The organism is Synechococcus sp. MIT S9452, assembly GCF_047304245.1.
Classification (GTDB): domain Bacteria; phylum Cyanobacteriota; class Cyanobacteriia; order PCC-6307; family Cyanobiaceae; genus RCC307.
This window is the reverse complement of record NZ_CP138956.1, coordinates 2190616-2295175: the sequence shown is the minus strand read 5'-3', so window position 1 is coordinate 2295175 and position 104560 is coordinate 2190616. Positions and strand designations below refer to the sequence as shown.

The 104560-nt window shown below is 61.8% G+C and carries 135 protein-coding genes and 2 tRNA genes (2 of these 137 running past the window's edge); 72 read left to right on the top strand and 65 right to left on the bottom strand.

What is annotated here, in order from left to right; translation table 11 throughout:
* From ftsH to mscL, 6 genes are all read left to right on the top strand, one after another.
* On the top strand, nucleotides 1-1564 hold the 3' portion of the coding sequence (ftsH, locus tag SIB46_RS12400) for an ATP-dependent zinc metalloprotease FtsH (protein ID WP_413296420.1). It extends 317 nt beyond the left edge of the window; only the last 1564 of its 1881 coding nucleotides appear in the window; the start codon falls outside the window, past its left edge; its stop codon occupies nucleotides 1562-1564.
* 53 nt (nucleotides 1565-1617) lie between these two features.
* A complete protein-coding gene (gene argF / locus SIB46_RS12395) occupies nucleotides 1618-2556 on the top strand; it encodes an ornithine carbamoyltransferase (RefSeq protein ID WP_413296419.1) in 939 nt (312 codons plus the stop codon).
* Nucleotides 2557-2612: 56 nt separating this feature from the next.
* Nucleotides 2613-3227, top strand: a complete 615-nt coding sequence (gene lexA / locus SIB46_RS12390) for a transcriptional repressor LexA (RefSeq protein ID WP_413296418.1) — start codon at nucleotides 2613-2615, stop codon at nucleotides 3225-3227.
* Nucleotides 3228-3268: 41 nt separating this feature from the next.
* Nucleotides 3269-3341 (top strand) — tRNA-Ala (locus SIB46_RS12385).
* Between the two features lie 246 nt (nucleotides 3342-3587).
* Nucleotides 3588-3824 (top strand): hypothetical protein, encoded by a 237-nt coding sequence (locus SIB46_RS12380; RefSeq protein ID WP_413296417.1) that lies wholly within the window; start codon nucleotides 3588-3590, stop codon nucleotides 3822-3824.
* Nucleotides 3806-4327, top strand: coding sequence for a large conductance mechanosensitive channel protein MscL (gene mscL / locus SIB46_RS12375; RefSeq protein WP_413296416.1), 522 nt, complete (start codon nucleotides 3806-3808; stop codon nucleotides 4325-4327). Before SIB46_RS12380 ends, mscL begins: the two co-directional genes overlap by 19 nt.
* 109 nt (nucleotides 4328-4436) lie before the next feature.
* On the opposite strand, the gene SIB46_RS12370 is transcribed toward mscL, so the two are convergent.
* The 3 genes from SIB46_RS12370 to SIB46_RS12360 form a co-directional block, all read right to left on the bottom strand.
* On the bottom strand, nucleotides 4437-4892 hold the full coding sequence (locus SIB46_RS12370; protein ID WP_413296415.1) for a cupin domain-containing protein: 456 nt from the start codon (nucleotides 4890-4892) through the stop codon (nucleotides 4437-4439).
* A 162-nt stretch (nucleotides 4893-5054) separates the two neighbouring features.
* A complete protein-coding gene (locus SIB46_RS12365) occupies nucleotides 5055-5243 on the bottom strand; it encodes a hypothetical protein (protein WP_413296414.1) in 189 nt (62 codons plus the stop codon).
* A complete protein-coding gene (locus tag SIB46_RS12360; protein ID WP_413296413.1) occupies nucleotides 5240-5452 on the bottom strand; it encodes a hypothetical protein in 213 nt (70 codons plus the stop codon). The genes SIB46_RS12365 and SIB46_RS12360 overlap by 4 nt, the downstream gene beginning before the upstream one ends.
* Nucleotides 5453-5611: 159 nt before the next feature.
* On the opposite strand from SIB46_RS12360, the gene SIB46_RS12355 reads away from it, so the two are divergent.
* Nucleotides 5612-5878 (top strand): hypothetical protein, encoded by a 267-nt coding sequence (locus SIB46_RS12355; protein WP_413296412.1) that lies wholly within the window; start codon nucleotides 5612-5614, stop codon nucleotides 5876-5878.
* On the opposite strand, the gene SIB46_RS12350 is transcribed toward SIB46_RS12355, so the two are convergent.
* Entirely contained in the window at nucleotides 5879-6037 is a 159-nt protein-coding gene (locus SIB46_RS12350) for a metallothionein (protein WP_413296411.1), read from the bottom strand.
* 624 nt (nucleotides 6038-6661) lie between these two features.
* On the opposite strand from SIB46_RS12350, the gene SIB46_RS12345 reads away from it, so the two are divergent.
* Complete coding sequence (locus SIB46_RS12345; RefSeq protein ID WP_413296410.1) at nucleotides 6662-6844, top strand: hypothetical protein; 183 nt, start codon at nucleotides 6662-6664, stop codon at nucleotides 6842-6844.
* A 521-nt stretch (nucleotides 6845-7365) separates the two neighbouring features.
* Here the strand turns inward: SIB46_RS12345 and SIB46_RS12340 are convergent.
* Both SIB46_RS12340 and SIB46_RS12335 read right to left on the bottom strand, forming a co-directional pair.
* Nucleotides 7366-7509, bottom strand: a complete 144-nt coding sequence (locus tag SIB46_RS12340) for a hypothetical protein (RefSeq protein ID WP_413296409.1) — start codon at nucleotides 7507-7509, stop codon at nucleotides 7366-7368.
* Nucleotides 7506-7667, bottom strand: a complete 162-nt coding sequence (locus SIB46_RS12335; RefSeq protein ID WP_413296408.1) for a hypothetical protein — start codon at nucleotides 7665-7667, stop codon at nucleotides 7506-7508. The genes SIB46_RS12340 and SIB46_RS12335 overlap by 4 nt, the downstream gene beginning before the upstream one ends.
* 377 nt (nucleotides 7668-8044) lie before the next feature.
* Here SIB46_RS12335 and SIB46_RS12330 point away from each other — a divergent pair, with 377 nt between their 5' ends.
* From SIB46_RS12330 to SIB46_RS12320, 3 genes are all read left to right on the top strand, one after another.
* The gene (locus SIB46_RS12330) at nucleotides 8045-9172 is read left to right on the top strand and encodes a fatty acid desaturase (RefSeq protein WP_413296407.1); all 1128 of its coding nucleotides are present in this window, start codon (nucleotides 8045-8047) and stop codon (nucleotides 9170-9172) included.
* A gap of 45 nt (nucleotides 9173-9217) precedes the next feature.
* A complete protein-coding gene (locus SIB46_RS12325; protein ID WP_413296406.1) occupies nucleotides 9218-9454 on the top strand; it encodes a hypothetical protein in 237 nt (78 codons plus the stop codon).
* Nucleotides 9455-9533: 79 nt separating this feature from the next.
* Nucleotides 9534-10502: a hypothetical protein gene (locus tag SIB46_RS12320; RefSeq protein WP_413296405.1), complete on the top strand. Its 969-nt coding sequence runs from the start codon at nucleotides 9534-9536 to the stop codon at nucleotides 10500-10502.
* An 84-nt stretch (nucleotides 10503-10586) separates the two neighbouring features.
* Here SIB46_RS12320 and SIB46_RS12315 read toward each other — a convergent pair whose 3' ends face one another.
* The 3 genes from SIB46_RS12315 to SIB46_RS12305 all read right to left on the bottom strand — a co-directional run bounded on the left by SIB46_RS12315 (nucleotide 10587) and on the right by SIB46_RS12305 (nucleotide 12694).
* A complete protein-coding gene (locus tag SIB46_RS12315) occupies nucleotides 10587-11375 on the bottom strand; it encodes an SDR family oxidoreductase (RefSeq protein WP_413296404.1) in 789 nt (262 codons plus the stop codon).
* Nucleotides 11376-11488: 113 nt separating this feature from the next.
* A complete protein-coding gene (locus tag SIB46_RS12310; protein WP_413296403.1) occupies nucleotides 11489-11632 on the bottom strand; it encodes a hypothetical protein in 144 nt (47 codons plus the stop codon).
* 744 nt (nucleotides 11633-12376) lie between these two features.
* Nucleotides 12377-12694 (bottom strand): hypothetical protein, encoded by a 318-nt coding sequence (locus SIB46_RS12305; RefSeq protein ID WP_413296402.1) that lies wholly within the window; start codon nucleotides 12692-12694, stop codon nucleotides 12377-12379.
* An 88-nt stretch (nucleotides 12695-12782) separates the two neighbouring features.
* Here SIB46_RS12305 and SIB46_RS12300 point away from each other — a divergent pair, with 88 nt between their 5' ends.
* Complete coding sequence (locus tag SIB46_RS12300) at nucleotides 12783-12926, top strand: hypothetical protein (protein ID WP_413296401.1); 144 nt, start codon at nucleotides 12783-12785, stop codon at nucleotides 12924-12926.
* Nucleotides 12927-12965: 39 nt separating this feature from the next.
* On the opposite strand, the gene SIB46_RS12295 is transcribed toward SIB46_RS12300, so the two are convergent.
* Complete coding sequence (locus SIB46_RS12295; protein ID WP_413296400.1) at nucleotides 12966-13139, bottom strand: hypothetical protein; 174 nt, start codon at nucleotides 13137-13139, stop codon at nucleotides 12966-12968.
* A gap of 183 nt (nucleotides 13140-13322) precedes the next feature.
* Here SIB46_RS12295 and SIB46_RS12290 point away from each other — a divergent pair, with 183 nt between their 5' ends.
* On the top strand, nucleotides 13323-13715 hold the full coding sequence (locus SIB46_RS12290) for a putative quinol monooxygenase (protein ID WP_413296399.1): 393 nt from the start codon (nucleotides 13323-13325) through the stop codon (nucleotides 13713-13715).
* A 117-nt stretch (nucleotides 13716-13832) separates the two neighbouring features.
* Here the strand turns inward: SIB46_RS12290 and SIB46_RS12285 are convergent, their stop codons facing one another.
* The gene (locus tag SIB46_RS12285; protein ID WP_413296398.1) at nucleotides 13833-14093 is read right to left on the bottom strand and encodes a hypothetical protein; all 261 of its coding nucleotides are present in this window, start codon (nucleotides 14091-14093) and stop codon (nucleotides 13833-13835) included.
* Between the two features lie 30 nt (nucleotides 14094-14123).
* The gene (locus tag SIB46_RS12280) at nucleotides 14124-14264 is read right to left on the bottom strand and encodes a hypothetical protein (protein WP_413296397.1); all 141 of its coding nucleotides are present in this window, start codon (nucleotides 14262-14264) and stop codon (nucleotides 14124-14126) included.
* A 281-nt stretch (nucleotides 14265-14545) separates the two neighbouring features.
* On the opposite strand from SIB46_RS12280, the gene SIB46_RS12275 reads away from it, so the two are divergent.
* Nucleotides 14546-14752, top strand: a complete 207-nt coding sequence (locus SIB46_RS12275) for a hypothetical protein (protein ID WP_413296396.1) — start codon at nucleotides 14546-14548, stop codon at nucleotides 14750-14752.
* A 28-nt stretch (nucleotides 14753-14780) separates the two neighbouring features.
* Here the strand turns inward: SIB46_RS12275 and SIB46_RS12270 are convergent, their stop codons facing one another.
* The 3 genes from SIB46_RS12270 to SIB46_RS12260 form a co-directional block, all read right to left on the bottom strand.
* Nucleotides 14781-15119 carry a hypothetical protein gene (locus SIB46_RS12270; protein WP_413296395.1) on the bottom strand — a complete coding sequence of 113 codons (339 nt, stop codon included), beginning with the start codon at nucleotides 15117-15119 and terminating at the stop codon, nucleotides 14781-14783.
* A gap of 25 nt (nucleotides 15120-15144) precedes the next feature.
* Entirely contained in the window at nucleotides 15145-15378 is a 234-nt protein-coding gene (locus SIB46_RS12265) for a hypothetical protein (RefSeq protein WP_413296394.1), read from the bottom strand.
* A gap of 339 nt (nucleotides 15379-15717) precedes the next feature.
* The gene (locus SIB46_RS12260; RefSeq protein ID WP_413296393.1) at nucleotides 15718-15909 is read right to left on the bottom strand and encodes a hypothetical protein; all 192 of its coding nucleotides are present in this window, start codon (nucleotides 15907-15909) and stop codon (nucleotides 15718-15720) included.
* A 131-nt stretch (nucleotides 15910-16040) separates the two neighbouring features.
* Here SIB46_RS12260 and SIB46_RS12255 point away from each other — a divergent pair, with 131 nt between their 5' ends.
* Nucleotides 16041-16346 (top strand): hypothetical protein, encoded by a 306-nt coding sequence (locus SIB46_RS12255; protein ID WP_413296392.1) that lies wholly within the window; start codon nucleotides 16041-16043, stop codon nucleotides 16344-16346.
* Here the strand turns inward: SIB46_RS12255 and SIB46_RS12250 are convergent.
* On the bottom strand, nucleotides 16343-16681 hold the full coding sequence (locus SIB46_RS12250) for a phenylpyruvate tautomerase MIF-related protein (RefSeq protein WP_413296391.1): 339 nt from the start codon (nucleotides 16679-16681) through the stop codon (nucleotides 16343-16345). The two genes, SIB46_RS12255 and SIB46_RS12250, sit on opposite strands and share 4 nt — an antisense overlap.
* A 59-nt stretch (nucleotides 16682-16740) precedes the next feature.
* Between SIB46_RS12250 and SIB46_RS12245 the strand changes: the two genes are divergently transcribed.
* The 5 genes from SIB46_RS12245 to SIB46_RS12225 all read left to right on the top strand — a co-directional run bounded on the left by SIB46_RS12245 (nucleotide 16741) and on the right by SIB46_RS12225 (nucleotide 18496).
* Nucleotides 16741-16989 (top strand): hypothetical protein, encoded by a 249-nt coding sequence (locus SIB46_RS12245; protein ID WP_413296390.1) that lies wholly within the window; start codon nucleotides 16741-16743, stop codon nucleotides 16987-16989.
* Nucleotides 16990-17057: 68 nt separating this feature from the next.
* The gene (locus tag SIB46_RS12240; protein WP_413296389.1) at nucleotides 17058-17360 is read left to right on the top strand and encodes a hypothetical protein; all 303 of its coding nucleotides are present in this window, start codon (nucleotides 17058-17060) and stop codon (nucleotides 17358-17360) included.
* 98 nt (nucleotides 17361-17458) lie between these two features.
* A complete protein-coding gene (locus SIB46_RS12235) occupies nucleotides 17459-17632 on the top strand; it encodes a hypothetical protein (protein ID WP_413296388.1) in 174 nt (57 codons plus the stop codon).
* A gap of 84 nt (nucleotides 17633-17716) precedes the next feature.
* Complete coding sequence (locus SIB46_RS12230) at nucleotides 17717-17896, top strand: hypothetical protein (RefSeq protein ID WP_413296387.1); 180 nt, start codon at nucleotides 17717-17719, stop codon at nucleotides 17894-17896.
* Between the two features lie 402 nt (nucleotides 17897-18298).
* Nucleotides 18299-18496, top strand: a complete 198-nt coding sequence (locus SIB46_RS12225; RefSeq protein ID WP_413296386.1) for a hypothetical protein — start codon at nucleotides 18299-18301, stop codon at nucleotides 18494-18496.
* Nucleotides 18497-18888: 392 nt separating this feature from the next.
* Here SIB46_RS12225 and SIB46_RS12220 read toward each other — a convergent pair whose 3' ends face one another.
* Nucleotides 18889-19074 (bottom strand): hypothetical protein, encoded by a 186-nt coding sequence (locus SIB46_RS12220; RefSeq protein ID WP_413296385.1) that lies wholly within the window; start codon nucleotides 19072-19074, stop codon nucleotides 18889-18891.
* Nucleotides 19075-19151: 77 nt separating this feature from the next.
* On the opposite strand from SIB46_RS12220, the gene SIB46_RS12215 reads away from it, so the two are divergent.
* On the top strand, nucleotides 19152-19319 hold the full coding sequence (locus SIB46_RS12215) for a hypothetical protein (RefSeq protein WP_413296384.1): 168 nt from the start codon (nucleotides 19152-19154) through the stop codon (nucleotides 19317-19319).
* A gap of 55 nt (nucleotides 19320-19374) precedes the next feature.
* Here SIB46_RS12215 and SIB46_RS12210 read toward each other — a convergent pair whose 3' ends face one another.
* The 3 genes from SIB46_RS12210 to SIB46_RS12200 form a co-directional block, all read right to left on the bottom strand.
* Entirely contained in the window at nucleotides 19375-19686 is a 312-nt protein-coding gene (locus SIB46_RS12210) for a hypothetical protein (RefSeq protein WP_413296383.1), read from the bottom strand.
* 147 nt (nucleotides 19687-19833) lie between these two features.
* Nucleotides 19834-20004 (bottom strand): hypothetical protein, encoded by a 171-nt coding sequence (locus SIB46_RS12205; protein WP_413296382.1) that lies wholly within the window; start codon nucleotides 20002-20004, stop codon nucleotides 19834-19836.
* A 233-nt stretch (nucleotides 20005-20237) separates the two neighbouring features.
* Entirely contained in the window at nucleotides 20238-21326 is a 1089-nt protein-coding gene (locus tag SIB46_RS12200) for a DUF819 family protein (protein WP_413296381.1), read from the bottom strand.
* On the opposite strand from SIB46_RS12200, the gene SIB46_RS12195 reads away from it, so the two are divergent.
* Nucleotides 21325-21639: a gamma-glutamylcyclotransferase gene (locus SIB46_RS12195; RefSeq protein ID WP_413296380.1), complete on the top strand. Its 315-nt coding sequence runs from the start codon at nucleotides 21325-21327 to the stop codon at nucleotides 21637-21639. The two genes, SIB46_RS12200 and SIB46_RS12195, sit on opposite strands and share 2 nt — an antisense overlap.
* Here SIB46_RS12195 and SIB46_RS12190 read toward each other — a convergent pair.
* Together SIB46_RS12190 and SIB46_RS12185 are read right to left on the bottom strand one after the other, a co-directional pair.
* Nucleotides 21625-21759: a hypothetical protein gene (locus SIB46_RS12190; protein ID WP_255445369.1), complete on the bottom strand. Its 135-nt coding sequence runs from the start codon at nucleotides 21757-21759 to the stop codon at nucleotides 21625-21627. The genes SIB46_RS12195 and SIB46_RS12190 overlap by 15 nt on opposite strands.
* A 115-nt stretch (nucleotides 21760-21874) precedes the next feature.
* Complete coding sequence (locus SIB46_RS12185) at nucleotides 21875-22117, bottom strand: hypothetical protein (RefSeq protein ID WP_413296379.1); 243 nt, start codon at nucleotides 22115-22117, stop codon at nucleotides 21875-21877.
* A 255-nt stretch (nucleotides 22118-22372) separates the two neighbouring features.
* Here SIB46_RS12185 and SIB46_RS12180 point away from each other — a divergent pair, with 255 nt between their 5' ends.
* Nucleotides 22373-22792, top strand: a complete 420-nt coding sequence (locus SIB46_RS12180; RefSeq protein ID WP_011936199.1) for a DUF2721 domain-containing protein — start codon at nucleotides 22373-22375, stop codon at nucleotides 22790-22792.
* 19 nt (nucleotides 22793-22811) lie between these two features.
* Nucleotides 22812-22982, top strand: a complete 171-nt coding sequence (locus tag SIB46_RS12175) for a hypothetical protein (protein WP_413296378.1) — start codon at nucleotides 22812-22814, stop codon at nucleotides 22980-22982.
* Here SIB46_RS12175 and SIB46_RS12170 read toward each other — a convergent pair.
* The 3 genes from SIB46_RS12170 to SIB46_RS12160 form a co-directional block, all read right to left on the bottom strand.
* Complete coding sequence (locus SIB46_RS12170) at nucleotides 22979-23254, bottom strand: hypothetical protein (RefSeq protein ID WP_413296377.1); 276 nt, start codon at nucleotides 23252-23254, stop codon at nucleotides 22979-22981. The two genes, SIB46_RS12175 and SIB46_RS12170, sit on opposite strands and share 4 nt — an antisense overlap.
* A 3-nt stretch (nucleotides 23255-23257) precedes the next feature.
* The gene (locus SIB46_RS12165) at nucleotides 23258-23446 is read right to left on the bottom strand and encodes a hypothetical protein (protein ID WP_413296376.1); all 189 of its coding nucleotides are present in this window, start codon (nucleotides 23444-23446) and stop codon (nucleotides 23258-23260) included.
* Between the two features lie 68 nt (nucleotides 23447-23514).
* The gene (locus SIB46_RS12160; RefSeq protein ID WP_413296375.1) at nucleotides 23515-24912 is read right to left on the bottom strand and encodes an apolipoprotein N-acyltransferase; all 1398 of its coding nucleotides are present in this window, start codon (nucleotides 24910-24912) and stop codon (nucleotides 23515-23517) included.
* 110 nt (nucleotides 24913-25022) lie between these two features.
* Here SIB46_RS12160 and SIB46_RS12155 point away from each other — a divergent pair, with 110 nt between their 5' ends.
* The 5 genes from SIB46_RS12155 (at nucleotide 25023) to sodX (ending at nucleotide 27578) form a co-directional block, all read left to right on the top strand.
* Nucleotides 25023-25664: a Crp/Fnr family transcriptional regulator gene (locus SIB46_RS12155; protein WP_413296374.1), complete on the top strand. Its 642-nt coding sequence runs from the start codon at nucleotides 25023-25025 to the stop codon at nucleotides 25662-25664.
* Between the two features lie 29 nt (nucleotides 25665-25693).
* The gene (locus tag SIB46_RS12150; RefSeq protein ID WP_011936205.1) at nucleotides 25694-26023 is read left to right on the top strand and encodes a phasin family protein; all 330 of its coding nucleotides are present in this window, start codon (nucleotides 25694-25696) and stop codon (nucleotides 26021-26023) included.
* A gap of 29 nt (nucleotides 26024-26052) precedes the next feature.
* Complete coding sequence (locus SIB46_RS12145) at nucleotides 26053-26679, top strand: FKBP-type peptidyl-prolyl cis-trans isomerase (RefSeq protein WP_413296373.1); 627 nt, start codon at nucleotides 26053-26055, stop codon at nucleotides 26677-26679.
* Between the two features lie 73 nt (nucleotides 26680-26752).
* On the top strand, nucleotides 26753-27226 hold the full coding sequence (gene sodN, locus SIB46_RS12140) for a superoxide dismutase, Ni (RefSeq protein ID WP_413297793.1): 474 nt from the start codon (nucleotides 26753-26755) through the stop codon (nucleotides 27224-27226).
* A 37-nt stretch (nucleotides 27227-27263) separates the two neighbouring features.
* On the top strand, nucleotides 27264-27578 hold the full coding sequence (gene sodX / locus SIB46_RS12135) for a nickel-type superoxide dismutase maturation protease (protein WP_413296372.1): 315 nt from the start codon (nucleotides 27264-27266) through the stop codon (nucleotides 27576-27578).
* 8 nt (nucleotides 27579-27586) lie between these two features.
* Here the strand turns inward: sodX and SIB46_RS12130 are convergent, their stop codons facing one another.
* Nucleotides 27587-28252 carry a hydantoin utilization protein A gene (locus tag SIB46_RS12130; protein WP_413296371.1) on the bottom strand — a complete coding sequence of 222 codons (666 nt, stop codon included), beginning with the start codon at nucleotides 28250-28252 and terminating at the stop codon, nucleotides 27587-27589.
* Between the two features lie 97 nt (nucleotides 28253-28349).
* On the opposite strand from SIB46_RS12130, the gene SIB46_RS12125 reads away from it, so the two are divergent.
* Nucleotides 28350-28949 carry a superoxide dismutase gene (locus SIB46_RS12125; protein WP_413296370.1) on the top strand — a complete coding sequence of 200 codons (600 nt, stop codon included), beginning with the start codon at nucleotides 28350-28352 and terminating at the stop codon, nucleotides 28947-28949.
* Nucleotides 28950-28997: 48 nt separating this feature from the next.
* On the opposite strand, the gene queA is transcribed toward SIB46_RS12125, so the two are convergent.
* Genes queA through lipB form a run of 6 tightly spaced genes read right to left on the bottom strand, consistent with a single transcriptional unit; the run spans nucleotide 28998 to nucleotide 36525 of the window.
* On the bottom strand, nucleotides 28998-30086 hold the full coding sequence (gene queA, locus SIB46_RS12120; RefSeq protein WP_413297792.1) for a tRNA preQ1(34) S-adenosylmethionine ribosyltransferase-isomerase QueA: 1089 nt from the start codon (nucleotides 30084-30086) through the stop codon (nucleotides 28998-29000).
* Nucleotides 30087-30124: 38 nt separating this feature from the next.
* Entirely contained in the window at nucleotides 30125-31972 is a 1848-nt protein-coding gene (locus SIB46_RS12115; RefSeq protein ID WP_413296369.1) for an APC family permease, read from the bottom strand.
* Between the two features lie 57 nt (nucleotides 31973-32029).
* Nucleotides 32030-33358, bottom strand: a complete 1329-nt coding sequence (locus SIB46_RS12110) for a dihydrolipoamide acetyltransferase family protein (protein ID WP_413296368.1) — start codon at nucleotides 33356-33358, stop codon at nucleotides 32030-32032.
* A gap of 42 nt (nucleotides 33359-33400) precedes the next feature.
* Nucleotides 33401-33841, bottom strand: coding sequence for a YlqD family protein (locus SIB46_RS12105; protein WP_413296367.1), 441 nt, complete (start codon nucleotides 33839-33841; stop codon nucleotides 33401-33403).
* A 46-nt stretch (nucleotides 33842-33887) separates the two neighbouring features.
* Entirely contained in the window at nucleotides 33888-35840 is a 1953-nt protein-coding gene (locus SIB46_RS12100) for an AMP-binding protein (RefSeq protein ID WP_413296366.1), read from the bottom strand.
* A complete protein-coding gene (gene lipB, locus SIB46_RS12095) occupies nucleotides 35833-36525 on the bottom strand; it encodes a lipoyl(octanoyl) transferase LipB (RefSeq protein WP_413296365.1) in 693 nt (230 codons plus the stop codon). The genes SIB46_RS12100 and lipB overlap by 8 nt, the downstream gene beginning before the upstream one ends.
* Nucleotides 36526-36574: 49 nt before the next feature.
* Here lipB and hpf point away from each other — a divergent pair, with 49 nt between their 5' ends.
* From hpf to SIB46_RS12070, 5 genes are read left to right on the top strand one after another with little or no spacing between them, the layout of a single operon-like run.
* The gene (gene hpf, locus SIB46_RS12090) at nucleotides 36575-37138 is read left to right on the top strand and encodes a ribosome hibernation-promoting factor, HPF/YfiA family (protein ID WP_413296364.1); all 564 of its coding nucleotides are present in this window, start codon (nucleotides 36575-36577) and stop codon (nucleotides 37136-37138) included.
* Nucleotides 37139-37142: 4 nt separating this feature from the next.
* The gene (gene deoC, locus SIB46_RS12085; RefSeq protein ID WP_413296363.1) at nucleotides 37143-37817 is read left to right on the top strand and encodes a deoxyribose-phosphate aldolase; all 675 of its coding nucleotides are present in this window, start codon (nucleotides 37143-37145) and stop codon (nucleotides 37815-37817) included.
* Nucleotides 37814-38632, top strand: coding sequence for a DNA repair protein RecO (recO, locus tag SIB46_RS12080; protein WP_413296362.1), 819 nt, complete (start codon nucleotides 37814-37816; stop codon nucleotides 38630-38632). Before deoC ends, recO begins: the two co-directional genes overlap by 4 nt.
* Nucleotides 38599-40005, top strand: coding sequence for an MFS transporter (locus SIB46_RS12075; RefSeq protein WP_413296361.1), 1407 nt, complete (start codon nucleotides 38599-38601; stop codon nucleotides 40003-40005). Before recO ends, SIB46_RS12075 begins: the two co-directional genes overlap by 34 nt.
* A gap of 37 nt (nucleotides 40006-40042) precedes the next feature.
* The gene (locus SIB46_RS12070; protein ID WP_413297791.1) at nucleotides 40043-41215 is read left to right on the top strand and encodes a glycosyltransferase family 4 protein; all 1173 of its coding nucleotides are present in this window, start codon (nucleotides 40043-40045) and stop codon (nucleotides 41213-41215) included.
* Here SIB46_RS12070 and pyrF read toward each other — a convergent pair.
* The gene (gene pyrF / locus SIB46_RS12065) at nucleotides 41212-41964 is read right to left on the bottom strand and encodes an orotidine-5'-phosphate decarboxylase (protein WP_413297789.1); all 753 of its coding nucleotides are present in this window, start codon (nucleotides 41962-41964) and stop codon (nucleotides 41212-41214) included. The two genes, SIB46_RS12070 and pyrF, sit on opposite strands and share 4 nt — an antisense overlap.
* Nucleotides 41965-41989: 25 nt before the next feature.
* On the opposite strand from pyrF, the gene SIB46_RS12060 reads away from it, so the two are divergent.
* Nucleotides 41990-42430, top strand: a complete 441-nt coding sequence (locus SIB46_RS12060) for a cupin domain-containing protein (protein WP_413296360.1) — start codon at nucleotides 41990-41992, stop codon at nucleotides 42428-42430.
* 1 nt (nucleotide 42431) lies between these two features.
* On the opposite strand, the gene tyrS is transcribed toward SIB46_RS12060, so the two are convergent.
* Together tyrS and SIB46_RS12050 are read right to left on the bottom strand one after the other, a co-directional pair.
* Nucleotides 42432-43679, bottom strand: a complete 1248-nt coding sequence (gene tyrS, locus SIB46_RS12055; protein ID WP_413296359.1) for a tyrosine--tRNA ligase — start codon at nucleotides 43677-43679, stop codon at nucleotides 42432-42434.
* Between the two features lie 46 nt (nucleotides 43680-43725).
* On the bottom strand, nucleotides 43726-44049 hold the full coding sequence (locus tag SIB46_RS12050; protein ID WP_413296358.1) for a DUF1825 family protein: 324 nt from the start codon (nucleotides 44047-44049) through the stop codon (nucleotides 43726-43728).
* A 99-nt stretch (nucleotides 44050-44148) separates the two neighbouring features.
* On the opposite strand from SIB46_RS12050, the gene SIB46_RS12045 reads away from it, so the two are divergent.
* The 6 genes from SIB46_RS12045 to SIB46_RS12020 all read left to right on the top strand — a co-directional run bounded on the left by SIB46_RS12045 (nucleotide 44149) and on the right by SIB46_RS12020 (nucleotide 48411).
* A complete protein-coding gene (locus tag SIB46_RS12045; protein ID WP_413296357.1) occupies nucleotides 44149-44742 on the top strand; it encodes a hypothetical protein in 594 nt (197 codons plus the stop codon).
* A 1-nt stretch (nucleotide 44743) separates the two neighbouring features.
* Complete coding sequence (locus tag SIB46_RS12040) at nucleotides 44744-45313, top strand: GIY-YIG nuclease family protein (protein WP_413296356.1); 570 nt, start codon at nucleotides 44744-44746, stop codon at nucleotides 45311-45313.
* Nucleotides 45314-45358: 45 nt separating this feature from the next.
* Nucleotides 45359-46864, top strand: coding sequence for a leucyl aminopeptidase (locus SIB46_RS12035; RefSeq protein WP_413296355.1), 1506 nt, complete (start codon nucleotides 45359-45361; stop codon nucleotides 46862-46864).
* Between the two features lie 21 nt (nucleotides 46865-46885).
* Complete coding sequence (locus tag SIB46_RS12030; protein WP_413296354.1) at nucleotides 46886-47185, top strand: hypothetical protein; 300 nt, start codon at nucleotides 46886-46888, stop codon at nucleotides 47183-47185.
* A gap of 89 nt (nucleotides 47186-47274) precedes the next feature.
* A complete protein-coding gene (locus SIB46_RS12025; RefSeq protein ID WP_413296353.1) occupies nucleotides 47275-48156 on the top strand; it encodes an RNA polymerase sigma factor RpoD/SigA in 882 nt (293 codons plus the stop codon).
* 24 nt (nucleotides 48157-48180) lie between these two features.
* Entirely contained in the window at nucleotides 48181-48411 is a 231-nt protein-coding gene (locus SIB46_RS12020) for a hypothetical protein (protein WP_186548082.1), read from the top strand.
* Here SIB46_RS12020 and SIB46_RS12015 read toward each other — a convergent pair.
* Genes SIB46_RS12015 through SIB46_RS11975 form a run of 9 tightly spaced genes read right to left on the bottom strand, consistent with a single transcriptional unit; the run spans nucleotide 48408 to nucleotide 57867 of the window.
* Nucleotides 48408-48599 (bottom strand): hypothetical protein, encoded by a 192-nt coding sequence (locus tag SIB46_RS12015; RefSeq protein ID WP_413296352.1) that lies wholly within the window; start codon nucleotides 48597-48599, stop codon nucleotides 48408-48410. The two genes, SIB46_RS12020 and SIB46_RS12015, sit on opposite strands and share 4 nt — an antisense overlap.
* A gap of 25 nt (nucleotides 48600-48624) precedes the next feature.
* On the bottom strand, nucleotides 48625-49290 hold the full coding sequence (gene msrA / locus SIB46_RS12010) for a peptide-methionine (S)-S-oxide reductase MsrA (RefSeq protein WP_413296351.1): 666 nt from the start codon (nucleotides 49288-49290) through the stop codon (nucleotides 48625-48627).
* Nucleotides 49287-50465 carry a lipid-A-disaccharide synthase gene (gene lpxB, locus SIB46_RS12005; protein ID WP_413296350.1) on the bottom strand — a complete coding sequence of 393 codons (1179 nt, stop codon included), beginning with the start codon at nucleotides 50463-50465 and terminating at the stop codon, nucleotides 49287-49289. Before lpxB ends, msrA begins: the two co-directional genes overlap by 4 nt.
* Nucleotides 50465-51289: an acyl-ACP--UDP-N-acetylglucosamine O-acyltransferase gene (gene lpxA, locus SIB46_RS12000; RefSeq protein ID WP_413296349.1), complete on the bottom strand. Its 825-nt coding sequence runs from the start codon at nucleotides 51287-51289 to the stop codon at nucleotides 50465-50467. The genes lpxB and lpxA overlap by 1 nt, the downstream gene beginning before the upstream one ends.
* Nucleotides 51290-51291: 2 nt before the next feature.
* The gene (fabZ, locus tag SIB46_RS11995; protein ID WP_186548089.1) at nucleotides 51292-51750 is read right to left on the bottom strand and encodes a 3-hydroxyacyl-ACP dehydratase FabZ; all 459 of its coding nucleotides are present in this window, start codon (nucleotides 51748-51750) and stop codon (nucleotides 51292-51294) included.
* On the bottom strand, nucleotides 51751-52638 hold the full coding sequence (gene lpxC, locus SIB46_RS11990; RefSeq protein WP_413296348.1) for a UDP-3-O-acyl-N-acetylglucosamine deacetylase: 888 nt from the start codon (nucleotides 52636-52638) through the stop codon (nucleotides 51751-51753).
* A 2-nt stretch (nucleotides 52639-52640) separates the two neighbouring features.
* A complete protein-coding gene (locus tag SIB46_RS11985; RefSeq protein WP_413296347.1) occupies nucleotides 52641-54920 on the bottom strand; it encodes a BamA/TamA family outer membrane protein in 2280 nt (759 codons plus the stop codon).
* Between the two features lie 44 nt (nucleotides 54921-54964).
* Nucleotides 54965-55720 (bottom strand): phosphoribosylaminoimidazolesuccinocarboxamide synthase, encoded by a 756-nt coding sequence (purC, locus tag SIB46_RS11980; RefSeq protein WP_413296346.1) that lies wholly within the window; start codon nucleotides 55718-55720, stop codon nucleotides 54965-54967.
* Nucleotides 55717-57867, bottom strand: a complete 2151-nt coding sequence (locus tag SIB46_RS11975; protein ID WP_413296345.1) for a hypothetical protein — start codon at nucleotides 57865-57867, stop codon at nucleotides 55717-55719. The genes purC and SIB46_RS11975 overlap by 4 nt, the downstream gene beginning before the upstream one ends.
* Before the next feature lie 48 nt (nucleotides 57868-57915).
* Here SIB46_RS11975 and purD point away from each other — a divergent pair, with 48 nt between their 5' ends.
* Both purD and SIB46_RS11965 read left to right on the top strand, forming a co-directional pair.
* Nucleotides 57916-59211: a phosphoribosylamine--glycine ligase gene (purD, locus tag SIB46_RS11970; RefSeq protein ID WP_413296344.1), complete on the top strand. Its 1296-nt coding sequence runs from the start codon at nucleotides 57916-57918 to the stop codon at nucleotides 59209-59211.
* Nucleotides 59212-59262: 51 nt separating this feature from the next.
* Nucleotides 59263-61215 (top strand): ATP-binding protein, encoded by a 1953-nt coding sequence (locus tag SIB46_RS11965; protein ID WP_413297788.1) that lies wholly within the window; start codon nucleotides 59263-59265, stop codon nucleotides 61213-61215.
* 1 nt (nucleotide 61216) lies between these two features.
* Here SIB46_RS11965 and kaiC read toward each other — a convergent pair whose 3' ends face one another.
* Genes kaiC through SIB46_RS11950 form a run of 3 tightly spaced genes read right to left on the bottom strand, consistent with a single transcriptional unit; the run spans nucleotide 61217 to nucleotide 63990 of the window.
* The gene (gene kaiC / locus SIB46_RS11960) at nucleotides 61217-62755 is read right to left on the bottom strand and encodes a circadian clock protein KaiC (RefSeq protein WP_413296343.1); all 1539 of its coding nucleotides are present in this window, start codon (nucleotides 62753-62755) and stop codon (nucleotides 61217-61219) included.
* Between the two features lie 24 nt (nucleotides 62756-62779).
* Complete coding sequence (gene kaiB / locus SIB46_RS11955) at nucleotides 62780-63112, bottom strand: circadian clock protein KaiB (protein WP_011936241.1); 333 nt, start codon at nucleotides 63110-63112, stop codon at nucleotides 62780-62782.
* Nucleotides 63109-63990: a circadian clock protein KaiA gene (locus SIB46_RS11950; RefSeq protein WP_413296342.1), complete on the bottom strand. Its 882-nt coding sequence runs from the start codon at nucleotides 63988-63990 to the stop codon at nucleotides 63109-63111. Before SIB46_RS11950 ends, kaiB begins: the two co-directional genes overlap by 4 nt.
* A 145-nt stretch (nucleotides 63991-64135) precedes the next feature.
* Here SIB46_RS11950 and rplU point away from each other — a divergent pair, with 145 nt between their 5' ends.
* Together rplU and rpmA are read left to right on the top strand one after the other, a co-directional pair.
* Nucleotides 64136-64549 (top strand): 50S ribosomal protein L21, encoded by a 414-nt coding sequence (gene rplU / locus SIB46_RS11945; RefSeq protein ID WP_413296341.1) that lies wholly within the window; start codon nucleotides 64136-64138, stop codon nucleotides 64547-64549.
* 48 nt (nucleotides 64550-64597) lie between these two features.
* Nucleotides 64598-64861 (top strand): 50S ribosomal protein L27, encoded by a 264-nt coding sequence (gene rpmA, locus SIB46_RS11940; protein WP_011936244.1) that lies wholly within the window; start codon nucleotides 64598-64600, stop codon nucleotides 64859-64861.
* On the opposite strand, the gene SIB46_RS11935 is transcribed toward rpmA, so the two are convergent.
* Together SIB46_RS11935 and SIB46_RS11930 are read right to left on the bottom strand one after the other, a co-directional pair.
* Nucleotides 64848-65285, bottom strand: a complete 438-nt coding sequence (locus SIB46_RS11935) for a DUF2127 domain-containing protein (protein ID WP_413296340.1) — start codon at nucleotides 65283-65285, stop codon at nucleotides 64848-64850. The genes rpmA and SIB46_RS11935 overlap by 14 nt on opposite strands.
* Nucleotides 65285-66034, bottom strand: coding sequence for a class I SAM-dependent methyltransferase (locus SIB46_RS11930; RefSeq protein WP_413296339.1), 750 nt, complete (start codon nucleotides 66032-66034; stop codon nucleotides 65285-65287). Before SIB46_RS11930 ends, SIB46_RS11935 begins: the two co-directional genes overlap by 1 nt.
* Between SIB46_RS11930 and truB the strand changes: the two genes are divergently transcribed.
* Genes truB through SIB46_RS11915 form a run of 3 tightly spaced genes read left to right on the top strand, consistent with a single transcriptional unit; the run spans nucleotide 66033 to nucleotide 68446 of the window.
* Nucleotides 66033-66989 carry a tRNA pseudouridine(55) synthase TruB gene (truB, locus tag SIB46_RS11925; RefSeq protein WP_413296338.1) on the top strand — a complete coding sequence of 319 codons (957 nt, stop codon included), beginning with the start codon at nucleotides 66033-66035 and terminating at the stop codon, nucleotides 66987-66989. The genes SIB46_RS11930 and truB overlap by 2 nt on opposite strands.
* 11 nt (nucleotides 66990-67000) lie before the next feature.
* A complete protein-coding gene (locus tag SIB46_RS11920) occupies nucleotides 67001-67678 on the top strand; it encodes a hypothetical protein (RefSeq protein ID WP_413296337.1) in 678 nt (225 codons plus the stop codon).
* A gap of 6 nt (nucleotides 67679-67684) precedes the next feature.
* A complete protein-coding gene (locus SIB46_RS11915) occupies nucleotides 67685-68446 on the top strand; it encodes a YebC/PmpR family DNA-binding transcriptional regulator (RefSeq protein WP_413296336.1) in 762 nt (253 codons plus the stop codon).
* Here SIB46_RS11915 and SIB46_RS11910 read toward each other — a convergent pair.
* A complete protein-coding gene (locus tag SIB46_RS11910) occupies nucleotides 68443-69081 on the bottom strand; it encodes an alpha/beta family hydrolase (RefSeq protein WP_413296335.1) in 639 nt (212 codons plus the stop codon). The genes SIB46_RS11915 and SIB46_RS11910 overlap by 4 nt on opposite strands.
* 39 nt (nucleotides 69082-69120) lie before the next feature.
* Here SIB46_RS11910 and SIB46_RS11905 point away from each other — a divergent pair, with 39 nt between their 5' ends.
* Complete coding sequence (locus SIB46_RS11905) at nucleotides 69121-69735, top strand: PCC domain-containing protein (protein WP_413296334.1); 615 nt, start codon at nucleotides 69121-69123, stop codon at nucleotides 69733-69735.
* Between the two features lie 2 nt (nucleotides 69736-69737).
* Here SIB46_RS11905 and SIB46_RS11900 read toward each other — a convergent pair whose 3' ends face one another.
* Genes SIB46_RS11900 through SIB46_RS11890 form a run of 3 tightly spaced genes read right to left on the bottom strand, consistent with a single transcriptional unit; the run spans nucleotide 69738 to nucleotide 75258 of the window.
* Nucleotides 69738-73334 (bottom strand): hydantoinase B/oxoprolinase family protein, encoded by a 3597-nt coding sequence (locus SIB46_RS11900; protein ID WP_413296333.1) that lies wholly within the window; start codon nucleotides 73332-73334, stop codon nucleotides 69738-69740.
* Nucleotides 73334-74098: a glucosamine-6-phosphate deaminase gene (locus tag SIB46_RS11895; RefSeq protein ID WP_413296332.1), complete on the bottom strand. Its 765-nt coding sequence runs from the start codon at nucleotides 74096-74098 to the stop codon at nucleotides 73334-73336. The genes SIB46_RS11900 and SIB46_RS11895 overlap by 1 nt, the downstream gene beginning before the upstream one ends.
* Nucleotides 74095-75258: a SpoIID/LytB domain-containing protein gene (locus tag SIB46_RS11890; RefSeq protein ID WP_413296331.1), complete on the bottom strand. Its 1164-nt coding sequence runs from the start codon at nucleotides 75256-75258 to the stop codon at nucleotides 74095-74097. The genes SIB46_RS11895 and SIB46_RS11890 overlap by 4 nt, the downstream gene beginning before the upstream one ends.
* 78 nt (nucleotides 75259-75336) lie before the next feature.
* Here SIB46_RS11890 and rnz point away from each other — a divergent pair, with 78 nt between their 5' ends.
* Nucleotides 75337-76296: a ribonuclease Z gene (gene rnz, locus SIB46_RS11885; RefSeq protein WP_413296330.1), complete on the top strand. Its 960-nt coding sequence runs from the start codon at nucleotides 75337-75339 to the stop codon at nucleotides 76294-76296.
* Nucleotides 76297-76375: 79 nt separating this feature from the next.
* Nucleotides 76376-76879 carry a photosystem II cytochrome c-550 gene (psbV, locus tag SIB46_RS11880; protein WP_413296329.1) on the top strand — a complete coding sequence of 168 codons (504 nt, stop codon included), beginning with the start codon at nucleotides 76376-76378 and terminating at the stop codon, nucleotides 76877-76879.
* Nucleotides 76880-76905: 26 nt separating this feature from the next.
* Here psbV and SIB46_RS11875 read toward each other — a convergent pair whose 3' ends face one another.
* The 4 genes from SIB46_RS11875 to serA form a co-directional block, all read right to left on the bottom strand.
* On the bottom strand, nucleotides 76906-77313 hold the full coding sequence (locus SIB46_RS11875) for a hypothetical protein (RefSeq protein ID WP_413296328.1): 408 nt from the start codon (nucleotides 77311-77313) through the stop codon (nucleotides 76906-76908).
* 64 nt (nucleotides 77314-77377) lie between these two features.
* Entirely contained in the window at nucleotides 77378-77677 is a 300-nt protein-coding gene (locus SIB46_RS11870; RefSeq protein WP_043692601.1) for a ferredoxin, read from the bottom strand.
* 145 nt (nucleotides 77678-77822) lie between these two features.
* Nucleotides 77823-78728, bottom strand: a complete 906-nt coding sequence (gene prmA, locus SIB46_RS11865) for a 50S ribosomal protein L11 methyltransferase (RefSeq protein ID WP_413296327.1) — start codon at nucleotides 78726-78728, stop codon at nucleotides 77823-77825.
* A 4-nt stretch (nucleotides 78729-78732) separates the two neighbouring features.
* Entirely contained in the window at nucleotides 78733-80319 is a 1587-nt protein-coding gene (gene serA, locus SIB46_RS11860; RefSeq protein ID WP_413296326.1) for a phosphoglycerate dehydrogenase, read from the bottom strand.
* Nucleotides 80320-80330: 11 nt separating this feature from the next.
* Between serA and SIB46_RS11855 the strand changes: the two genes are divergently transcribed.
* The 6 genes from SIB46_RS11855 to SIB46_RS11830 all read left to right on the top strand — a co-directional run bounded on the left by SIB46_RS11855 (nucleotide 80331) and on the right by SIB46_RS11830 (nucleotide 84501).
* Nucleotides 80331-80873, top strand: a complete 543-nt coding sequence (locus SIB46_RS11855; protein ID WP_413296325.1) for a hypothetical protein — start codon at nucleotides 80331-80333, stop codon at nucleotides 80871-80873.
* Between the two features lie 5 nt (nucleotides 80874-80878).
* A complete protein-coding gene (locus SIB46_RS11850) occupies nucleotides 80879-81664 on the top strand; it encodes a photosystem II S4 domain protein (protein WP_413296324.1) in 786 nt (261 codons plus the stop codon).
* Nucleotides 81665-81735: 71 nt separating this feature from the next.
* Nucleotides 81736-81807 (top strand) — tRNA-Val (locus tag SIB46_RS11845).
* A gap of 19 nt (nucleotides 81808-81826) precedes the next feature.
* Complete coding sequence (murD, locus tag SIB46_RS11840) at nucleotides 81827-83203, top strand: UDP-N-acetylmuramoyl-L-alanine--D-glutamate ligase (RefSeq protein ID WP_413296323.1); 1377 nt, start codon at nucleotides 81827-81829, stop codon at nucleotides 83201-83203.
* Entirely contained in the window at nucleotides 83200-83679 is a 480-nt protein-coding gene (locus tag SIB46_RS11835; RefSeq protein WP_413296322.1) for an EVE domain-containing protein, read from the top strand. The genes murD and SIB46_RS11835 overlap by 4 nt, the downstream gene beginning before the upstream one ends.
* Nucleotides 83680-83727: 48 nt before the next feature.
* A complete protein-coding gene (locus SIB46_RS11830; RefSeq protein WP_413296321.1) occupies nucleotides 83728-84501 on the top strand; it encodes a hypothetical protein in 774 nt (257 codons plus the stop codon).
* Here SIB46_RS11830 and SIB46_RS11825 read toward each other — a convergent pair.
* From SIB46_RS11825 to SIB46_RS11815, 3 genes are read right to left on the bottom strand one after another with little or no spacing between them, the layout of a single operon-like run.
* Nucleotides 84498-84860, bottom strand: coding sequence for a DUF1818 family protein (locus tag SIB46_RS11825; RefSeq protein WP_413296320.1), 363 nt, complete (start codon nucleotides 84858-84860; stop codon nucleotides 84498-84500). The two genes, SIB46_RS11830 and SIB46_RS11825, sit on opposite strands and share 4 nt — an antisense overlap.
* Nucleotides 84860-85090, bottom strand: coding sequence for a DNA-directed RNA polymerase subunit omega (locus SIB46_RS11820; protein ID WP_043737209.1), 231 nt, complete (start codon nucleotides 85088-85090; stop codon nucleotides 84860-84862). Before SIB46_RS11820 ends, SIB46_RS11825 begins: the two co-directional genes overlap by 1 nt.
* Before the next feature lie 54 nt (nucleotides 85091-85144).
* Complete coding sequence (locus SIB46_RS11815; RefSeq protein WP_413296319.1) at nucleotides 85145-85447, bottom strand: hypothetical protein; 303 nt, start codon at nucleotides 85445-85447, stop codon at nucleotides 85145-85147.
* Nucleotides 85448-85542: 95 nt separating this feature from the next.
* Between SIB46_RS11815 and SIB46_RS11810 the strand changes: the two genes are divergently transcribed.
* Genes SIB46_RS11810 through SIB46_RS11800 form a run of 3 tightly spaced genes read left to right on the top strand, consistent with a single transcriptional unit; the run spans nucleotide 85543 to nucleotide 88163 of the window.
* Entirely contained in the window at nucleotides 85543-87063 is a 1521-nt protein-coding gene (locus tag SIB46_RS11810; protein ID WP_413296318.1) for an Hsp70 family protein, read from the top strand.
* Nucleotides 87060-87908: a hypothetical protein gene (locus tag SIB46_RS11805; protein WP_413296317.1), complete on the top strand. Its 849-nt coding sequence runs from the start codon at nucleotides 87060-87062 to the stop codon at nucleotides 87906-87908. The genes SIB46_RS11810 and SIB46_RS11805 overlap by 4 nt, the downstream gene beginning before the upstream one ends.
* A gap of 33 nt (nucleotides 87909-87941) precedes the next feature.
* Nucleotides 87942-88163 carry a ferredoxin-thioredoxin reductase variable chain gene (locus SIB46_RS11800; protein WP_413296316.1) on the top strand — a complete coding sequence of 74 codons (222 nt, stop codon included), beginning with the start codon at nucleotides 87942-87944 and terminating at the stop codon, nucleotides 88161-88163.
* On the opposite strand, the gene pyrR is transcribed toward SIB46_RS11800, so the two are convergent.
* Nucleotides 88156-88731: a bifunctional pyr operon transcriptional regulator/uracil phosphoribosyltransferase PyrR gene (pyrR, locus tag SIB46_RS11795; protein WP_413296315.1), complete on the bottom strand. Its 576-nt coding sequence runs from the start codon at nucleotides 88729-88731 to the stop codon at nucleotides 88156-88158. The two genes, SIB46_RS11800 and pyrR, sit on opposite strands and share 8 nt — an antisense overlap.
* Before the next feature lie 176 nt (nucleotides 88732-88907).
* Between pyrR and gpmI the strand changes: the two genes are divergently transcribed.
* On the top strand, nucleotides 88908-90464 hold the full coding sequence (gpmI, locus tag SIB46_RS11790; RefSeq protein WP_413297787.1) for a 2,3-bisphosphoglycerate-independent phosphoglycerate mutase: 1557 nt from the start codon (nucleotides 88908-88910) through the stop codon (nucleotides 90462-90464).
* Between the two features lie 14 nt (nucleotides 90465-90478).
* Nucleotides 90479-90709 carry a preprotein translocase subunit SecG gene (secG, locus tag SIB46_RS11785; RefSeq protein ID WP_413296314.1) on the top strand — a complete coding sequence of 77 codons (231 nt, stop codon included), beginning with the start codon at nucleotides 90479-90481 and terminating at the stop codon, nucleotides 90707-90709.
* 105 nt (nucleotides 90710-90814) lie between these two features.
* Here the strand turns inward: secG and groL are convergent, their stop codons facing one another.
* Nucleotides 90815-92458: a chaperonin GroEL gene (gene groL, locus SIB46_RS11780; protein WP_413296313.1), complete on the bottom strand. Its 1644-nt coding sequence runs from the start codon at nucleotides 92456-92458 to the stop codon at nucleotides 90815-90817.
* 44 nt (nucleotides 92459-92502) lie between these two features.
* Entirely contained in the window at nucleotides 92503-92814 is a 312-nt protein-coding gene (gene groES, locus SIB46_RS11775; RefSeq protein ID WP_413296312.1) for a co-chaperone GroES, read from the bottom strand.
* Between the two features lie 212 nt (nucleotides 92815-93026).
* Between groES and atpD the strand changes: the two genes are divergently transcribed.
* Both atpD and atpC read left to right on the top strand, forming a co-directional pair.
* A complete protein-coding gene (atpD, locus tag SIB46_RS11770; RefSeq protein ID WP_413296311.1) occupies nucleotides 93027-94493 on the top strand; it encodes a F0F1 ATP synthase subunit beta in 1467 nt (488 codons plus the stop codon).
* 34 nt (nucleotides 94494-94527) lie between these two features.
* Complete coding sequence (gene atpC, locus SIB46_RS11765; RefSeq protein WP_011936278.1) at nucleotides 94528-94935, top strand: ATP synthase F1 subunit epsilon; 408 nt, start codon at nucleotides 94528-94530, stop codon at nucleotides 94933-94935.
* Nucleotides 94936-95074: 139 nt separating this feature from the next.
* Here the strand turns inward: atpC and SIB46_RS11760 are convergent, their stop codons facing one another.
* Complete coding sequence (locus SIB46_RS11760; RefSeq protein ID WP_413296310.1) at nucleotides 95075-95530, bottom strand: 30S ribosomal protein PSRP-3; 456 nt, start codon at nucleotides 95528-95530, stop codon at nucleotides 95075-95077.
* A gap of 104 nt (nucleotides 95531-95634) precedes the next feature.
* Here SIB46_RS11760 and SIB46_RS11755 point away from each other — a divergent pair, with 104 nt between their 5' ends.
* Together SIB46_RS11755 and SIB46_RS11750 are read left to right on the top strand one after the other, a co-directional pair.
* Entirely contained in the window at nucleotides 95635-96384 is a 750-nt protein-coding gene (locus tag SIB46_RS11755) for a TIGR01548 family HAD-type hydrolase (protein ID WP_413296309.1), read from the top strand.
* 34 nt (nucleotides 96385-96418) lie between these two features.
* Entirely contained in the window at nucleotides 96419-97558 is a 1140-nt protein-coding gene (locus SIB46_RS11750) for a calcium:proton antiporter (protein ID WP_413296308.1), read from the top strand.
* Between the two features lie 2 nt (nucleotides 97559-97560).
* Here SIB46_RS11750 and SIB46_RS11745 read toward each other — a convergent pair whose 3' ends face one another.
* The gene (locus tag SIB46_RS11745; RefSeq protein ID WP_413296307.1) at nucleotides 97561-98871 is read right to left on the bottom strand and encodes an aminopeptidase P N-terminal domain-containing protein; all 1311 of its coding nucleotides are present in this window, start codon (nucleotides 98869-98871) and stop codon (nucleotides 97561-97563) included.
* 66 nt (nucleotides 98872-98937) lie between these two features.
* Between SIB46_RS11745 and SIB46_RS11740 the strand changes: the two genes are divergently transcribed.
* The 5 genes in view from SIB46_RS11740 to ald are tightly spaced (at most 33 nt apart) and all read left to right on the top strand, a layout consistent with a single transcriptional unit that may run on beyond the window.
* Nucleotides 98938-99936 carry a CNNM domain-containing protein gene (locus SIB46_RS11740; RefSeq protein WP_413296306.1) on the top strand — a complete coding sequence of 333 codons (999 nt, stop codon included), beginning with the start codon at nucleotides 98938-98940 and terminating at the stop codon, nucleotides 99934-99936.
* Nucleotides 99936-101225 carry a GTP-binding protein gene (locus SIB46_RS11735; protein ID WP_413296305.1) on the top strand — a complete coding sequence of 430 codons (1290 nt, stop codon included), beginning with the start codon at nucleotides 99936-99938 and terminating at the stop codon, nucleotides 101223-101225. Before SIB46_RS11740 ends, SIB46_RS11735 begins: the two co-directional genes overlap by 1 nt.
* Complete coding sequence (locus SIB46_RS11730; protein ID WP_413296304.1) at nucleotides 101222-101854, top strand: nicotinate-nucleotide adenylyltransferase; 633 nt, start codon at nucleotides 101222-101224, stop codon at nucleotides 101852-101854. Before SIB46_RS11735 ends, SIB46_RS11730 begins: the two co-directional genes overlap by 4 nt.
* Complete coding sequence (locus tag SIB46_RS11725) at nucleotides 101814-103490, top strand: NAD+ synthase (protein WP_413296303.1); 1677 nt, start codon at nucleotides 101814-101816, stop codon at nucleotides 103488-103490. The genes SIB46_RS11730 and SIB46_RS11725 overlap by 41 nt, the downstream gene beginning before the upstream one ends.
* A 33-nt stretch (nucleotides 103491-103523) precedes the next feature.
* Nucleotides 103524-104560 carry the 5' portion of an alanine dehydrogenase gene (gene ald / locus SIB46_RS11720; protein ID WP_413296302.1) on the top strand. Its footprint extends 103 nt past the window's final position, so the window shows 1037 of its 1140 coding nt (coding positions 1-1037); the start codon lies at nucleotides 103524-103526; its stop codon lies beyond the right edge, outside the window.

Here is a 104560-nt window from a genome sequence, read left to right as displayed (position 1 = left end):
TGCTGCACCACCGAAGAAGCCCGGGATCTTCAGCACGATCTTGAGCTGGGTGGTTCCGCCGCTGATCTTCATCGTGTTGCTGCAGTTCTTTGCCCGCCGCGCCATGGGCGGAGCGGGCGGTGCTCAAGGCGCCTTGAGCTTCACCAAGAGCAAAGCCAAGGTCTACGTGCCCGATGAGCAATCCCGCGTCACCTTCGCTGATGTGGCTGGCGTGGATGAAGCCAAGGCCGAACTCACCGAGATCGTCGACTTCCTTAAAAAGCCTGAGCGCTATGCCGCCATCGGCGCCCGCATCCCCAAAGGCGTGCTGCTGGTAGGCCCTCCTGGCACCGGCAAAACGCTGCTTTCCAAAGCCGTGGCCGGTGAAGCCGATGTGCCCTTCTTCATCATTTCCGGTTCGGAATTCGTTGAACTCTTCGTGGGAGCTGGCGCAGCTCGCGTGCGCGACCTCTTTGAAGAGGCCAAGAAAAAAGCGCCTTGCATCATCTTCATCGACGAACTCGATGCCATTGGCAAGAGCCGCTCTGGCTCGATGGGCGTGGTCGGCGGCAACGACGAGCGCGAGCAAACGCTCAACCAGCTGCTCACCGAGATGGATGGCTTCAGCGCCACCGACAAGCCAGTGATCGTGCTTGCGGCCACCAACCAGCCTGAAACCCTCGATGCGGCGCTGCTGCGCCCCGGTCGTTTCGACCGTCAGGTGCTGGTCGATCGCCCCGACCTCTCCGGCCGCAAAACGATTCTCGAGATCTATGCCAAGAAGGTGAAGCTGTCGGAGGCCGTTGACCTCGACAAGATCGCCGCAGCCACCAGCGGGTTTGCTGGCGCTGATCTGGCCAACCTGGTGAATGAGGCGGCGCTGCTGGCCGCCCGCGTCAACCGCACCTCTGTCGAGCAGGGCGATCTCAACGAAGCCATTGAGCGTGTTGTGGCGGGCCTGGAGAAGAAGAGCCGCGTGCTGCAACCCGATGAGAAGAAGGTGGTGGCCTATCACGAGGTGGGCCACGCCATCGTTGGTCACCTGATGCCTGGCGGCAGCAAGGTGGCCAAGATTTCGATCGTGCCGCGGGGCATGAGCGCCCTGGGCTACACGCTGCAGCTGCCCACCGAAGACCGTTTCCTCAACTCCCGCGAAGACCTCCAGGGGCAAATCGCCACCCTGCTGGGAGGGCGCTCAGCAGAAGAGGTTGTGTTCGGAAAAATCACCACCGGCGCCGCCAACGACCTGCAGCGCGCCACCGACATCGCTGAGCAGATGATCGGCACCTATGGCATGAGCGAAACCCTCGGCCCCCTGGCCTACGACAAGCAGGGTGGCAACCGCTTCTTGGGCCCAGGCAACAACCCGCGCCGTGCCGTGAGCGACTCCACCGCCAAGGAGATCGATAAAGAAGTGCGCGCCCTGGTGGACGGCGGCCATGACAAGGCCCTCGAGATCCTGCACCACAACCGCGGGCTGCTGGAAGACATCGCCCAGCGCATCCTTGAGAAGGAAGTGATCGAAGGCGATGAACTCAAAGAGCTGCTCTCCCGCAGCGTTGATCCTCAGCCCGTTGCAGCCTGATTGCTTGACGGAATTCCCTCTGATCACTGATAAGTGAGCTTTGGTTCTGCGTGATGGCCGCCGAGCTTTCGGCCCTCAAGGGGCTCGATTTCCTCTCCTCTGCTGATCTCAACGGCGCCCAAACCCAGGCGCTATTGACCCTGGCGGCCGATATCAAGGCAGGACGCCGCAACCCGCGCCTCGACGGCAAGGTGCTGGGACTGATTTTCTCGAAAGCCTCCACCCGCACCCGGGTGAGCTTCACCGTGGCGATGGCGCGCCTAGGCGGGCAAACCATCGACCTCAACCCCTCGGTCAGCCAGGTGGGGCGCGGTGAACCGATTGAAGACACCGCACGCGTGTTGAGCCGCTACCTCAACGCCGTGGCGATTCGCACCTTCGCCCAAAGCGATCTGCAGGCCTACGCCGATGCGGCCTCGATCCCGATCATCAATGCCCTCACCGACCTAGAGCACCCCTGCCAGGCGCTGGCCGACTACCTCACGATGCAGGAGGCCTTCGGCTCCATCGAAGGGCTGACCATGACCTACGTGGGCGATGGCAACAACGTGGCCCATTCACTGCTGATTGCGGGCGCGCTGCTGGGCGTGAACGTGCGCATCGGTTGCCCGGCGGGCTTCTATCCCCTCGAGCAGGTAGTGGCCCAGGCCAAGGCCATCGCCGCCGGTCGCAGCGAGATCGCTATCTGCGAAGACCCAACCGAGGCCGTGCGCGGTGCCCATGCCGTGTACACCGATGTGTGGGCTTCCATGGGCCAAGAAGAGGAACAGAGCACCCGCGTGCAGGCCTTCCGCGGCTTCTGCGTGGATGAAGCCCTGATGAGCCACGCCGATGCCAAGGCGATCGTGCTGCACTGCCTGCCTGCCCACCGCGGTGAAGAGATCAGCGCCGAGGTGATGGAGAGCTCCGCCAGCCGCATCTTTGATCAGGCCGAGAACCGCTTGCATGCCCAGCAGGCTCTGTTGGCAACACTTTTGGGAGCCGAGGGGTAGACAAACCGGCTTTTCAGTGGCACAAATGTATTAGTGCTGCTGCCCACGTCCCTGCCATGCCCCTTGAGGCCCTGACCGCCGCCCAGCAAGAGCTCTACGACTGGCTGGCTGAATTCATCGCCAACAACCGCCACAGCCCCTCCATCCGCCAGATGATGCAGGGCATGGGTCTGCGCTCCCCAGCGCCGATCCAAAGCCGCCTGCGCCACTTGCAGCAAAAGGGCTGGATCACCTGGCAAGAGGGCCAAGCCCGCACCCTGCAGTTGCTGGGTGATGCCGCCGAATCCCTGGGCATCCCCGTGCTCGGCGCTGTAGCGGCTGGCGGCCTGATCGAAACCTTCGACGACGTGCAGGAGCACCTCGATATCGCCCCCACCCTGGAGCGGCAGGGGTTATTTGCTCTCACCGTCAACGGCGACAGCATGAAAGATGCCCATATTGCTGATGGCGATGTGGTGCTGATGGAGCCTGTGCGTGATCCTTCGCGCCTGAAGCCCGGCACCATCGTCAGCGCCCTGGTGGCCGGCAGCGGCACCACCTTGAAGCACTTCCACCTGCGCGGCGGTGAGGTGAGCCTGGAGGCCGCCAACCCCAACTACGAGCCCATCACGCTGCCCGCAGACGAGGTCACCGTGCAAGGCCAGCTAGTGGCCGTCTGGCGCCAGGTCTGAGGTGTAAGCTCTCACACGTGCTGAGCGCTGCTCGCACCCATGGGGCCATAGCTCAGCTGGTAGAGCACCTGCATGGCATGCAGGGGGTCAGGAGTTCGAGTCTCCTTGGCTCCATCCCAATCACTCCAAGGGTTTTCGGAAATTCCGAAAACCCTTTTTTAGTGCCAATTGTGAGGAGTTAGCGCAACAGCTAGCGCTTAAATGCCTCAGCTTGGTTTTGGGCCTCAATCGCCATCACCAGCGACAGCAGATCCCGCGGCAACAACGCCAACGATCCACCCAGGGCCACTGCAACGGATCCCCTAAAAGAGCCATAAGCCAAGTTTTTGCCCGTAGGGTCAGCTGCTTCGAGAGATCTGCATGAGCTACGCCCGCACAAAGGTTTGGGTGTGGTTCAAAGGGGGCCTTGACGGTGGCGATTGGCGCGGGGGTTTCTATGCGACCGATAACGCCGAGCACGAGGAAGCAGTGACGCTGCAGCACGGTGACTTCAAAGACTGCATGGTTCCGACCTGGCGCATCAGCGATAAGGAGCCGACCGACCTGAAGAAAGGCCCTGCTATTCCTGCAGACGCCAAGTGGAAGTTCAGCGGTTAACCCGTGCCATCAAAAAGCCCCCACCGAAGCAGGGTCCCACTCATCAAGCTCTAAGTGCTTATTCACTAAATTGGCAGCAAATATATTTGAATTCAAGAGAACATCAGGTTGGAATAGATCAATTTGAGATGATTAAAGGATTGGGAAAAGAATTCCTCAACTTCATTAATCGAGGGAACGTAGTCGACCTCGCGGTGGCAGTCGTTATCGGCGCTGCGTTCACTGGAGTTGTAAATGCCTTTGTTGAGCTTTTCACAACGGCGGCTCTTAGCCCAGTAATGACTGAATTAGGTGTCGACAGTATTAATAGTTGGCCAGCAGGCGTTGTGTTGGTGGCCTTGCTGAACTTCTTAATAGTGGCGGTTGTTGTTTTTATGATTGTCAAGAGCTTTGAGCGAATGAAACGCCGAGAAGCCAAGACTGACCCTGCACCCGACAGCCAGCAGGTATTGGCTCAATCAATTGAGAGGCTCAGCGCAGCGCTGGAAGAAAGACGTCTTTGAGCCCGTGTAGGTCCTGCCATTCCTGAACACGCAAGGCCCGGAAATACCTACAAAGGCTGAATAACATAAAAAGCCCCCGCCGAAGCAGGGGCCCAGCAACCAGCAATTTTCAACCGTCGCGGCGATCCTCTTCTCCATAGCGCAGTGCTACTGCCAGGTAGTCCTCAGCGGGGGAGCCATCGGGAACATCAGCAAGGCCTTTGAACATGGCAAAAGCGCGATGTCCTCCTGTGACAACGACTGTTTCACCAGGCTGATCAAATCGGAACCAGTGGCGTTCTCCTGCAGGTACATGAACTAAGGCTCCTGCGGTAAAGACCTGCTCATCACGGCCAACTCCGAAAACGACTTCACCACGCAAGACGAAATAGGTTTCATCCCAAGGATGTGAATGTGGTGGTGGTCCATGTCCCTCCTCACCAGAGATGACTCCAAACTCATAGTCAGCAGCTTGGTCCGCTGAGACCAATGGAGTGATGTCAACACCTGCTAGGTGCAAAGCCTCAGATCGCTCTGCAGGACGGATAAGACGAGCAGCCTGCTTATTGAGCTTTGGATGAGCCATGGTGCCTCCCGCGAACAGCTACGTCCTACCTCTGGCAAGCGTCACGTTTCAGTAGGGCATGCACTCGTGAGAAGTACGGATCTGCGAACCCCAAATTTCCTGTAGGAGGGCGATGGACAGAGAAAATCTGTCAAAAAACCCCCGCCGAAGCAGGGGCCACGCTCAGAGCTTTTTCAGCTCTTCGATGTTGCGGTGGCGCTCGTGATCACGATGCTGAGCACTGTTGGACTCGCTGTGGTGTTCATTGGCAGCAGCCTGGCCTAGGGGTTCCTTGGAGCGCGTCTGGGGATCCAGCCGTTCGAGAGCTGCTTTGTTTGGGCGGCGCCCTGACTGATGGTGTTCGTTGCTCATGGCTTGCGGAATCCAGAAGGGCCTTGCTCGCTCAGCACGGCATCGGTTTCAGCGTTGATGGCATCCAAGGGGAGATCCTTTGCATCAACGGATGGATGGTTGACCGCTCGATTTCGGGTCACCTCCACCGAGACGTTCTGCGGATTTGGTGATTCCGGGTGATGAGCCTGATCACCGCTGTGGCGGCGCCCATCTTGCGATTGGGTCATTCAGCAATAAAGCCGAGGGAACCACTGTCTAAACACGCTCAAACAATGGGGTTTAAGGCTTATCAGGGGTAAAAAGTTTTCGCACGGTGCCGATGGAGCAATGTGCTGACCTGCGCTCAGACCGCTGCTAGTAATAGCACAAATGTACTATCCAACTAAATGGCGGAAACCGCCTGGGAGAAAGGCTTTTTGATGCCGGAGCTGCCGGCGAAGCAGCCGTGGGAGCGGTGCCTGTACTGCAGCAGCTTTGACCTCTGGCAGGGAACGCTGGCGGTCTGCTGCAAGCGAAGGATGGTGCTTAGCCCAAAGGCTCACTACGACCGCAAGTGCAACAGCTGGAAGCCAAACGGCTACTGCAAGCGCAAGCCGGATTGGATGGCTGAGCCGGCGGCAGAGATCGTTGGCGGCAACCCAGAGTTTTTGTGATCAGCAACAGTCGCAGCTGGTGCAGCAAGCGTCATTCCCCGCATGGCCATCAGCGCATGGCGCAGAGCAATACAGCTTTCCGTCCTTCTCAATCGCTGACTGCAGATCCACTTCGCAGTTACAAGGCTCACAAGCGCATGGCTGGGTTGTAATAGGCATCGACCTGGCTAGTAAGTGATTCCTCTCTAGGCGGGAATTGCTGTTTTGTCTGGCGTGGCTGATCAGATTGAAACCGGAGGAGCCCCGGAGGCGTGAGGCCCTACAGGGGACTGCGGGATAAGGCCCCCAATCAAGCTCGCGTTGCTCTGCTGCAATCGTTGCTTGCACGCCACGGTTTCTGCGAATGAGTGCCCAGGGATCGCTGACAACGGCCACCCGGGACTTCGCCGCTCCGCCCGGAGTAGCTTTTTCGCCTAGGGAGGCCGAACCAGATCCCCCTAGGACTTGAGCCGCTCCACCCGATGCCTGTCTTGAAGAGCGGCGTTTGCGCCTAGAAGCGCCCGTGCGGTTGCTCCTAGGACTTGCCCATCACCAGCAAGGGACTGGTGAGGAGTGCCGGTAAAAGGTGACGCCTTACCGACAAAGCAACCATGGCTCGATCACAAGAGCGCCCTAGTGATTGATGAGCAGGAGTGGCGTGGCGAGTGATCACTGCCGGGGTTCAGCGCTAGCGATCGATGGCGGCAACCCCAAGATTTTGTGAATCGGCTGCATGAACAAATGTTCTAGTGGCAGAAAAAATTCCTTTGGCCGTTGCACTGTTGACCTATCTGGAGGAATCGGATGGGAAGACCGATCAAGCTCACCAGCACTTCAGCAAGCATTGACTACTTCCGTATCTGCGATCCAGAAGGCGTTTGTCATGTGGTCAAGGGAATGCGCAAAGTCCAGCTGCGCATTGAGCAGATGCCTGAACTGCTTGTCACCAAGCTGCCCCCGCACTGGCGCGCTGAAGTAACAACATGATCGTTAGTGGCAATCCTGAATTCCTTTGACAGGCGTACGGTTGAAGACTCTGGAGCAATGCGATGAGTCCTGTAAGGATCACCAATGCGCCACCAGGCTTTGAGTACTACAAGGTCTGCGACCCACAGGGGGTCTGTCGCGTAGCCAGGGGATGGGAAGAAGCCCAGCGAATAATGAAGGAGACGCCTGGCCTGACTGCCACCAAGCTGCCGAGCGCCGAACCAGCAGCTTGATCGTTGGCAGTAATCCCGAGTTTCTGTGAATTGGTGCCCAGGGGTCGCTGAAAACACCTGGGACTTTGGCCGCCCCCGGGATGACGTCCGAAGAGCGGCTTTTGCGCCTAAGGGAACCAGCCGTAATTGATCCCCCTAGGACTTGCCCATCAACCCAGTCAGGAGCGATGAGTGCCGGTGATGTACTGCCGACAAAGCAACCATCGCGTGATCGCCAAAGCGACTCGGTGCTCAATGAGCTGAGCTGGCGTTACTGGTGATCGCTACCGGGGTTCAGCCCTCAGCGAGTTAGCGGAAGCGGGTCTCGATCGGCAGGCGTTGATGGGCTGTTGGCGCCAGCTGCAAGCTGTAAGCCGCAACCCCGACGCAGGCGAGCAGCGAGAGGGGGATGACCAGCGGGCCAGTGCCGAAGATTTCGCGGAGGAATTTCATTTGCCTCCGTAGCTCACAGCGACGTTTTCCAGCAGCTCACAGATGAAGCCATCGCTGCATTTGGTTTCCGCCTGAAAGTCCTGGAGAACCTCTTTCAACTCGTTCCAGACGAACTCGATTTGCTCGCTGGTGGGTTGTGGCGGGGTGACTTTGTTCATGGCCCCACCATCACGCCGGCATGGGGTGCAGCGGATCCCCTGAAAGTGCCGTCTTTCTCAACCTTGCCGGGCCTGGAACATGAGCGATGATCTGAGCGAAAAACAGTGCCCGTATTTCAGACTCTCTTTGCAGTGCAGTGGATCTCAAGGGTTTGACCGCTCCATGGCATGCAGGGGGTCAGGAGTTCGAGTCTCCTTGGCTCCATTGAATCAAGGCCCAGTCTTTGACTGGGTTTTTTGATGGCTTGAACTGTTGAGGGCTTTGGTATGCGCCATCGCCCTGGCGGGCAGCCAGAAGCAGACGTCGATTCCAATTATTTCGCCTAAGGTATATCGATTGGCCGTCAGCGGCTTCACCCATGAGGCCCTGAAAACCCTTGAATACAATTACAAAAACGCAGCAAGCAAAGCAGTTACCCAGACGAATTGATTTCGAGTTGGCGGCTTACATGGCGAGCGATGATCGCATCGCCCTTTGGCAAATCATCAGCACGGTTCTTCCCATCATTGCTATTTCCATAGCCCTTGGCATAACAACGCAATCTCTGAGCGCGCAGACATTGGCCCTTTCAGCTGCCCTGTTTGTGCTGCTTGTTCTTTTCTTGAGCCGCAGCTTTTCCCTGATGCATGATTGCGGCCACCAGAGCTTATTTCGGTCCAAAAGCGCCAATCGTATTGCAGCATTTTCCCTGAGTTTGATTCATGGCATGCCCCACCATCCGTGGTCACGCGGACATGCTTTTCATCACAAACACAACGGCAACTGGGACCGGTACAGAGGCCCCTCAGCCCTAATTACTCGTCAAAAATTCGATCAAAAAACAGACTCTTCAAAGCGTCTGTACAAAACTCTCCGCCATCCGTTGCTGCTGTTCCCTGGTGGATTTTTCTATTTGATCGTCAAGCCAAGAGCCACCCTCTTGCTCGGCCTTTTCGAATTTTCTCTGCATTCAATCCGTGGCTGCTTGAAAGATATTGGCGCTGGCCAACACCCTGATTTCGGCGCCATTGCAGCGAGCCACAAATCAAGCTTCTTCTACACCAAAGGGGAAGCCATTGACACGACCCTCAATACAATTTGCGTCGCCTTGCTTTGGTGGTGGGCGGGAAGTGCGATCGGGTACGTTCACTTCTGGGTGCTCTACTTCTTTGTGATGAGCACAAGCGCTGCATTGATGATTGCAGTGTTTTTCATACAGCACAACTTCCCAGGGTCTTATGCAAGCAGTGAAGAAGATTGGAGCTACTTCAAGGGGGCTCTCGAAGGCTCTTCATTTCTCCAGATGCCTGCACTATTGAATTGGTTCACTGCTGATATTGCTTATCACCACATTCATCACCTCTCAGAGAGAATCCCCAATTATCGGCTCAGTCAGTGTCATCAAGCCAATCTTCACTTGCTTGATGGTGTTCGGCGCCTTCGCCTCTCTGAGATTTCCACCTGCTTCTCCCTCATCCTTTGGGATCGCGACAAGCTTGAGCTCACGACCACAACGGCCGGCTGAAATGCAGGTTTTTGCCGGTAGTGTCAGCTGCTTCGAGAGATCTGCATGAGCTACGCCCGCACAAAAGTTTGGGTGTGGTTTAAAGGGGGCCTCGATGGCGGGGAATGGCGCGGGGGTTTCTATGCAACCGACAACGTTGAACACGAAGAAGCGGTGACGCTGCAGCACGGCGACTTCAAAGACTGTGTGGTTCCCACCTGGCGCATCAGCGACAAGGAGCCAACCGACCTGAAGAAAGGCCCTGCCATTCCTAAAGACGCCAACTGGAAGTTCAGCGGTTAGGCCGTTCCAATCAACAAGCCACCGCAGAAAGCATCCCCTTCAATGGCTGGGTACAGTTTCGCCATAAGGAAGTAAAAACATGTTTTTAGTCCACAATTCCGCCGATCAAGCCTTCCTTCTGGCCTCCGCTTTGGTTGATGTACATCGCCCTAATGGCACGTGGTACGCCCAGAGCCAAGAAGCACTCGCCCATGCTCTGTTTTTAAAGCTGCTTAATACTGACATTGATTTCAACACACACCCCGCAATAGATGCCGGCAAAGCAGCAGCTCAACTTCGTAATGCCAATGAGAAAAGAGAGCTGCTTGAATTACTGATCGCATTTGAAATGCTTTGCAGTCCGATTCCCCAAAGCCTGAGCACTGCCATTGATGCCTGGTCTCAAGCACTTGAATGCGACACCGATCTGCTGAAGCTTTCAAGAGAGCTAGCCAGCAATGCCATCACACAAGCAACATCAGATTTCTATCGGCATAACTGGATTGGCGAGGGCAATCATCAAGATGACCCAGCATTCCAGAATCTTGTCAAAAAATACGGCGACCATGCCTATGGACTATGCGTTCAAGAAGACCCCGAAGAATACGCAAAATGGAACAACTTAAAAAACTGCCCAGAAGAGAGCCTGGGGCGGCATTTATGGGACTTTTACCAAACAAGGGGATTCAAACTTCCAGGGCAGCTTGGCGCTGGCAATGAATCCCTGGCACACCATGACTGGATTCACTTAATCGCTGGCTATGACACCACCCCAGTTGGAGAATTAGAAGTAACAGCATTCATGGCTTCCTCTAGCCAATTTCATGGAGTCACACTGGGATTTATTGGGGCGATCAGCATCTTAGAAACCGGACTACTCCATTCCTTTTATGGAGCTGACAAGTTTGGCAAGGCCCTCTCATCAGCTGACGGCATCGAGAGGGTTGCCCAGGCCATTCAACGGGGCAAGTCTTGCCTTGTTGACCCCCTACTCGATATTGACTACTTCGCAATTGCCGGCAAGCCCCTTCAAGAAGTCCAGGCATCATGGTGGACAGCGTCAGCCTGAGCTTGCCGGAGTTTTGACGTAGTCCAGTCTCAGGACAACCTCGGATACGAGGGCTTTTGTATAGCCTCTACTGCGGGTGAGATTTTAAAAAGCGCAGTCCGTAGGCATGACTGCGATATCGCGAATACAGATATGGGATGGCTGCTGCCAGCAGAACAGCACGATCTCAGCCAGCTCCGCTGGGCTAATGAAGGTGGGGTTGCCAAGCATTTCGCAGTACTGCTCGAAGCTGATCCCCATTTTCTGATGAATGGCCGTGCGGATCAGTCCCGGCGCCACGTTGATGACCCGCACGTTGTGCTCGGCCTCCGACATGTTCATGCTCTCGCCAAGGGAGCGCACAGCGTGCTTGCAAGCGTGATAAACGGGTGCACCCGGTGCCGGTTTGCGATCACCGATCGAGCTGATGTTGATGATCGTGCCGGCCTTACGTTCACGCATACCTGGCAGCACGTGGTGAATGCCGTTCATCACCCCTGTGACCATCGTGTCCACTTCTTCGGCGACTTGAGCCAAGCTCAAACTTTCCAGGCCACCGATATGGAGCATTCCAGCGTTATTGATCAGGCATCCCGTTGGTCCGTACTGGCTTTCTGCCGCCATGATCGCGGCTCCTAGTGCATCGGCATCACTGACATCAAGTTGGCGATAAAGAACCGGCTGACCCTCTAGTTCAGGATGAGCCTCTAAGTGTCTAGAAATCAGCAGACAGGGATGCCCGGCAGCTGAGAAAACACCGGCCAGCGCCCGGCCTATCCCGGCTCCAGCTCCCGTGACCACGACAAGCTCTGCCGACATGACTGCCATCTGCATGTAGACCCAAAGGTGGCCACAGCTAGCCATGGCAGTGGCTGCTTCGGCAGGTTTGTTCATGGCCAGCCCGCAATCCTCTGCGGGATGTCCCGCCTAGGCGGGACAGTCGGGCAAAAAAAAAGCGGGCCCAAAGGCCCGCCTGCTTCTGTATTCCTCGCTTGCTGTTGACTATTTCAGCTGGCCTTCAGGGCTTCGTAGCGGACTTCAAAAACACGGGTTTGATAGGTGGCGCCGCGATAGGTCAAGACGCGGGTCTGGTCCTCAAATCGCTTGCTGCCGTTGTGCTGCACAGCGCGGTACTGAAACTTGTCGCTCATGGGGTGGGAGTGGGAGAACACGCCTTGATACCGAACGGAAATCTGTGGCAGACGTTCGCCCTGGCACACCCAGCACTGACTAAAGATTCTCTAAAGATGGCGTTCCGCCCAAACGGGGCGGTGACCACAAAAAAGCCCCGCTGACTTAGACGGGGCAAAGACAAAAACCTGAGAAAAGCCGAACTCAGGGGGCGCTCCTATCCCATGGCGGAGAACAAGGGAACGCTTGGCTCAGTCATAGGAGCAGACGCTTGAAAAGCGCCTGAGCAGAACCGCCGTTGCGAGATGCATTAAAGGATGACGACCTGTGTGGTGGTGTTGCGCGCTGCTGAGACAGCAAGTCCCCACGTTTGATCGGGAGGGGCGTTTGGTTAGCTCCTCATTCCCAGCGTCTCCAGTAAATAAGCCTCTTCTTGCTCAGTACAGATCGAGACAAGCTCTCGTCCTGGGAACATCCGTGAGACCTTCTGCCAGGCCTCGTATTTGAGCTCTGATTCCGTGCAAACCTGGAGCCTTTCGCCGTTCTTGAACTCAGCAACCCACCAAGTAGACATTGATTTAAATCTATTCCATCAACCGTAAACAGTTCGCTCGAGGGATCGGGCGTGAAGACAGTGCGGTTAACCCTCTCGTTTGACACATGCAATGCATCCCAGGGCACTGCTTGGCGTACCTGGGGAGAACAACCGCTGACCCACGACCATGCTGCGTCGGTGATGACGGGCAGCTTTGCTCAAACCTGGGTCAGTCCCACATCACCGTGCAGGTGTAAACGGTGTTCTCGCCACTGGAGTAGTTCGCATGGCAATTACTGCTGGTGACCTTGGCATCAGCAGGTTTGTTTTTGATCGCTCGTTGATACGCCTGCCCTTGCTTCCAAATGGATTGGCCCACACCTGCTCCTGCCATTGCAGGGGCACCAGACGCAAGGATCACTACAGCGAGGACTAACCGCATCATCGATTGTTTGATCTGACTTCTTGTTTGGTAGCAAGCATCGAGGCAGACCATGACGTCAGCGAAGCGGACCCACACCTCCAAAGGCCCGCTGACCAGCAGCAATCCTGCATCCAATCGGGAGAACCCTTGCCTTGGTCTTGTCTCCAGAGAGGCCCCCGTCATGTTGAACGTGCAGCTGCAGAGTTCTCCGATGACCATTGCACTTGTGCCTGAAGCCCTTGCTGACTATCTGACTCACCCACTGGAAGACGTTGATAACTGGTACGCCGAAGACGATGGTCTGTTTGATGCAGAACCAGGTATTGCTGATGAGCTAGAGGCGATTGCAGCCTGAATAGCTACACCACAACGCTGGGGTGGCTGGGTTGGGACTTCAACGGCAAGGTTTCCAGCGCTCAGCAACTGATGCGCTGAAGCAATAGGACTGCTCGAACTGCTTGGCTTGTTCGTCTGCTTGCACACCAACTGGTGCAGTGGCAATCGCCACTGCACTGAGAACAACAACAAAACTGCCAGCAGTCGTCAGGAATTGGTTGACGCGAGTCATGGGTTTGAGGCTGTTATGGGATCGCTCCCGAACCTCTTCAACGTCGCTCCGGAACCACCTTCAGCACCTCCCCCATAGGAGTGGTTCTGGATCGGCTGCCGCTCCCCCAAATGGGGTGAGCGGCAGATCACACCCCTTTCACCTCAAAGGTGGGACAGTGGCCCGAGCCAACCCCATCCCCGCATGAGCAGCTTCGGTAGCAACACCCCTTTCATGTTGCTGGCACGCATCCACGTGAAGCCTGGCTGTGTGGAGGACTATTTAAAACTCGCTCAAGCGACCGATGCCGCGGTCGAGAGCAGTGAGCCAGGCATGCTCCACCACACCTTTGACCAGGATCCAGATGATCCTCAAGCTTTTGTTTGGTCGGAGGTCTACGCCAACGATGCTGCCTTTGCAGCCCACGTCAGCAACCCTCCCGTGCAGGAGTACCTGCAGAAGCACGCCGAACTGGGTGATGGTTTCAGCGTTGAGGTGTACGGCACCGTTGGCAGCGAGTGCCAGGCATTAATGGAATCCTTCGGCCTGCCGCTCAAAATTTTCCAAACCAAGCTCGGCTACAGCCGAGTTGTCTGATGGGCCGCGATCGCTGAGGTGTAGACGCCAAAAAAAAGGAGCAACCGTTGGGCCGCTCCTCAACTGCATACATCCGGCGAAACCTTAGGCAGCTCAGTCGCCCGGCGTGGCTTGGGATCACTCTTGGCTGGCTTCCCAGATCCAGCGGCGGGGCCGTTCGCCGCACTCGGTGTTGATGTTCAGCTGTTCATTGGCATCCCATACCCGCAGCACGCACTGGGCCCATGCCTTGTGCTCGCTGGTGACCAGTGGGCTATGGATCGCCTGCAAAACGGCGCTGCCATTCACAAAGACAGTGGCCACTGCAGCAACAACCAGGCCGGTCCCAGTCCAGACACCGAGGGGGCCAGAGAGAGGCTGCGGGAAAGAGCGTTTCATCAGCCCGATTGTGGCCACAGATCAATCCGTTCACCGGGGGGTCCCGCAGTCATCGCTCGTTTCGGGTTCGTCTTCGAGCACGCCGTCTTCTGTGGGGTCGTAAGCGTCGTATTCCTCTTCATGGCGCCGGAGGAAATCAGCGAGGTCTTCGGGCACAAGTGAAATGGTCACTTGACATTCCGCGATCAATGAACTCACCGTGACGCGCTAGCCCGCAGAAACAAGGCCCCATCAATAAATGCGTTTGAGTGCAGACAATGTTCTTTCCCTCGACTGACCTTGATCGACGCCGAAAGCACTCCCAAGTCGACAGTTCAAAGCGCACAAAGGATGTTCGGTTTTGCGTTCTACTGATCAGGTTGATCGCGGCAGTTGCGCCGATTGCGCAAGCTCACACATCGGGTGGCAAAACTGAGCACTTCGGGGTTTCCTATGGCGGTTGCTGGAGATCCATGACGAAATTCCTGCTGCGTGACGGAAGCCTGATCGACGTCGATACCGAAGCGGCCTCAGAAGACGTTTTCAGCTACACCACCAGTGACGGAACAACCATTCACGCCGCCCTCTCCGACAAGGCTGAGATGGAGCTTCTGCGTCAAGTCCCGCCAAAACTGCTGAGCGTTTCCCAACGGATGCAGCTGAGCGATCTTGCCGCCTGAGCTCCCCTAAGGATTGGGAGCAAGTCGTTTATTCCTCGGCAGCAGGTTCGGCCATTTCATGGCCTAACACCGCATCGGCAACGCTGGCAGCCACTTGATTGGCGCTGGCCATCAGATCGATCGTGGCCAGACCGAGCAAATTGCGAACTTCCGGCGACACATGGTCCATGTCTGTCGCCAGTTCCAGCTTCAAAGCCTCGATGTCTGAGCAATGGGGAAGCAGGGCCTGCAACCGGTCATGCAGCAGGTGAGCAGCCAGGGCCAGGGCACGCACGTCCGCTTGGTTCGATGGGAGATCCGCTTGTGTCATTTCAAAAGCCTGGCGGGTTTTGATGGTTCCCCTGCGCTCCTGGCTGATTTCTTGCATTAAAGGGATCAAGGGCGGAGAGCGCTTACTGATAAGCGCAGCGTTGCTGGAGGTAGTCCCAACATTCAGCGTTGTTGTTGCAGGCTCTCTCGGCATCGTCCGGGCCCACTGTGCGGCCGTGCTCCTGGAACCATCGCATCGCAATCCCTTGCCGGTAGCCCAGGGCCGCCCAGCCCCGATGCCCCCCGCAAACCTGAGCCTGGCCAGGTGCCGCGAGCACCAGGGATGCGGCAGCAGCAACCGTGAGCAGCAAGCGCATTGAGCCAGGACAACTGCGAACATGATGACCAACCCATGGAGCCTGGGCAGCGGAGAACCGCCCACGTCCGTTCGGTCCTCTTCCCTATCAACCGCCAGCTGCCGTAGCCACCATGAGTGCAGATCAGATCGCATGAGCTGATCGACGTGAGCGAGTCGGATGCAAGGCCCTTTGGATCTCGAAATCCAGGGGGTCTTTTTTTGCGCTTAGGGTCACGGACTTTGAAGCGCCCTGATGATCCTTCCCTCTCTGCCTCTGGATCTTGGGTTGTTGCTGATTTCGATTGCTGTGGTCAACATCTGGCGCGCCCAACGCCTCAGGGAAGACTGAGCTATCAGCTCAACTGCGGTACCCCCATTGCTCCAGGGTGAGTTCTTTCGATGCCCCCCCTTCACCGTCTGCCATCAGCGCAACGAGTTTTTGATTGGGGAACATCCCTCTCACCTTCTGCCAAGCAGCTGTTTTGTCCTGCGTTGCGGTACTCACATCCAGTTCATTACCGCACTCAAAACGTGCCACCCACCAGGCCATCAATGAATCACTAATGGCGGAACGCTAACGACGCTGAATGAGCGACGGGGCACAGCAGCGGTCATAACGAAGGCAAGAGCGAGTTGAGCTCCAAATCAAGCAACATGGCGGCACGTGCAACGCCTAACGCCATGCCCAGCCGCGAACAAATTCTGGCCGCCTCCGCTGGCTGGGTAGCGGTGCTTCTCAATGTGATCCCCGGCCTCGGGGCGGGCTACCTCTACCAGCGCCGCTGGAAGGCCTATTGGATCACCTCAGCCCTGGCGACTGCCTGGTTTGTTGCTGGCGCAGTGCTCGGCCAAGACTCTGACCCCGCCGCTGAAGCGCAAAACCAATTGGTGGGCCTCATCGGCCTGCTGCTGTTGGCAGGAGGTACCGCCACCGAAGCCGGTCTGGCCGTGAAGAAGGTGCGTGAGCCATTAGACGCAAGCACTTAGCCAAAGGTGTTGCCGTTCCAGCCCCAGCTGCTGGCGTTGACATCGTCAAAAGCCACATAGATCCGGCTCGCTGGGATGCCAGTGCGCGATTCGATTAACTCGCAAAACGCCGACGTCATCGCCGCCGGCTTCAACGCTCCAATCGACTTGATCTCGACATAGGCGCACGGTTCAGAGCTGCCGGCAAAGGTCATCGGCACAGCCGTCTCCAGCAGCGTCATCACATACGACTCAGGCTTGCCGGTCTGCTGGGCCAAAGCGGCGGAGAGCTCCTTGAGCAGAGCAGAGGAATCGCCCACTTCCGGCAGTGAGGTGCGGACGTTGATCAGCGGCATCGAAGCGCAACAGCACGGGATCGAATGCTGGCACGAGCATCTGCCGCCACCATGAAGGCATGATTCACCCGGACCCCAACACGGAATACTTCGCGCAAGCGCAGTTCAAGGGTCCTGGAAACACACCAGAAGACGATTACCTGGCCTGGAGCCAGCAGCTCATTCCGCCAGCCAAAACAGATAGCCCTGGCCATGTGGCTTCACACCTTCGCTTTCAAGCTCAACGCACCGGCCACTCGCTGCAGCAATTCGTCTGGGAAGGGCAAAAGTTCAACGCCATGGGGCGCAAGATCAGCCCGCTGAGATGAACAAAAAAGGAGGTGCCGTGCGCTGAGCAGGCGGCGTCTCTACTTTTGTCGCTAGCTGGAGCGGCGCCGTGTCGAACCACATGGATCTGAGCGAGATCCGCAAAACGATCGAATGGATGACCCCATCCGACGGCTGGAAAGTTCAAAAGGATGCCACCGGGGACCCGGCCAACCTTTGGGCTGAATATGGCTTCAGCGTGCTTGGAGCCCTTCTGATCTATGGCCCCAAGGCAGCTGAGGTGATGGAGATCAGCGACTCACTGACTCCAGAGGAATCTCAAGAGATGGAAGCCCTTGGTCTTCTGGCCCAGCAGAAATGGGAGCAGGGCAAACGCGAGGCCAAAGAAAAGGCGGCCGCAGCTGGGGCTTAAGCCTCCAGGCTTAAGAGGAAATAAGGCTTCCCAAGCCAGAAAACAGATTCAGCTCCAAAGCGAGCTTTCTGCAGGCCAAGGCCATTAGGTTTCAAGGCATGGACCCTGATCAAGCCAATACTTCTATCGATATCCAAGTCATCGACAAGATGATGGATCGCTGGCGCCTGCGCCTGCTGACCCATGGCGCCGCCAGTGAACTGGGCATGGAAGCCACCCGGCAGCTCAGCAAACTGGAAGCTAGAAAAGAGCACCTAAGCGCCCAGAGCTAAGGCGGCTTGGCCGTTCTTTGTTCATGAAGTGCTGCAGAGCAGCAGGAAAGTCAATAAGTTGTGCGCCCTTGGCTGGTCAGATTCGTGAGCGCTTCTGAGCTGACCCCACTGGATTGGCATGTGATCCACTTCGCTGTTGATCGGTTGCGGATCGCTGCAGAAAGCCCTGACCCCGAAACCAACGAAACCAACCCGCTACCTCCTGATGTGAGCGACACCTTGATTCGCATCAGCCAAGTGGCGCAACAGCAGATGGCGGCCTGAGGCATCAGGCCCAGCGCAAAATCAAGGCGCGAGCATCGTGATCGGCCATGGCACGAATCAGTGTCCGCAGAACCAACGCGATAACAGCACCGGCGATAAAAGCGATCAGGGTCATGGATGGTGGATTGGATCTCTGACTTCAACCTCGCCTCGGTGCTGAGGTTTGCGGATCCCCCAAACGAGCGAAGAACAAGCCATTCGGCAGTTCTCAGACACTCATCAGCCAACCCCCCAGCAAGGCAGGCCAGCAGCAGAAAAGATCAAAGTGAGCCGCTAAACAACCTGTGGAACCCCTCATCTCCCTTGGTGTCTTGCTGCTGTTTGTGGCCTACCTCAACCGCCGCAAACCCATGGAGCTCTGAACCATGCCCAGGCACGATGGGGCTTGATGGCTGGTGACCCATGGCAGAGACGTTTGTGGATGTGCGGCTCAGCGCCGAAGAGGCTGAACTCATCGACTTCGCCCTCGATTTGGTTACCGACGCCTACGCCGATCAGGCCATGGTGGAGCGGCTCAAAGAGAAATACCGCACCGAAGCGGGCTCTGCATTGGTGAACACGCTGCGGCGCCGCTGCTACATCCCCATCGAGCTGCCCTGATCCCTCAAGATCGCCACTAGGGTCAGCTTCACCGCAGCCCATCGATGCTTCTGCCCTCGCTCGCCTGGGATCTTGGGTTGCTATTGATCTCCATCGCGGTGGTCAACATCTGGCGGGCTCGCCGCTCCAGCGGCGATTAAGCCGACTGAGGACAATTCAATCTGCGTCTGTTCAGCACTAACGGAAACCCAAGCCAACTTGCTTGATGGTGGTGTCTCCCGCAGAAGCAGCAGTGAGAAGCACTTGGCTCAACCCCCCAACGCGTTGCTCACCGGGCTCAACCTGGCGGCCTTCTCAGCAGCCTTCCACATCGCCGTCCTCTTCCACGTCAGCACTAAACGCAGCATCCGTGCGCCAGCTCGTTGCCGCCTTTGGCTTGAGCGCCTAGACGCTCAAAACAGGCTCAACACCAGGTTGACCCACCATCCCAAGAGAGCCTTGGCCCGCCTGTGAACAGAGCGCACCAAACGGGCGAGATAGGTGGAGAGATAAACCGGGCTGCGGCTACTGCGATCAACAGCCAGCGAGCGGTGAGCAAGCGCGTGGGCTTTGGTGCTCGAGATAAACGTGCGCTGCATACCTCGACCCCACTCGTGCATTCAATCTGACTTGAGCACCAAGGAATGCAAGCTTTATTGCGTTGTATCTCCAAGCCATGACCAACCCTGATCAGCAGCCAGCCAAGCGACGACGGGCCTTCTCCTACACGGAGATGATGAACTCAGGCCAGCAGCAGCTGAGCGCCGAGCAAATCGCAGCGCTGGAACACCAAGCCAAAGCAGCCTCAACAGAAGGCGACGCCCCACCTACAACAAAACCCTGAGCAGAGCCAGGGCTTTGTTGGCTGTCTGGGATGCCCACCGATGGTGGGCGATGCATCACCAACCCGCAGGAGCCATCACAGCCGTGGGCTGGGTATACACCGGCTGTTGGTAGACAACGGGCTGTTGATACACAACCGGCTGATGGGCCTGCTCCATGTGGGCGATGCCATTGAGCAACATTCCAGCGCCAGCCATGGTGGCTGCAGCAGGGGGAACAGTCCAACCGCCGCGGTGATGGTGGTGGTGATGACGGGCAGGACGAACCACAACCATGGGCTGGGCATTGGCTGCGGGAATCGCGATCGCACCGAGGCTGACAACAGCAACAGCGGCGCCAAGGGCAATGGGGAGAACTCGGTTACGCATGGGAGTTATCTCAAACGACATCCCTTTCCTAAAGGCGGTGGTTGAAGCCGCGTCAGCCCGAGAACCGGCCGAGCCGGTTCGGTTTTGCGAATTTCGCGTAGGCAGTGAAAGACGAGCCATGACTAAAAAGCCCTGCGGCGCGATTGATCACAGCTGCGCTAGCTCACGCTTCACCAGCTGCACATGCTCCTCCACTTCCGCAGAGGTGAAGTTGGGATCACGCTGCTTGAGCCAGCGGCGAATTAACGCATCGGCTGGCTGCTGCTGCTCGGCGATGAGGCATTTGAGCCCCTGCAGCTCCTGCTTGAGCTGTTCCATGGGTGACTTGCAAAGCCCAGCGATGGCTTGTTGCTCCTGGATTCAGGTTCAGTGCAAAGCCAAATGTTGTGATCCCCCAAAAGGACCAAAGCGCCGCGGGCTAGAAGAGCTGCCCACCTTTAAACCACAACAGGGCCAGCACCGTGAGCACCTGCAACACGATCAAGGCCTTGGTGGCCCGGCTCATCACCGGTTTCTGTTGAGGCTTGCCTTTCGCCATTAGCTCAACGCTCCTACAGGGCAGCTGGTGTGAACAGCACAGCACTGGCAATCAAACCCAGATAGGTGCCCACCAAATAGCCCAACAAGCCAATCGCTACAGCCGGCAGCGCCAGTTCGCCGCGCTTCAACGAGGTGGCCAAGGCGAGGGCCGTGCTCGGCCCGCCAATCGCCGCTTGCGAGGCCACCAGGGTTTCACCCAAAGGCCAACGGCGCCATCGGCGCAGCAGCAGCAAGGCCGCCGCCTGCAACGCCACAATCCAGGCGGCATAAACCAACACCGGCAGCCCCTCTCCCAGCAGCCCGCCCACGGGCGAGCTCAAGCCGATCACGGTGAAAAACGGCTGAATCAACAGCAAACCTTCCTCGTAGCAGCCCCGCCGCGATGGCCCCCAAGGCAGCTGCGCGGCAATCAAGGCCGTGGTGGTGAGCACCAAGATTGAGGGCACCGCTGGCAGAACAAGGCCCACCAGCTGAGAGGCCAGCAGCACGCCAAGGCCCCAAAGCAACGCCAAGCCATAGCCAGCCGCGTCCTGATGGGTTGCAGCAGCAGGTGTTGGCACAGGGGTTTCAGGTCCTGAGCGGCTGCCCCGCTGTCCCAGCCAGAGGCTGACGGCAAACCAAATCGCAAACACCACATGGTCGGCAGCCGTGGCCACCAGCAGCAGCGATTCCGGCGGCTGCAGGGTGCGCGCCACCGACACGAAATTGAGGCTGCCGCCGGTGAAGGTGGCGGTGAACACCCCCGCCAAAACGCTGCGCTCAGCCCCAAGCCAAGGCCCAAACACCAGCCCGCCCAGCAGCACCGCCGCCAAGGTGAGCAGCACCGAAGCAGCAAATGGCGTCAATAGGCGCCGGGCATCGGGCCAGACCCGGCGCAGATCCACCGCCAGCAGCAGCTGAGCAATGGCCAAGGAGGTCAGCGGTCCGCTGATCCAACCCGCCGCCGCCTTATTGGGCTGCCAGCCGGTGATGTTGGTGACCAACAACCCGATCAGCAGCACCACCATGGTCATGCCGAGCTGGCGGCCCCAGGCTGTGGAGCGGCTCAACCACCAGCCCAGCGCTGTCAACAGCAGGATCACCAACACCTCAGCCGCCATGGCCACCTCCTTTGAGCAGATCTTTGTCTACGGCAGCCTGAAATCAGGCCGATCCGCCCATCATCTGCTGGCGGGGGCTGAGCGCCAAGGCAATGGCTGGCTGGAGGGCGTGCGGCTGGGCAGCTCGGCGGGCTACCCCATGCTCTGGTGCGGCGATCACACCATCAACGGCGAGGTCTACCGAGTCGATCCTGCGCTGATGCCGCAGCTTGATGCCTATGAAGGTGTCCCCAACGACTACATCCGACTGCAGCGGCAGCTGCACGATGGCCGCCGGGTGTGGGTCTACATGCACCCGTCAGCGGGGCTGTGAAGTGGCCGGTGCTGGATCCATCGATTCGGAGAGGCCCCAATCAAGCTCCACAATCCAAGCCCCCAGCGCTGCGATGCAGGCCAACGCCACAATCAGCAAGATCCAGTGGCGACGGTCCATGGCAAGAATCAAAACAGGAAGAATGGAAAGCAAAAAGCGGAGCCAGGTGAACCCTGACTCCGCCCCTTGGTTGTCAACAATCAGCTCAACTCAATGCTTCAAAAGCATTGATTGATCACCACAGGCCACGCACAGCGCGGCGGTAGTCGGTGAAGCGGATGTTGGTGTTGAGGTAGAGGTTGTAGTACTGGCAGTCACCGCTGATGCCGTCGTCATCAGGGGTGTAGCAGGTCAGCACCACACCAGCTTCATCGTTGCCATAGTCCTCGTTGCTGAGGGTTTCAGCAGCAATGGCAGAAGCGGGCAGCACAGCGGCAGAGCCGAGGAGTGCAGCGGAAGCGAGCAGAGCAGCACGCATGGGTCGAATGTGAATTCTCCCGGCATCGTGAAAACAATCGCTCCTGCCATTGCTTAATCCGCAGGAATCTCTTCAGATTCAACCAAAAAGTGCCAACACAGCGACTCTTTTTGGAATAAAAAATGGCCTATTGATTTGATTTCCAAAAACAATAAATACTATCGCCAGCTTCATCAATAAACGGCTCTGCAGAACAGGCAGCCCATTCCTTCATCGCTCGCTATCAACCAATCAGTGCCTATCGACTCTCAAGCGATGAGCAGCCCACAAGTGGCGCCGCAAACCCTGGGCGACATCATCACGATGGCCGTAGCGCCCGTGTTTTTGATCAGCTCCTTGATCGCCTACCTCGGCGTGCTGAGTGCGCGCTCCACCCGCATCGTCGACAACCTGCTCGTGTTGCAGGCCAGCGAAGCCGAGCTGATCAGCCTGCAAAAGCAACGCATGCGCTGCATCGCGCTGGCCTTCCGCGAGGTGGCCATTGCCGCCGCCCTGGTCTGCGGGGTGGTGATTTGTCTGTTCTTGAACGTGAGCCAGCGCATGGATCTCACCCTGGCGGTGAGCATCCTGTTCATCTCGGCGATGGTGCTGGTGGTGCATTCACTCATCACCTTTCACAAGGAGCTGCAACTGGCGATCCGCTCAGCGCGCCTGAAGTTCCCAGGCAGTTTTTAAAACGCCGTAAGTTGAGCCCATGGCCCTAATTCCTCGCTGGCGCTACATGAGCGATGAGGCCAAAGCGGTCACGCGCCGCATTGGCTGGAGCGCCCTGGCGATTCTTGTGGTGGCTGTGGTGCTGAGGCCGCTACTGCCTTGGCTCGCCCTCAGCATCCTTCTGTACTTGATCTGGCAAAAGCGCCGTTAGCGGCGAGCGACACCGCGGCCAGCACCGAACAAGCCCAAATCAATCAGCAAACCAACGGCCAATAGGAACAGACCACTAAAGCTGCCAAAGGCATATCCCATGGCCACCGCCCAGCAATAGGCCAGCGTTGTGGTGGGCAGCAGGATGATCCCCAGCAATGGCCAGACCCAGACCCCAGCAAAAGGAGCCAACACGAAGGCTGGGGTAAACAACCACAGCAAAAAGAAAACAATGCGCGGAGCCAATAAGCCCAGCAAAGCGATGAAACACATGGCTCAGGCCACCTGTTCTTGGGATTGTTGACGCGAGCTCCAATAGCTCTGGGCGCGCTCAAACAAGGTGTCCTGGATCACCACCAAAAACCGATTGATCCGCAGTTGGCTGTCCTTGCGGCGGGGAACCATGTCGGAGGCAGCACCTGCGAAACAGAGGTCCACCAAGGTGGCAACCTCTTCTTGGCTCATGGTGATCTGAAGGCTTCCTTCAGGCTGAGTGGTGGCGTGCATTCAGTCCTAAAAGATCTTTAAAAACCCTAGGGGGATTGCCTCTCATCAGTAGAAAAACAGGTTCGGCTTAAGAATCCGAGCCAGAGCAGTAATTGCGGCCACAGCCCCAGCCGGGTCCACAAACTCTTGCCACTCAACGCAGGCAGTTGCATCAGCCCCAACGTCTCCTGGTTAGCAGGCAGTTGCTGTTGCAGCTCCCCGCGGGGGCTAATCAACGCCGATGGCCCGGTATTGGCACTGCTCAGGAGCCATCGGGAGGTTTCGATCGCGCGCAACTGCGATAAAGCCATGAACTGCTGCTGTAAAGCAGCTGGATAGGGATCGAGGTTGGCAATCGTCAGCAGCCAGCCAGCCCCATCGCGCACCGCCTGATTCAGCCCCAAACCATCACTGAGCTCGTAGCAAATCGCCACCGCCACAGAGCCCAAAGGCGGCGGCAGCGCAAGCAAACGCGTTGCCTCGCCGGGGCTCACGCCCCCCACAGCCGATAGCCCAGCCAAGCCGCCTGGCACCCACTCGCCTAGGGGCACCAGGCGCTGCTTATCAATCCACTGCTGCGGACGATTGCTGCCAGAGGGGAACCACAACACGCTGCTGCGCTCCTCCAGCTCTTGGCGGCGAAAGCCACCGGAGAGCAATGGAACTGGCATCGCCGGCAAGGCTTGGCCCAATGGCAATGCTCCTTCGGGCAACACCACCGCATCAGCTCCCTGCTGCTCGGCAACCGCCATGGCTCGAATCAGCAATTGCCGCTGACGCTGCTGCTGCTGGGCGCTGAATTTCTCGCGCGTGGGCAGGTTGGGCTGCCCCACCACCACACTCAGCTCATCGCCAGCCACGCCAGCGGTGGGAACAGCCGCCAAAGCCGCGGCTCCCAGCCCATGGGCCACCAGCAGCACCAACAGCAGCGCCCGCCAGCGCAGCCGCCACAGCAACCAACTGATCAGCAGCTGCAGCGCTGCCAGCAAAGGCGCGCCCCCAAACCAGGCCAAACCCGCCAGCCAGCGATCACCCGGCAGCGGCGCCACGCCCAGACCAATCCAAAACAGCGGGCCTTTGGCGAGCAGCAGCTCCACCAACGCCCAGAGCCAAGCCGCCGTGAAGGCCGTGCTCAGCCGCGCCGGCCCCGCCCGCTGCACCAAGGCGCACCACAGCCCCACCAACAGCGCCGCGGAACCGCCGCAAATCAGCCACAGCGCCACCACCAAAGGGGCACTCAGCAGCCCCGGCACTCCCAACCAATCGAGGGGATGAAGGGCCAACAGCCAGCGATGGCTCACCAGCACTGCAGCAGCTCCCCAAAGCGCTCCTCCCCGCCAAGACAGACGCCACAAAGGCACCAAAGCGATCCACAACATCCACGGCCAACCCAGCGGCGGCAAGGCCAAACCCGCCAAACCGCCCGCAAGGGGAGCCAGCCACAACGAGCGTTCGCCAATTGTTAGCCAACTCTTAAGCGGACGACCGCCAAGCCTTAGCCCAAGTGGCAGGTCATGCCTCATACATTTCCGCGTGTCGCCTGGAACAACGAGTCATGGTCGCCACCCCACAGCCTCAACGCGACGCCAATCCCGACAAGTTAGAGCTGCGCCAATTACTGGAAAACAGCTTTCACAATCACGATCTGGTGACCCTGGCCCCCGGCAGCCCGGTGCCACTGCTCAAAGGTCACGTATGGCTCGTGGTGCGCGGCATGACCAAGCTCGTGACCTCATCAATGAATGGCGATGAGGCCTTATTAGGTCTGGTGGGACCTGGAGAGCCCTTCGGTGAACCCCTCAGCCAGGTGAATCCCTATGAGGCGATCACCTTGAGCCAGTGCGATCTGCTGTGCTTGCGCTGGGATCAACTCACCAGCGACCCCAGCCTCAGCCGGGGCATGCTGCTGGCCACCGCCAAGCGCTACCGGCAGGTAGAAGCGCTGCTGGCCCTGATGGGACAACGCCGCGTCGAAGAGCGCCTGCGCAGCTTCTTTGAACTGATGGCCGAGAGCTACGGCCAGCCCTGCGAGCAGGGGGTGCGCATCAGCGTGCGGCTCACCCATCAAGATCTCGCGAACCTGCTGGGAACCACACGGGTCACCGTGACCCGATTCATCGGAGTTCTGCGCGATCAAGGCTGGCTCGAGGTGGAGCACAGCCGCCATGTGGTCGTCAAATCCGCTCAAAAGCGCTAAACCGCAGGCAGTTCAAGCGTCCCCAGCCGATGGAGAGCAGCAACCCACTGCAGCAGCTGCTGGTGCGCGGAATCGGCACCACCAACGTTGTGGCTGATCGGCTCAAGTCGGTGATTCAAGGCTGGGTCACCAGCGGCCGCATTGATGCCAGCCAGGCATCAAGCCTGATTGAAGAGGTGAGCGGCGCGATGCGGGGTGACAACCCCGCTGCTGAAAAACAGGCCGAGCAACAGATCGAGCGCAACCTCGATCAACTGCTGCATGAAATGGGCTTGGCGCGTCAGCGCGAGGTGGATGAGCTGCGAGGCCGCATTGATCGCCTTGAGCAACAGCTGCGTCAAAACGGCGAACTTCGCTGACAGAATCAGCCGGTCTCTCTCAGCCCTTGATGCGCGACATCCTGATCAGCTCCGCCGTCTGCGTGGGCTGCCTGATGCTGGCTCTGGTCAGCCAGATCGTGGCCCCCACCCCAGCCCAGGCCAGTGCTCCAGCGGCCAGCGAGGTGCGCCCAGCTGCCAAGGCAGCCGCCGTGAACCCCGCCGCGCCGCCTGCTGAGCTGGATCCCAACGAGAGCAACCCCCGTCTGTTTGCGATGGCGCCTGAGGCCAGCGATCAAGTGGCCCAAGGTTCAGCAGCTGATTTGTTGGGCGGGGAAATGGAAGCCACCAAAGAGCGCATGACCCCCTCTGGCCTCAAGATCACTGACCTAGTGGAGGGCACCGGCACCGAAGCCCAAAGCGGCAACACCGTCTCGGTGAACTACCGCGGCACCTTGACCAATGGCCAGGAGTTCGACAGCAGCTACCGCCGCAACCAGGCGTTCACCTTTCCCCTCGGCGGCGGCCGGGTGATCCGCGGCTGGGATGAAGGCGTTGTGGGCATGAAAGAAGGCGGCAAGCGCCGTTTGGTGATCCCGCCGGATCTGGCCTACGGCTCCCGCGGAGCTGGCGGTGTGATCGGGCCCAACGAAACCCTGATCTTTGAAATCGAGCTCGTGAAAGTTCAGGGCAACTGATCGCGAGCCTTTGAGCATCGCTCTCAATGGCTTTGCGCAGTTAAGGTGGCGAAAGGTGATAAGCCCTCAACAAATACTGCGTTCTGTTGCCCAGGCGATCCTGTACAGGCTCCCTGCAACCCAGGCTGCTGCCCACTGCGACGGCCCTTGCGGCGTCTACGACCCCGCCTCTGCTCGCGTGGCAGCTGAGGCGGTCCTGTCGATGACCAAAAAGCTGATTGCACTGGCGCCGCCAGAAGGCAATGACGCTGCTGCTTGGGCGACCTACAACAACACCTTCTCCCGCTACGTGGCGGTGAAAGAAGAACAGGCCCAGGAAACCAAAGAGGAACTCCTCATCCTCTGGACCGATTACTTCAAACCTGAGCACCTGGCGACCTTCCCAGAACTGCATGACACCTTCTGGAAGGCAGCCAAGCTCTGCAGCGCCTGCAAGGTGAACATTGATCAGGCCAAGGCCGAAGAACTGATGAAGGCAGTGGAAAAAATCCACACCATGTTCTGGAGTTCCAAGGGCCGCAGCGACGCCTGGGTCACTGCCAGCTGATCAAAACCAAGATCTTCCTCAAGCGGGTCTTGGCGCATTGATCTTGATTCTTTTGGGTCGCCGTCGACTGTTCCGAGTCGATGGCGATTCCATGCTGCCTGCTTTAAAGCCTGGTGATCGCGTCATCGCGATCCCTTACCGCGGCGAGCAGCTACAAAGCGGTGCCGTCGTGGTGGTGACACATCCTGGCCAAAGGCAATTGATGATCAAGCGTTTGTCTGCTCCCTGCAACGGAGGCTGGTGGGTGCTGGGAGACAATCCAGCCAGCAGCAGCGACAGCCGGCAATTTGGACCGATCGCCGCAATTGCAATCCGAGCCATTGCCACGGCCGTCGTGCCATCCAAGAACTGATCGACGCCTTAAACCGGAATGTTGGCGGCTTGAAGCCAGAAAATCCCAATAGCGATTGAAAGCCCACCTGAACAACCAACCAACGAAGGAAGCCAGCGACGGCCCAAGCGGGCACTGGCAATGGCCATCAACAACACAAACGCTGTCATTGCTGCCAGCGATCCAACCAAGTAGGCGATCAGATAGCTAAATGCACCCAATGGCGGAAGCGCCAAAGCGGGAATCACCGCCAACAGGTGCCCGGCGCCAGCCAAACCATGGAGCAAGCCGAGGCCAGACGCTGTATGGGAGTGCCAACGGTGCTGACGACCACCCCCGACATGGAGATGGAGGTGTTCATGGGTGGTTCCCCCTTCATGGGAGTGGCGGTGCGTATGGATATCGAGCCCAAAGGCTGTGCGAATGGCCATCCCACCAACCACCAGCAGTGAGATGCCAACCAACACCTCAGCCCACCCCGAGAGGGTCTCAATGTGCCGCAGATCTTTGACCAAAATCGCCAGCAATGTCAGCAAGACAACGCCGAGGGAATGGCCCAGACCCCAGGTCAAACCTCGCTTCAACGCAAGCTGTGGTTGATGCACAGATGAAGGAGCCATTGCCACGAGGTGATCAGCCCCACTGACAACGTGAACAGCACCAGCCGTCAGGCCAGTGAGGATGCTCAGCAGCATGGCGATTCCCAACAAAAGAAGTCTGCCTGATGAGTTCCTTGCAACGTCAATAGCTGCGCGCGGCTCGATACGCTTGCCGCCGCCCGAACCAGCGCTCATGCCCCACACCCTCCCTGCTCTGCCTTACGAGCTCGATGCTCTCGAGCCTCATATCTCTAGGCAGACCTTGGAGTTCCACCACGGCAAGCACCACGCTGCCTACGTAAACAACCTCAACAAGCTGGTGGAAGGAACTGATCTCGATAGCAAAAGTATCGAGGACACCATCACCGCCGTAGCCGGCAACGCCGACAAAGCAGGCGTGTTCAACAACGCCGCCCAGGTGTGGAACCACAGCTTCTACTGGCAGTGCATCAAGCCCGGTGGCGGCGGCCAGCCCACTGGCGCTCTGGCCGAGAAGATCAACGCTGACTTCGGCAGCTTTGAGAAGTTCATCGAAGCCTTCAAAGCCGCTGGCGCCACCCAGTTCGGTAGTGGCTGGGCCTGGCTGGTGCTCGACAACGGCAGCCTCAAGGTGACCAAAACCGCCAACGCTGATCTGCCCCTGGCCCACGGCCAAAAGGCTCTGCTCACCATGGATGTGTGGGAGCACGCCTACTACCTGGACTACCAGAACCGCCGCCCCGACTACATCACCACTTACCTCGAGAAGCTGGTGAACTGGGACTTCGTGGCCGCCAACTTCGCCGGTGCCTGATTCAGCAACCCAGCGATCAGCCAGCCCCCGCAATAGCGGGGGCTTTTTTTATGGCTGCCGGCGGCAACCCGGCGGGATCCACATGGCATCGCCATAGGAATAGAACCGGTAGCCCGCTGTAATCGCGTGCTGATACAGCTGCAGCAGGCGCTCACGGCCGATCAAGGCGCTCACCAGCAGCAATAGCGAACTTTTGGGGAGGTGGAAATTGGTCAGTAAGCCCTGCACCACGGCAAAGCGAAAGCCGGGCTGAATCACCAGATTCACCGGACCGCGAAAGGGCTGCAGCTCCCCGCCATGGAGCGCCGCTACGCCTTCGAGGCTGCGCACACTGGTGGTGCCCACAGCAATCACCCGCCCGTCGCGCTTGCGGCAGGCGGCAACGGCTTGCACCAACGCCTCACTCACCTCCACCCATTCGCTGTGCAGCTCCAATTGGCTGAGGTCTTCGGTTTCCACCGGCCGAAAGGTGCCCAGCCCCACATGCAAGGTGACGCTGGCTCGCTGAATGCCTTTCTGCGCCAGGGCCGCCAGCAGTTCCTCACTGAGGTGAAGCCCAGCGGTGGGGGCAGCCACCGCCCCGGGCTTGGAGGCAAAACAGGTTTGGTAGCGGTCGTTATCGGATTCCTCGTGCTGGTGGATGTAGGGCGGCAGCGGCATCACGCCGTAGCGCAGCAGCAAGGGCTCCAGGCTGGCCGCATCGCTGCACTCCGGCGGGAACTGAATCAGGCGGCCGCCGCTGCTCTCCTCCACCGCCAGCACCTGCAGCGGCAGGTCGGGCTCCCCATCAGCCACCAGGGCAATGCTGTCGCCCGGCCTGAGGCGCTTGGCGGGGCGGGCTAAACACAGCCATTGGCCATGGCCTTGGGGCTCGAGCACCAGCAGCTCGCCAAGCCCTCCTCCAGCGCGGCGCACCTGCAAGCGGGCCCGCAACACCCGGGTGTCATTCACCACCAGCAGATCGCCGGGCTCGAGCTCCTCGAGCAGATCCCACACCTGCCGGTTGCGGCAACCGGCTTCGGGCTCCACCATCAATAGCCGAGCTGCATGGCGAGGCTCCAGCGGCCGCTGGGCGATGCAGGCCTCCGGCAGCTCGTAGTCGTAGGAGCTCAGCAGCGAATCGCGCAGATCGGTCAACACCAGCTCAAAGGGATAGATCCCTCCTAGCTGATGCCCTAAGCGATGAAGCTGCGCACCACGGAGAACACGCGGCTGCGGTCATCGGCCAAGGCCTCATAGAGAACGTTGGCGCGCTGGTTGAGCAGCAGCTTGTCGAAGCGATCGCGGGGGATGGCCACTGGAATCACCACCGTGATGGACACACCCGGAGGCGCCGCGTGTTCCTGCTCCATCACGTACTGGCGGAAAGGATCGATCAAGGAGCTGTAGGGACTTTGCAGCAGCACCAACTGCGGCACCATCGGCCCTTCCCCTACCAAACGCTTCCACTGCTCTTGGGCCGCTGACTCGTTTTCGGGGCGCTCCAACACCGCCACCGCCACCACCTGATCGGAGATGTTGCAGGCATAGCGCACGGCTTCCATGACGGGCTTGGCTATCCGAGGCATCCAAACCACACAGCGATTGCCGATCAGGGGGTGATGGGGCTCCATGCGCGGCAGCACAAAGTCCACTGGCAAGGCCATGGCGGAATACAAGGCCCGGTAGCGCTCACGGATCCGGGTTAACGCCCAGATCAACAGCGGGATGGCAATCACCACGGTCCAGGCGCCTTCATCGAACTTGCTGACCACAATCACCACCAGCACCACAAAGGTGGCCACAGCCCCCAGGGCATTCATCAACAGCCGGCCGCGCCAGCCGTTGCCATGGCGCTGCCACCAACGCTTGACCAAGCCCAGCTGCGAGAGGGTGAAGGCGGTGAACACCCCAAGGGCATAGAGGTTCACCGCCACGGTGGTGTTGCCGCGGCAGATAAAGATGATCAAGGCGGTCACGCCCAGCAGCACGCCAATCCCGTTTTGGTGAACAAGGCGATCCCCCACCCAGCGCATCTGCCGGGGGAGGCATTGGTCGTCGGCGAGCATCGCCGCCAAGCGCGGAAATCCTGAAAAGGCGGTGTTGGCCGCCAAAACCAGGATCAGCAGGGTGGAGATCTGCATCGCCCACAGCAGCAAACTGTGGGCACCAAACACCCGTGTGCCGATCTGGGCAATCACGGTGAGATCGCGGCTGGGGGCCACCCCATACATGAAGCCCAGGCCGCTGATGGCAAAAAACATCGCCGACAGCAGGATCCCCATCACCAGAAGGGTTTTGCGGGCATTGCGGGGCGCTGGCTCCTGGAACACCTGAACGCCATTGGCGATCGCCTCAATGCCAGTCATCGCCGAGCAACCCGAGCTGAAGGCGCGCAGGATCAAAAACAGCCCCAGCGGCTCAATGGCGTTCACCAGCGGCGGCGGATCGGGAACAAAGCCATGGCTGAAGGTGAGGTCCTTCAGGCCCGCCACCGTCAGCACCACCACCATCACCACAAAGGCATAGGTGGGAATCGCAAACACCCGCCCGGCTTCTTTGAGCCCGCGCAAATTGGCCCAGCCCACCAAGGCCAGCAGCAACAACGCAAACGACACCTCGTGCTGCCGCAACTCCGGCAACAGCGAGCTGATCGCTTGGGTCCCCGCCATCAGGCTGACGGCAGCGGTCAGCGTGTAGTCGATCAACAGGGCCGCTGCAGCGATCAAGCCCACGTTGCGGCCGAGGTTCTCGCGCACCACCACATAGGAGCCGCCGCCATCGGGATAGGCCGAGATCGCCTGGCGGTAGGAGAGCACCACAATCGCGATCAGGGCGATGATCGCCACGGTGATCGGCACCGACAGCCCAAGAGCGGCGCTGCCTCCCAGCACCAACACACCCAGGGCGGCTTCCGTTGCATAGGCCACCGAGGAGAGGGCATCGGAAGCCAGGATCGGCAAGGCCTGGATGTTGGGCAGCCGCTGATCAGCGGCGGCATAGCGCGACAGGGGCCGCCCCAACAACCGCTTCCAGAACGTCACCCAACCGCCGCCATCACCCCCTCAGAGTGACCAGAGCAGCGGGCAATGGCAGCTAAGTCACAGAGCCAGGCTTTCGGGCTGGGTTTCGATGATCTTGGCCAGATCCTTGAGGAAGCCGGCGGCATCAGCGCCGTAGATCACGCGGTGATCGGCCGTGAGGTTGACCTGCATCTGGCGCTTGACGGCGATCGAGCCATCGCTGTTGGCGGCCACCACCGGGCGTGAAGCACCCACGGCCAGGATGGCGCCAGTGCCAGGCGGCAGGATCGCGTCAAAGCGGTCGACGCCAAACATGCCCAGGTTGGAGAGGGTGAAGGTACCGGTGCTGTATTCCTCAGGCTTGAGCTGCTTGCTGCGAGCCCGGGAGACCAAATCCGCCCAGCTGCGCGAGAGGCTGTAGAGGTCGTTGCGATTAGCCGCGGCCAGCACCGGGGTTACCAAGCCGCCGTCTTCCATCGCCACAGCAACGGCCACATTGATGCCCTCTGGATAGGCGATACCGGCCTCGCTGTAGGCCGCATTCACCCGCGGATGGCCGGACAAAGCAGAGGCCACAGCCTTGGCCAGCAGCGCGGTCATGGTCACGCCCTTGGGCTTGACCTGTTTGTAGAAAGCATCGAGCTTGTCGGTGGTGATCGTGTAACCCACGCGGAAGGTGGGCACCGCCAGGCTGGCCACCATGTTGCGATTCACCGCCTGCTGAAGGGTGGTGAAGGGCAGGGTTTCACCAGGGCCCACCGGAGCAGCCACAGCTGCGGGTAGAGGAGCCACGGCAGGAGCAGCAGCTTGGGCCGCTGGCAGGGTTCCAGCAGGAACAGCCGATGGCGCTGTTGGGGTGCGGCCAGCCGCACGCTCGACATCAGCAGCGATCAGGCGGCCATGGGGGCCGCTGCCGCGCAGGCCTTCAAGTTGCACGCCCAATTGCTGGGCCAATTTCTTGGCGCGGGGGCTGGCCACCACGCGTCCGCCATGGCCATTGCTGCTGGCAGGAGCCGGCGGCGCGGCCACGGCAACAGGCGCGGGGGCAGGTGCCGCAGCCGGCTCAGGGGTCGATGCAGGAGTTGCTGCCGGTGCCGGTGCGGCTGCAGGCGCAGAGGCGGCTGAGGTGGCCGGTCCGTTGGCCTTGAGCTCGGCGAGCTCAGCCTCGGTTTCCACCACCAAGCCAATGGTTTCGCCTACAGGAGCTGTTCCGCCAGCGGGCAGCAACACAGCACCGAGGAAGCCAGCCTCAAAGGACTCCACGTCCATATCGGCTTTATCCGATTCGACCACCAACACCGATTCACCGCGCTCAACGCGGTCGCCGGGCTGCTTGAGCCACTCAACGATCTTCCCCTCAGTCATCGTTGAGCTGAGGGCTGGCATGAAGATCTCGAATGTCGCCATCAGCCGCTTCCGCTCAAGGGTCCGGGGATCTTATCTCCCGGCTCAGGCGCCCTCGCTAATGGACTGAACGACGCCGTCTTTGACCACGATCGAGGCCTGCAGCTTCTGCACCAGGTTGTCCCCCACCGAGACGGTGCAGGTGCTTTCGATTTGCCCCTGCTCCACCACCTCATCCATCTGCAGCCCCTGCACGGTGGTCTGCTGATCCAGCAGGTTGCGCTTTTGCTCCTCGAGCTCAGAGCGCTTGGCGGCCACCTGCTGCTGCACCCCAGCCACCTGCTCCTGCACGCGTGGATCAAGCGGATTGGCGCTCTGGCGGCGGATTTCCTCGATCACCTGCTGGCCTTCTTGCTCCAGCTGGGCCAGCTGCTGGTCGGTGGTGGTGATGCCCTGGCTCAGTTCGCGCTCAGCTTCCTGCTTCCAGGTCGGCGTCACAACCGCTTGAACCGTGATGTTGCGTTTGATGGTCAGCGCGTCAGCCATTGGAAGGGAAAGTGGCGCCCAAGACTGTCAGTCGCAGCAGCTGGGGTCAACCGGCGCCATAGATCGCCGCAATTGCTGCGCCGTCGCGACTGCTGATGCGGTCACGCCGCTGTTTGAGCGTCTGGGTCAAAAGGCCGTTGTCGATGCTGAAGGCCGCCACCAAGGCCACCCCCGCCAGGCGCTCATCAGCCCGGGCGCCACTGCGCTCAGCCAGGCGGCGATTTAGCCGGCTGGTGAAGGCTTTCAGCAGCGCAGGATCACCCCCCAAGGCCGAGCCATCGGGCCACTGCTCAGCCACTGGCAGAGCCAGCTCAGCGGCCAGGGCCGCTAGAGCTTCGGTGCGCGGCACCACCAGAGCACCCAACTGGCGTTGGTCCTGGCCCACCACCATCACCTGCTCCACCAGCTCGGAGGCTGCCAATTCGTCCTCCAGCGGTCCGGGCTCGATGTTTTCGCCGCTGCTCAGCACGATCGTGTCTTTGGCGCGGCCGGTGAGAAACAGCGAGCCATCGGCCAGCACATGCCCGAGATCACCGGTGTTGAACCAGGCCTCGGTATCAAGCACCTCCCCGGTGGCCTCAGGCCGATTGAGGTAGCCCTTCATCACTTGGGGGCCGCGGGCCAGCACCAATCCCCGCTCCCCTTGCTGCAGGGTGCGGCGGCTATCGGGATCAACAATTTTCAGCTCGGTTCCAGGCAACGGCCGGCCAGCACTGCCGCGCCTGTTGGCCCAGCGGCGCCGGCAGCTGAGCACCGGGCTGGTTTCGGTCAGGCCGTAGCCCACCAGCAATTCGATGCCGATGGCCTCGAAAAAAGCATCGATGTGCTTCGGCAGGGCTCCACCACCGCTGATGGCGGTGCCCAAATGCCCGCCAGCCAGTTGTTTGCGCACCGCAGGCCACAGCAAGCCACTGGCCAGGGCGGCTGGCGCCCAACTCAGCGCCGCCACGGCCAAACCAGCCAAACGCTCAGACAAAGGCAGGGGGTGATCAGCCAGATCACGCCACTGCCGCAGCGAGCGGGCATGGGTTTGCGAAGCGGCCAAGGCCGCGCGCAACAGCTTTTGTTTGCCGGCCGGCATCCCTTCAAGGGCTCCCTGGAAGCCTCCATAGAGGGCTTCCCATAGGCGCGGAACACTGATCAGGTAGTGGGGGCGAACCCGCTGCAGATCGCCCTTGAACTGGCGCAGGTTCGTATAGCTCTGGCAGCAACCGCGCGACAGCAACAAATAGCCAGCGCTGCGTTCATAGGCATGCCAAATCGGCAACACGCTCAACACCCGCTCGCCCGGCTGGGGAGAGACGGCCACACCCAAGGTGCGCACCTGATGCAACAGGTTGGACTGAGAGAGGGGCACCCCCTTAGGCCGACCTGTGGTGCCGGAGGTGTAGAGGATCGTGGCCAGGCGGCTTTCAGATCCCTCGGCCGGCTCGAGCACGGCAGAGCGGTGAACACCACCGGCGAGCAGCTCCTGCCAGCTCAGCAGTGGCACCGGCACACCGATGGCGGGCACCTCGCCATGGAGCAACAGCACAAAATGCAGGCCAGCCAGGGCACCAGCGGCTTGCAACGGCTCCAGCAGGCTGGCGTCCTCCAGCACCAGGGCCTTTGCACCGCAATCGCCAAGGATGTAGACCAACTCCTCAACCGGGGCTTGGCTGCCGCGCACGGCATTGGCGGCCCCCAGCCGCATCAAGCCTTGATCCACGGCCAACCAGCGGGGCCCGTTCTCAGCGAACTGAGCCACCACATCCCCTGGGCCAATGCCCTGGGCTGCCAGGCAAGCAGCCACTTGGGCGATGCGCTCATGCAACGCCTGGAAGCTGAGGCTCTCTGGAGCTGGGCCGTGGGCAGCTTCCACCGCCATCAGCGTTCCGTGGCTCTGTGATAGCCGCGGCCAGAGGCCATCAATTCCCTTCAGTCCCGACCAATCAGGCTGCTGCTCCAGGGCCCGCTGATCCGCGCGATCACCCTGCCAGCACACCAAAGCGTCAGCCATCGCTCTCCAGCCAGCTGCGCAGAGTCTGCTCGTTGATCCACTCCACAGCGGACCAGCCCAATCGCTTGCAACAACTTGCTGCCAGGGGCTGCTGCAACTGCTGCACGCTCACCCCGGGCCGCCATTGATCCAGCCGCCCCACCGGCAACGGCAGGCCGCAGGGGGTGATGGCTTCAAAACCCGCCAAATCGCAGCTCACATTGAGGGCCAGACCGTGCTGGGTCACCCAGCGGCGGCAGCCCACCCCAATGGCAGCCACCTTCTTTCCTTCCAACCAAACCCCGGTGAGCCCCTCGCGCCGCTCAGCGCTGAGCCCGTGCTGCTCGAGCAGATCGAGAACCATCCCCTCAAGCTGACGCAGATACCAGTGCAGATCGGGCTGATGGCGCTGCAGATCAACAACCGGATAAGCCACCAATTGGCCAGGCACGTGGTGGGTGACTTCACCACCGCGATCAAGCCGGTGCAGCGGCGCAGGGGGATCCTCAGGATCGAAATGCAGGTGTTCAAGGCTGGCGCCGCGGCCGAGCGTGTAGCAAGCGGGGTGCTCCAGCAGCAGCAATAGCTCCGGGCCACCTGAGCTCAACAGGCGTTGCTGCCACTGCTGCTGCCAGCGCCAGGCCTGCTCCAGGGAAATTTCCCTGGCGAGAGCACAAAGGAATGCTTCTGGCAATACCCGTTCCATGCCGTCGTCAATACATTGAATTCAACCCACATGGCAGTGAGGTGCCGGTATGAAGCTTCTGATCCACGGCCGCAATCTCGAAGTCACGCCCGCGTTGCGGGATTACACCGAAACCAAGCTCTCGCGAGCGGTGAATCACTTCAACGGCATGGTGCAGGAAGCCGATGTGCACCTGTCGGTGGCGCGCAACCCGCGGGTGCCTCAGCAAACCGCTGAAGTCACCCTGTTCGCAAGCGGCACGGTGATCCGCGCGCAGGAACGCAGCCAGAACCTCTACGCCAGCATTGATCTGGTGGCCGGAAAACTGGCCCGCCAGCTGCAACGCCATAAGGACCGCCGCCAGGGCCATGGGCACCACAGCGATCACCAGGCCGAGCCCGAGGTGATGCCCCTGCAGGGCGACATCCTGCAAGGCCGTCAGGCCAAGCTGCCCGCCCCTGTGGTGCGGCGGAAGTATTTCGCCATGCCACCGATGAGCGTGGAGGAAGCGATTCACCAGCTGGAGGTGATCGACCATGACTTCTACGTCTTCCGCAATGCCGACAACGGCGAGCTTCAGGTGGTGTACCAGCGCAACCACGGCGGATACGGTGTGATCGAAGCCCGCAGCTAATGGCGTGCCTGCCGCATTCGACCCGGCCGAGGTCCCCGATCTCGCCCCACTGATCGACCACGCCCTGCTGCAGCCGCGGCTGGGCAGCGAATCAATCGAGCGCGGCTGCCAGCAGGCCCTGCATTACGGCTTCGCCGGCATCTGTCTGGCCTCCCGCTGGATGCCGCAAGCCCGCCAGTGGCTGGGGGAGCGCAGCAGCGTTCGCCTGATCAGCGTGTTGAGCTTTCCCTTCGGCGCCTGCAGCAGTGCGATCAAGCGCGCTGAAGCCGAAGCCGCTGTGGAGGCTGGCGCCGATGAACTTGATCTGGTGCCGGATTTCGCCCTGCTGCTCGATGGCGAGCTCACGGCCTTGCACGATCAAATTGCGGCTGTGGTGGAGCTGGGTCTTCCGGTCAAATTGATCCTGGAGGCCGATCAACTCAGCAGCGATCAGCTGCAAACGCTGGTGGAGGTGGGCCTCGATGCCGGCGTCGCGTTTCTGAAAACCGGCAGCGGCTATGGCCAGCCCGCCAGCAGCGCCATCGTGCGGCAATTGCACGGGCTGGCAGCAGGGCGGGCCAAGGTGAAGGCCTCCGGTGGAATCCGAGACCTGGGCCACGCCATTGAGCTGGTGCAAGCAGGGGCCCAGCGGCTGGGCACCAGCCGGGGCGTGGAGCTGGTGCAGGCCCAGCGGGAATGAGCACGCCGCCGCGCGAGCGCAGCCTCGAGGGGCTTTGCCTGAAAACCACACCGCTGGGTGAGCAAGACCGCCTGCTTCTCCTGCTCACCGAAGAAGAGGGGCTGCTCAAGCTGGCCGCCAGCGGCGCCCGCAAACCGCGCAGCAGCCTGGCCGCTGCCGGAGCGCTGACGCTGATCAAGGCCCAGGTGGCACGGGGCCGCAGCCTCGATCGCCTGCGCCAGGCCCAGGTGATCCGCAGCTACAGCCGCCTTGGTGAGCAGCTCGAATTGCTGGCTGCCGGCCAATGGCTATTGGAGCTAGCGCGGCTGCTGATCGCCGAGGCCGAACCCCTCCCCGGTGCCTTGGCCCTGCTGCTGCACCGGCTCGGGCAACTGGAGGAGTTGCGATCAGCCCCAGCAGAGGTTCAGAGGCTGGAGGCCTTGGCCACCGCCGTGCAGGGCGGCGTGCAGCTGCTGCAACTCGCGGGGCTGGGGCTACCGATGAACACCGATCTCAATGGCGGCGGTGATTTGGTGCCGCCGATTGGCAACTGGGAGTGGCGCTGCAGCCTGCTGCCGGCCGATGGCTTTTGCAGCGGCCGGCAAAGCGGTGCGGTGCTGCTGCTCAATGCCTCAGAGCTCGCGCTACTGCAACGGTTGCTGCGGCCCCAACTGCCGCGCAAGCGCGATGGAGAGCTGATGGGGCCAGAACGGGTGTGGCTGCACCTGCAGGAGCTGCTGCAGATCTGGTGCCGTGAACATCTCGGACGCAGTCCCAGAGCATTGACACTGCTGCGGCAGGATTGGCCGGCATCAGCGCAGCGGCAGAACGGGTGAGCGATCAGGCCCAACAAGGCAGCGGTCTTCAGGCCGTGCTGGCCCTTCCGGGTTTCAGGCTCCTCTGGCTGGGGCAGATCTTTTCCCAGCTGGCCGACAAGTTCTACATCGTGTTGATGGTGTTTCTGATCGCCCAAAACTGGGCGCAGACCACCGACATCAGCTCAGGCCCGCTGGCAGAAGCAGCCGATTTATTGCGCCAGCAGGGCGTGGGCAGCAATCCAGGCCTCAGCAGCGGCGGCGTGGGCCCCGATGCTCAGCTGATCACCCTGCTCACCACCGGCATCTTTGCCGCCAACACCCTGCCGGCGATCCTGCTGGGCAGCCTGGCGGGGGTGTGGGCGGACCGCTGGCCCAAGCGGGCCGTGATGGTGGCCTCCAACGGGCTACGCACCCTGATCACCCTGGCGGTGCCGTTCATGCTCCTGCCCGGGCCCAGTTGGCTGGGCTTGAGCTGGGGCTACTGGGGCCTTTTGGTGATCACCTTTTTGGAGTCCTGCCTGACGCAGTTTTTTGCGCCAGCCGAGCTGGCCGCCATCCCGCTGCTGGTGGACAAACCCCTGCTACTACCGGCCAATTCGCTGTACACCACCACCACCATGGCGGCCACGATCGTGGGCTTCGCCTTGGGCGAACCGGTGATGCAGCTGCTGCGCCAGGTATTGAGTCCCCTGGGCATCAGCCATGGCGAATTTGCCCTGGTGCCCTTGGCCTACGGGATCGCCACCTTGATCCTGCTGTTCGTGCGCACCAATGAGCCGCCGCGCCAGAGCACAGGCACCAGTGTTTGGGCGGATATCAAAGATGGGCTGGCTTTCTTGAGCCGCCAGGCCAGCGTGCGCGGGGCGATGCTGCATCTGGTGCTGCTTTACAGCCTGCTGGCAGCCCTGTGGGCCCTCTCGATCAGCTTGGCCATCCGCGTGGCGGGCCTTGGCGCCGAACGCTTTGGCAGCTTGCTGGCCATGGTGGGGCTGGGGCTGGCGATTGGAGCAGTGTTGATCGCGCAGCTGGGCCATCGCTTCCGCCGCTCGGTGCTCGCCGCCATTGGCCTGGGCGGCATGGGCTTCTGCCTGGTGCTTTTGGCCCAACTCCGCCCCAATCTCTGGACCACCCTGGCCCTCTGCGGCGTGCTCGGGCTGGGTACGGCCCTGGTGGGCATTCCGGCTCAAACCACGATCCAGGAAGACACCCCAGAAGAACTGATGGGCAAGGTGTTTGGCCTGCAGAACAACCTGGTGAACATCGCCCTCAGCCTGCCGCTCGTGCTGGCCGGCACCTTGGTGGGAAGCGTTGGTCTGCAACCGGTGCTACTGCTTTTGGCGCTGCTGGTATTTGCCGGTGCTGGCATGGAGCGGCCATGGCAACGCAACTAAACGCCGCTGCTAGCTTTCCCCCCTGGCCCATCCTTTGTTGATGCGGATCGCCTGGCTCGGGAAAAAATCGCCCTTCTGCGGCAACGTTTCTTACGGCTTGGCCACCACCGCCGCGCTGCGCGATCGGGGCCATGAGATTCATTTCATCCATTTCGACACACCAGCCACACAGATCGGCCGGCTGCTGAAAGCTGGCCCTGGCGATGAGCACGAGCTGGCCGCTGAAGACCAACCCGATGTGGCCTTGCCCTATCTGGTCAAATCGCAGATGTACACCATTCCCTCACCGCGGGCCAACCGCGAGCTGCGGGAATCACTGGAGCGCATCCAGCCCGATGTGGTGCACGCCAGCCTCACCCTCTCACCGCTGGATTTCGGCCTGCCCGAGCTCTGCCAGCAACTGCAGGTGCCGCTGGTGGCCACCTTCCACCCTCCCTTTGATGCCTCCCTGCGCAACATCACCGCCGGCGGCCAGCAGCTGACCTATCAGCTCTATGCCCCCTCGCTTGCCCGCTACAGCAAGGTGATCGTGTTCTCCGATCTCCAAGCCGAGGTGCTCAACCGACTGGGGGTTCCTGAGGATCGTTTAGCGGTGATTCCCAACGGCGTGGACCCGCGCCATTGGCATCCCGGCAGCTCGGATCTGCAGCAGCGCTTTGACGGCCGCCGGGTCTTTCTCTACATGGGCCGGCTGGCCACCGAAAAAAACGTGGAGGCCCTGCTACGGGCTTGGAAATTGGTGCAGCCCGAAGGCTGCGTTCTGGTGGTGGTGGGCGACGGCCCCCTGCGCAACACCCTGGAAACCACTTACAGCTCAGAGAACATCATTTGGTGGGGCTATGAGGCCGATCAGCAGCGCCGCGCCGCCCTGCTCCAAGCCGCTGAAGTGTTCCTGCTGCCATCGCTGGTGGAAGGGCTCTCACTGGCCCTGCTGGAAGCCATGGCCAGCGGCTGCGCCTGCGTGGCCACTGATGCGGGCGCCGATGGCGAAGTGCTGGCCGGAGGCGCCGGCATCGTGATCAGCACCCAAGGCGTGACCACCCAACTGCGCACCCTGCTGCCGGTGCTGCGCGATCAGCGCCTGCTCACCGCCGAACTGGGGCGCCAAGCCCGCCGCCGGGTGATGGAGCGCTACACCCTCAGCGCCAACATTGATTCAATTGAGCGCCTCTACCGCGAGCTCAACAGCCCCTTGCCCCTGGTGGCCTAAGCCAGCTCCGCGCAGCAACGCTCAAAGGCGGCGGCCGGATCATGGGCTTGAGTGATCGGCCGGCCAATCACCAATTGGCTAGCGCCAGCGGCGATGGCTTCTGCAGGACCCATCACGCGGGCCTGATCACCAGCGGCTGCCCCTTTCGGGCGGATCCCAGGGGTGACCAAAGCAAACGGCTCGGGGTGCTGACGGCGCAGGGCCGCAGCTTCAAGTGGTGAGCACACACATCCGCCAATGCCTGCACTGGCGGCGAGTTGCGCCAGGGCCGGCACCCGCTCGGCGATGCCCTGGGCCATGGCGAGTTCCTGCTGCATGCGCTGCTCCTGCCAGCTGGTGAGCACCGTCACCGCCAAGAGGGTGGGCAGCGGTTGCCCCGCCGCTTGGGCTCCCTCAACAGCGGCAGCTTGCGCCGCCTTAAGCGCCTCGCTGCCGGAGCAGGCATGAACGGTGATCAACTCGGCCCCCAGCGCCGCGGCCCGCCGGCAGGCACCCGCCATCGTTGCTGGGATGTCGTGGAACTTGAGATCCAAAAAGACCCGCCGCCCTTGCTCCCGCAGCTGCGCCACCACCCCAGGGCCCGCCTGCACAAACAGCTCCAGGCCCACCTTCACCCAACGCAGCCCCTCGAGCTGGCGGCTGAAAGCCAAGGCCTGCTGGGGCGCCATGCCATCGAGGGCCACGATGATCCGATCAGCGGGGTGATTAAAAAGCGACGGAATCAAGGCAGCCAGTCGATCTCCCACCATCCTGAGATGGTCCTGGCGCAAAAACATGCTGCCGCGCATCGTTCATCCAGAACAGCTCCAGGGATTTCGCCTCAGCGATGGCGATCACTGCCGCTTGGCCCTGCTCAGCACCCCGGCTGATGGCGACAGTGGCAACTCCGATCCAGAGGCTGTGCCATCGCTGTTTCTAGAGATCCACGATCCATGTGATCGGGTTCCGCCCCATGCCCACCACCAAGCGGCTGAACTGTTCTTTGTCTTGCGCGGCCAGGTGATCTTTCATCTCAAAGATCGATCCATTCGCAGCGGCGGTGGAGACTTTGTTGTCGTGCCCTCAGCCACCCTGCACGATCTTGAAAACCCCGGCCCAGGCAGGCTTTATCTGTTGACCATGCTGAGCAAAGACGAGGGCTTTGCTGATGCACTAATGCAAGGGATTCCAACGCCTCTGGACGCTGAAGATCTCGCTGTACTGAAAAGCTTGTAGATCAAGCTGTCAGCCGGCGGAATGTCTTTTTACCGAGCTGCAGCACCTTGCCCTCCAGCTCCGCCGCCGAGGCAAACTCCTGGTTGGGGTCGGTGAGCTTCTCCCCCTCTAGCCGCGCAGCACCACCTTTGATCTGGCGGCGGGCCTCACTGCTGCTGGCGCAGAGGCCAACCGCACTGAGCAAATAGAAGGCTTTGGCCGGGAAGTTCACCTGAGCAAGCGAAGCCTCCGGCACGTCCGCAGAGGCATCACCGCCGCCCCCCACCAGGGTCGCGGCATCGCTCTGCGCCTTGCTGGCCGCCTCCAGTCCATGGCGGCTAGCGGTCACCGCCAGGGCCATGGCTTTCTGCTTATCCCGCGGGTTCTGCGGCAACGAGGCCAGATCCAGATCGCTCAGCAGGGTGATGTAGTCATCAATGGCGGCATCACCCACCTTCTCGAGCTTGGAGTACATCGAGAGCGGGTCTTCCTCGAGGCCAACGGTGTTGCCGAGGCTCTTGCTCATCTTTTGAACCCCGTCGAGGCCCACAAGGATCGGTAACAGCAGCCCGAACTGGGTTCGCTGGTTGAAATGGCGCTGCAGGTCGCGGCCCATGGCCACATTGAATTTCTGGTCGGTGCCGCCGAGTTCCACATCGGCATCGACGGCCACCGAGTCGTAGCCCTGCAGAAATGGGTAGAGGAATTCGTGCAGGGCAATGGGCGTGCCGCTGCCGTAGCGCTTGGCAAAATCCTCTTTGGCCAGCATCTGGCCCACGGTGGCGGTGCCCAACAGGCCAATGACCTGGGGCAGGCCCAAATCAGCCAGCCATTCGCTATTGCGGCGCACCTCAAGGCGGCCGGGCGTTTCAAAGTCGAGCAGGGCCTGCTCCTTGGGCTGCCCTTGCCCCAACTGGGCCAGATAGGTGGCCGCATTGGCCTCCACCTCTTCAGCCGTCAGCTGCACACGCGTGGCGCTTTTGCCGGTGGGATCGCCAATGCGCGCGGTGAAATCCCCAATGATCAACACCGCCGTGTGGCCGGCGTCTTGGAAGGCCCGCAGCTTGCGGAACAAGATGCTGTGCCCCAAGTGAATGTTGCTGCCGGTGGGATCGATGCCCAGCTTGATGCGCAGCGGCCGGCCCTCTGCCTGGGCTGCTGCCAGCCGTGCCGCCAGGGCCTGATCCGCATCACCCGGTGCACCAGCCGGAAACAGGTCGGCCATGCCGCGGGCCAGCCATGCCGGCAAAGACTGCGGTTGTTCCGGCATGGTCAGGGCGCGGGAGCTGCTTGGCAGTGGATCGTACGGGCGCGGCTCAGCTCTCAGCTTCGAGTTGGGATTTCATGCGCTCGAGCGTGAGGTTCATTTGCTCAAACATCTGCTCTGGCGTGATGCCGAATTGACTCAGCTGGGTGCGCAGCTGCTCAACGGTGAGCTTGGCCTGGAAATCTTCCGAGAGCTCAAAGCGCTTCATGAAGACGCGGTAGCGCTCCATCAGCTCTTCCATGCGGTCAATAAACAGCTTTTTGCCTTCGCGATCGAACTTTCCGTATTCCCCGCCCAGCTGCATCAGCGATTGGTAGTCGCCAAACAGGCGTTTGGCTTCGTCCTGAACGATCTCAGATTCAAAGAACCCCATGGCCGATCCTTTCTACACGCCATTCTGAGCGGCCCACAGCCTCTGGCCAGGGCGGTTCTCCGACCGGATACTGGCTCATCGATTGCATTGCCTTCGCCCATGGCTCGGCCGCGCCACTGGCTGGATCCACTGGCTCGCCGCCTGCTCCAGGCCAGCGGCGAACTACCCAGCCCGCCCAAACCAGCCAAACCCATTGCACCTTTGGTGTTCGACAGCCCCACCGTTGACACCTGGCAAATCGATGTGAACCGGGCCAGCCACAGCGACTGGCTCAAGCTGCCGGGCTGCAGCAATGATCAAGCCGATCTATTGGTGCGGCTGCAACGGGGCGGGGTGCAATTCAGCGGCGCCGATGACCTGGCCCGATTGCTGGAGCTCAGCGCTGAGCAGCAGCAGCTGTGGCAGCCCCACCTGCTGTTCCGCTGGTACAGCGAACCACCCAATCCAGTCGCTGCAGCCCTCGATCTCAACAACGCCAGCAGCCTGCAACTGCAGACCCTGGGATTAAGCCCGGAGCGCCAACAACGGCTGCTGCGCGAACGCAGCCGCCAACCCTTTCGCGATATTGCTGATCTGCAGGAGCGTCTGCTGCTGCCTGCCGGCGTGATTGAAGAACTGATCGGCAAGGTTTGCTTTGGGCCAGCTGCAAGCAGCAGCAGCAGCGGACCTGAACTTCCCCTGGCGAAATCCTGAAATGCGCCAGTTCGATCTGTTCACACCCCAAGCCGGCCTGCAGCCCGATGCAGAGCTACCCCTAAGCCCTGAGGTGCTGGCGGATTGGCAGCAGCGGGTGTTGGCCTTTCAGCAGCAGCAGCGCCAGCAGCCCAGCAGCAACGCCCAAGGCAGCTTGTTCGGCCAACACGAACCGAGCGCGGCGCCACCGGAGCCCTTGAGCCTGCCCCCACAACACCTGCTGTTCTGGCGCTGGCCAGACTCGCTGCAACATGGGGCTGCCCTCTATTTCGTGTTCGACCACAGCCGCGGCGACGGCCAGGAGCTGCTGCTCTATGTGGGGGAAACCTGCCAGGCCGACCGCCGCTGGAAGGGTGAGCACGATTGCAAGTCGTATTTGGCGGCCTACGGCGAAGCCCTGGTGCGCTGTGGTCAGCAGCCACGCTTCACGATCCGCTTCTGGTGCGATGCCCCGGCTGAGGCGCGCGCGCGCAGGCGCGTCGAGCAACAGCAGATTCGCCATTGGCTGCCGCCGTTTAACAAGGAGTGCCGCCAGCGCTGGCAGACACCGTTCCAGAGCGACCTCCACTAATTAGGCGGCACCGGTACGATCGCGCGATCAATCCGTTGCGCCGTCATGAACTTCCGCTGCAGTTCCGCTCCCCTGGCGGAGCTCGGCTGTGATGGTGTGGCCCTGGGCCTATTCAGCAGCAGCTGGCAGCAGCAGTTGGCCGCCCTGCTGCCAGCGCTGGCCTCCCAGTTGGAGCTGCTGCTTGAGCAGCGCGAGTTCAAAGCCAAAGGCGGTGAGAAGCACAGCTTCAGCTTTCCTGGCCAGCAGCCATCGCTGGTGATCATTAGCGGCTTGGGCGAGCCAGACGACTTTGACGGCCTGGCGCTGCGCAAAGCCGCCGCCAGCCTGGCCCTGGCCAGCCGCGGTTCCAACCTCAAGGCACTGGCGCTGGTCTTACCCCTGGAAGCCTTTGCCCCCGATCAAGCCCTCACGGCCTTGATGCAGGGCTGCCGGCTCGCTCTCTACAAAGACGAGCGCTTCCGCAGTGAGAACAAGCCCAGCCTGGATCCCGGCGAGATCGTGCTGCAGGGCCTAGCCAGCGAGCTGGATCAACAGCTGGCGCAGCAGGAAGCCATTTGCCAAGGCGTGATGCTGGCGCGCGAATTGGTGGCGGCCCCGCCCAATGTGGTGAATTCCCTAAGCCTGGAAGCCACCGCCCGCTCCATCGCTGATCAATTTGGCTGCGAGCTCACCGTTCTCGATGAAGCGGCATGCCGCGAACGCGGCATGGGGGCCTATTTAGCCGTGGCCCAAGGGGCCAGCATCCCGCCGCGGTTCCTGCACCTGGTGATTCGCCCGCAAGGCCCTGTCAAGCGCAAGCTGGCCTTGGTGGGCAAAGGCCTCACCTTTGATTCCGGCGGCTACAACCTCAAGGTGGGCGGCAGCCAGATCGAGCTGATGAAGTTCGACATGGGCGGCTGCGGCGCGGTGCTTGGAGCGGCCCGCACCCTGGCGGAACTCAAGCTTGAGGGGCTGGAGATCCATGTGATCAGCGCAGCCACCGAAAACATGGTCAGCGCTGAGGCGATCTACCCGGGCGCCATCGTGACGGCCTCCAATGGCAAAACCATCGAGATCAACAACACCGACGCTGAAGGGCGTCTCACCCTGGCCGATGCCCTGGTCTATGCCTGTGGCCTGGAGCCTGATGCGATTGTTGATTTGGCCACCCTCACCGGGGCCTGCGTGATTGCCCTAGGCGATGAAATCGCTGGCTACTGGAGCCCCGACGATGGCCTAGCCCAACAGCTGAGTGATGCCGCCCATCGCGCCGGCGAAGGGCTCTGGCGCATGCCACTGCAGAGCTCCTACAAAGACGGGCTCAAGAGCGGACTGGCCGATATGAAAAACACCGGACCTCGTCCCGGTGGCTCGATCACCGCAGCCCTGTTCCTCAAGGAGTTCGTCAAACCTGAGATCCCCTGGGCCCACATCGACATCGCCGGACCGGTCTGGAGCGACAAGGGCCGCAGCACCGATCCCTCTGGCGCCACCGGCTACGGCGTCCGCACCCTGGTGGAGTGGTGCCAGGCGGTTGCTGCTGATGCGAAGGAAGGGTTAAGCCAGGGGTGATCCACCTCCGGTGTTTATACGTTGTTCCAGCCCACCAGCTCTGACCACAGCGCCTTCTGGTTCGAGAACACCAGTCCGAGCCAGTGGGATGGCGATGTCGGCAGAGCTTGCGAAGCCGCTGTGGCCGATTGGCAGCGCTTCCAACGGGAAGCCGAGGAGATCCTCGAGCCGGTGATTCCCAACCTGCGCGTGCGCCATCACCTGACAATGGATCTAGCCAACCACGCCTTCCCTGAAGCCTTCAGCCCCGCCTGCCAGCTCTGGCGCCAAGAGGAGGAGGCCCTCAGCCTGGAAACGCTGCATCAACCGCTCGACTCCTGAGGAGAGCCGAACCAAACCGTCCGGTTCTCCCCATCGCCCCAAACGACTGAGCGTTTCACCGTGAAGGGAGAGCCGCAAGGAGCGCGGTGATGGTGAAAGGCAGCAACGATTGCTTTGGCTGGATGCTCAATAGCATCGGCCGTCATGCCCTCTTAAGCCCCGAGGAAGAGGTGAGCCTGGGGCGCCAAGTGCGCGCCTGGCAGGACCACCCTGGCGGCCCTGAGAAAGCGCCAGCGGAAGTGCAAAAGCGTGGACTGAGGGCCCGCGGCCGGCTGGTGCAAGCCAACCTGCGGTTGGTGGTGCACTTAGCCAAAAAACAGCACCTGCGCGGCTTGGCCATGGAGGATTTGGTGCAGGAGGGCTCGATTGGCCTGCAGCGCGCCGCCGAGAAATACGACCCCAGCACCGGCTACCGCTTCAGCACCTACGCCTATTGGTGGATCAAGCAGGCCCTGCAGCGGGCGATTCAGCTGCAAACCCCAGCCCTGCGGCTGCCCTGCCGGGTGAGCGAGCGGTTGGGGCGACTGCGCAGCACACACGGGCGGCTCAGCCAAGAGCTGGGACGCCAACCCAAGCCAGAGGAGCTGGCCGAAGCCATGGGCGAACGCGTTGACCAACTCCACGAGCTCGAGCGTGCGCAGCTGCTCAGCCGTGGCTGTTCCCTCGACACCCCGATGGGCTCAGACCCCGACCACGGCAGCCTGGTGGACCTACTCGAAGACGACCGCACCAGCCCGATGGAGCAGCTGGAGCAAACCCTGCGCAGCGAACAGCTGACAGGACTGTTGAGCAGCGCTGGCTTGAGCGAGCGCGAGGCCACCGTGGTGCGAGCGCGCCATAGCGACGAACGCACCCCCTACCAACAGCTGGCTGACCGCTTTGGCATCAGCCGCGAACGCACACGGCAGCTGGAGCACAACGCCCTACGCAAGCTGCGCCGCTGCGCGGAAGCACAAACGGCAGCGGCGTAGGTTGAAATCCCTCAGCGCAATGGCATGGCTGCGCGGCGCCGAATCAGCCCCAAATGGCAGTGGTACCTGCGGGCTCAAGTGGGAGTTCTGCTTCTGCCAGCTGGGCTTTGCCTATTTGGTGAAGCGGTGGTACGGCGCGGCTCTACACCACCAGAGCCGTGGTTTTGGATCGGCACCTTGAGCCTGATATGCATCAATGCAGGCATCGGCTTGATGATTGAAAGTGGCTTGCTCAGGGGCTACCCGAGGCCTTAGGCCACCACAGGCTGCGCTTCTTGCTGATCGCTCAGCGTGGCCGGCGATTGCAGCTCGTGGATCTGCCAGCGCGCCCGGTCATCACAGTTCTCAAGCAGACGGTCGAGGTCATCTGCTGCGTGCTTGGGGCTCTCATATGGACCGATGTAACGGGTCGACAATCCCTCGCGAATGGTCAGCAGATACATTCCACCTCCGCGGTCTGACCGCAACTTAGCCTGCGTTTGTAGGAAATGCAGGGGCGGTCTTCCACACCACTGGCAAGCGCGCCTGCTCTCCCCAGACCGCATCGAGCCGGGCATCACGGCCGCAACGCCAGCGGTAGAAGTTGTAAGTGAGGGCTTGGCGCTCGGCGTAATCCTGGTGATAGTCCTCAGCCGGCCAGAAGCGTTTCAGCGGTTCGATCGTCACTGCCAAAGGCTCAGCAGTGGCGAGCTCTTGGGCCGCCAAGCGGGCGCTTTCACTGGCCTGCTCCAGCTGATCGGCTGAGCCGGTGAAGATCACCGGGCGATAGGAGCTGCCACGATCACAGAACTGGCCCTCGCCATCGAAGGGATCCACGTTGCGCCAAAAGGCTCGCAGCAAAGTGGCGTAACTGATGCGATCCGGATCGAAACGCACCAACACGCTCTCAGCGTGGCCGGTGCGGCCACTGCTCACCTGTTGATAGCTGGGATTGGCCGTGCTGCCGCCGGAGTAGCCGCTTTCAGCCGAGATCACCCCAGGCAGCACCTCGAGATCGTGCTCAAGGCACCAAAAACACCCCCCGGCAAACACCGCCTGCTGGGGATCAGCAGCCCAAACAGCAGAGGTTGGCCCCAGCAGAGATGCCAGCGCCACCAACACAGAAGCCAGCAGCCAGAGCAATCGCCGCTTCATTGGGGAATGGCCTCGAGGATGGCCGCTGCAGCGCGGTCGGTCACCCCAGGGCTGCCCAGGGTCTGCCGCAGCCGCTGGTAGCCATCGAACACGCGGGCGCGGCATGACTTGTCTTCCAATAGCGGCACAGCCTGGGCCAAAAACTCATCCACCGTGAAGCTGTCTTGCAGCAGCTCCGGCACCAAGCGCTCTTTAAGCAGCAAGTTCACAGGCGAAATGTGCTCCACCTTGAAACGCAGCAGATGCTGGGCCACCCAAGCCGTGAGCCGGCTGACCCGATAGCCCACCACCTGGGGAACCCCCTGCAACGCCAGCTCCAGGTTGACGGTGCCTGACTTGCCAAGCGCCAAATCTGCCGCTCCAAACAGGGCGGGCTTGAGGGCATCCGCTTGATCAGCGGGAATGACTCGCCCGCGCACCCCAGCAGCCTCGAGGGCCTCGGCCAAGGGCTGCTCAAAACGACTTAAGCCCGCTGGAACGATCACCGATAAATCGGGATCTCGGGCCTGCAGCTGGGCCGCCACCTGGGCCAACACCGGCATCAGATAGTTCAGCTCTTGCGGCCTCGAGGCCGGGAACAGCAGCAACAGCCGGCCATCGGGGGCAAGCCCCAACTGCTGGCGCGCTTCACTCCTGCTCAACCGATCAGCCGCCAAATCCACCAGGGGATGGCCCACCCAGGTGACCGCCGCCCCATGGGACTCATAAAACGAGGCCTCATCAGGAAAGATCGCCAGGATGCGATCAGTGAACTTCAGCAGGCTGGTGGTACCGCCATCGTTCATGCTCCAGGCCCATTCCTGGGGAGCGATGTAATAGGTGATGGGCACCTCGGGCAGCTGCCGCCGCAAGCGCTTGCCCAAACGCACATTGGCGCCCATGTAGTCGATCAGCACCACGGCATCCGGCGGCCGCTGGAGCAGCTCGCGGTTCACCTGAGCCTGCAGCTTCAGCGTTGGCAGCACCTGAGGCAGATGCTCCAAAAGACCAATCGAACCGAGCGGCGCCGTATCAGCAAGGAGCTCAGCTCCAGCGGCCTGCATGCGGGGGCCACCGAGGGCTAAAACCTCCAAGGGAATCTGGCGCGCTGCCGCCTGCCGGTGGAGAGCCTCCACCAACAAGCTGCCTTGCAGATCACCAGACACCTCACCGGTGCTGATCAGCACGCGCACCATTAGCGGCTGGCGGCTGGCATCGGGCCGCGGCGCCCCTTGGTCAGCGATCCTTCCAAAAACGAGCAGAGGTGTTCAGCCGCCGGGAGCAGCTCTTGCGCTCGAGCAAGCTTCAAGCCCTCAGCGATCACATGCTCAGAGCGGTAGAGCAGCGACCAGATCTCCTGTAGCTGGCGCATCTCGCGTCCTTCGTGCTGCTCGGCAAAGCCACTGCGGCGCAGGCCTACCCGATTCAAACCACGCACCCGGCCTGGGTGTCCTTCCACCAAACAAAAAGGAGGCACATCCCGGTCCACGCGGGTCATGCCGCCCACCATGGCCATGCGGCCGATATGAACGAATTGGTGAATGCCCAAACAACCACCAATCACGGCACGATCTTCAATCACCACATGGCCTGCCACCTGGATGGCGTTCGACATGATGATGTCGTTGGCCAGCTCGCATTGGTGGCCGAGATGGCAGTAGGCCATCAGCAAGTTGCGATCACCGATGCGGGTGATTTCACCTTCGTTGGTGCCGCGGTTGATCGTGACGCACTCTCGGATGGTGTTCTGATTACCAATCACCACCTCAGTCGGTGCTCCTCGGTACTTGAGGTCTTGGGGCTCCTGACCGATGCAGGCCCCAGCAAAAATTTTGTTGTCACGGCCCAGGCGCACGCGGCCATCGAGCACCACATGGGGGCCAATCGAGGTGCCGGAGCCGATGCGCACCTCGGGGCCGATCACGGCATAGGGGCCAATGCTGACGCCGCCGTCAATCTGCGCCGCCGGATCAACCACCGCGGTGGGATGAATCTGAGGAGCGAGTGCGGAGCTGCCCATCGTCAATCCACCAACGAGAACATCAGCTCACCAGAGCAGACCAGCTCACCATCAACGGTGGCTTCAGCCCGCACCTTGCCAAAGCGCTGACGCTTGAGGCTGAGCAGTTCACAAGTAATGCGCAACTGATCGCCGGGCACAACCGGGCGGCGGAAACGAACCCCATCAATGCCAGCAAAAACAAACAAGCCCTTCGGCAGATCTGGCATCTGGGTCACGATCAACCCACCCACCTGGGCCATGGCTTCAACGATCAACACTCCGGGCATCAACGGCCGGCCAGGGAAATGCCCCTGGAATTGGGGCTCATTCAAGGTGATGTTTTTGATCGCCACGGCCCGCTTTCCGGGCTCATGCTCCAAAACCCGGTCCACCAGGGCAAAGGGATACCGGTGCGGCAGCAGATTCATGATCTGCTCGCTGCTCATCAAGGGGGAGTGGGCCGTGGAGGAAGCAGACATTCAGGCAACGCTGGGAAGATCACCGCGGGATGTGACCGCAGCGAGAGGAGCAGAGCTGGCGGCCAAAGCAGCAGCCAACTGGGTATGGAGGTTATGGGACGCCCGGAACGCCATCACTTGAGCCAGGGGCAAGCCCACCAGAGCCAGATCGCCAATCAAATCGAGCAGTTTGTGGCGCACAGGCTCATCGGCAAAGCGCAGCGGCGGGTTCACCCACTTATCGCCATCACACACCAAGGCGTTATCCAAGGCGCCGCCTTGAATTAAACCGGCTTCCCGGAGCTGCTCCACCTGATCTTTGAAGCCAAAGGTGCGCGCTGGGGCGATCTCGCGAACAAACGATTCCGGGCTCAGCACCAGGCTGAACAGCTGGCGGCCGATGGCGGGCTGCGGAAACTCAATGGCTGCCGAGAGCAGCAGCTGATCGGAAGGCAACGCCTGCACAAAGCTGTCACCGCGCTGACAACTAATTGGAGCCGCCAACGGAGGCAATGGCGCCCGAGGCCCCAGATCAACCAAGCCAGCCTCAGCAATCGCCTCCACCCAGGGCAATGCCGACCCATCCAGCAGAGGGATCTCATGGCCCTCAAGCCATATTTCGGCCTGGGTCAAGCCAACACCGGCCAGAGCCGCGAGCAAGTGTTCCACCGTGGCCAGGGGCCGGCCGCCAATCTCCAGGGCCGTGCACAGGCGGGTGTCGCGCACCTGATCAGGCGCAAGCAAGACAGGCTTTTGATCGGGTTGATCGAGGAAGCCAACCCAAAAGCCAGGCTTGGAACCAGGCTCCAGGCGCACCAGGCAGTCCTGACCAGAATGCAAGCCCACCCCGCGGCGCTCAACAGCTGCCGCCAGCGCGTAGGCACGGCTGTAGTCAGAAGCCCAGATCACGCTCAGAACTTAAAACCAACACCCACGTTGAAGCGGTAGTCACCAGTCCAGTCGCGCGTCGCCACCTCCAAACGCAGCGGGCCCACGGGCGTGGTGAGGATCACACCCGTACCAACCGAGAAGCCCTGGCCAGGCTTGAGCAACAGCTCACCAGGCTTGCCGGGCACATCGCCTTGGCTGCCGATCATGGAACCAGCATCAACGAAGAATTCACCACTAATGATTTTGAAAATCGGGAAGCGGTATTCGATGGTTCCCTCCACGTAACTAGAACCAACGCCTAGATCACAATTACTGAAACCACGAACCGAGTTGTTACCACCAACACAAAAAGCTTCGTAAGGAGGCAAGTTACTTGTGCCAATAACGTTACCTGCAGTGACCTGAAATGCCATGGCTTGTGGACAATCCTCTGCTTCACCTTTCTTGGGCCGGCACCCTTTGTAGAAGTTGATCCAATTCACCGGTATGAAATGAGTAGCAGTCATTCTCTGCCTGTTGAAAGTTGGCGAATTTTCACCAACACTCACGTATTGCTCGGATGTAGCGGTGACAAAGCTTCCGGAACGAGGATTCTTATTGTCATCCAAATTGTTATAAGAAGCTGCAACCCTCGCGCCGACAAGATGATTAGATGTGGCGCAATTAAAAGCCAAACACATAATCTCATCCGGAGTAGCCCGCGATGGGCGCTCACCAGAATTCTTAAACGGCGCAGCACCAAAGGCACGAGGAACTCCATCACCATTCATAGTGACAGCCTCTTGTGCGCTGAGACCAAAAATTAAAGTCCAGAGGTTTTTCTTATAGGGATCACCGCCACGGAGCGGCCGGATGTATTGCACATTGCCACCAGTCCGCTGAACTCGAGCTAAATCACCTTCAGGATCATAAAGATAGAAGCTTTCCCCAGTTAATATTTTCCCGTTGTACAAAGCCAGTGGCGATGATTTTGCTTGTCTAATGTTATTGGCACCTAGATCATCAATGTTGTAAACATAATTTGAAGGGAATCCGAGCTCTCGATTGAGGGCTGCCGAATCGGTTTCTAACCTCGCCGGAGGCTCATAAAAACCTCTCAAAGTGCGTATAGAACCATCGTCGGTGCTTTGGAACACCTGAGGTATTTCACGGCTCAGGAATGCCTTCATTCGCAGGCCACTACGGTTGGGATCTCCCTTGATCCAAGGGATATTCCAACTCACATCTGCCAAGGCTCCGTACTGGCCATAGGTGATGTTGGTGCCCACATCCCAGGCATTGCCAAAAAGATTGCTTTCGGCCAGCTGCACCTGGCCAAACAAACCCTGGCTTTGGCTGTAACCAATACCGCCGGAGAGTGAGCCGGTGGACTGCTCAATCACCCCAAGCACAATCTGGACTTCGCCAGGCTTGGCTGGAATGGGCTTCAAGGTGACCTTCACATCCGCGAAAAGGCCCGTGGCATAAAGGCGCTTGATATCGCCCTCTAATTCGCGCCGGTTGAACAACTCACCGGGGCGCAGGGAAATCTCCCGGTCGACCACCCACTCCTTGGTTTTGCCGCGAACAGGCTCACCGTCTTCATTGGTGGCATCGCCATTGGCATTGAGGAACTGAACCTTGATGCCCTCAACAACGCCTTCCCGCACAGAGAGTTCAACCACACCCTCTGGACTCACCCGGGTAGGTCCTGTGATGCGTGCCAGGGAATAGCCCTCACTGGCGTACCACTTCTGCAGAGCCTTAACGCGCCGCTCCAAGGTTTTGAGATTGAGGGTGCGGCCGTAATCGGTTGCAAACACCTCCTGAATTTCTTGCTTGGGCAGCAAGGCATCGGGGTTATTGAGCACCACCTCGGTCAACACCGGGTTGGGTGACACCGTCACCAGCAATCGAACACCCAGAGGGCCATCGGTAGGCCGAACCCTCACATCACTGAACCAACCGGTGGCATAGATGGCATCGATATCCGCCTTTACAGCGCTGCGGCTGGTAGTAGTGCCGGGCCTCACCGTGAGGGAGTCGTAGACAGCACGCTCGAGACGTTCGCGATCGGGGTGGCCCTCCAGACCTTCCACCAACACTTCGCTCACCAGCACCTGGGGCTCAGCGGCTGGCTCAGCCGGCGTGGTACCAGGTGAATCGACCTGCTCCGAGCTGGGGGCAGAGGGTTGCTCTTGCTCTTGTGCTTGCGCTTGCAAACCAAAAGGAGCAACTCCCACCAATGGAGCAACCACTCCAGAAGCCAGCAGGCTTCCAAGCAGTTGGGCACGGGAGGTACGGGACGAGCCCTTAGCCATGGTGTGGGGCAGCAAACAGCGGCATGGCCGCAAGCGCGCCGAACTTACCGGTATTGCCGGGGGCTTGACCCAAGCCCTTGGACCCGTTTGAGGACCTCCCCATAGGCCTCGACAACACCGCCGAGATCCTTACGGAAGCGATCTTTATCCAAGATGCGGTGCTCGGCATCCGCCACACCCACCTCCCAAAGCCGGCAGGTGTCTGGACTGATCTCATCGGCCAGCAACAAACGGCCATCGGCGCTGCGGCCAAACTCCAATTTGAAATCCACCAGCTCCAGCTGCAGCGGCCGCATCAGCGTTTGCAAAGCAGCATTAACGGCCCTGGCCAGTCGCTCCAACTCAACGCGCTCAGCAGCTGAAAGCAATTGCATCAGTTCCAAACGCGCCTCGGTGAGCAGCGGATCCCCCAACGCATCGTCCTTGTAGTAGAGGTCAAGCAGAGCCGGCTGCAGGGGCGTATCGGGCTTGATCGGCAATTGGCGGCAGAGCGAGCCAGCTGCTCGGTTGCGCAGCACCACCTCCACAGGAACGATCTCAACTTCCTGAACAACCATCCAGCCCGGTTCTAGGCAGCCCAGGTAGTGGCTGGAAATGCCCTGGGCTTCCAGAGCTTCAAACAACCGAGCTGAAATTTCCCAATTCAACAGGCCTTTGCCAGCGAGCTGGGCTTTTTTTTGGGCATTAAACGCTGTGGCGTCGTCCTTGTATTGCACCGCCACCACACCAGGGCGATCGGTCTGAAACACCTTCTTGGCTTTGCCCTCGTGAAGCAGACCCTGGATTTGCAATGCCGTCATCGGCTTGGACTGGGCGGCCCAAGATGACCGCCTTGCGACTGAGGCGACCGTAGACGCAGCTCCAACACCTTGAGCCGCTCCACCAACTCAGGATCTGCCGTCCCGCTGGGCAAAACCAACGCCAGCCGGAACCTCAGAGCATCCAGCTCAACAGCATCTTGGCGGCGAGCGAGGGCCAAGCGCTGCAGCGATGCCGCCGAGCGCTCTGATGGCGCCACACGAAACTCTTCCCACGCTTCGGTGAGCTCGATCGCCAAACGCTCCGCGGGACGCAAGATCGCATCCCGTTGCCAGGGACTAGGGACATCAAAGTTCAGCTTGTCCTGCAGCAGTGGCTCCTCGGTTGCGATGGCTTGCAGTTCCTGATGGCGCTGCCAGCGGCGGCGCCGATCCTGTTCGACATGCAGCCGGCGCAAGCTCGCCAGGCCCGCCTCCGATCGTCCAAATCCTGCCAACTGACGCAGTAAGGGCCCCTGGGGATCCAGCGCTTGCTCCAACTGCAACCACTCGGCCCGGCGCGCCACCGCGCCTGCATCCAGCTGGGCATACAAGAGGTCTTGCTCCAGGCGTTGCTCAAGCGCCTCGCGCAGCTGCAACTTGTAAGCCAAATCAACAAAGCGGGAGGGGCCTGCCTCGCGCTCATCAGCACTGAGCTCGAGGCTCTCAAACACCAGCTTGAGCCTTTGGCTCTCCTCCTGATAAGCCTCAGCACTCAAGCTGCTCGGCAGCTCACCAAAGACAGCTGGAGGCAAAAGCCAACTGCCATCACTGGCTTGCGCCAACTGCAAGCGTGCACGGTCCTCCAAGACCTGGGGCAAGCTGTAGCTGCCCGGGAAAGGGTCATAGGCCCAGCGCTGCTCCAGCCGTTGCTGTTTCTCCTCCTGGCGCTGCAAGCGTTGCAACTTGAGATCCTTGGCTTCCGGATCAAGCTCAAGCCAAACGTTGGTTTCAAACCTGGGCTCTTCCAACAACAGGCGCTGACGCCGGTAGAGGGCCTCCAGTTCCCGCAGTGGATTGCCTTCGGCCTGCAACACCGCTTGCTTCGTGATGCGGTCGCGCAGCCAGCTCTTTTCCTGAATGCGAGCGTCTCGCTCCTGCTGCATCAACAAATCCAGCAGCCGCTCCCGGTGCCCCAAACGCCTGGCCAAAGCCACCGCCAAATCCAGCCGTGCCAGTCGATCAGCAGGGCTCTCGGATGGAGATGCATCCAAGCCAACCAACACATCCAACAAGGCCCCACTGCGGCGCTCGAGGGGATCGCGGCGATCAATCAGCTCCTGAGACAACGCAGGGGCAGCCGTTTGATCCGCAATGGCTGCCAACACCGCTGAGCGTTCAGCCATGGCATCAGCCAAGCGGCGAGCGAGACGCAAACGCCGCTGATTGGTCTGCTCAGCACCACTGGGATCAGCAGCGCTGAGCTGATAACGCCGCTGATCATCCAGCAGTGCTTCACTCAAGCCCCACGCTTCCTCAGCAGCAGCCAGATCAATGCTGGCGCCAGCTAGTGCAGCAGCACGATCAGGCTGACCCTCGGCTGCCAACCACACGGCCGCCTGCTGGTTGCGCTGAGCGGTTAACAGCGATGTAGCCGCTGGCGTCTGCAAAAGCTCCATCGCCGCAACGACATCGCCATTGGCCTCGAGCTGCGCAGCTTGGACATCCAAGGCCGAGCGCTGCAAAGGCAGTTCACCAGGAGCTTGAGGCTCCTTCAAGGTGAGCTGTTGGCTGTTGAGCCGCTCGGCTGAACCTTGGGCAAAACGCTTCAGTGCCAGCGCCGCTCGGCGCTGATCCAAACCATCCGATGCAGCGCGCCACTGCAGCAGCAACCAGCGCTGACGCTCGGGCTCTTCATCGGGGCTGATGCGGGCGAGCACTTGCAGGGCCGCATCAGGTGCTTTGCAGCTGATCAACGCCTGGGCATCGGCGAAGACCACCTGAAGGCTGCTGGTGTCTTGATTGAGCTCGAGAAGAGCCGCCCTCAGTTGGCGTAGCCACTGATCCAAACCCAGGTTGATGGCCCGGCGGCAACCCGCCACCAGCTCCTGACGATCACCGGTGTCCAGCACCTGCTCAAACGATTCCGTCGGCAGCGCACCTGTTGGAAGGGGGGATGGAGCCGCGGCCAACAACAAGGCGGAGAGCATTGCCGCGTTAGGAGGGAAGAGCACAACAACGCTGGAGGTGCGGCAAGTATGGCCGTGGAGCGCATTTTGGTCGTGGGCAATGGAGGGCGAGAAAACGCCCTGGCCTGGGCCCTGGCTCGCAGCCCGCAGCAACCGCAGGTGTGGATCAGCCCCGGCAATGGCGCCAGCGCCGCAATCCCGGGCTGCACCGTGCTCAACCATGCCGCCAGTGATGCCGCAGCGTTAGCGAGCTGTTGCCAAACCCTGGGCATCGACTTGGCGGTGATTGGCCCAGAAGCCCCCCTGGCTGCTGGCCTCGCCGATCAACTCAGAAGCGCTGGGATCGCTGTGTTTGGCCCCGGAGCCGATGGCGCCCAACTGGAAGCCAGCAAGGAATGGGCCAAAACCTTGATGCAGCAAGCCGGTGTTCCCACCGCAGGCTTCTGGGTGGCCACCAGCGCTGAGCAGGGCCAAGCCATCGCCCAAGAGCAGGGCCAAGCCTTGGTCGTTAAAGCCGATGGGCTGGCTGCCGGCAAAGGCGTCACGGTGGCCAGCAGCTTGGAAGAAACACTTGCCGCAATTGAGGAGTGCTTTTCCGGCCGCTTTGGCGATGCCGGCCAGCGGGTTGTGCTGGAGGAATGCCTCCAGGGGCCAGAGGTCTCGGTGTTTGCCCTCTGTGATGGTGAGCGGCTGGTGCTGCTGCCACCGGCGCAGGATCACAAACGCATCGGCGAGGGCGACACGGGGCCGAACACCGGTGGCATGGGGGCCTATGCGCCAGCGCCACTACTCGATGAAGCGGGCCTGCAGCAGGTCAAGGCAACCATCCTGGAACCGGTGGTGCAGGCCTTGCGCCAACGGGGCATCAACTACCGCGGGGTGATCTATGCGGGGCTGATGCTGACCAGCACGGGACCGCAGGTGATCGAATTCAACTGCCGCTTTGGTGATCCGGAATGCCAAACGCTGATGCCCCTGCTGCAGGGCGACCTGGCCGAAGTGCTGCTGGCCTGCGCCAACGGACAACTCGATCAAGCACCTGCGCTCACCATCGCGCCCCTCTGCAGCGCCTGTGTGGTGGCCGCTGCGGCTGGTTACCCAGGCACACCAGAACTGGGTGACCCCATCTGTGATGAAGGTCCAGGCCTCGATTGCAGCCAGGAGTCCAGCCAGCTGTTTGCGGCGGGGGTGAAAGCCGGTGCCAATGGCGATCTGCACACCAGCGGGGGCCGGGTGCTGGCGGCCGTGGCCCAAGGCCATGATTTTGATGAGGCCTTTGCCAAGGCCTACGAGCGCCTGGCTCAGGTGACGTTTGCGGGGATGCAACTGCGCCGCGACATCGGCCATCAGGTGCGGCGTCTTTAGGCTGAGGGGAACCAAACGGGTCACCTGAGCAACTCCGCCGCTACTGAAAAGCTGCCGTGGTGGCGCCGGCTGCCGGCCCTCACCAGCGGCTGGTGGGCCGAGTTCAGCCTGCAGACCAAGTTGCTGGCCATCGCCACCTTGGTGGTCAGCATCGTGATGACGGGGCTGACATTTTTTGCCCTCAACGGCATTCAGACCGAAGCCCGCATGGGCGATACTCGCTACGCCCGCGACCTGGGTCTGCTGCTGGCGAGCAACGTGACTCCACTGGCAGCTCAAGGCAATGACCGCGAGCTGGCCCGGGTCACCGAGGAGTTCTGGCGCAGCAGCCGCAGCCTTCGCTACATCTTTTATGCCGACCCCGAGGGAGTCATCTACCTCGGCATCCCGATCAGCAAGGTCGATAGCGGCAACGATCTACTGCTCAGCCGCCGGCTGGAATTGCCCTCCGACCTGCGTCAGCGCCCCCAAAATCCCCTCATCCGCCAGCACCTCACCCCCGATGGGTTGGTGACCGACGTGTTTGTGCCGATGGTCAACGGCAAGGACTACCTCGGCGTGATGGCCCTGGGCGTTAATCCCAACGAAGCGGTTCTGGCCACTGCTGCCCTCACCCGCAACGTGACGGTGGCGGTATTCGTGTCGATCTGGGTGCTGGTGATCCTGGGCGCTGTGTTTAACGCCCTCACCATCACGCGGCCGGTAAAAGAGCTGCTGCGCGGGGTGCGTTCGGTTGCTGATGGCGACTTTGGCGCGCGAATTGCTTTGCCGGTGGGTGGTGAGCTGGGTGAGCTGCTCAATGGCTTCAACACCATGGCCACCCAATTGGAGGCCTACGACGAGGCCAACATCGAGGAGCTCACCGCTGCCCAGGTCAAGCAGCAGTCGCTGATTGCCACCATGGCCGATGGCGCCCTGCTGCTGGATCCCGAGGGGCAGGTGGTGCTGGTAAATCCAACAGCGCGGCGGCTGTTTCGCTGGGAGGGCCGCAAGCTCGAGGGCCAAGAGCTGCTCAGCCTGCTGCCCGACAGCCTCACCATGGAGCTGCAGGAGCCATTTGATGCAGTGCGCAGCCGTGAGCGCGACAGCGCTGAGGTGCGCTGCTCGATCAATGAACCGAGCCGCACGTTGCGCTTGGTGCTGCAAGCGGTGCGTGATGGCAGCGGCGAAACCCTCAAAGGCATTGCTGTCACCGTTCAAGATCTAACGCGGGAGGTGGAGCTCAATGCGGCCCAGAGCCGTTTCATCAGCAACGTCTCCCATGAACTGCGCACGCCGCTGTTCAACATCAAGAGCTACGTGGAAACCCTCCACGACATGGGCGACCAGCTTGATGAGGACATGACCCGTGAGTTCCTTGCCACCGCCAATGCTGAAACCGATCGCCTCACCCGCTTGGTGAACGACGTGCTTGATCTCTCCAGGTTGGAGTCCGATCGGGTTTGGAGCTTTGAACCCACCGAGGTGGAAGCCGCAATGGAGCAAACCCTGCGCACTTACAAACTCAACGCCGATGACAAAGGCGTCAGCCTTGACTTGGCCGTGCCGCCCTCATTGCCGCGCATTCGCGGCAATTACGACCTGCTGCTGCAGGTGTTCGACAACCTGGTGGGCAACGCCGTGAAGTTCAGCACCTCCGGCGACATGGTGCAGCTTCGGGCCTATCTATGGCCAGACACCTGCCCGATCAAAGCCGATGACGCCAGCTCCCCTCTGCCGCGTCTACGGGTGGAGGTGGCCGACAGCGGCACCGGCATCAGCGAAGAGGATTGCCGGCGCGTGTTTGAACGCTTCTACCGCGTTGAAAACGCTGTTCACACCGAAGCGGGAACCGGTCTCGGCCTCTCGATCGTGCGGGGCATCCTGCAGAAGCACGGCAGCGATATTTCGATGGTGAGCGAGCTGGGCATTGGCACCACCTTCTGGTTCGATCTCCCCCTCGAGGGAGCCGATGAGGATGAATTGATCATCAACGCCGAACGCAAAGCGTTGGCGTTGAGCTGATCTAACCAGGATCGCTGTCGACGCCGCGGACGATGCGAGCCAACTCGTTGCGTTCGTCGGTGGTGATGCGGTGGGGCACACCACTGATGATCCGCTCGAAGTTGGCGAAGGAATCTTTGATCTCTGGGCCATTGCCCGTGATCACAAATTCACGGATGGCCTTGTCGTGCCAGGAGCCACGCATCTTGAACACGTTCAGCGCCCGAGACATCTCACCGCGAATCTCCACGTACTGCAGCAGCAGGATCGTGTCGGTGATGGTGGAGATGTGGGAGTCCGTGATCGAGTGGCTCCCCATGAACTCCTCGGATGTGTTCGTGAAGAAGCCGGCGATCTCCTCCTGTTTGGCATAACCCGTCACGCCAATCACAAACTGACGGAAGGCGTTGTGGCTCACGCCCCGGGCCAAAGCCGAGAGGGAATCGATCGCCATGCGTGATGGCTTGAACTGGCTGATCTCGGTCTTGATGATCTGAAGGTGATCCTCAAGTCCAGTGGATTCGGGGTAGGCGCAGATGATCTTGAGCAGTCCATCGGACTCCATCTGCTCGAAGTCGATACCCCAGCTGGTGGCATTGCGCAGCAGCTGCGATCGGGACTCTTCGTAGGCAAACAGGATGGCCCGCTCTTTGTTGCGGCAAGCGTCCTCCAGGAACTTGCTCACCAACAGCGTCTTGCCGGTGCCCGTCGCGCCCGTGGCCAGGATGATCGAATCCTTGAAGAAACCACCGCCGCACATCTCATCGAGCCGCGGCACACCCGAGCTGAGCCGCACATTCGAGGAACTCTGGGTCAGTTGCATCGCTCCCAGCGGGAAGATGCTGATGCCATGCAGGCCCATGGTGAAGGGGAATTCCCCCTTCATGTGCGTGGTGCCGCGCAGCTTGAGAATCTCGCAGGTGCGGCGGCGGCGTTCACCCTCCAGCACGTTGCGCAGAATCACCACGTTGTCGGAGACAAACTCCTCAACGCCATAGCGAGCGATCGGGCCGTATTCGTCGATGCGTTCGGTCGTCATCACCGTGGTGACGCCGATCTCCTTGAGCCGAGCAATCAGACGGAAGATCTCCCGCCGCACCACGGACACCGCGTCGTACTGCTGAAAGACAGCGGTGATCGAATCAATGGCGACCCGCTTGGCTTTGTACTTACGAATGGCGTAATCGATGCGCTCAATCAGGCCTGAGAGATCGAAATTACCGGCAACATCCTGGCCTTCAGGATCAGGGGATGCATCAAGAATGAAGAGCTTGTCGTTCTCCACCATCGACTGCAGATCCCAGCCAAAGCTGGCCGCGTTGCGGAGGATATCGAGGGGCGATTCCTCAAACGTGACAAAAATCCCAGGCTCATCAAAGTGCTGGATTCCGTTGTAGAGGAAATGCAGCGAAAAGACGGTTTTGCCCGTACCGGAGGTTCCGCTGATCAGGGTGGAGCGCCCAATCGGCAGGCCGCCCTTGCAAACGTCGTCAAAGCCCTCGATGCCGGTTGGCAACTTCTGGACCTGCGACAGACGCATCTCGGGGGACGGATCAGGCATCGATGGAGAGGTCATAGCCCCAGGCTATTCAGAAAAATCGTCAAGGACCTGAGCATTGGAATCATCACTGAGTTCCTCATACAAAAGATCCAGACCAATCAGCACCCGCTCACGGTCAGATAGGTCGCCAATGATGCGCCGTACCGGGGGCGGTAGGATCTTGGCCAGGGTTGGTGTGGCCAGGATTTTGTCTTCCTCAGCCAGCTGTGGTTGCTTGAGCACATCAATCACCTTGAGCGCATAGACGCCAAGGAATTCGGTCTCAAGGATGTTCCGCAGGGTCTTCAGCGCACGCATGGAATTGGGCGTGTTGCCCGCCACGTACAGCTTGAGGATGTAGGTCTTGCGAGGGCTCATGAGGGGGACTCCTCCTGCTGGGCAAGGGCCGTGCCAGCTGATGCGCGAACACCGGTGCCAGCGCTCTCTGGAGGGATCGAGCGCCGATACATCTCACACAAGTGAGCCATCACATCCAGCAGGGCGAGGCGGTAGTCCTGTAGGAAATCGCTCTTGTGTCCCTCCAGGGCCAGCTGCTTCGACCAACCATCGATCAACTTCATATGGATCTCCACCGCACGAGTAATAGCCAAATCACAGAAGAAGGCCGTATTCACGAAGCTTTCAATGGCTTGGTTCGCCGCCGGTGGGTCGCGGAAATAGCTCAGCAGCACGTCGCGATAGCTGCGCTCGAGCGACGCCAACAGTTCACTGCGCTCATCAGTTGGAAGGTTGCGCAGGAACAGGCGGGGATCACGCTTGTAGAAGACCCCTAAAAAGCCAATGCGCTCTTCCAGCCGTTGGGAGAGCCGCCACTGATCACTGCCCTGGGGCAACTCAGTCGGTGAGGGGCTTCGGCCTTTGGCCTGGCTGCGCTCGAGAAAGCGCAACACCGCAGCATCCAGGTTGTACGGCAGCTGCTCGAGCTGATCAGCCTGCAAATGCACCTCGGCGTCGTGGTAATCCACCTCGCCGGTGACATCACCAAGCACCACAGCCGGCAGCAACATGCCCTGGGTTCTGAGCTGATCCAGGCCATGGCGATCGAGGGCGCCCTGCTCGATCAGTACCCCATCAAGATCCTCCCAACGTGCTTGCAGCGCATCAAATAAAGACTCTGGATTGAGCGGGATCACCTCCAGCCGAAAACGGTCCGCCTCACGCAACCACTGACGGCAAGACTTCAAGAGCAACTCATTGCGAACCAGGGCGCCGATTACGAGTTCCGTCACCGCCATCGTTGAGCGCTGGAACAGCCGCGGATTGCCTCAACAGTCTTGACGGAAGGAAAAGCAACAAGGCAGGATCATTGTTTGTCTTTCGATTGGTGGTGCGCCAGGCCCAAAGACCCCTGCGGTCTGCCTGCCCACGCCAACTGACGCCATGAGCGAAACCCCCAGCAAGGCCAAGGCCAGCAAGCCCGCAGAGAGCAAGGCCAAAGCCTCTGACTCCAGCAGCGGCGCCGATCAGTACGCCATCGTTGAAGCGTCCGGCCAGCAGTTCTGGCTGCAGCCCAACCGTTATTACGACTTCGATCGCCTCGACGGAGAAGTCGGCGACAAGGTCAGCTTGAAAGAGGTGCTGCTGGTCAGCGGCAAAGCAGGCGCCAGCTTGGGCCAGCCCTACGTCAAAGACGCCGTGGTCAACCTCAAGGTTCTGGCCCATCGCCGCGGCCCTAAGGTGATCGTGTACAAGATGCAGAAAAAGAAAAAGACGCGCCGCAAGAACGGTCACCGTCAGGAATTGACCCGCGTCATGGTCGAATCCATCACGGTTGGCGGTAAGCCGCTGAGCTGATTCCAAACCCCGATTGTCTGCACGTCCACTCCGCTAACTCTCCACCTCATGGCTCATAAGAAAGGCACAGGCTCAACCCGTAACGGCCGCGATTCGAATGCCAAGCGCCTGGGCGTCAAGCGCTACGGCGGTGAAAAAGTGACCGCTGGATCCATCTTGATCCGCCAGCGCGGCACCTCAGTGCTCCCCGGCGTGAACGTTGGTCAGGGCAAAGATGACACCCTGTTTGCCCTGGTGGATGGTGTGGTCAACTTTGAAACCATTCGCCGCGCCACCCGCGAGCGCAAGCGCGTGTGCGTCACTCCCCTCTGAGGCGAGAACGGCGTAACTGCCCAATCACAATCCAGATGCCCAGCAGCGTGACGCCGGTCAAGGCGAGGTTCACAGTGCTGGGTTCTGTTGTGATCTCATGCAGCTCCAGCGGCAGCGAGGAGAGCAGCACAGCCAGCAACAGCCATTCGCCCCACCGCTTCCCCAGCCAGGTGGCAATGGCGGCAACAGCAATCAACACCCCATAGACGCTGGTGACCAGTGCGGTCATCAGCAAGGTCATTTGGCCTTCTTGCAGGCCGCGTCCCACCACAGCGGCCAGCAGAGCGTGGTCGTTATCGGTGCACTCCTGCAGCAACTCCGGCAGTTGGTCGAAGCGGTAGCTGCCCACTAACGAGAGCACAGCCACGGCGAGCAGCAGCGCAGCCACCACAAGCTTCTTGATGATGATCAGCCGAAGCAGCATCAGCGCAGGGTGTAGGTGCGAGCCGTGATCAGGTGCGGGTGAAAGCGCTCCAAGAACAGATCTTGCAGTGTGCTGAAGAAGGCCTTAACCATCTCCGGATCATCGAAATGGAAGGGATATTCGCCTTGAAATCCTTTGAAGAAATACCAATTCAGCAGGGCCACCCCGGTTGAGGGGGTGAGGCGCTCAGCAAAGCAACGCAGTTGCGCCGCTGGATCAGCCAGATGCTCCAGCACATCCAGACACACCAAGCTGTCAAAGCGCTGGGGTAACTCCGCTGCATTCAAATCCCGCAAGCAGCTGAGTTTGTGGCCCAAGCCCAGCTGCTGGGCGCGGTGCTCCACAAAAGCGCGGTTGTGGCCGTTGAGATCCACCATCCAGACATGCTCCACCTGGGGCAGTTGCGCCGCGGCCAAGGCATGGGTGCCAATGCCACCACCGAAATCCAGGTGCAGTCCATGGGCCATCTCGCCCTGGACCCGCAAGGTGTCACCGATGTAATCGCGGCTGCTCAAGTGCCAAGCCGCCAATTCATAGAGGTGGCCGTCGCCTACCTCATCCTCATAAAACTGCTCAGCCTGTTCCGGAGCCAAGGCGCCGGGATGGGCTGCTGCCAGGGCTTCGGTGCTCTTGGGCAGGCGCTCATCGAGTTGCTCAGCACTGAGCTGCAGAAAGCTGGCCAACTGCTGCCGCAAAGCAAAGCCATCGCGGCCAAACGCCGCAACCACTTCAGCCTGCGCAGATGTCATGGACGTTGCCGCTCGTGAACCTTCAACTTTGGCAAATGGCAGCATCACCGGTGTGAGTGCCCTGCCCGCTGTGACCGGCCCCCTGTGCGGCTTTTTGGTGATCGACAAGCCGGCCGGCTGCACCTCCCACGATTGCGTCTCCAAGGCCAGGCGAGCCCTGGGCACCCGCAAGGTGGGCCATGGCGGCACCCTCGATCCAGCGGTCACCGGCGTGTTGCCCTTGGCCGTGGGGCCTGCAACCCGGCTGCTGCCCTACCTCGATGGCGGCAAGGAATACCTCGGCACCATCCAACTGGGTCTGCGCACCAACAGCGACGACCTCAGCGGGGAAGTGCTGGAGCAACAGAGCTGGCCCAGCTTGAGCCCAGCGGAGCTGGACGGGCAGCTGCAGTCCTTCCGGGGCCTAATTCAACAACGGCCGCCAGCGGTGAGTGCGGTGCATGTCGATGGCGAACGGGCCCACACCCGGGCCCGCCGCGGAGAACAGTTGCTGCTGGCCAGCCGGCCGGTGACGATCGAGCAACTCGATCTGCTGCGCTGGGATCCCAGCACGGGCCAGCTGGACATCAAGCTGCGCTGCTCGGCGGGCACCTATGTGCGCTCACTGGCGCGAGACCTGGGCGCTCAACTGGGCTGCGGCGGCGCCTTAGCCCAGCTGCGGCGAACCGCTGCCTTGGGCTTCACGCTGGAGGCCAGCCTGCCGCTGGAGGTCCTGGGCCCAGAGACCGCGCTCAGCGATCCGCTAACAGCCCTGACGCACCTGCCCCAGCAACGGCTCAGTGAGGAGCAGTGGTTGGCCTGGACCCGCGGCCAGCGCTTGCCACTGATGGATCTAGGGCAGCCCGAGGAGAGCGCTTTGGTAATGCTGCGGCCCGATGGCAGCCTGGCAGGCATGGCCCGCACCCGAAACGATGGGTTGCTGCAGCCGAAACTGGTGTTCGACGCCGCCGGATGATCACTCAGCCCATGGCCCTTGGATCCAGGCTGCTGCTGGCGGTTGTGGTGCTGCTGAGCGGCTGTCAGCTGGAAAGCTTCGGTGAGCGGCAGGCGCGGCAACGGGCGGACTATCTCGGCGAAGCCGCCAGCAGCAAAAAGCCCTTGGTTTGGACCAGCAGCAGCTCTGCAGATGCTGATGGGGCCATGGCCAGCTTGCTAGCAGCGCACCTCTATGGCGGCCAAGCCCGCATCAGCGGGGAGCCCACAACCCAAACAAAGGCGATCTTGCAACGCTGCGAGCAAAGCGCTCCCCAACCAACAACCGGGCTGAACGGCAGCGCCATTGGCCTGGTGGGCGCCCATCATGGCAACGGCGTGGATGCCGCGATTGCCGCCAACCAGGTGGTGGCGATCATTGATCACCGCGTCCCAAGGACCAGCAGCCTCAAGCTGCCGCAACAACGCCGCATCGACATACGCCCTTGGGGGGCCACGACAACGATCCTTGAGCAGCAGGCCCAACGCTTGGGCGTGGTGCTGCCCAAACCCTTGGCTTGCGCGGCCCTCGGGGCAATCGTGAGCCAAACCCAGGGATTGCAGTCCGCCAGCACCACACCCCAGGACCGCCAAAGCACCGCGCGGCTAGCCCGCCGCACCGGGATCCAGCAGGCTCAACTGCTCACCAGCTTTGATCTGCAGGAGCGCTGAATTGCCATGGCCGGCCACAGCAAATGGTCACAAATCAAGCGCACCAAAGCCGTTGTGGATGCCAAGCGAGGAGCGGTGTTCACCCGGCTAGGGCGCGAGATCAGCGTGGCGGCAAGAGCTGGGGGCGATCCCGATGGCAACTTCCAGCTGCGCACCGCCATCAGCAAAGCCAAAGCAGCAGGCGTTCCAGCGGCCAATATCGAGCGCGCCATCGCCAAAGGCTGCGGAGCCGGCGGCGATGGCAGCCAAGCCTTTGAGGAAATTCGCTACGAGGGCTATGGCCCTGGCGGGGTGGCCGTGTTGGTGGAGGTGCTCAGCGACAACCGCAACCGCACAGCGGCAGAACTGCGGCTGGCCTTCAGCAAAAACGGCGGCAACCTCGGCGAGAGCGGCTGTGTTGGCTTTCTTTTCACTCACCGCAGCGAGGTGTCGCTGAGCGCCGGCAGCGCAGAAGGCATCGATGAAAACTCGCTGCTAGACGACCTGCTGGAGCTAGAGGCCGATGGCTATGAGCTCACGGCAGAAGGCGCCCTGGTGCATGGGCCCTTCACCGAACTGGAAACCCTGCAAGAGGGCCTGCGCCAACGGGGCTGGAACGTGCAGGAGTGGGGCCACCAGTGGCATCCACTCAACAGCATCGACCTGCAGCAGAGCGAGCAAGCGCGCCAATGCCTGCAGCTGCTGGAAGCCCTTGAGGCCCTCGATGATGTGCGCAGCGTCAGCTGCAACTTGGGGGAGTTCCCCGAGCTGGAGAGTGAGGGCTCCTAGGGGTTAAGCAAACCGCGGCAGAAGCGATCGGCCGCCTCCACCGCCTGCTGCCAGTTGTGCGCTTCGCTCACTCCTGAGCTCTTGCGGGGCTTGAAGCTGTGGTCCCCATCGGCAAGCCACTGCAGGCTGATCGCTGCTGAAAGCTCGTAGCTCTCCACCTCACTCCGGTGGCCAAAACCATCGCGCTCGCCTTGAAGAATCAAGGTGGGCGTTGTGAGCTCGCGCAGATGCTCGGTGCGCAGCTGCTCAGGTTTGCCCAAGGGGTGAAAGGGGTAGCCCAGACAGATCCCGCCCAACACCTGCAGCTCATCGAGCAGCAGGCTCGCCACCCGGCCGCCCATCGACTTGCCCCCAATGATCACTGGGCCCTGGGCAGCCTCCAGTGCCACCTGCTGGCGGAAGACCTCTTGCAATTTCGGTAGGCGATCCGGCGCTGCTTTGCGGCCGCTCAACCGCTGCCGGGCCATGTAGGCAAATTCAAAGCGCACCACCCTCCAACCCTGAGCCGCCAAACCAGAGGCCATGGCTGCCATGAAGGGGCTATCCATCGGCGCGCCGGCGCCATGGGCCAGCAGCACGGTGGCGGGAGCCGTATCCGGGCCATCAACCAGCCGGGGGGGTTCGAAATCAGCCATGGCCTGAACGTAATCTCACCACATCCCTTGCCGGCCCCCATGCGCACCACGCCAATCAAACTGGCCCCTGGCGATGACCTGCGCATGCGCCTTGAGCAGTTGGCGCGCGAGGAGCAGGCCTCCGGTTTTGTGCTGGGTGTGGTGGGCAACCTGTCGAGGGCCGCTTTTCAATGCCCCGGGCCACCGGAACCCACTGTGATGGAAGGGGATCTGGAAATCATCACCCTCAACGGCACGCTGAGCCCCAACGGGGTGCACCTGCACCTGAGCCTCTCCGATGGGGCCTGCCACGTGTGGGGTGGGCACCTGGAACCCGGCACCTTGGTGCTCAAGGGAGCCGACGTGTTGGTGGGATGGAGTGAGAGCACCAGCCCGGCAGCCGCAGCGGCTGTTGTTGCCCCCAGCCAACCAGCGCGGGTGGAAGTGGCCGTGCTGCCGAGCTGCCCCTGGTCGCGCCGCGCTGTGCGGCTGCTGCGCACCCTGCAGATCCCCCATGAGGTGGTCAGCGTGGAAGACGACGACACCGCTAAGGGCTTCATGGAGCGCAGCGGCATGCGCAGCTTTCCGCAGGTGTTCGTCGATGGCGAAGCCATTGGCGGCTACGACTCCCTCAGCGAGTGGCATAGCGAGGGGCGTTTGGCCTCCCTGCGCTGAACTCAAGCCGGCAGGCCGTAGCCGCCACCACCGGGGGTCAACACCTCCAGAACCTCACCAGCGGCCAGCTCCAGCTGCGCGCAACCGCCGAGCTCCTCCAAGCTGCCATCGATACGCCAGTGGCGATTGAGCCCTGCAGCAGCTGCTGCGCCTCCCGCCAAGCCAAAGGGGGCAACCCGCCGTGAGCCACTAAGCAGCGACACCGTCATCGGCTCAAGGAACCGCAGACGCCGCTCCAGGCCGCGGCCACCGGGCCACTGGCCCGCCCCACCGCTGTGGGGCCGCAGCGCAAATCGCTCCAGGCGCACGGGAAAACGCTCTTCGAGCACCTCGGGGTCGGTGAGCCGGGAGTTAGTCATATGGCTTTGGATGCCATCGGCCCCAGCAAAGCCTGCGCCAGCTCCAGTGCCGCCGGCAATCGTTTCGTAATACTGGCGGCTGGAATCGCCAAAGCTGAGGTTGTTCATCGTGCCTTGTGCTGCTGCCATCACGCCCATGGCTCCAAACAGCAGATTGCACAGGGCCTGAGAGGTTTCCACATTGCCGGCCACCACTGCAGCCGGTGGCTCGGGATTGAGCACGCACCCCTTGGGAACCAACAAATCCAAGGGCTCAAAACAGCCGGCATTGAGCGGAATTGGCTCCGGCACCAAGGCGCGAAAGGCGTAGAGCACCGCCGCCTTGGTGACCGCCAACGGCGCATGGAAGTTATGGCTGCCCTGAGCGGAGGTGCCGCTGAAATCAAGCCTGGCGCGGCCTGCTGAGCGGTCCACGCTGATGGCCAGCTGCAAGCGCGCGCCGTTGTCGAGCTCCACTTGGAACTCACGATCCTCCAGGGTGTGCAGCACGCGCCGCACCGCAGCCGCCGCATTGCTTTGCACAAAGCCCATGTAGCGCTGCACCAGCTCCACCCCACTGGTGGCCATCAAGGCTTCCAGCTGCTGCAGGCCCAGCTGATTGGCCGCCACCTGGGCTTGCAGATCGGCCAGCAGCAGCTCAGGGGAGCGGGGCGGTTGCGGCTCTTGGGCCAGCCGCTGCTGCCAAGCCTCAAGCTGCAACCGGCCCTCGCGCACCAACGGCCACTGCCTTAAACGCAGCCCCTCATCGGCAATCGTTTGACTGAAGGGCGGCATGGAACCGGGAGTCGTGCCACCCACATCCACGTGATGACCGCGGCAGGCCACAAACGCCACCGGCTCCGCCTCACCAGCAAAAACCGGCGTGATGGCGGTGATATCGGGCAGATGGGTACCGCCATGGAACGGGTCATTGCTGAGCAGGGTTTCACCGCTCTGCAGGGCTGGACGTGCGCCGGCCTGCACCTGGCTGAGCAGATCCGCCACCACCTCCCCCATCGAACCGAGATGCACCGGGATGTGGGGCGCATTGGCCACCAAGGCGCCATGGCGATCAAACAGGGCGCAGGAGAAATCAAGCCGCTCGCGGATGTTCACCGAACGGCTGGTGAGCCGTAGGCGCTCCCCCATGCGCTCGGCAATGGCCATGAAGCGGTGGTGAAACAGGCCCAGCTCCACCGGATCAGCACAGGCTGGATCAACCGCTTGCGGCTTGGGCGCCGCAGCGATGGCCTGCTGTTCCAGCAGCAGATTGCCAAGGCCATCGACCGCGGCCATCCAGCCCGGCTCCAGCACCGTGCAACCGGTGGCTTCCGGGATCAGTGCTGGCCCCACCAGGCTCTGGCCGGGTTGCAGGCTGGCGCGAGGCACCACCGGCACAGGCTGCCAACCCACTCCGGGAATGTGCATCGGCGCGGTGGCTGGCGCTGGGGGCTCTGCCTGCAGCGCTGCTGCCGCCCAGCTGGTTGTGGCTTGGCTTGGCTTTGGCAACGGCCAATCGGCTTCAAGGCGTTCCACCACCAACCGCGTTCCAGCAGCAGGGCGATAGCCAAAGCGCTGCTGATGGGCCTCCGCGAAGGCCTGCTCCAGCTCAGCAGGGCCAGCGCCCGTTGGCCAGGGCAGCAGCAAGCCCTGCTCATGGGCTTGCTCACGCAATTCCAAACGCAGCTGGGGGCCGTCAGCCGCCTGCTGCTGAACCAGCCAGTGCCGCAAGTGCTGCAGCAGCTCAAGACTGAGCGGTTCACGCACAGCGCGCTGCTGCCAGCGGCGCTCTTGGGCCTGGCCAACGCCCCAAGCCGAGAGCACCCCAGCGAGGGGATGCAGCAGCACCCGCCCCAGCCCGAGGGATTCAGCCAAGCGGCAGGCCAGCTGACCGCCAGCACCGCCATAGGCCACCAGCACCCCACCACGAATGTCGTGGCCGCAGAACAGCGACACCTGCTCAATCGCCGCGGCCATGGTCTCAACGGCCAGATCCAGTGCGCCGTGGGCTATGGCCTCAACGCTTTGGCCCAGCGGTGCGGCCAGCTCGGCAAAGCGCTGCTGCACCACCGCCAGATCAGGCGGCTGATCACCCTGGGGGCCAAACACCGCTGGGAACTGGGCCACCTGCAAGCGCCCCAACAGCAGATGGGCATCGGTGAGGCAGAGCGGCCCGCCCCGCCGGTAACAAGCAGGTCCTGGATCAGCGCCGGCGGAGCGCGGCCCCACCTGCAGGCGCTGCTCCTCGGCGCTAAGGATCGAGCCGCCACCAGCGGCAACGGTGTGAATCGGCAGCCGTGGGGCGAGCAGCGTCAGCCCAGCAATCTCGGTCTGGGGACTGCGCTCCAAGGCCTCAAGGCCCACACCGGCTGGAATGCAAAACACATCGGTTGAGGTGCCGCCCATGTCGAACCCCACCAGGGCCCCAGCGGCCACCCCGGCCTGTTGCGCAGCCGCCGCCGCACCCACCATCCCGCCAGCGGGGCCCGACAGGATCGTGTCTTTGGCCAGCAGGGCCGAAGGGTCCAGCAGCGCTCCGCTAGATCCCATCACCCGCAGCGCGGTGGCCTCCCCCAAATCGCCGCGCACCTGGGCCAGATAGGTGTGCAAAACGCGAGACACCGCCGCTTCCACCAAGGCCGTCTGACCGCGGGGCACCAGCCGCGGCAGGGGGCACACCTGATGGGAGCAGACCACCGTTTCAAAGCCCAGCTTGAGGGCCAAGCGCTGCACAGCCAGCTCGTGATCGGGGTTGCGGTAAGCGTGCATCAACGCGATCGCGCAGCTGCGCAGCCCGGCGGCTCGCCACTGCTCCAGCTGCTGGCGCAGGCGGCCATCAAGCCGCAAGGGGGCAATCTCCTGGCCCCGCGCGTCCAGCCGGCCAGCCACCTCCACCACCGCGCGCTCAAGAGCGGGTGGTCGCTGGATCTGCAAGGCAAACAACTCGGGCCGGTGCTGATCACCGATGCGCAACACATCGCCTAAGCCCTCGTTGGTGATCAACAGCACCCCATCGCCGGCCTGCTCCAGCAGGGCATTGGTGGCCACGGTGGTGCCGAGGCGAAGTTCCTCGATGCAGCCTGCGGGAATCGCCGCACCAGGCGGCAGATTCAATAGCCCGCGAATGGCCCTCACCGCTGGATCACCGGCCTGCTCCGGCTGCACCGAGAGCACCTTGCACACCTGCAGGCGCCCCTGGGGGTCACGCCCCACCACATCGGTGAAGGTGCCGCCGCGATCCAGCCAAAACTGCCAGGCCATCAGCCCATGGCGGCCCGGTCCACCCAAAGCCACACGCGCCCGTGCTGCCGCAGCCAACTGGCCGGCAACTGCGCACTGGGGCCTTCGTTGAGCAGCTTCTGCAGGATTGCGGCCTTGCCGCTGCCGGTGACCACCAGATGGATCTCTGTGGCCTCAAGGATTTCCTTGAGGCCAAGGGTGATGGCGGTCTGGGGCACCTGCTGCGGGTCGCCGCCAAAGAGGCCTGCGTTCTGCGCCCGCGTGGCCGCCGAGAGCTGAACCACCCGGCAACCCATCTCAGCGCCGCAGGGGGGCTCGTTGAACCCCACATGGCCATTGCTGCCCAATCCCAGCAACTGCACCCCCACACCACCCGCAGCGGCCAGGCGCTGCTGGTAGGCCTCTGCCGCAACTTGAGGGTCAGCAGCAGCCGCTTGAGGCAAACAGAGCTGCTCAGGGCCTAGGCCAAGGTGCTGCCCCAAATGCTTCTGCATGTAGGAGAAGTAGCCGGAAGGATCGCCAGCCTCTAGGCCGACATAGTCGTCGAGATTGAAACTGAGCCAGTGGCGGCGCAAGTGCTGCAGCTGCGGCTGGGGCCAGCGCTGCAAACGCGCCACCAAGGCTGCGTAGAGCGGTTCCATCGTGCGGCCGGTTGCCAGGCCCAAAGGCCGCGGATTGGGCTCAGAGAGACGCTGCTGCAAGCACTGCTCCAGGTGATGGCTGCAGGCCTGCATCAACGCCGCGGGTTCATCGCGCTGCACCAGCTGGAAAGGGAATGCCGTCACGGCTGCGGGGGTGGTTGGGGCCAGGCGCTGGGTGCCTGATAAAGATCCAGCTTGGCTCCGGGGTAGTAATGCCTCAAGATCGCGGCGTAGCCCTTGCCCTGCAGGCTGAGGCCATAGGCGCCCCACTGGCTCATGCCAACGCCATGGCCAAAGCCGCGGCCCTTGGCGATGAGTTTGGGTTGGGGCCCAAGCGAGGGGTTGAGCCAATCCTCGGAGTCTTCGAACGGATCACTGATGGGCTCTGGAGGGTCAAAGCGCACGTAGGTGCTTTTCAGCTTGAGGCGGCGGCGCAACTCCCGTGCCGGCAGCTCGATTTCTCCGCCGGGCCCACGCACCACAACACGCTTGAGCCGTCCGGTGCTGGTGCGCTGAACAGCCTCAATCTGCTCTGCGCCGCCGGTTTCGCTGAAGGCCTCCAGCAGCTGCTCAGCATCCAAGGGCTTGCTCCAGCGATAGACCGGGCTGATCTGATCAAAATCCGGCACGCTCTTGAGATAGGGCAATTGGTTGCGCCAGATCTCACCGCTGTTTTCAGTTCGCCCGCCGCTGCTGCTGTGGAACACCGCTTCAATCAACCGGCTTCCATGGGTGAGCACCTGGGCCCGGGTGCTGGCCACAGCACTGCGGGTGCTGGGGGTCTCGGATTCCAAGCCGAGATACACCTGGCTGCGCTGGGTGGAATCCAGGTCGTAATCAGCCCCAGGGCGCAGTTGCCGCAGGGCATAGGTGCGTGCCGCGACCGACTGCACGCGCAGGGCTTCAGCCGGCCATTGGTGGGGCATCTCAGCTCCCACCACGCTGGGGAGATAGCTCTCCACACCCAGGCGATTGATGGCCTGCAAACGCCCCTCATTGAGTTGCACCAGCAGCGCACCGCGGTAACGCCGTTGCTGCAGCCAGAAGCTGCCGTTGGGCTGCTCAGGCAGCAGCCATAACCGCTGGGGCTCCCCTTCAACTCCGGCAATGCGGCCGCGTGAGGCGCGCAGTGTTAGGCCCTCATCACGCTGCCCCAACAACCTGCCGCGGCCATCGCGCAGGGTGAGGCTGCTGCCGGCAACGGGCACCACCCGCAAGGCCGCTGCACGGGCCAACAACACCCGCACCTGGGGTTCCTGGGCGGAGCGGGCCGCTGCAGGCCAGAGCAAGAGAAGCAGCCCCATGAGGCTGCCAAAGGTCCAACGCAGGGTCATTGAGCTTTGCCGTGGCACCATCAAAGCTGGGGCAGCCAACCAGCGCCATTGCAGGTCACTTTTCTCGGCACCAGTTCCGGAGTCCCGAGCCGCAGCCGCAATGTCTCTGCGGTGGCTCTGCGTCTGCCGCAGCGCGCCGACCTGTGGCTGTTCGACTGCGGTGAAGCCACCCAACACCAATTCCTGCGCAGCGAGCTGCGGGTCTCCCAGCTGAGGCGCATCTTCATCACCCACATGCATGGAGACCATGTCTTCGGCTTGCCCGGCTTGCTGGCCAGCCTGGGCATGGCGGGAACCTGTGATGGGGTCGACCTCTATGGCCCCGAACCCCTCGAGGCCTTTGTGCAGGGCGCCCTGCAGCACTCCGCCACACGGATTGGCTATCCGCTGCGCTTTCACCCGGTGGAAGCAGCAGCCAGCAGCGGCGAGCCCCTGCTTATCGATGGAGAGTTCAGCGTGGGCTGCGCACCGCTCAAACACCGGGTTCCGGCCTTTGGCTATCGGGTGCAGCAAAGCGAGCGGCCGGGCCGCTTTGACATTGCCAAGGCCAAGGCGATGCGGCTGCCGCCCGGCCCGGAGTTTGCGCGCCTCAAAGCCGGAGAAACCGTCACCTTTGCCGACGGGCGGCGCATCGACGGCCGCGAGCTCTGCGGCCCCAGCCAGCCGGGCTGCTCCGTTGTGTATTGCACCGACACGGTGTTCAGCGAGCGCGCCGTGGCCTTGGCCAAGGGGGCTGATCTGCTAATCCACGAAGCCACCTTTTCCCATCGCGATGCCGCGATGGCCTATCAACGCCAGCACTCCACCAGCACCATGGCGGCGCAGACCGCAGCGGAGGCAGGCGTGCAGCAACTAGCCCTCACGCATCTGAGCCCGCGCTACGTGCCTGGGGCCGCCGAAAGCCCGGATAATTTGCTGCAGGAAGCCAAGGCGATCTTTCCCAACACCGTGCTGGCCAAGGACTTCCTCAGCCTCGAGGTGAGTGCCACGGCCTGCAACAGTCTGTGAGTGGCATGACGATTCAGCCCCGGAGCAGTGCCTGCGCGTGATACAAGGGCTCAGGAGACTGTCTTTTTTGCCCCACTCCATGCGCACCGTTCTTCAGGGTCTACGGCGTCTCGGCGCTCTGCTGCTCCTGCCCATCGCCTTGCTGCTCTTGGCCCCAGCGGCCCATGCCGTGCAGTGGGACGCAGAAACTCTGACCGTTCCGGCCGATGCCAGCGGCACCACGGTGACCTTCACCGAGTCCGAGATCAAAGCTGGGCGCAAGGTGTTCAACAACAGTTGCGGCGAATGCCACGCCGGTGGCATCACCAAAACCAACCACAACGTGGGGCTTGATCCCGAGACCCTCGCCCTGGCCACCCCTCCTCGGGACTCCGTGGATGCCCTCGTGGATTACATGAAAGATCCCACCTCCTATGACGGTGAGATCTCCATAGCGGAATTCCACCCCAGCATGCGCAGCGCCGACGTGTTCGTGAAGATGCGCGACCTCAACGACGAAGACCTACGCCGCATGGCCGGTTACATCCTCACCTCCCCGAAAGTGCAAGGGACCCAGTGGGGCGGCGGCAAGATCTACTTCTGATTCAGCCAAGCCAAACGAACCAACACTCAGCCCGCTGCTTCAACGGCGGGCTTTGTTGTGTCTGGAGGTTCAGGCAGTGGTAGCTCCTGCTCCGGGCGGCGGCTGTACCACCAGCCCTGCAGCTCAGGGCTCAAGCGTTGCGCAAACAGGGTCAACACCGTGGGGGTGGGCCGCAGCCCCGGTTGCAGCAACTCGACGGCATAGGAGGGGCAGCGCCGAGCGGCCAGGTCGGGAACAAAGCGCTTGCCCACCCGGCGCCAACTGGGCTCCTTGCTCCGCCATTGCAAACGGCAGCAGGGCCAAGGCAGCTCTTCGCGATCAAACAAACGGCAGCAGGGCCCCAGCACCCGAAAGCTGTACATGCCCCCCGGACTGGGTTGCTCGCTGCCTGGAGGTAGCAGCTGATCGTGGGTCACAGAAGCTGTCGCGGCCATGGTGCAGATACAAAAAAGCCACCCTCAAGGGGTGGCTTGAAGGGCGCTTATGGAAAGCAGCTGATCAATACAGCTCTTCTTCAGCGTGGGTCTTGATGGTGCAGTCGCTGGTGGGGTAGGCCACGCAGGTCAGCACGAAACCAGCTTCGATCTGGTCGTCGTCGAGGAAGCTCTGATCGCTCTGGTCAACAGTGCCAGCGGTGAGCTTGCCGGCGCAGGTGGAGCAAGCGCCAGCGCGGCAGGAATAGGGGAGGTCGATGCCCTGCTCTTCAGCAGCATCGAGGATGTACTGGTCGTCGGGGACTTCGATGGTCTTGTTGAGGCCTTCGCTTTCCGAGACGAGGGTGACCTTGTAGGACGCCATGGGAATAATCGTTGCTCAGGTCCGCGGCAAGCCGGGCCTGTGGGGCGGCACAGTTGTACACCTGATCAGGGCCTATCAGGGCCCCTGGCCGCGCAAGGCCAATGGATCATCGAGCACATATAAGCCAGATTTATATGACTTCCGTTCAGGCGCGCTGGATGGCCAGCAACGCCCAACGCCCTTGCTCTGCCTCGGTTTTCACCCTCCAGCCATGGGCTTCCAGGTGTGCCGTTAACGCGGGCGCTTGATCCACGAGCAAACCGCTGAGCAAGCCCTCACCGCGCGCGGTCAGCAGCTCCGAGAACGCTGGCGTCAGGGCCGTGAGCACCGGCGCCAGGATGTTGCAGAGCAGCAGATCCGCCGGAGCCCCAGCCAGCAGCTGCTGCAAGACCTCCGCTGAACCCAGCTGCACCTGCAGATGCGCCCCGGCCTGGTTGAGTGCGGCGTTCTCTGCCGTGGCCCGCACCGCCAGGCTGTCGGTGTCGCTGGCCAGCACCTGGCTAGCGCCGAGGGCCAGCGAGGCAATCCCGAGGATGCCGCTACCGCAGCCCAGATCAGCCACGCGCGAGCCAGCGAGCGAACGCTTCTCCAGCGCTTCAAGGCACAGGCGTGTGGTGGGGTGGGAGCCGGTGCCAAAGGCACTGCCTGGATCAATCAACAGCGCCAGGCGCTGGGCTTGTTCAGCGGGCACCTGGAGCCAGGCCGGCAGGATCAACAAACGCTGCCCCACCGGATCAGGCTGCCAGTGCCGCTTCCAGCTCAAGGCCCAGTCCTCTTCAGGCTGCAGCTCCCAGCGCAGCGGGGGCAACGCAACGCCAAAGGGCTCAGCCATCTGAGCTAAAGCTTCAGCCAAGGCCACCCGCTCGGGCTCAGGCCAATCCACCTCCGGTAACCAAGCCTGAAGGGTGCGCTGCTGGGGCGCTTCCGGGCGAAAGCGAACCGCCATGCGGTGCACCCCCAAGCTCTCCAAGCGCCATAACAACGACTCCTCCAGCTCACCGGGAGGCTCCAGCTCAAGGCGCCACCAGGAGGGTTGAGCAGCAGGGGGCATCAGATCACAGGGTGACGGGGTGGGCTTCCTGAATGCCGTTGATTTCCTTGACGCTGGTCAGGGTGCTGCTGGGGATGGGGTCATCCAGGCTGAGCACCATCACGGCATCACCACGAACGATGCGGCGCCCCACCTGCATCGAGGCGATGTTGACGTTGTGCTCGCCGAGCAAGGAACCCAAATTGCCAATGATTCCTGGCATGTCGCGGTGCCGGGTGAACAGCATGTGCCGGCTGGGGGGAACGTTCAAGGGGAACTCATCAATGCTGGTGATGCGCAAATCACCATCAGCAAAGACAGCACCGGTAACCGTGTGACTGCCATTGGCATTGCGGCAGGAAAGCTGCAACGAGCCACCAGCGAAATCGCGGCTGGACTCGTCTTTGACCTCCAACACGTGCACGCCGCGCTGCTTGGCTTCCAGCGCTGCATTGACATAGTTAATGCGGTCCCCCAACGCTGAACTGAGCAGGCCCTTCAACGAGGCCACCACCAACGGCTGGCTCGGGTGTTCGGCAAATTCACCCTGAAGTAGCACCTGCAGCTCCTGCACGGGGCCGCCCGACAGCTGGCTAATCAGCAAGCCAAGGGTTTCAGCCAGCTGCAGATGGGGCTTGAGCCGCTCCATCACATCGGGCGTCAGGCCAGGGATATTGACGGCGCTGCGAGCCGGCAAGCCCAGCAGCACATCACGGATTTGCTCGGCCACATCGATGGCCACGTTGGCCTGAGCCTCTTCGGTGGAGGCTCCCAAGTGGGGCGTGAGGATCAGACGCTCGCAGTCACCGCGCAGCGGTGAATCCGCCTCCAGCGGCTCATTGGCATAGACATCGAGAGCGGCACCGGCGATCACGCCGTTGTTCAGAGCTGCCGCCAGATCCGCCTCATTGATGATGCCGCCGCGGGCGCAGTTCACCAGCCGCGCATTGGGCTTCATCGTGGCGATCAGCTCAGCATTCACCAGGTTTTCGGTATCTGGCGTGCGGGGCAGGTGCAGGCTGATGTAATCGGCTTCTTTAAACAGCGCATCCAGTGGCCGAAGACGGACCCGCAACTGCTGCGCCCGCTCACTGGAAATGAAGGGGTCGTAGGCGAGCACCTCCATGCCCATGGCCTGGGCCACACGGGCCACATGGGAGCCGATTTTGCCGAGACCCACCACTCCGAGGCTCTTTTTGTAGAGCTCGTTGCCCACATAGGCCTTGCGGTTCCAACCACCCGAAGCCGTGCTGCTGTGGGCTGCAGGGATGTGCCGCGAGAGGGCCAGCATCATCGCCAGGGCGTGCTCAGCGGCCGCAATCGTGTTGCCTTCCGGTGAGTTCACCACCAGCACACCGTTTTTGGTGGCCATCGGAACATCGACGTTGTCGACGCCAACGCCGGCGCGGCCAATGATCTTCAAGCGGGGCGCCGCTTCGATGATGTCCGCTGTCACCTGGGTGCCGGAGCGAATCATCAAGGCGTCGTACTCGCCAACGATGGATTTCAGCTCATCAGCTGGCAGGCCGGTGCGCACATCGACCTGGGCAACCTGGGACAAGATGTCGATCCCCTTTTGGTCAATGGGGTCAGACACCAAAACTTTTGTCATCGTCCGCAGGCATGCGGTGGTCCAGTGTAGAGACCACTGCTGAAGGGCCGAAACCGATGGGACTGTGCGTGGCTGTGCTGCTGAAGGACACAGGCAGCCGCTCCGAACTGAAGGCCCTGTTGGACGGGCAACCGGGGCTGCAACTGCGTGAGGTGGGCACTGGCGGAACCGAGCCGGAAGAGGTGGTGGAGCTCAACCCAGCGCTGCAGCGCCAGGCGCGCCAACGGCAAATGGCTACCTGGCTGCTGCCCTTTGGCTTTGGTGCCGGGATGGTGTTCACCTTCATCACCAACCTCGACACCTTTGCTTTCGCCGGTCCGATCGGCCAGCCCTTGATTGGAGGCCTGTTGGGGCTGGGCTCAGGCTGGATGGGCAGCTACGCCGCAGCGGCCAGCGTGACAAGCGACCGCGATGACCAAATTCGCGTGGTGCGCAATCGCCTCAACGAAGGGCAATGCGTGCTGATGATTGATGCCATCCAAAGCGACATGGTGCCCTGGGCCTTGATCCAGCGCTGCCGCCCGGCCAGCGTGGTGCGGCTCAAGGACGATTGAGCGCCATGCTGCCGCGCCGCGACCTGCTCGAAGGAGCCCGCGACCCCCAGGCCCTCGAAGCCCTGATTCAGCAGGCCGAAGTGGTGCTGCGCACCTATCAGCCCAACTGGAGCGCCTTTCTCACAGGCCCCCAGCGCGAGGAGGCTGAAGAGCGCTTTGCCCCTTTAGGCGAGCTGCACCTGCGCAGCGCCGGTGGCTTTCCTCAAGCTGAGCGTCGCCTGCTGCAAATCAGCCGCAGCGATCAAGCGGGTGATGCCGAAGAGCCAGCGCCACTGGCCCTGATCGAGGTGTGCGGCAATTTCTTGTTTGACCCCGCTGAGCCAGTAGCGATCCGGTCGGCCTTAATCGAACAGCACAGCATCGATCCGCTCGACCTGGGCGATGTGTTGGTGCGCGGTGATCGCGGCGCTCTGGTGATCGTCACCAGCGCCATGGCCGAACGCCTGCTGGAGCAATCCCTGCAGGTGCGCAGCGTCGACTGCCAGCTGCAAGCAGGGGATTGGAGCCGGCTTCCCAGCCAGGCCAGCAGCAGCAAAAGCCTGACCAGCGTGGAAGCCTCCCTACGACTCGATGCCATTGCATCAGCTGGTTTTGGGGTGTCTCGCAGCAAGATGGCCACGTGGATCCGTCAAGGACGCATCCGCGTGGATTGGGCCGTGGTGACCTCACCGAGCCGGGAGCTGCAAAGCGGAGAGCGCGTCCAGCTGGAGGGGCGTGGGGAACTGGTGTTGGATCGTGCGGATCGCACCAAACGGGACCGCTGGCGCCTGCAACTGACGCGGCGCCGCTAGGCCCTCGGTGTGGTGGTAAGTTCCTTTCTCGGCCAACAGCTAGCGGGCCTCCCGCCTGGCCAAAGCCCAGCGGGCGATTAGCTCAGAGGTAGAGCACTACCTTGACACGGTAGGAGTCACTGGTTCGATTCCAGTATCGCCCATTTCAACCACTCACCAAGCATGCAAGATCCTGTAGTGGTGGTGGGTTTGGGCCGCTCGGGCATTGGCGCAGCGCGGCTCCTCAACGCCCGCGGTGCCGACGTGTGGCTGCTTGAGAGCAACAGCAGCGCTGAGTTGAAGCAACGGGCTGATGAGCTCAGCTCCATAGGAATTCAGGTGGAACTTGGCAAGCCCCTGGCTCTGGAGAGCTTTGAAGCCTTGCCCCGCTGGCCCTCCACGGTGGTGATCAGCCCTGGCATTGCCTTCGACCATCCGGTGCTCAACCAATTGCGGGATCGGGGCTGCCGCGTCGTCGGTGAAGTGGAACTGGCCTGGCAGGCCATGGAGAGCATCCCCTGGGTTGGCATCACCGGCACCAATGGCAAAACCACCGTCACGTCCTTGGTGGCCCATCTGCTGCAACAGGGGGGCATCGATGCCCCAGCTTGCGGCAATATCGGCGCCTCCGCCGCCGAACTCGCCCTGGCCTGCCTAGGCGGGGAGCAACCCGAGCGGGTGGTGGTGGAACTGAGCAGTTATCAGATCGAAGCAGCACCTTCGGTGCAGCCCAGCATTGGCGTCTGGACCACGCTGACCCCGGATCATCTCGATCGCCACGGCACGCTCGAGCGCTACCGCAGCATCAAGGCCGGGCTGCTGCAGCAGAGCCGGCGGCAATTTCTCAATGCCGATGACCGTGATCTCAGCGCCCATGCCGGCGAATGGCCCCAGGCGCTTTGGGTCAGCGGCGGCGGCAAAGATCAGTTCAGCGCGTCCATGACACCGCATCTGTGGGTGAGCAACGGACAGCTCTGCAACCAAGACGGGCCGCTGTTTCCCTACGCAGCCTTGGCCATGCCTGGGGCCCACAACCGCCAAAACCTGGCCTTGGCGACGGCTGTGGCCCTGGAGTGCGGCCTTAGCCCCGCGAAAATCGAAGCCGGCTGCCGCAGCTTCCCCGGTGTGCCCCACCGCTTGGAACGCATCCGCGAGCTAGGGGGCATCACCTTTTACAACGACAGCAAAGCCACCAACTACGACGCCTCATTGGTGGCGCTGCAGTCGCTCGAGCGGCCGCTGGTGGTGCTGGCTGGTGGGCGCGCCAAACGCGGTGAACCCGGAGCCTGGCTGGAGGCCCTGCATCACAAAGCAGCCGCTGTGGTGCTTTTCGGTCAAGCACGAAGCACCTTCTCTGAACTGCTCGGTAGTGCCGGCTATCCCGGCGTGATCGAGCAGCAGGAGCACTTGGATCAGGCGCTGCCGCTGGCGCGCCGGCTGGCCGAACAGCTCAACTGCCAAGCAGTGCTGCTCTCACCGGCCTGCGCCAGTTTTGACCAATACCGCGATTTCGAGGTCAGGGGTGATCATTTCCGTCAGTTGGTGGAGGCCATGGCATGAGCACGCGTGAACCCCAGTGGTGGCTGATGAAAAGCGAGCCCGATGTCTATGGGATTGATCACCTCAAGGCTGAGCAGACCACGCTTTGGGATGGCATCCGCAACTACCAGGCCCGCAATTTCATGCGGAGCATGGAAGTGGGTGATCGCGCATTTTTTTATCACTCCAATGCCAAGCCACCAGGGATTGTTGGCCTGATGGAGGTGGTGGAGACGGGCATCACCGACCCCAGCCAATTCGAGCCGGACAACAAGTACTTCGACCCCAAATCCAAAGCCGAAGCGCCGCGCTGGGATTGCGTCAGGCTTCGCTATGTGGGGCGTTTTGCCGCGATGCTCAGCCTTGATGACCTGCGCCAATCCTTCAGCGAAGACGAGCTCGGCGTCATCAAGCGGGGCAACCGCCTCTCGATCCTTCCGGTGCTGGATACCAGCGCCGAGCGACTGCTGGAACTGCTCGGGCCAGCCACGCCCTAAGCATCCCTTCATGGCAGCAGCTGTGGAGCAGGGCTAATTTCCGCCCAAGTGCGGGATGACGAGATGACAGCGGCCGGCTCAACAGCACCGCTGCCGATTGGCGGCTCGATCAGCCGCGGCTGGCAAGCCTTTGCCCGCGCCCCCTGGGTGTTTGTGGGCTTCACCCTGCTGGGCTTGGTGCTCACCTTTTTCACCCAATGGCTGCAAGATCTGGGCAGCAATGGCGGCGATAGCGAAGGCTTTGGCGCCATCGGCTGGGGCCTTGTGGTGGTCATCGGGCTGGTGCTCAACGTCCTGGTCAGCCTGTGGATGAATATCGGGCTGTTTCGCGGCGCCTGGATTGCGCTGTCGGGCCGCAAACCCAGCTGGGACGATTTCTTCCGCTGGGATGGAGCAGCCATGGGACGGCTGTTCCTGATGGCCTTGCTTCTGCTTGGCGTCAATATCGTGATCTTGATCATCGCGGGGCTCTCCGGAGCGCTGCTGAGCCTGATCCGCTTCGAACTCAGCGCCTTGCCCTTGCTGGCTGGCTTGCTGGTGATGATTTATGTGGGCGTCACCCAAATGTTCCACTTGCCGCTGGTGATTGCCCGCGGCGATGGCCCAGTGCCAGCGTTCCAAGCAGGGCGCCAGGGCGTGGATCCTCAGTTTTTTGGCGTGCTGGGCTTTGGCGCCTTGATGGTCCTGATTGTGTTGCTGGGCGTGCTGATCTTTGGCGTGGGGCTGCTAGTGGCAGCACCGGTTGTGATCTGCAGCCTGGTAGCGGCTTACCAACACCTCTTCGGCAGCGACAACCGCACCGGCTTTTTGCAGGCCAACTAAAAACTGCCGGCTTTGGCCAGTGCCAAACACAGTTCAGCGCTGGCCGGCGTATTCCACATACCCTCGGCGCTGCGGCCGACTGAAGAGGTCAATACAAAGCGCAGACCCCAGCACTCGCGATCACCGCTGAGCTCCAACCACCAGGGGCCCTGCTCCAAAGAGATCTCGATGGCTTCTTCGGCCATTAACTGATCGGCGAGGGCCAGATGCTGCTCCTGCAGGCGCAGGCATAGCGAACTCAGCGAGGCGAGCTCATCGAGGCTGAGCTCAATCGCCCAACCCTCTCCACCGATTAAGGCCTGGTAACCATCGCGGGATGGATCGACGGCCAAGCGCCAACCCGCTCCCTCCGCCTGCATCAACCAGGCAGAAGATCAGGCTGATCTTGCTCATCACTGAGCTCGATGATGGCGCGCTGCACAGGCTTCACCATCGAGTCGTCGAGCAACCCTTCAAAGTCATCAAAGCGGCGCTGCTTGGCGCGAAAGGCAACGCGGACAGTGGTCAAGTAACGATTGCTCGACTTCCGAATCAAGCTCTCACCGCGCTTGGCAAGATCCTTGGCTTCCGGTTGCTGGGTGAGATACATCGAGCTGCGGCTCAAACCGTCCTACGGATCCTCAATCCTATCTCGGCGCTCCCGTCACTCTGCTGTTGAGGCCTGTCCGTCATGCAGCTGGGGAACCCGCACCGGATAAATGCGATCAGGCACGCCTGGGGCCATCAAGCGGATCTGACGCACCAACTGCAGCGCATCCAACGGAGCCCGCAGCAGCGGAACCAACTCGTTGATCTGCTCAAGGTGGAGACGGTCGCTGCAATCAATCCGCAAGGCCGACCAGCCGCGGCTGAGGCGGCAACTGAGCAACGGCTCGAGCCGGGCGAGATCGTCGGCTTCCTCCCGATAAAACGAGAGCACAGCCCGCAACAAGCGCTCGCCAGCCATCTCACACCCGGACTCATTGATCTCAATGTGAACCGCGCAGGGTGTGGATGGCCGTACTTTCTGCAATGGTTTCAGCATTCAGGAAAGGATTTGCCTTGAGCCAGGGGACCCTTGCCATCGACCTGGGCAGCTCAAGCACCCTGGTGGGCTGGCAAGCCGCACCCGGCAGCCCTGGGGAAGTGCTGGCTTTACCGCCCCTGAGCCGCTCCACAAGCGATGCCAGCATTCCAAGCCTGGTGAGCCCCAGCGGCGGCAGCCGCTGGCTGTTGGGGCAACAAGTAATCGAAGCCGGCAGCGAAGCCGATTGCCTGCGGGATTTCAAAGCAATGCTCGGGCAAAGCAATGCCCCAACCACAGCTGAGCAGGCCGCTGATGCCTTGCTTCAAGGCATTTGGCAACGGTTGCCGCAGGCCATCGAGCCCCAACGGCTGGTGCTGACCGCACCGGTGCAGGGCTTCGCGGGGTATCGGCGCTGGCTGCAGCAGTGGGCCGAGTGCCTCGCCATAGAGGAAGTGGCCCTGGTGGATGAACCCACCGCGGCGGCCCTCGGCGCAGGCCTGTCGCCCGGGAGCCTGGTGCTGGTTCTCGACATCGGCGCAGGCACCACCGATCTGGCGCTGGTCAGGCTGGAGGGGGGCGAAGGCCGTGCCATGCCCATGGCCCAGCTGCTGCGCTTTGCGGGCCGCTCCTTACCGGAGCGCCAAGGGCAATCCCAGCGCACCGCCAAGGTGCTGGGCAAAGCGGGGATCAGCCTTGGCGGCCGCATGATCGATCGCTGGTGGGCCAAAGCTTTGGGCGCACCAGAACCAGCTCCACAGGCCTGGTTGAACGCGGCTGAGGCACTCAAATGCGCCTTGAGCGACACAACCAGCGCTCAAGTGGTGCTGGAAAGCGAGGCAGGCCCGCGCCCGTTGCAAGGCAGCCGGCGGGAGCTCAACAAGGTGCTGGATGCCGCCGGCTTAGAGCCGCTCTTGGATGGCCTGCTCAATGAAGTGGAGGCGGCAGCGCGGCGGGCCGGCGAATCCCTCGATTCCATCGATGCGGTGATGGCCGTCGGTGGCGGCAGCGCACTGCCCTGGGTGCAGCAGTGGCTGCAGCGCCGCTTACCGAAAACAGAGCTTCTGGTGACCCAACCCCTGCAAGCGGTTGTGCTCGGCGCCTTGGCCATGACACCAGCCCTGCAGGTGATGGATGTGCTGCAACACGGCATCAGCCTGCGCTGCTGGGACCGGAGGCTGCAAAACCAGCGCTGGCATCCGCTGTTTTTGCCCGGGCAAGCCTGGCCCACCCCGCAACCCCTGGAGCTGGTACTTGCCAGCCGCGGTGATCAGGCCTGCGTTGAAGTGCAACTGGGCACCCCGAGCGGTGAATCGAGGGCCGAGGTGGTGTTTGTCGATGGGCTGCCGGTGCTCCGCAATCAGGAGGCCGGCGAGGCCAGCGTGCGGCCCTGGAACCAACCGGCGTTGCAGATCCCGCTGCCGGCGGGCGCTCAAGAAGGTCAAGACTGCCTGCGGCTGCGCTTCGGGGTCGATGCCGAGCGGCAGCTTTGGCTGGAGGGGTTTGATCTTGTTGGCGAGCAACAACTCTCCCGCCAAATCCTCGGCATTGTGGAGTGACTTGCCCTCCCCCGGTGTCGCCGCGCCGCTCGCGACTACCCAAGGTTTGGATCTGGAGCTCCATCAGCCTGGTGGGGGCCGTGGTGCTGTCGTTGCTCTGGTGGCAGAGCCAGCTGCCGGCCCGCCTGGCGCAAGCGGTGGAGAACGACCAACTCGATACCTGTTTAAGGCTGGGGGAACAACTGGCGGCCCTGCGCAAGCTCAACAGCGAGGAGCAGGCCATCGTGGCGGGCTGCCTGCGCACGCAAGCCAGCCGCAACTGGGAGCAAGAACGGCTGCGGTTAGCCCTGGACCAACAGCGCGAACTGGTGCTGCGCAGCGGCAATCCAGCTGTCGAAGAGCGGCGGCTGCAGCAATGGCGCCAGCAGATCCAACGCCAAGCCATGGAGGCCTACCAGCGCGGTGAGGCCCGCCAGGCCATGGCCCTGCTGAAACGCAGTGGCGAGACCCGCTTTACCGATGGGCAGCAGCTCCACGCCACGTTGGAGGACCACTGGGCCGCCAACCGCTACGCCTACAGCCAGGCGGCCAGTGCCGCTGCTGGCGAGGATTGGTGGGAAGCCTTGGATCAGCTCAATCAGCTGAACCACCCCTGGTGGCAGCGCAAAGCCTTGAGCCTGCGCACCGATGTCAGTCGCCAAGCCGCCGCGATGCAGCGCAGCAATCAACCCAAGGACAGCCACCGCGACAGCGGTGATCAACCGATCTCCGACACCGAACTCGATGCCGCCGTGCAGCGTCACCTCTCGTTGGGATTAAGCGCCTGGCAGGCATTCGAACTGGGCTGCAGCGAACTGGGCGGGCAGGTCTTGGAACAGGGACCAGAGAGCAGCTGCCAACGTTGAGTGACAGGATGTGCTGGCTTGAGAGCCGCAGCCATGCAGCAGGGTGACCGTGTCCGGGTGAAGGAGTCTGTGGTGGTGTTCACCCATCCAGAACATCGCGGCCAGGCCTTTGACATGCAGGGCCAAGAGGGCGATGTGGCCACCGTACTGAACGAGTGGAAGGGCCGCACCATCAGCCCAACCCTGCCGGTGATCGTGGCCTTTGGCCGCTATAAGGCCCACTTCCGCGCCGAGGAGCTCGAAGCGATCAGCTGATGTCCTGCAGCGGACGCAGCAGCACAACCCCCTCTTCCCCGTCCACTTCTTGCAGCATCAGGTGGATGAACTCATGGCGGCTGGTGGGCACCACGCGGCCGACAAAATCCGGCTGAATCGGCAGCTCCCGGTGGCCGCGATCCACCATGGCCAGCAATTTCACGCAGGCGGGACGGCCCCAGGTGTGCAAAGCCTCCAGGGCTGCTCGCACCGTCCGACCTGTGAACACCACGTCATCCACCAAAACGATCTCCCGACCTTCCACCGGCACCGGCAGTGCCGTGGGCTCAGCCAGGCGCGTGCCAACCCGCTCCAGGTCGTCTCTGTGAAAGGTGGGATCCAGCACCCCTTGATCCACGGGGTGGCCGAGCTCCCGCTCCAACTCAGCGGCCAACACGCGCGCCAGTGCCGCGCCCCGGGTGGGAATTCCCAGCAGCAGCAAGCGTTGGCTGTCGCCTGCTGACTCCAAAACTTGGGAGCACAATCGGGCAATTGTGCGCTGCAGGTCCTGCGGATCGAGCAGGGTTCGCCGCTCACAGGCCTCGGTTGGCAGTGATCCACGGCTCATGGATTCAGGTTAGTGGAGGTGATGGGCAAAGCCTGACCGGGGCCTTGCCGAAGTGGGTTCTCACGCCGGCGGGATGTAATTTGCCATCAGATGACGGGAGCGATCGGTTGACGGCGACTTCTCCCCCAAGCGCTGATCAGAGTCTGAAAAAATCCTCGTTACCACCGGTGGCACCAGTGGTACTGGCTGTGCTTGACGGCTGGGGAAACACGCCGGAGCAGCAGCACAACGCCATCCACAGTGCATCCACACCGATCATGGATGCCTTGTGGCACGCCTATCCCCACACCCTGATTGAGGCCAGTGGCGCCCATGTGGGCCTGCCTGACGGCCAGATGGGCAACTCCGAGGTCGGCCACCTCACCATCGGTGCTGGGCGTGTGATTCGCCAGGAACTGGTGCGCATCAGCCAGGCCGTTCAAACCAATCAGCTCGGCGAGAACGCTGCCCTGCAGGCCCTGGCCTCGGATCTCAAAGCTTCAGGCGGCCGCTTACACCTCCTGGGGCTGCTCTCGGATGGGGGCGTTCATAGCCACATCAACCACCTGGGCGGCCTGCTGCGCTGGGCGGCGGCAGCTGGCATCCAACAGGTGTGCATCCACGGCATCACCGACGGGCGCGACACCCCTACCGACAGCTCACCGGGCTACCTGCAAACCCTCGATCAGCAAATCCAGCAGGCCCGCATTGGGCAACTAACCACCCTCTGTGGCCGCTACTGGGCCATGGACCGCGATAACCGCTGGGAACGCGTTGAGAAGGCCTACCGCCTGCTGACCGAAGCCAGCCCCATCAGCAGCGCCTCACCGCTGGATGTGGTGAAAGCAGCCCACAGCGATGGCACCAGCGATGAATTCCTGGAGCCAGTTCGCTTCGCGCCGGAGCTGATTGAGGCCAACGACGCCCTGGTGCTGTTCAACTTCCGCCCCGATCGGATGCGGCAGCTGACCGCAGCATTTGTGAACTCCAGTTTCCAAGGCTTTGAGCGTCAGCTGATTAGCCCCCTGCCGGTGGTCACCTTCACCCAGTACGACAAAACCCTGCCGGTGGCCGTGGCCTTCCCACCCGAATCGCTCGACGATCTGCTGGGTGAAGTGGTGGCTCGCGCCGGGCTGCGCCAGTTCCGCACAGCGGAGACTGAGAAATATCCCCACGTCACCTACTTCCTCAACGGCGGGATGGAAAAGCCCTTCCCTGGGGAAGACCGCCACTTGGTGCCCTCCCCGAAGGTGGCCACCTACGACCAGTCGCCCCACATGTCAGCCGATGAGCTAACCGACGGCTGCGTAGCAGCGATCAAGAAGGGGATCTATTCGCTGGTGGTGATCAATTACGCCAATCCCGACATGGTCGGGCACACCGGTGACATGGAGGCGACCGTAGAGGCCATTGGCTGCGTGGATCGCTGCATCGGACGGATCTTGGATGCCACAGGCCAGATGGGAGGCACCCTGCTAATCACCGCTGATCACGGCAACGCCGAAGTGATGCAAGGACCTGATCAACGGCCATGGACCGCCCACACCACCAATCCAGTGCCCTTTGTGCTGGTGGAAGGGGAAAAGCGCAAATTGGCAGGACTCGGCGGCGATGTGCAGCTGCGGAGTGATGGTGGCCTGGCGGATATCGCTCCCACCTTGCTGCAGCTGCTGAACATCCCAGTGCCCGCGGCCATGAGCGGCCAAAGCCTGGTGGCCAGCACAGCCACCATTGGGGGCCGTACATTGGTCTGACCCCAGCGCGAGCGATGCTTCAAACCACCCTGAGTTACATCTGGTCGGCCAGCGGCATCATCTTGATCATCTCGGTGTTGCTGCATAGCCCCAAGGGCGATGGCATGGGAGGGATCGCCTCCAGTGGTGGCTCGATGTTCACCAGCGCTCGCAGCGCCGAGGCAACCCTCAATCGCATCACCTGGACCCTGCTGATCACATTTTTGGGGTTAGCGGTGATCCTCAGTGGCGGCTGGCTCAACTGAGCATTCCCCCTCTCCCACCAAGTCCTGAAGGCATAAAAAAGCCCCCGCCGAGGCGGGGGCTTTTGTTTGGCAAAGCGGTGGGGGCCCGCAGGCCCCCTGGCGAGATCAATAGTCGAAGTCGCCACCCATACCGCCACCCATGCCGCCACCGGCAGGAGCTGCTTCCTTCTTCTCGGGAAGGTCAACCACGATGCACTCGGTGGTCAGCACCATGCCAGCGATGGACGCGGCATTTTGCAGGCCAGAGCGAGTCACCTTGGCGGGGTCGATGATGCCGGCGCCCAGCATGTCGACGTACTCGTTGGAGGCGGCGTTGAAGCCCTCGCTGAAGGGCTTATGGCGCACGTTCTCAGCCACGACGGAGCCGTTAGCACCAGCGTTTTCAGCGATGCGCTTGAGGGGAGCATCGAGGGCCTGAGCCACGATGTTGGCGCCAATCAGCTCTTCACCACTGAGGTTCTGGTTGGCCCACTCGCTCAGAGCAGGAGCCAGGTGAGCCAGGGTGGTGCCACCACCGGGGACGATACCTTCTTCAACAGCCGCCTTGGTGGCGTTGATGGCGTCCTCGAGGCGGAGCTTCTTGTCCTTCATCTCGGTTTCGGTGGCAGCACCCACCTTCACCACGGCCACGCCACCGGCCAGCTTGGCCAGACGCTCCTGCAGCTTCTCCTTGTCGTAGGTGGACTCGGTTTCGTCCATCTGCTTGCGGATCTGCTCGCAGCGCGCCTTCACGGCCACCTCATTGCCTTCGGCAACGATGGTGGTGGTGTCCTTATTGATCGTGATGCGGCGGGCGGTGCCCAGCATCTCGATCTTGGCGTTTTCGATCTTGAGGCCAGCGTCCTCAGTGATCAGCTGACCAGCGGTAAGCACAGCCATGTCTTCGAGCATGGCCTTGCGGCGATCGCCGAAGCCGGGGGCCTTGACGGCAGCCACATTCAGAACGCCGCGCAGGCGGTTCACCACCAAGGTGGCCAGGGCTTCCTTCTCGATGTCCTCGGCAATGATCAGCAGAGGCTTGCCGGTGCGGGCGATGGCCTCCAGCACGGGCACCAGGTCCTGCACCAGGCCGATTTTCTTGTCGGTCAGCAGGATGTAGGGCTCTTCCAGCACCGCTTCCATGCGGTCGGTGTCGGTAGCGAAATAAGGGGAGATGTAGCCCTTGTCGAAGCGCATGCCCTCGGTGACCTCCAGTTCGGTGGTCATGGACTTGCCTTCTTCCAGGGAGATCACGCCCTCTTTGCCGACCTTCTCCATGGCGTCGGCGATCATCTTGCCGACTTCGTCGTCGTTACCGGCGGAGATGGCACCCACCTGAGCAATCGAGTTGTTGTCGGTGATCGGCTTGGCGTTCTCCTCGATCTTGCCCACGAGGAACACAGCGGCCTGATCAATGCCGCGCTTGAGGGAGATGGCATTGGCGCCAGCAGCCACGTTGCGCAGACCAGCCTTGACCATGGCGTGAGCCAAGACGGTGGCGGTGGTGGTGCCGTCGCCAGCGGCGTCGTTGGTTTTGGATGCGGCCTGACGGATCAGGGACACACCAGTGTTCTCGATGTGATCCTCGAGTTCGATCTCCTTGGCGATGGTGACGCCGTCGTTAATGATCTGAGGAGCTCCGAACTTCTTCTCGAGCACCACGTTGCGGCCCTTGGGGCCGAGGGTGACAGCAACCGACTCGGTGAGGATGTCGATGCCTTTTTCAAGAGCGCGGCGAGCCTGCTCGTTGTAAATGATGCGCTTGGCCATGGGGGGAGGAAATAAAGGGAGCGTTTAAGGACTCAGCGTCGTGGTCAGGAGACGACCGCCAGGATGTCCTTCTCGCTGAGCAGCACGTACTCATCGCTGCCGAGCTTGATGTCGGTGCCGGCGTACTTGGAATACAGAACCTTGTCGCCAATGCTCACTTCGGGAGCCTGGCGGCTTCCGTCGTCGTTGCGCTTACCAGCGCCGACCTGGACGACTTCGCCCACTTGGGGCTTTTCCTGGGCGGTGTCAGGGAGAAGGATGCCGCCGGCGGTTTTCTCGTCGGAGGCAGAGACCTTGATGAAGATGCGGTCACCGAGAGGCTTCACGGTGGACACGCTGAGGGATACGGCAGCCATACGTGGATGGTTGTTCTCAGAGCTTGGTGGCGAGAGCCTGCAGCACCGATTTGGCACTCACAGCCCTCGAGTGCCAACGTATCCCTGTGACGTTCCGTGTCGCAATTGGGACAGATGGACGGTTCCCCGAACCTCCCCTAAAAGAGCGCATCTGCAGTGGTAAGGTTTGCCGGCCCGAAAGGCGCTGCCTTTCCGCCCCAACGCTTTAACCCATGGCCGCAGCAGCAAAAGCCAAATCCGGTACGAAAGGAGTCGTCCGCCAGGTCATTGGCCCTGTGCTCGACGTTGAATTCCCCGCCGGCAAGCTGCCTCGCATCTACAACGCTCTGCGGATCGAGGGTAAAAACACTGCAGGACAAGAGATTGCTCTGACTGCTGAAGTCCAGCAGCTTCTTGGTGATCACCGCATCCGCGCAGTGGCCATGAGTGGCACCGACGGCCTGGTGCGTGGCATGGAAGCCCTCGACACCGGCGCTCCGATCTCTGTACCCGTTGGCGAAGGCACCCTGGGCCGAATCATGAACGTGCTCGGCGAGCCCGTCGACGAGCAGGGTCCCGTCAAAACAGACGCCACCGCTCCCATCCACCGCAGCGCCCCCAAGCTCACCGACCTGGAAACAAAGCCCAAGGTGTTCGAGACGGGCATCAAGGTGATCGACCTGCTGGCTCCCTATCGCCAGGGCGGCAAGGTCGGCCTGTTCGGCGGTGCCGGCGTGGGCAAGACCGTGTTGATTCAGGAACTGATCAACAACATCGCCAAAGAGCACGGTGGTGTGTCCGTGTTCGGCGGCGTGGGTGAGCGCACCCGTGAAGGCAATGACCTCTACGAGGAATTCAAGGACTCCGGCGTGATCAACGCCGATGACCTCTCCAAGTCGAAGGTGGCCCTCTGCTACGGCCAGATGAACGAGCCCCCCGGCGCCCGCATGCGCGTGGGTCTCTCCGCTCTGACCATGGCGGAGCACTTCCGTGACGTGAACAAGCAGGACGTGCTGCTGTTCGTCGACAACATCTTCCGCTTTGTGCAGGCCGGCTCTGAGGTGTCCGCTCTGCTCGGCCGCATGCCGTCCGCTGTGGGCTACCAGCCCACCCTGGGCACCGACGTGGGTGAGTTGCAGGAGCGCATCACCTCCACCCTCGAGGGTTCCATCACCTCCATTCAGGCCGTCTACGTCCCTGCTGACGACCTGACTGACCCGGCACCAGCCACCACCTTCGCCCACCTCGACGCCACCACCGTGTTGAGCCGCGGCCTGGCCTCCAAGGGCATCTATCCCGCTGTGGACCCCCTGGATTCCACCAGCACCATGCTCCAGCCCGCCGTTGTGGGCGATGAGCACTACAAGACCGCCCGCGCTGTGCAGTCCACCCTGCAGCGCTACAAGGAGCTCCAGGACATCATTGCGATTCTGGGTCTGGACGAACTCTCGGAAGACGACCGTCTGACCGTGGACCGTGCCCGCAAGGTTGAGAAGTTCCTGTCCCAGCCGTTCTTCGTGGCTGAGATCTTCACCGGAATGCCTGGCCAATACGTGAAGCTCGATGAGACCATCAAGGGCTTCCAAATGATCCTCTCTGGCGAGCTGGATGATCTGCCTGAAGCGGCCTTCTATCTGGTGGGCAACATCGATCAGGTCAAGGCCAAAGCCGAGAAGATCCGCTCTGAAGCCAAGGGTTGACCCCCTCCTTCCCCGTTTCTGAGGTTTTCAATCCATGGCCCTAACTCTGCGGGTGCTTTGCCCCGATCAGAACGTCTTCGACGGTCAGGCTGACGAAGTCATCCTGCCCAGCACCACCGGTCAGCTCGGTGTGCTTCCTGGTCACGTCTCCTTGCTCACCGCCCTCGATGTGGGTGTGCTGCGGATGCGTGATGGCAACCAATGGACCGCCATCGCCCTGATGGGTGGCTTTGCTGAAGTCGACGACGACGAAGTCAGCGTGCTCGTCAATGCCGCCGAGCCCGCTAGCGGCATCAACGCTGAAGAAGCCCAAAAGCAACTCAGCGAAGCTGAGCAGGCTTGGAGCAAATTTGATGGTCAGCCCAACAGTCCTGACAAGATCAAAGCCCAGCAAGCCTTTCAAAAAGCGCGCGCTCGCCTGCAAGCCACGAAGGCGAACTGAACGACACCACGTTCCAGTTCATCAACCATCAAGACGGCCTTCGGGCCGTCTTTTTTTGTGCTTTTTTTGGGAAAAATAGGCACAAAAAAACCGGGGCTTCAAGCCCCGGCTGGATTCAACACAACAACTGGACAACCAATCAGGCCGTACCGCAGAAGGTGACTTCAGGGAACTTGAGCTTGGCCTCATCAAGGCTCTTGCCTTTGCCTTCCTCCTGCCAGTAGTTGATCACCTCAGTGGCTTTATTGAGAACCTCAACGCGCTCGTTTTCGGTGATCCAGCTCTTGCTCTCCAGCACGCTTTTGAGAGTTTCCCAGGCGTCTTCACGGGGCCAGAAGAAGTAAGCGGTTAACGGGCTGGGGCCACCACCAACGATTTGGTCAACGGCCAGAGCAACGTTCTCAGGCAGCCAAAGGATCTTCAGCAGAAAGCGGCCTTCGTCAGCTTTCGGGGTGTAACCACTGGGGACACCATCAGCATCCACCGTGGAGCGGGCCAGATGCTCCGTGGCGGTCTTCATGCTGCCGGCAGCGGTGGAAGCCGTGCCTTGGCTTGCCTCCTCGCTTGGCGCAGCTGCGGTCTCGGTTTCAGTCACGGGGCTCGTTTCGGTGCTCAAGGGAGGTACAGCGAAAGACCTGGCGGGGCAGGCAAACGACTAACCTACCAGCCCCCGCATCACCACCCATCGCCCCAGCTGCTGTGGTGCTGTTCGACATCGACGGGGTGATCCGCGATGTCTCTGGCAGCTACCGCCGGGCCTTGGTGGAAACGGTGCATCACTACAGCAATTGGCGGCCCGATGCCGCCTGTGTGGATGCCCTCAAAGGCGAGGGGCGCTGGAACAACGATTGGGACGCCAGCTTGGAGCTGTTGCGCCGCCAAGGCGTGGCGTTGCCGCAGCGAGAGGCCTTGGTAGCGGTGTTCAGCGATTTTTATTTCGGCGGCGATCCCGATGGGGAGCCGTGCCAGTGGCAAGGGTTCATTGGCAGCGAGCCCCTGATAGTGGAACCCCACTTTTTTGAGCAGCTGAGTGCCAAGGGCTGCCGCTGGGGATTTGTCAGCGGCGCTGAGCCGCCATCAGCCCGCTACGTACTGCAGCAACGACTGCAACTGCAGCAGCCACCGCTGATTGCCATGGGGGATGCACCCGACAAACCCGATCCCACCGGATTGATCCGCCTCAGCGACCAATTACGCCCAACCCCCGAAACCCCCGTGCTCTATCTCGGCGACACGGTTGCTGATGTGCAAACCGTGATCCAAGCCCGCCAGCAACGGCCTGAGCAGCCCTGGCTGAGCCTGGCGGTAGCGCCTCCCCACCTGCATGGCCAAACCCAGGCGCGGCAGGCCTATGAACAGCAACTGCTGCAAGCCGGTGCCGATCACATCCTGGGCAGCACCCCGGAGCTGCTTTTTTTCATTGATCAGCTGACAATTCCCCAAAGCTGAGGTCACTGTGTGAAGGACAGCTGTCCTTCCCCCATTGCGTCGCCTGCGCGTACTGCTGCCTGAGCTCTCGACGCTCTCGCTGGGAGCGGGTGTGTTGGCGCTCCTGAGCTTCACCGGGGTCTTGGAGTGGCTCCTGGCGGGCAACGCCAGCACCATCGTGTTGGGCCTGATCCTGCTGGGCAGCGTCGTGGTGGTGCTCTCACTGCAGGTGGCCCGCCAGGCGGAACTATTGGCGGAAGAGTTGGGTGAGCCCTTCGGGACGCTGGTGCTCACCGGCTCGGTGATCGTGATCGAGCTGGCCTTGATTGGCAGCACGATGCTCACGGGGGAATCGAATCCAACCCTGGCGCGGGATTCGATGTTTTCGGTCTTGATGGTGGCCCTCACCGGCATCACGGGGTTGTGCATGGGCCTCACCTCCCGCATGCAGAAACAGAACCGTGATCAACCCATGCGGGTCGAAGACCTAGCGGCCACGAACACGGCCGGAGCGATGGTCTACTACAACCTCATCGGCACGATGAGCGTGCTGGTGCTGATCATTCCCAACTTCAGCAACGACAGCCCTGAAGGCAATTTCAGCCTGCCGCTGAACATCGTTCTCTCGGTCATCTCCGTGGTGGTTTACGGGCTGTTCCTGTTCAACCAAACCGGCGCCTACCGCGGCTTCTTCATGGAGATGTTTGCCGAAGAAGGTGGTGATCCCAGCAGTCGCCATCACGCCGAGCTGGAAGGGGGCCCCTGGCAGGCCGCAGCCCTGCTGATGGGAACCCTGGCGATCGTTGTGGTGATCGCTGAATCCATGGGTCAGCTGATTGAGCGCGGGGTCAATGAGTTGAACCTGCCCAGCTCCCTAGCCGGCATCCTCGTGGCGATGCTGATCCTGCTACCGGAGGCCTTCAATGCGATCCAAGCCACGCTGAAAGGCAAGTTGCAGCGGGCCCTCAACACCCTCTACGGCTCGGTGCTCTCCACCATCAGCCTCACAGTTCCTGCGGTGCTGCTGATCGGTGAAGCCACGGGCACCAAGGTGATCTTGGGGTTGGAGCAATACGAAATGGTGCTGCTCACGCTCACCTTGTTTCTGCTGCGCCCCCACAGCCGCGTGCTGGGCAGCGAAGGGCTGATGTTGCTGGTGGTGTTTCTGTTCTGGTTCGTGCTGGAGCTGGTCTGAAGTCAGCGCTCCATCGCTTCCACACTCTTGAGGGCAGTGGCGGTCAGCACCTCAGCGCCGCCATTGACCACAGCCACATCGTCTTCGATGCGAATCCCGATGCCTTTCCAGCGCTCCTCAATGGCGGGCTGCCCCTCAGGAACGGGCAGGCGATCGCTGATATAGATGCCGGGTTCCACCGTCAACACCATGCCGGTTTCCAGGCTCACCGGGTGGTCCCCCAGCCGGTAGGCGCCAACATCGTGCACATCCAGGCCCAGCCAGTGGCCGGTGCGGTGCATGTAGAGATGGCGGTAGGCGTCTTGCTCGATCACCGCATCAACGCTGCCGCGCAGCAGCCCCAGCTCCAACAGGCCTTCCACCAGCACGCGCACGGCGGTGTCATGCACCGCCTCTGCTGTTGATCCCGGCGACACCTTGGCAATGGCCGCCTCTTGGGCTGCCAAGACCAAGCTGTAGAGGTCGCGCTGCTCAGGGCTGAAGCGACCATTGATCGGGAAGGTGCGGGTGATGTCGCCGTTGTAGTAGTCGCGCACTGAACAACCCGCGTCGATCAGCAGCAGGTCGCCATCGTTCAGCGGGGCGTTGTTGGCGGTGTAGTGAAGGATGCAGGCGTTATCCCCACCCGCGACGATCGAGGGGTAGGCAAAACCGCGGCTGCCACTGGCGAGGAAGTGCTGCTCCAAGTTGGCTCGCACCTCAGCCTCGTTTTGTCCCGGCTGCACCAGGGCGCGGACGCGTTCGTGGGCTTCGGCGCTAATCCGGCAGGCCTGGCGCAGTCGGTCCAATTCCGCCGCGTCCTTGCGCAGGCGCATCGCATGCAGGATTGGGCATGGGGCCGTGAGCTGCCGCATCGCTTCACCCGTGCGTGTGGCGCGATCGAGCTGGTTGCCCCAGCAGCGCAGCACCAGCTTTTCGAGATCGGGGTGACGGCCCACCCGAAAACAAATTCCCTCAGCCCCTTGGAGGTAGTCGGGAAGCAGCGCCTCGAGCTGCTCCAAAGGATGGGCCACATCGGCCCCAAATTCAGCCACCGCCCCTTCGGTACCCCAACGGAAACCATGCCAAACCTCAGCCGTGGGGTCTTTGGCGGGCACAAACAGCACAAAGGAGTTGCCTGGCCGATGGGGAAGGAACAGGGCCACAGCCCCCGGCTCATCGAACCCGGTCAGGTACCAAAAATCACTGTCCTGACGGAAGGGGAACTCCACATCGGCGTGATGTTGCATCAGCGCCGCCGCAGGAATCACAGCGGCCTGCCCCTCGAGTGCATCAAGGAATTGCTGGCGCCGGTGGGCGTAATTGATCGGCACGGGGTCTGTCGGGCCTTGGTGCAGGCGGTTAAATGAGTGTGTCAGGTTGGCCCGCCGCCGGGTGCAGTGAGCGATTTCCTCCTTTTAGCGGGCCTGGTGGTCATCCTGCTGGCAGGTTCAGCCCTGTGTTCTGGCGTTGAAGCGGCCCTGCTCACAGTGAGCCCCCTGCGGGTGCACGAGATGGTGGGCCGCGGGGTCAAAGGGGCTCAGCTGCTGCAAAACCTCAAGGGCCGCCTGGCCAGAGTTTTGGTGATGTTGGTGATCACCAACAACCTCTTCAACATCTTCGGCAGCCTGATGTTGGGCGCCCTAGCTGCTGTGGTCTTCAACCACCACGGCCTGCAGGGAACCGCGCTAACGGTGTTCTCGTTCAGCTTCACCGTGCTGGTGATCGTGCTGGGGGAAATCGTGCCGAAGGCCTTTGGCACCCGCACCGCCGCCAGCACCGCCTTGCTCGCAGCACCCGCTCTGGCGCTGCTTCTGAAGCTGGGCACGCCACTGGTGCTGCTGCTCGAGCGGTTGATGCCAGCGCTGAGTGAGGAAAACGAGCTCACCACCGATGAAGGCGAGATCCGTTTGCTCGCCAGGCTGGGATCCCAAAAGGGGCGCATCGAGGCTGATGAGGCCGCAATGATCGCCAAGGTGTTTCAACTCAATGACTTAACCGCCAGGGATTTGATGCTGCCGCGGGTCTCGGCCCCAACACTCAATGGTTCAACGCAACTCGACGAGCTGCGTGATCTCTTGCTCAGCGACGACTCCCCCTGGTGGGTGGTGCTCGGAGAGGAAGTTGATGAGGTGCTGGGGGTGGCCAGCCGCGATCAGTTGCTCACAGCGCTGGTGCAAGGCCGCGGACACGCCACCGCCGCCAGCGTCTCGGAGCCGGTGGAATTCGTGCCTGAGATGATCCGCGCTGATCGGCTGCTCACCAGTTTTCGCCGCAGCCGCGATTCGGTGCGTGTTGTGGTCGATGAATTTGGTGCCTTTGTTGGCCTGATTGGAGCTGAAGTGGTGCTTGCTGTTCTGGCGGGCTGGACCCGTCCCCGGGTGGAGCCGCAAGCCTGATGGACAAGCAGCGCAGCACCACCATTACCCGCGCCCTGATCCAGTGGCGAGACGGACTGCAGCTCAGCCGCCGCGAGCAATCGGTGCTGGGACCCGAGCTTCAAGGCCTCGACCGGCAGCTGCAGCGCTTGCAACAACGGCAGCTGCGTCTGGCCGTGTTCGGCCGCGTTGGGGTGGGCAAAAGCAGCTTGATCAACGCCTTGATTGGCGATGAAGCCCTTGCCACCGATGTGGCCCATGGCAGCACCCGGCGCCAGCAAACCGTGGATTGGCACCGCCAATGGGGTGATGACGGCCAGCTGCAACTGGTGGATACCCCCGGCATTGATGAGATTGCGGCTCCGGCCAGGGAGCGCCTGGCACGACGGGTGGCCACCGGCAGCGATCTGGTGGTGATGGTGATCGATGGCGACATCAGCGCGCCGGAACTGGCGGCCTTTCAAACCCTGCAAGACAGCGGCAAGCCTGTGGTGCTCGTGGCCAACCGAGCTGATGCCTACAGCCGCTTGGAGCGGCGCCAACTCACAGGCACCATCCAGCAGCGCTGCGGCCGTGATGAGCCTCTGCTGTGGGTGGCCGCCGCGCCACGGCGGCCGGTGGTGCTAGCCGATGGCCGCGTGCGCCGCCAAGCCGCTGCCCCGGAATTGGGAGCGCTGCAGCAGCACCTCCATGAGCTGCTGAACACCCACGGGGAATTGCTGTTGGCCCTCAATAGCCTGCGCGCCGCCGACCACTTCAGTGCGCGCCTGTTGGCCTGGCGCCTGGACCAGCGCCAGCAGGCCGCCCAAGCCTTGATTGGCCGCTGCGCCAGCATCAAAGCGGCAGGCCTAGCCGCTAATCCACTGATGCTGCTGGATTTAGCCGGCAGCGCTGCGGTCGATAGCACCTTGATCGTGCAACTGGCCCAGCTCTACGGGGTGCGGCTACGCGGCCCCTCCGCTCGGCGGCTGCTGCAACGGGTCGGACGCCAGAGCTTGGTCATTGGCGGTGTGCAGTGGGGATTGCAAGGGGCCTTGAGCCTGATCAAACAGGTGCTGCTGATGGCGGCACCGTTTAGTGGCGGGCTCAGCCTGGCCCCGGCTGCGCCAGTAGCCCTGGCGCAAGCCGCCCTTGCGGTACACGGCACCCGCATCACCGGCCGCGAAGCCACCCGTCAATTGCTGCTCTCTGCCCACCGCGGCCCTGCCAGACCAGCGAGCATGCTGCGGCGCTTGCAACGGGCCGATCCCCAAGCCCAACGCTGGCTGGCCCACCACCAGAGCTGGAGCCCCGAAGTGGGGTTGCCATGAGCTCCCAGCTGGCGCTGTTTGGCACTAGCGCAGACCCGCCGACGGTGGGACATCGCGCCGTGCTGGCGGGGCTGATGCAACTCTTCCCGCGGGTCTGCACCTGGGCCAGTGACAACCCGTTCAAGCAACACGGTGCCCCCCTTGAGGTGAGGGCGGCCCTGCTGGGAGCTGTGGTCAACAGCCTCACCGAGCAGTCCTGCAGCGATCGGCTGCAGCTGCGCCAAGACTTCAGCAGCCGCCGCGCCATCGACAGCATCGAAGCGGCCCGCGGCTGTTTCCCCAATGACGATCTGGTGTTTGTGGTGGGAACGGATCTGGTGGCACAAATCCCCAGCTGGTATGCCGTTGAGGCCTGGCTGCCCAGCTGTTCGATCGCCGTGGTGCAGCGCCAAGGCTGGCCGCTGCAAGCCGGCGAGCTCGAGCGGCTGCAGGCGCTATGCCCGCACATAGCGCGGCTGCCCCTAGAAATTCCAGCCGCGGCGAGCTCCTCAGTGCGGCATCACCCCAACCCCGAACTGGTCCCCAGCGAGTTGCTCACAGACTTGGCGCAGCAAAACCTTTACGGTTTCAGCACCGACGACCTCCCCTGTGCGGATCGCACTGATCCAATCCAACCCGCTGGTCGGTGATCTGCAGGGCAATCGGCAACGCCTGCAGCAGCAGTGCCTGCAGGCTGCCGAAGCTGGAGCCGAACTCGCCTTAGCCCCTGAGCTCGCCCTCTGGGGCTATCCACCCCGTGATCTGCTGCTACAGCCGGCCTTGCGGCAGCAACAAGACCGCCAACTTGATCAGCTCAGTGGCGCCTTGCCGCCAGGGTTTGGGCTGCTGCTTGGGGTGGTTGAAACGAGTGGCCAGAGGCTGTTCAACGCCATGGCCCTGGTGGAGCGCAGCGGCTGGCGCTTGGTGGCGCGCAAACGGCTGCTGCCCAGTTACGACGTCTTCGATGAACAGCGCTATTTCCACAGCGGTGATCAACCTGCGCTGCTGAGCTGGGGCGGTCAGTGCCTTGGGCTGACCCTGTGCGAAGACCTCTGGGTTGAACCCAAAATCAGCGGCCGCAGCGCCCCGCTGTGCGATCCAATCGCTGAGCTTCAGCCCCTCAAACCCGATCTATTGATCAACCTCTCGGCGTCCCCCTTTGGCCAGGGCAAAGCGGAGCGTCGCCGTCAGCTGGCGGGGGCCGCCCAACAGCGGTTGGGATGCCCAGTGCTCTACGTCAATCAGGTGGGGGGAAACGACGAACTGGTTTTTGATGGCAACAGCTTTGTGCTGGATGCCACTGGGGCGTTGCAGCAGCAATTGCCCTGCGGGGAGAGCGCGCTGCAGATTTGGGACAGCCAGGCCGCCGGGAGTCCAACCCCACCGGAGCCCCTGAGCCCCGAGGCCCAGCTCTGGCGCATGCTCGTGCTGGGGGTGCAGGACTACGCCCGCAAATGCGGCTTCCGCACAGCCTTGCTCGGGCTCAGTGGCGGCATTGATTCGGCCCTGGTGGCAGCCCTAGCCGTGGCCGCCCTTGGTAGCCGGCAGGTGCGGGCCCTGTTGATGCCATCGCCCTACAGCTCGGAAGGATCGCTGCAGGATTCGCTGGCCCTCGCCAATCGGTTGAATCTGGCCACCAGCACGGTGCCGATTGAGCCCTTGATGCAGCAATACGACGGCAGCTTGAACCCAGCCCTGGGGCAGAGACCTGAGGGCATTACCGCCGAAAACCTGCAATCGCGGATCCGCGGCACCTTGCTGATGGCCGTGGCCAACAGCGAGGGCCAACTGCTGCTGGCTACGGGCAACAAATCCGAGCTGGCCGTTGGCTACTGCACGCTCTACGGCGACATGAATGGCGGCCTGGCCGTGATCGGGGATCTCTACAAAAGCGAGGTGTTTCGGCTGACGCGCTGGCTCGATAGCCCGGCCGCTGCCGGCGAGCGGCAACGCTGCGGGCTGCCAGCCGGCGGGCCCGTCATCGGGGGCGCAATTTTGAACAAGCCCCCCAGCGCCGAGCTGAGACCGGATCAAAAAGACAGCGACTCCCTGCCCGACTACCCCTACCTCGATCGCCTGCTGCAGCGCTTTATCGAGGAGCATGCCTCGCCTGAAGAGCTCATCGCCAGCGGTGAGCCGAGCGATGCCGTGCAGCGGATCTGGCGGCTGCTGAAACGGTCAGAATTCAAACGACGCCAAGCCGCACCGGTGCTCAAACTGAGTGCCCGCTCGTTTGGTTGCGGTTGGCGCATGCCAATCGCCGCCAGCACTGGCGCCGGCGGCTAGGAATCGCCAGGCTGATAGCAGAACCAACCCACCATGGCCGCTCCCCAACCCGCCGCCTCGATGAGCAGCATCGGCATTCCTCGGGAGATCAAGCCCGATGAGCAGCGGGTGGCTCTCACCCCCGATGCAGTGCGCGAGCTGGTGAGCATTGGTTTGGAGGTGCGGATTGAGCAAGGTGCTGGCCACGGAGCTGGCATCGATGACGCCAGCTTTGCCGCCGCCGGCGCGGCGATGGTCTCCAAAGAAGAGGCTTGGGGCGCTCACCTGGTGGTGAAGGTGAAAGAACCACAGCCGGAGGAGTTCGGCTTCTTGCGCCGTGACATGGTGCTGTTCACCTACCTGCACCTGGCGGCCTACCCCGCTGTTGGCAAGGCCCTGCTGGAGAGCGGCTGCACCTCGATTGCCTACGAAACGGTGCAGCTGGAGAACGGCAGCCTGCCCCTGCTGGCTCCGATGAGCGAAATCGCTGGGCGGCTGGCCACCCAAGCGGGGGCCTATCTGCTGGAGCGCCCCCATGGCGGTCGCGGCGTGCTGCTCGGCGGCTGCACCGGCGTCAAACCAGCCCGGGTGGTGGTGTTGGGCGCCGGCACCGTGGGCTGGAACGCGGCGCGCGTTGCAGCAGCCATGGATGCCGAGGTGCTGCTGCTGGATCGCTCCCCCCAGCGGCTACGCAATCTGGAAGTCGACCGGCGCGGACGGCTGGTCAGCTTGGTGAGCAGCCGCGGCTTGATCGAACGGGTGATCCCCACCGCTGATCTGCTGATCGGTGCGGTGCTCACCCCGGGCGGGCGGGCCCCAACCCTGGTGGATGAAGCGCTGGTGCAGCAGATGCGCCCTGGCTCGGTGATCGTCGATGTGGCCATCGATCAAGGCGGCTGCATCGCCAGCAGCGAGGAGACCACCCACACCGAACCGGTGATTGAAAAATTTGGCGTGCAGCACTACGCCGTTGGCAACATGCCTGGTGCTGTTCCGTTCACCTCCACCGAAGCGCTGGTGAGCGTGACGCTGCCCTACATCGTCACCATTGCCGGACGCGGCCTGAGCGAAGCGGTGACCGAGCGCCCCGA

What these genes read in the sequence shown, in the direction of transcription:
- SIB46_RS11730 (WP_413296304.1), top strand. Translation starts at nt 101,222, where the DNA reads ATGAGCTCCCAGCTGGCGCTGTTTGGCACTAGCGCAGACCCGCCGACG.
- argF (WP_413296419.1), top strand. Translation starts at nt 1,618, where the DNA reads ATGGCCGCCGAGCTTTCGGCCCTCAAGGGGCTCGATTTCCTCTCCTCT.
- SIB46_RS12335 (WP_413296408.1), bottom strand. Translation starts at nt 7,667, where the DNA reads ATGAACAAAGTCACCCCGCCACAACCCACCAGCGAGCAAATCGAGTTC.
- SIB46_RS12105 (WP_413296367.1), bottom strand. Translation starts at nt 33,841, where the DNA reads ATGGCTGACGCGCTGACCATCAAACGCAACATCACGGTTCAAGCGGTT.
- kaiB (WP_011936241.1), bottom strand. Translation starts at nt 63,112, where the DNA reads ATGAGCCCTCGCAAGACCTACATCCTCAAGCTGTACGTGGCGGGCAAC.
- SIB46_RS11915 (WP_413296336.1), top strand. Translation starts at nt 67,685, where the DNA reads ATGGCCGGCCACAGCAAATGGTCACAAATCAAGCGCACCAAAGCCGTT.
- groES (WP_413296312.1), bottom strand. Translation starts at nt 92,814, where the DNA reads ATGGCTGCCGTATCCCTCAGCGTGTCCACCGTGAAGCCTCTCGGTGAC.
- SIB46_RS11900 (WP_413296333.1), bottom strand. Translation starts at nt 73,334, where the DNA reads ATGGCCTGGCAGTTTTGGCTGGATCGCGGCGGCACCTTCACCGATGTG.
- SIB46_RS12345 (WP_413296410.1), top strand. Translation starts at nt 6,662, where the DNA reads ATGGGAAGACCGATCAAGCTCACCAGCACTTCAGCAAGCATTGACTAC.
- SIB46_RS12370 (WP_413296415.1), bottom strand. Translation starts at nt 4,892, where the DNA reads ATGGCTCATCCAAAGCTCAATAAGCAGGCTGCTCGTCTTATCCGTCCT.
- lpxA (WP_413296349.1), bottom strand. Translation starts at nt 51,289, where the DNA reads ATGGGCAGCTCCGCACTCGCTCCTCAGATTCATCCCACCGCGGTGGTT.
- SIB46_RS12050 (WP_413296358.1), bottom strand. Translation starts at nt 44,049, where the DNA reads ATGGGGTTCTTTGAATCTGAGATCGTTCAGGACGAAGCCAAACGCCTG.
- SIB46_RS12210 (WP_413296383.1), bottom strand. Translation starts at nt 19,686, where the DNA reads ATGCGTAACCGAGTTCTCCCCATTGCCCTTGGCGCCGCTGTTGCTGTT.
- prmA (WP_413296327.1), bottom strand. Translation starts at nt 78,728, where the DNA reads ATGCCCCCTGCTGCTCAACCCTCCTGGTGGCGCCTTGAGCTGGAGCCT.
- kaiC (WP_413296343.1), bottom strand. Translation starts at nt 62,755, where the DNA reads ATGCCTGATCCGTCCCCCGAGATGCGTCTGTCGCAGGTCCAGAAGTTG.
- SIB46_RS12260 (WP_413296393.1), bottom strand. Translation starts at nt 15,909, where the DNA reads ATGGCCTGGTGGGTGGCACGTTTTGAGTGCGGTAATGAACTGGATGTG.
- SIB46_RS11920 (WP_413296337.1), top strand. Translation starts at nt 67,001, where the DNA reads ATGGCCCTTGGATCCAGGCTGCTGCTGGCGGTTGTGGTGCTGCTGAGC.
- SIB46_RS12130 (WP_413296371.1), bottom strand. Translation starts at nt 28,252, where the DNA reads ATGCTGCTGAGCATCCTCACTGGCCTGACGGCTGGTGCTGTTCACGTT.
- SIB46_RS11835 (WP_413296322.1), top strand. Translation starts at nt 83,200, where the DNA reads ATGAGCACGCGTGAACCCCAGTGGTGGCTGATGAAAAGCGAGCCCGAT.
- atpC (WP_011936278.1), top strand. Translation starts at nt 94,528, where the DNA reads ATGGCCCTAACTCTGCGGGTGCTTTGCCCCGATCAGAACGTCTTCGAC.
- SIB46_RS12295 (WP_413296400.1), bottom strand. Translation starts at nt 13,139, where the DNA reads ATGACTCGCGTCAACCAATTCCTGACGACTGCTGGCAGTTTTGTTGTT.
- SIB46_RS12060 (WP_413296360.1), top strand. Translation starts at nt 41,990, where the DNA reads ATGCTGCCGCGCATCGTTCATCCAGAACAGCTCCAGGGATTTCGCCTC.
- SIB46_RS12320 (WP_413296405.1), top strand. Translation starts at nt 9,534, where the DNA reads ATGTTTTTAGTCCACAATTCCGCCGATCAAGCCTTCCTTCTGGCCTCC.
- SIB46_RS12045 (WP_413296357.1), top strand. Translation starts at nt 44,149, where the DNA reads ATGGCTCGGCCGCGCCACTGGCTGGATCCACTGGCTCGCCGCCTGCTC.
- SIB46_RS12225 (WP_413296386.1), top strand. Translation starts at nt 18,299, where the DNA reads ATGGCAGAGACGTTTGTGGATGTGCGGCTCAGCGCCGAAGAGGCTGAA.
- SIB46_RS11855 (WP_413296325.1), top strand. Translation starts at nt 80,331, where the DNA reads ATGCGGTGGTCCAGTGTAGAGACCACTGCTGAAGGGCCGAAACCGATG.
- SIB46_RS12350 (WP_413296411.1), bottom strand. Translation starts at nt 6,037, where the DNA reads ATGCCTATTACAACCCAGCCATGCGCTTGTGAGCCTTGTAACTGCGAA.
- lpxB (WP_413296350.1), bottom strand. Translation starts at nt 50,465, where the DNA reads ATGGTGCGCGTGCTGATCAGCACCGGTGAGGTGTCTGGTGATCTGCAA.
- SIB46_RS12360 (WP_413296413.1), bottom strand. Translation starts at nt 5,452, where the DNA reads ATGACCCAATCGCAAGATGGGCGCCGCCACAGCGGTGATCAGGCTCAT.
- SIB46_RS12325 (WP_413296406.1), top strand. Translation starts at nt 9,218, where the DNA reads ATGAGCTACGCCCGCACAAAAGTTTGGGTGTGGTTTAAAGGGGGCCTC.
- SIB46_RS12145 (WP_413296373.1), top strand. Translation starts at nt 26,053, where the DNA reads ATGCGCGACATCCTGATCAGCTCCGCCGTCTGCGTGGGCTGCCTGATG.
- SIB46_RS11910 (WP_413296335.1), bottom strand. Translation starts at nt 69,081, where the DNA reads ATGGCTGATTTCGAACCCCCCCGGCTGGTTGATGGCCCGGATACGGCT.
- SIB46_RS12200 (WP_413296381.1), bottom strand. Translation starts at nt 21,326, where the DNA reads ATGGCGGCTGAGGTGTTGGTGATCCTGCTGTTGACAGCGCTGGGCTGG.
- recO (WP_413296362.1), top strand. Translation starts at nt 37,814, where the DNA reads ATGAGCACGCCGCCGCGCGAGCGCAGCCTCGAGGGGCTTTGCCTGAAA.
- SIB46_RS12355 (WP_413296412.1), top strand. Translation starts at nt 5,612, where the DNA reads ATGGCGGAAACCGCCTGGGAGAAAGGCTTTTTGATGCCGGAGCTGCCG.
- SIB46_RS12040 (WP_413296356.1), top strand. Translation starts at nt 44,744, where the DNA reads ATGCGCCAGTTCGATCTGTTCACACCCCAAGCCGGCCTGCAGCCCGAT.
- SIB46_RS12100 (WP_413296366.1), bottom strand. Translation starts at nt 35,840, where the DNA reads ATGGCTGACGCTTTGGTGTGCTGGCAGGGTGATCGCGCGGATCAGCGG.
- atpD (WP_413296311.1), top strand. Translation starts at nt 93,027, where the DNA reads ATGGCCGCAGCAGCAAAAGCCAAATCCGGTACGAAAGGAGTCGTCCGC.
- pyrF (WP_413297789.1), bottom strand. Translation starts at nt 41,964, where the DNA reads ATGGTGGGAGATCGACTGGCTGCCTTGATTCCGTCGCTTTTTAATCAC.
- rplU (WP_413296341.1), top strand. Translation starts at nt 64,136, where the DNA reads ATGAGCGAAACCCCCAGCAAGGCCAAGGCCAGCAAGCCCGCAGAGAGC.
- purC (WP_413296346.1), bottom strand. Translation starts at nt 55,720, where the DNA reads ATGACGGCATTGCAAATCCAGGGTCTGCTTCACGAGGGCAAAGCCAAG.
- lipB (WP_413296365.1), bottom strand. Translation starts at nt 36,525, where the DNA reads ATGGAACGGGTATTGCCAGAAGCATTCCTTTGTGCTCTCGCCAGGGAA.
- murD (WP_413296323.1), top strand. Translation starts at nt 81,827, where the DNA reads ATGCAAGATCCTGTAGTGGTGGTGGGTTTGGGCCGCTCGGGCATTGGC.
- SIB46_RS11930 (WP_413296339.1), bottom strand. Translation starts at nt 66,034, where the DNA reads ATGACATCTGCGCAGGCTGAAGTGGTTGCGGCGTTTGGCCGCGATGGC.
- SIB46_RS12270 (WP_413296395.1), bottom strand. Translation starts at nt 15,119, where the DNA reads ATGCAAGAAATCAGCCAGGAGCGCAGGGGAACCATCAAAACCCGCCAG.
- SIB46_RS12165 (WP_413296376.1), bottom strand. Translation starts at nt 23,446, where the DNA reads ATGAGCCAAGAAGAGGTTGCCACCTTGGTGGACCTCTGTTTCGCAGGT.
- pyrR (WP_413296315.1), bottom strand. Translation starts at nt 88,731, where the DNA reads ATGAGCCGTGGATCACTGCCAACCGAGGCCTGTGAGCGGCGAACCCTG.
- SIB46_RS12250 (WP_413296391.1), bottom strand. Translation starts at nt 16,681, where the DNA reads ATGCCGCTGATCAACGTCCGCACCTCACTGCCGGAAGTGGGCGATTCC.
- SIB46_RS11985 (WP_413296347.1), bottom strand. Translation starts at nt 54,920, where the DNA reads ATGGCTAAGGGCTCGTCCCGTACCTCCCGTGCCCAACTGCTTGGAAGC.
- SIB46_RS12035 (WP_413296355.1), top strand. Translation starts at nt 45,359, where the DNA reads ATGAACTTCCGCTGCAGTTCCGCTCCCCTGGCGGAGCTCGGCTGTGAT.
- SIB46_RS12110 (WP_413296368.1), bottom strand. Translation starts at nt 33,358, where the DNA reads ATGGCGACATTCGAGATCTTCATGCCAGCCCTCAGCTCAACGATGACT.
- SIB46_RS11890 (WP_413296331.1), bottom strand. Translation starts at nt 75,258, where the DNA reads ATGGGGCTGCTTCTCTTGCTCTGGCCTGCAGCGGCCCGCTCCGCCCAG.
- SIB46_RS12255 (WP_413296392.1), top strand. Translation starts at nt 16,041, where the DNA reads ATGCCCAGCCGCGAACAAATTCTGGCCGCCTCCGCTGGCTGGGTAGCG.
- SIB46_RS12245 (WP_413296390.1), top strand. Translation starts at nt 16,741, where the DNA reads ATGATTCACCCGGACCCCAACACGGAATACTTCGCGCAAGCGCAGTTC.
- SIB46_RS11850 (WP_413296324.1), top strand. Translation starts at nt 80,879, where the DNA reads ATGCTGCCGCGCCGCGACCTGCTCGAAGGAGCCCGCGACCCCCAGGCC.
- SIB46_RS12205 (WP_413296382.1), bottom strand. Translation starts at nt 20,004, where the DNA reads ATGGAACAGCTCAAGCAGGAGCTGCAGGGGCTCAAATGCCTCATCGCC.
- SIB46_RS12125 (WP_413296370.1), top strand. Translation starts at nt 28,350, where the DNA reads ATGCCCCACACCCTCCCTGCTCTGCCTTACGAGCTCGATGCTCTCGAG.
- SIB46_RS12175 (WP_413296378.1), top strand. Translation starts at nt 22,812, where the DNA reads ATGGCCCTAATTCCTCGCTGGCGCTACATGAGCGATGAGGCCAAAGCG.
- SIB46_RS12315 (WP_413296404.1), bottom strand. Translation starts at nt 11,375, where the DNA reads ATGAACAAACCTGCCGAAGCAGCCACTGCCATGGCTAGCTGTGGCCAC.
- SIB46_RS11820 (WP_043737209.1), bottom strand. Translation starts at nt 85,090, where the DNA reads ATGTATCTCACCCAGCAACCGGAAGCCAAGGATCTTGCCAAGCGCGGT.
- SIB46_RS12170 (WP_413296377.1), bottom strand. Translation starts at nt 23,254, where the DNA reads ATGTGTTTCATCGCTTTGCTGGGCTTATTGGCTCCGCGCATTGTTTTC.
- SIB46_RS12215 (WP_413296384.1), top strand. Translation starts at nt 19,152, where the DNA reads ATGACCAACCCTGATCAGCAGCCAGCCAAGCGACGACGGGCCTTCTCC.
- SIB46_RS12150 (WP_011936205.1), top strand. Translation starts at nt 25,694, where the DNA reads ATGGAGAGCAGCAACCCACTGCAGCAGCTGCTGGTGCGCGGAATCGGC.
- tyrS (WP_413296359.1), bottom strand. Translation starts at nt 43,679, where the DNA reads ATGCCGGAACAACCGCAGTCTTTGCCGGCATGGCTGGCCCGCGGCATG.
- SIB46_RS12190 (WP_255445369.1), bottom strand. Translation starts at nt 21,759, where the DNA reads ATGGACCGTCGCCACTGGATCTTGCTGATTGTGGCGTTGGCCTGCATC.
- SIB46_RS12025 (WP_413296353.1), top strand. Translation starts at nt 47,275, where the DNA reads ATGGTGAAAGGCAGCAACGATTGCTTTGGCTGGATGCTCAATAGCATC.
- SIB46_RS12180 (WP_011936199.1), top strand. Translation starts at nt 22,373, where the DNA reads ATGAGCAGCCCACAAGTGGCGCCGCAAACCCTGGGCGACATCATCACG.
- SIB46_RS12285 (WP_413296398.1), bottom strand. Translation starts at nt 14,093, where the DNA reads ATGAAACGCTCTTTCCCGCAGCCTCTCTCTGGCCCCCTCGGTGTCTGG.
- SIB46_RS12195 (WP_413296380.1), top strand. Translation starts at nt 21,325, where the DNA reads ATGGCCACCTCCTTTGAGCAGATCTTTGTCTACGGCAGCCTGAAATCA.
- SIB46_RS12300 (WP_413296401.1), top strand. Translation starts at nt 12,783, where the DNA reads ATGACCATTGCACTTGTGCCTGAAGCCCTTGCTGACTATCTGACTCAC.
- SIB46_RS12380 (WP_413296417.1), top strand. Translation starts at nt 3,588, where the DNA reads ATGAGCTACGCCCGCACAAAGGTTTGGGTGTGGTTCAAAGGGGGCCTT.
- SIB46_RS12290 (WP_413296399.1), top strand. Translation starts at nt 13,323, where the DNA reads ATGAGCAGCTTCGGTAGCAACACCCCTTTCATGTTGCTGGCACGCATC.
- SIB46_RS12015 (WP_413296352.1), bottom strand. Translation starts at nt 48,599, where the DNA reads ATGTATCTGCTGACCATTCGCGAGGGATTGTCGACCCGTTACATCGGT.
- SIB46_RS12020 (WP_186548082.1), top strand. Translation starts at nt 48,181, where the DNA reads ATGGCTGCGCGGCGCCGAATCAGCCCCAAATGGCAGTGGTACCTGCGG.
- SIB46_RS11975 (WP_413296345.1), bottom strand. Translation starts at nt 57,867, where the DNA reads ATGCTCTCCGCCTTGTTGTTGGCCGCGGCTCCATCCCCCCTTCCAACA.
- SIB46_RS12155 (WP_413296374.1), top strand. Translation starts at nt 25,023, where the DNA reads ATGGTCGCCACCCCACAGCCTCAACGCGACGCCAATCCCGACAAGTTA.
- SIB46_RS11870 (WP_043692601.1), bottom strand. Translation starts at nt 77,677, where the DNA reads ATGGCGTCCTACAAGGTCACCCTCGTCTCGGAAAGCGAAGGCCTCAAC.
- SIB46_RS11735 (WP_413296305.1), top strand. Translation starts at nt 99,936, where the DNA reads ATGGACAAGCAGCGCAGCACCACCATTACCCGCGCCCTGATCCAGTGG.
- SIB46_RS11950 (WP_413296342.1), bottom strand. Translation starts at nt 63,990, where the DNA reads ATGGCGGTGACGGAACTCGTAATCGGCGCCCTGGTTCGCAATGAGTTG.
- SIB46_RS12235 (WP_413296388.1), top strand. Translation starts at nt 17,459, where the DNA reads ATGGACCCTGATCAAGCCAATACTTCTATCGATATCCAAGTCATCGAC.
- SIB46_RS12185 (WP_413296379.1), bottom strand. Translation starts at nt 22,117, where the DNA reads ATGCGTGCTGCTCTGCTCGCTTCCGCTGCACTCCTCGGCTCTGCCGCT.
- SIB46_RS11875 (WP_413296328.1), bottom strand. Translation starts at nt 77,313, where the DNA reads ATGGCCGCGACAGCTTCTGTGACCCACGATCAGCTGCTACCTCCAGGC.
- purD (WP_413296344.1), top strand. Translation starts at nt 57,916, where the DNA reads ATGGCCGTGGAGCGCATTTTGGTCGTGGGCAATGGAGGGCGAGAAAAC.
- SIB46_RS12310 (WP_413296403.1), bottom strand. Translation starts at nt 11,632, where the DNA reads ATGAGCGACAAGTTTCAGTACCGCGCTGTGCAGCACAACGGCAGCAAG.
- secG (WP_413296314.1), top strand. Translation starts at nt 90,479, where the DNA reads ATGCTTCAAACCACCCTGAGTTACATCTGGTCGGCCAGCGGCATCATC.
- SIB46_RS11905 (WP_413296334.1), top strand. Translation starts at nt 69,121, where the DNA reads ATGCGCACCACGCCAATCAAACTGGCCCCTGGCGATGACCTGCGCATG.
- SIB46_RS12220 (WP_413296385.1), bottom strand. Translation starts at nt 19,074, where the DNA reads ATGCAGCGCACGTTTATCTCGAGCACCAAAGCCCACGCGCTTGCTCAC.
- SIB46_RS12365 (WP_413296414.1), bottom strand. Translation starts at nt 5,243, where the DNA reads ATGAGCAACGAACACCATCAGTCAGGGCGCCGCCCAAACAAAGCAGCT.
- groL (WP_413296313.1), bottom strand. Translation starts at nt 92,458, where the DNA reads ATGGCCAAGCGCATCATTTACAACGAGCAGGCTCGCCGCGCTCTTGAA.
- serA (WP_413296326.1), bottom strand. Translation starts at nt 80,319, where the DNA reads ATGACAAAAGTTTTGGTGTCTGACCCCATTGACCAAAAGGGGATCGAC.
- truB (WP_413296338.1), top strand. Translation starts at nt 66,033, where the DNA reads ATGGACGTTGCCGCTCGTGAACCTTCAACTTTGGCAAATGGCAGCATC.
- SIB46_RS11935 (WP_413296340.1), bottom strand. Translation starts at nt 65,285, where the DNA reads ATGCTGCTTCGGCTGATCATCATCAAGAAGCTTGTGGTGGCTGCGCTG.
- msrA (WP_413296351.1), bottom strand. Translation starts at nt 49,290, where the DNA reads ATGAAGCGGCGATTGCTCTGGCTGCTGGCTTCTGTGTTGGTGGCGCTG.
- SIB46_RS11815 (WP_413296319.1), bottom strand. Translation starts at nt 85,447, where the DNA reads ATGGCTGGCGAGCGCTTGTTGCGGGCTGTGCTCTCGTTTTATCGGGAG.
- SIB46_RS12340 (WP_413296409.1), bottom strand. Translation starts at nt 7,509, where the DNA reads ATGAAATTCCTCCGCGAAATCTTCGGCACTGGCCCGCTGGTCATCCCC.
- rpmA (WP_011936244.1), top strand. Translation starts at nt 64,598, where the DNA reads ATGGCTCATAAGAAAGGCACAGGCTCAACCCGTAACGGCCGCGATTCG.
- lexA (WP_413296418.1), top strand. Translation starts at nt 2,613, where the DNA reads ATGCCCCTTGAGGCCCTGACCGCCGCCCAGCAAGAGCTCTACGACTGG.
- fabZ (WP_186548089.1), bottom strand. Translation starts at nt 51,750, where the DNA reads ATGTCTGCTTCCTCCACGGCCCACTCCCCCTTGATGAGCAGCGAGCAG.
- SIB46_RS11800 (WP_413296316.1), top strand. Translation starts at nt 87,942, where the DNA reads ATGCAGCAGGGTGACCGTGTCCGGGTGAAGGAGTCTGTGGTGGTGTTC.
- SIB46_RS11825 (WP_413296320.1), bottom strand. Translation starts at nt 84,860, where the DNA reads ATGCAGGCGGAGGGAGCGGGTTGGCGCTTGGCCGTCGATCCATCCCGC.
- hpf (WP_413296364.1), top strand. Translation starts at nt 36,575, where the DNA reads ATGAAGCTTCTGATCCACGGCCGCAATCTCGAAGTCACGCCCGCGTTG.
- psbV (WP_413296329.1), top strand. Translation starts at nt 76,376, where the DNA reads ATGCGCACCGTTCTTCAGGGTCTACGGCGTCTCGGCGCTCTGCTGCTC.
- SIB46_RS12265 (WP_413296394.1), bottom strand. Translation starts at nt 15,378, where the DNA reads ATGCGCTTGCTGCTCACGGTTGCTGCTGCCGCATCCCTGGTGCTCGCG.
- SIB46_RS12275 (WP_413296396.1), top strand. Translation starts at nt 14,546, where the DNA reads ATGACGAAATTCCTGCTGCGTGACGGAAGCCTGATCGACGTCGATACC.